A 115,343-nucleotide genomic window follows, 5' to 3' on the forward strand; every position below is an offset into this window, starting at 1 on the left:
AGGCCCTCGACGAGGTCGCCGCCCTCGCCGACCCCCTCCTGGAGCGGCCGCTGGCCGCACTCCTCGACGGCGACGCCGAGACCCTCACCCGCACCGACCACGCCCAGGTCGCCCTCTTCGCCACCGAGGTCGCCCTCGCCCGGCTCCTGGCATCCCAGGGCCTGACCCCCGACCTGCTGCTCGGGCACTCGGTGGGCGAGATATCCGCCGCCCACCTCGCCGGGGTGCTCTCGCTGCCCGACGCTGTCACCCTCGTGGCCGCCCGCGGCCGGCTGATGGCCGCCCTGCCGACCGGCGGGGCCATGGTCGCCCTCCGCGTCCCCGAACACGAGGTCACCCCCCACCTCACCGACCGGGTCGCGCTCGCCGCCGTCAACGGCCCCCGCTCCACCGTCCTGTCCGGCGAGGAGAGCGAGGTCCTCGCCCTCGCCGCCCGCCTCGGTGGCGGCAAACGCCTCACCGTCAGCCACGCCTTCCACTCCCCGCTGATGGACCCGATGCTCGCCGAGTACACCCGCGTCGCGGCCTCCCTCACCCACCACACCCCCCGCGTCCCCCTCGTCTCCACCCTCACCGGCGAGACCGTCGACGCCGAACACCCCCTCGACGCCGCCGGCTGGGCCCGGCACTGGGCCGAACACGTCCGCCGCCCGGTCCGCTTCGCCGACGCCGTCACCACCGCCCACACCGCCGGCGCCCGCGTCTTCCTCGAAGTCGGCCCCGACGCCGCCCTCACCGCCCTCGCCCACGACTGCCTGCCCGGCGCCGGAGACGAGGGCGACACCCTCCTCGTGCCCACCCTGCGCCGCGACGGCGACGAGGAACACGACCTGATCACCGCCCTCGGCCGGCTCGCCGCCGCCGGCCACGGCCCCGACTGGCCCGCCGTGCTGCCCGGCGCCCGCCGCACGGACCTGCCCACCTACGCCTTCGACCGCCGCCGGCTCTGGCTCGACGCCCCAGCCGACCCCGCCCGCGACGCCACCGGCCACGGCGCCGACGCCACCGGCCACCCCCTGCTCACCGCCGTCACCGACCTCCCCGAGACCGGGGGAGCGGTCCTCACCGGCCGGCTCTCGCGCGCCGCCCGACCCTGGCTCGCCGAACACGCCGTGCACGGCACCGTGCTGCTCCCCGGCACCGCCTTCGTCGACATGGCCCTGCGCGCCGCCGAACACACCGGCTGCGAGACCGTCGAGGAACTCACCCTGCACGCCCCGCTGCTCCTGCCCGAACAGGGCGCCACCACCGTGCAGGTCGCCGTCGGCGAGGAACGGGAGGGACGCCGCGAACTCACCGTCTGGTCCCGCCGCGCCGACACCCCCGACGCCCCCTGGACCCGACACGCCGCCGGCACCCTGCGCGCCGGCCCCGCCGAGGACACCGCCCCCGCCGACCTCACCGCCTGGCCCCCGCCCGGCGCCGAACCCGTGGAACTCGGCGCCGACGGCGACCCCTACCCGGCCCTCGCCCGCACCGGCTACGGCTACGGCGAGACCTTCCGGGGCCTGCGCGCCGTGTGGCGCCGGGGCGAGGAGCTGTACGCGGAGGCCACCCTGCCCGAGGAGGCCCGCGCCGACGCCGCCGCCCACGGCCTGCACCCCGCCCTCCTCGACGCCGTCCTCCACGTCAACCTCCTCGACCTCGACGAGGGCCGGGCCGTGCTGCCCTTCGCGTGGAGCGGGATCACCCTGCACGCCGCCGGCGCCCACACCCTGCGCCTGGCCCTCACCCCGACCGGCCCCGACACGGTCGCCCTCGCGCTCGCCGACGGGACCGGCGCCCCGGTCGCCACCGTCGCCGGGCTCGTGGCCCGCCCCGTCACCCCCGAACAGCTCGCCGACGACGCGGACGAACCCCTGCACCGCGTCGACCTCGTGCGACTGCCCACCCCCACCGGCGCCTCCGCGCCCGTGAGCCTTGTCCACGGCGAGAGCCCCGAGACCGAGACCGAGCCCGAACCGGGGGCCGAACACCCCGAAGCCCTCGTCTGGGCCGTCCCCACCGACCCCGGCGCCCCCGACCCCGACCGGCCCGACACCGAGCTGCCCGAGCGGACCCGGGACCGCGCCGCCGCCGTCCTCGACGCCCTGCGCACCCACCTCACCGAACCCCGCCACGCCGAGCGCCGCCTCGCCGTCCTACTGCGCGCCGACGACCTCACCCACGCCCCCCTGTACGGCATGGTGCGCGCCGCCCAGGCCGAACACCCCGGCCGGCTGCTCCTCGTGGACACCGACCACCACCCCCTGGACCCGGGCGCCCTCGCCGCCGCCCTCGCCACCGGCGAACCCGAGACCGCCCTGCGCGAGGGCCGGGTGCACGTCCCGCGCCTGGGCCGCGCCAAGCCCGGCGGCCCCGCCGCGTTCAGCCCCGAGGGCACGGTCCTGATCACCGGCGGCACCGGCGGCCTCGGCGCCCTCATCGCCCGCCGCCTGGTCACCGGGCACGGCGTCCGCCGACTGCTGCTCGCCGGCCGGCGCGGCCCCGACGCCCCCGGCGCCGCCGACCTGCGCGCCGAACTCGAAGCGCTCGGCGCCGAGGTCACCCTCGCCGCCTGCGACGCCGCCGACCGCACCGCCCTGACCACCCTGTTCGACGCGCACGAGATCCACGCCGTCGTGCACGCCGCCGGCATCGTCGACAACGGCCTGCTCACCGGCCTCGACCCGGCCCGCCTCGCCGCAGTCCTGCGCCCAAAGGTCGACGCCGCCTGGCACCTGCACGAACTCACCCGCGAGCGCGAACTCACCGCGTTCGTGCTGCTCTCCTCCAGCGCCGGCCTGCTCCTCGGCGCCGGCCAGGCCGCCTACGCCGCCGCCAACACCTTCCTCGACGGCCTGGCCGCCCACCGCCGCGCCCGCGGCCTGCCCGCCACCTCCCTGGCCTACGGCCTGTGGTCCGGGGCCGGCGGCATGGGCGCCGACATGGACGAGGCCGACCTCGACCGACTGCGCCGCCTCGGCCTGCCCCCGCTCACCCCCGAACAGGGCCTGCGCGCCTTCGAGGCCGCCCTCACCGCCGAGGACCCCGTCCTCGTGCCCGTCCGCCTCGACCCCGCCGCCATCGGCGCCCGCCCCGACGGGGTGCCCGCCCTGCTGCGCGCCCTGATCCGCCCCACCCGCCGGCGCGCCGCCGGCGACGGGGACCGGGCCGAGGCCCGCCGCGCCCGACTCGTCGCCCTGCCGCCCGCCGACCGCGACCGCGCCCTGCTGGACCTGGTCCGCACCCACGTCGCCGGCGTCCTCGGCCACCCCTCGCCGAACTCCGTGGCACCCGACCGGGCCTTCCAGGAACTCGGCTTCGACTCGCTGGCCGCCGTGGAACTGCGCAACCTGCTCGCGGACGCCACCGGCCTCGCCCTGCCCTCCACCCTCGTCTTCGACCAACCCTCGCCCGCCGCCCTCGCCGCCCACCTGGGCACGCAGCTCGTGCCCGCGCCGGCCGACCCCGTCCAGGGCGCCCTCGCCGACCTGGACCGCCTCCAGGGCCTCCTGGACGCCCTGCCCGCCGAGGACCCGGCGGCCCACCACCGCGTCACCGCCCGCCTCGAAGCGCTGCTGCGCGACTGGCGCGAGACCCGTGACACCCGCGACACGCACCCCGACGGCCCCGCGCCGGAGGACTTCGCCGAGGCCGGCGACGACGAAATCTTCGCCAGGATCGACAAGGAACTGGGAGCCCTGTGATGGAAGACTCGGCCACGGTCGACAAACTCCGCGACTACCTCAAGCGGGCCACGACCGAACTCGAACGGGGCCGCCGCCGCGTCCGCGAACTGGAGGACCGCGACCGCGAACCCATCGCCGTCATCGGCATGGGCTGCCGCTACCCCGGCGGGATCCGCACCCCCGAGGACCTGTGGCGGATCGTCTCCGAGGGCGTCGACGTGGTCACCGAGTTCCCCACCGACCGCGGCTGGGACACCGAGGGCCTCTACGACCCCGACCCCGGCACCCCCGGCAAGACCTACGTCCGCCACGGCGGCTTCCTCCACGACGCCGCCGAGAGCGACCCCGCCTTCTTCGGCATCAGCCCCAAGGACGCCCCCGGCACCGACCCCCAGCAGCGCCTGCTGCTGGAGGTGTCCTGGGAGGCGTTCGAACGCGCCGGGATCGACCCCACCGCCGTCAAGGGCACCCCCACCGGCGTCTACGTCGGCCTCATGCACCACGACTACGTCGGCGGCACCATCTCCGGCAGCATCGTCTCCGGCCGCATCGCCTACACCCTCGGCCTCGAAGGCCCCGCCGTCACCCTCGACACCGCCTGCTCGGCCTCCCTCGTCGCCCTGCACTCCGCCGTCCGCTCCCTGCGCGCCGGCGAATGCGGCCTCGCGCTGGCCGGCGGCGCCGCCGTCATGGCCAGCCCCGAGATGTTCGTCGAGTTCAGCGAACGCCGCGCCCTGTCCCCCGACGGCCGCTGCCACTCCTTCTCCGACGACGCGAGCGGCGCCGCCTGGTCCGAGGGCGCCGGCATGATCCTCCTCGAACGCCTCTCCGACGCCCGCCGCAACGGCCACGAGGTCCTCGCCGTGATCCGCGGCACCGCCGTCAACCAGGACGGCGCCTCCAACGGCCTGACCGCCCCCAGCGGCCCCGCCCAGGAACGCGTCATCCGCGCGGCGCTCGCCGACGCCCAACTCACCCCCCGCCACATCGACGCGGTCGAGGCTCACGGCACCGGCACCACGCTGGGCGACCCCATCGAGGCCCGCGCCCTGCTCGCCACCTACGGCCAGGACCGCCCCGAGGACGCGCCCCTGTGGCTCGGCTCCATCAAGTCCAACATGGGCCACCCGCAGGCCGCCGCCGGCGTCGCCGCCGTCATCAAGATGGTCATGGCCCTGCGCCACCGGACCCTGCCCCGCACCCTGCACGCCGAGAACCCCACCACCAAGGTCGACTGGACCGCCGGCAACGTCCGCCTCCTCACCGACTCCCGCCCCTGGGACACCGACGGCCGCCCGCGCCGCGCCGGGATCTCCGCCTTCGGCATCTCCGGCACCAACGCCCACACCATCCTCGAAGAGGCCCCCGCCCCGGCCCCCGCCGAGACCCCCGAGCCCGCCCCGGCCGGCGCGCTGCCCGTCGTGCCCTGGATCCTCTCCGGCAAGGGCGCCGACGCCGTCCGCCGGCAGGCCGAACGCCTCCTGGCCGTCGCCGCCGACCTCGACCCCCACGACACCGCCCACACCCTGGCCACCGCCCGCGCCCGGCTCACCCACCGCGCCGCCGTCACCGGCCGCGACCACGCCGAACTCCTCGCCGCCCTGCGCGCCCTGGCCGCCGGCGAACACGAGATCGTCGTCACCCCCGAACCCGGCCCCCTCGCCTTCCTCTTCTCCGGCCAGGGCTCCCAACGCCCCGGCATGGGCCGCACCCTGCACGCCGCGTTCCCCGTCTTCGCCGCCGCCCTCGACGAGATCACGGCCGCCTTCGACCCGCTGCTCGGCCGCTCCCTGCGCGAGCTGATGTTCGCCGAGGACGCGCCCGGGGCCGAACCCACCGCGTCCCCCCTGCACCGCACCGAGAACACCCAGGCCGCCCTCTTCGCCTTCGAAGTGGCCCTGTACCGGCTGTTGGAGCACTGGGGGGTACGGCCCGAGCTGCTGGCCGGGCACTCCATCGGCGAGATCGCCGCCGCGCACGTCGCCGGGGTGCTGGACCTGCCCGATGCCGTGACCCTGGTGGCCGCGCGGGGCCGGCTGATGCAGGCCCTGCCCGCCGGCGGCGCCATGATCTCCCTCCTCGCCACCGAGGAGGAGATCCGCCCGCTGCTCACCGAGGGCGTGGACATCGCCGCCGTCAACGGACCCCGCTCCGTGGTGGTCTCCGGCGACGAGGACGCCGCCCTCGCCGTCGCCGCGCACGCCGCCAAGTCCACCCGCCTGAAGGTCTCCCACGCCTTCCACTCGCACCGCATGGACCCCATGCTGGAGGAGTTCCGCGCGGTCCTGGACACCCTCACCCTGCGCGAACCGGCCCTGCCGATCGTCTCCACCCTCACCGGCGAACCCGCCGGCCCCGAGATCACCACCCCCGACTACTGGGTCCGGCACGCCCGCGAGGCCGTCCGCTTCCACCACGCGATCACCACCCTCACCGGCCGGGGCGCCGTCCGCTTCCTGGAGATCGGCCCCGACGCCGTCCTCACCACCATGGCCCAGGACGCCCCCGGCACCCTGATCGCCGGCCAGCGCCGCGACCGCCCCGAGGACACCGCCCTCGTCGAGGCCCTCGCCCGCCTCGCCCTCACCGGCGCCGGCCCCGACTGGGACGCCGTGCTGCCCGGCGCCCGCCGCGTGGACCTGCCCACCTACCCCTTCCGCCGCGACCGGCACTGGGAGGACGCCCCCATCCTCCAGGCCGAACGCGCCGCCGCCGGCCGCGCCGCCGCCGACGCCGCCGACCCCCTGTGGACCCTGGTCCACGACGGGGACGCCGCCGCCGTCGCCGCCACCCTCGGCGTCACCGACGAGGCCGCCGTCGCCGCCGTCGTCCCGGCCCTGGCCGCCTGGCAGGCCCGCCGCTCCGCCGACGCCGCCGCCGACGCCCTGCGCCACCGCGTCACCTGGGAACCCCTGGCCCCCGCCGACACCCCCACCGCCGCCCGCCGGCACCTCGCCGTGCTGCCCCCCGGCGCCGCCGAGGACCCGTGGACCAGCGTGATCCTCACCGCCCTCGCCGACCACGGCTCCGCCCCGACCACCCTCACCGTGCCCCCCGGCACCGACCGCGCCGCTCTCGCCGAGCTCCTCGCCCCGCACGCCGGCGCCGGCCACGACACCGTCCTCGACCTGCAACCGCCCGCCGGCGTCCCCGCCGCCACCGCCGTCCTCCTCCAGGCCCTCGGCGACGCCGGCCTCACCGCCCCGCTGTGGAGCCTCACCCGCGACGCCGTCGCCCACGGCCCCACCGCCGGCGTCACCGGCCACGCCCAAGCGGCCGTCTGGGGCCTGGGCCGGGTCGCCGCCCTCGAACACCCCGACCGCTGGGGCGGCCTGATCGACCTGCCCGCCGCCCCCGGCGCCCCCAGCCTGGCCCGCCTCGCCGGCCTGCTCACCGCCCCCGGCGACGAGGACCAGATCGTGGTCCGCGACTCCGGCGCCCACGCCCGCCGCCTCCAGCCCGCCCCCGCCGGCGCCGGCCCCGCCTGGCGGCCCACCGGCACCGTCCTGGTCACCGGCGCCACCGGAGCCGTCGGCCGCGCCGTCGCCCGCCGGCTCGCCGCCGACGGCGCCGCACACCTGCTGCTGCTCTCCCGACGCGGGGACCAGGCCCCCGGGGCCGCCGAACTCGTCGCCGAACTCACCGCGCACGGCGCCGATGTCACCCTCCTGGCCTGCGACGCCGCCGACCGCGACGCCCTGGCCCGAGCCCTCGACACGGTGCCCGCCGAGCACCCGCTGACCGCCGTCGTGCACCTCGCCGGGATCCTCGACGACGGGGTCCTGGACTCCCTCACCCCCGAACGCTTCGCCCGCGTCCTCACCCCCAAACTCACCGCCGCCCACCACCTGCACGAACTCACCGCCGACCGCGAGCTCACCGCCTTCGTGCTCTTCTCCTCCCTCACCGCCACCGTCGGCGGCGCCGGCCAGGCCAACTACGCCGCCGCCAACGCCGGCCTGGACGCCCTCGCCGAACACCGCCGCGCCCTCGGCCTGCCCGCCACTTCCGTGGCCTGGGGCCCCTGGGACGGCGAGGGGATGGCCGCCCACGGCCCCGTCCGCGCCGGACTGCGCGCCATGGGCCTGCGCCCCCTGGACCCCGAGACCGCCCTGACCGCGCTGGCCCGCGCCCTGGCCGGCGCCGACACCACCGTCACCGTCGCCGACGTGGACTGGACGACGTTCGCGTCCGCCTTCGCCGCCGGCCGCCCCGCCCCCCTGCTGTCCGCGCTCCCCGAGGTCCGCGCGGCAGCCGCCGGCGGGGCGAGCGCCGGGCCCGCCGCCGACGAGTTCGCCCGCACCCTCGCCGGGCTCACCGGCGGCGAACGCGACCGCGCCCTCCAGGACCTCGTGCGCGGCCAGGCCGCCACGGTCCTCGGCTACCCCGACGCCTCCGCCGTCGAACCCACCACCGCCTTCCGCGACCTCGGCTTCGACTCGCTGACCTCGGTGGACCTGCGCAACCGGATCAGCGCCGCCGCCGGCGTGCCGCTCCCGGCCACCCTCATCTTCGACTACGCCACCCCCGCCGCCCTCGCCAAACACCTGGGCACCGAACTCGGCGGCGCCGACACCTCCGTCGACACCATCACCGCCGAACTCGACCGCACCCTGGCCCGGCTGGCCGACCTCACCGCCGAGGACATCGAACAGGGCCGGATCACGGCCCGCCTCCAAAACGCCCTGACCGAGCTGACCCGGACCCTCACCGGCGCCGACGGCTCCGTCCTGGACCGCCTGGAGGACGCCGGCGCCGACGACGTGTTCGCCTTCATCGACAGCGAACTCGGCCAGGCGTAAGCCCGCAGCTCCACCGCGCTCCACCCCCAGCCCGTCCCAGCCCACCCCTTCGCACAGGAGCGGCCACCTCCGATGACCACCGACGACAAGCTCCTCTCCTACCTGAAGCGGGTCTCCGCCGACCTCCACCAGACCCGCCGGCGGCTCGGCGAGCTGGAGACCCAGGAGCGCGAACCGATCGCCATCGTGGGCATGGGCTGCCGCTTCCCCGGCGGCGCCGACACCCCGGAGAGGTTCTGGGAACTGATCCGCGACGGGGTCGACGCCGTCGGGGAGTTCCCCGAGGACCGGGGCTGGGACACCGAGGCCCTCTACGACCCCGACCCGGACGCCGAGGGCCGCACCTACAGCACCCGCGGCGGATTCCTCGACGACGCCGCCTCCTTCGACCCGGAGTTCTTCGGCATCAGCCCCCGCGAGGCCCTCGCCATGGACCCGCAACAACGGCTGCTGCTGGAGACCTCCTGGGAGGCCCTGGAACGGGCCCGGATCGCCCCCGACTCGGTGCACGGCGCCCGGGTCGGGGTGTTCGCCGGCACCAACGGGCAGGACTACCGCGACGTCCTCGCCCGGATGCCGCGCGACACCGAGGCGGCGCTCGGCACCGGCGTCCTCGCCGCCGTCATCTCCGGCCGGATCTCCTACAGCCTGGGCCTGGAGGGCCCCGCCGTCACCGTCGACACCGCCTGCTCCTCCGCCCTCGTCGCCGTGCACCTGGCCGTGCAGGCCCTGCGCGGCAAGGAGTGCTCCCTCGCCCTGGCCGGCGGCGCCACCGTCATGGCCACCCCCGGCAACTTCGTCGCCTTCAGCCGGCAGCGGGGCCTGGCCCCCGACGGCCGCTGCAAGCCCTTCGCGGACGCCGCCGACGGCACCGGCTGGGGCGAGGGCGCCGGGATGCTCGTCCTGGAACGCCTCTCCGACGCCCGCCGCAACGGGCACGAGGTCCTCGCCGTGATCCGCGGCTCCGCCGTCAACCAGGACGGCGCCTCCAACGGCCTGACCGCCCCCAACGGCCCCTCCCAGCAGCGGGTCATCCGCGCCGCCCTCACCGGCGCCGGCCTCACCGCCGCCGACGTGGACGTCGTCGAGGCCCACGGCACCGGCACCACGCTCGGCGACCCCATCGAGGCCCAGGCCCTGCTCGCCACCTACGGTCAGGACCGGCCCGAGGACGCGCCGCTGTGGCTGGGCTCCGTGAAGTCGAACATCGGGCACACGCAGGCCGCCGCCGGCGTCGCCGGGATCATCAAGATGGTCATGGCCCTGCGCCACGAGACCCTGCCCCGCACCCTGCACGTGGACGAACCCTCCACCAAGGTCGACTGGGACCGCGGCCGGGTCCGCCTGCTCACCGAGAACCGGCCCTGGACCGACCCCGGCCGGCCCCGCCGCGCCGCGATCTCCTCCTTCGGCGCCAGCGGCACCAACGCGCACACCATCCTCGAACAGGCCCCCGCCGCCGCCCCGGACGAGACCGGCGCCACCGAGGACGCCCCCGCCCCCCGCACCGCCCCGCCGCTGCTGCCCTGGGTGCTCTCCGGCCGCACCGAGGCCGCCGTCCGCGAGCAGGCCGCCCGCCTCCTCGCCGTCGCCGCCGACCTCGACCCCCTCGACACCGCCCACTCCCTGACCACCACCCGCACCACCCACCGGCACCGCGCCGTGGTCCTCGGCGCCGACCGCGCCGCCCTCACCGCCGGCCTCGCCCGCCTCGCCGACGGCGGCCCCGCCGCCGCCCTGGCCCGCGCCGAGAACGGCCCCACCGCCTTCCTCTTCACCGGCCAGGGCGCCCAACGCGCCGGCATGGGCCGCGAACTGCGCGCCGCCTTCCCCGTCTTCGCCGCCGCCTTCGACGAGATCACCGACCTGTTCGGGGCGGACCTGCGCGCCGTGGTCCTCGGCACCGACGAGGACGCCGTCCACCCCACCGCCCGCGCCCAGGCCGCCCTCTTCGCCTACGAGGTGGCCCTGTACCGGCTGTTGGAGCACTGGGGGGTGCGGCCCGAGCTGCTGGCCGGGCACTCCATCGGGGAGATCGCCGCCGCCCACGTCGCCGGGGTGCTGGACCTGCCCGACGCCGTGACCCTGGTGGCCGCGCGCGGCCGGCTGATGCAGGCCCTGCCCGCCGGCGGCGCCATGATCGCCCTGCGCGCGAGCGAGGACGAGGTCCGCCCGCTGCTCACCGACCGGCTCGGCATCGCCGCCGTCAACGGCCCCCGCTCCGTGGTGATATCCGGCGACGCCGAACAGGCCGAGGCCGTCGCCGCCCGCTTCGCCAAGACCCGCCGACTGACGGTCTCCCACGCCTTCCACTCCCCGCTCATGGACCCGATGCTCGCGGAGTTCCGCGCCGTCGTCGCCGGCCTCACCCTGCACCGCCCCACCCTGCCGATCGTCTCCACCCTCACCGGCGAACCCGCCGGCCCCGAGATCACCACCCCCGAGTACTGGGTGCGGCACGTCCGCGAGGCGGTCCGCTTCCACGACGCGCTCACCACCCTCACCGCCCAGGGCGCCGTCCGCTTCCTGGAGATCGGCCCCGACGCCGTCCTCACCGCCCTGGCCCGCGAGGCCCTCGCCCCCGCCGACGAGGACGGCGCCGACCGCCCGACCGGCCCCGCCCCCGTGCTGCTGGCCGCCGCCCGCCGTGACCGGCCCGAGGTCGAGACCCTGCTGACCGCCGTCGCCCGCCTGCACGCCGCCGGCGCCGACACCGACTGGCCCGCCCTGTTCACCGGCGCCCGCACCGTCGACCTGCCCACCACCGCCTTCCGTCACGAACGCTTCTGGCCCGAGACCACCGCCGGCGCCGGGGACATGGGCGCCGCCGGCCTCGACCCCGCCGACCACCCCCTGCTCGGCGCGGCCACCGTCCTCGCCGGCTCCGATGGGGCCGTCCTCACCGGCCGGCTCTCCCCCCGCACCCACCCCTGGCTCGCCGACCACGTGGTCGCCGGCGCCGTCGTCGTGCCCGGCACCGCCATGGTCGAACTCGCGATCCGCGCCGGCGACCAGGTCGGCTGCGGCCGGCTCGACGAGCTCACCCTCGAAACCCCGCTGGTCCTGCCCGACCGCGAACCCGTCCGCGTACAGGTCGCCGTCGGCGCCCCCGACCCCACCGGCGCCCGCACCCTGCACATCCACTCCCGCGCCGAACACCTGCCCGCCGACGAACCCTGGACCCTGCACGCCTCCGGCCTCCTCACCGCCGAGGACCCCGCCCCCGGCGCCCGCCTCGACACCTGGCCCCCCGAGGACGCCGAGGAACTCGACACCACCGGCCTCTACGAGCGGCACGCCGAGGCCGGCCTCGCCTACGGCCCCGCCTTCCGCGCCCTGACCCGCGCCTGGCGCCGGGGCGAGGAACTCTTCGCCGAGGTCCGCCTCGCCGACCGCGCCGCCGCCGACGCCCCCCGCTTCGGCCTGCACCCGGCCGCGTTCGACGCCGCCCTGCACGCCCTGGCCCTGCTCGGCGACGGCTCCGACGAGGACACCGCCCGCCTCCCCTTCAGCTTCGAAGGCGTCACCCTGCACGCCACCGGCGCCGGCGCGCTCCGCGCCCGCCTCACCCCCACCGCCGCCCCGCACACCTTCACCGTCGACCTCGCCGACGCCCACGGCGCCCCCGTCGCCGGGGTCACCGCCCTGGCCTCCCGGCCCCTGACCCGCCTCGCCGGGGCCCGCGACCCCCTCGCCGACGCCCTCCTCACCCTCGCCTGGCAGCCCCTGCCCGAGACCGCGCCGGACCTCGACGCCGCCCCCGAACACCGCGTGCTGGAGATCACCCCCAGCGCCGACCCCGAGGCCGTCCGCACCGCCCTGCGCACCGCGCTGGCCGCCCTCACCGACCCCGACCCGCGCCCCTGGGCCCTCGTCACCCGGGGCGCCGTCAGCGTCACCGGCGAGGACACCCCCGACCTCGCCGGCGCGGCCGTCTGGGGCCTGGTCCGCTCCGCCCAGTCCGAGAACCCCGACCGCGCCGTCCTCCTCGACCTCGACGCGCACACCACCCCCGCCCAGGCCCTGGCCCTCCTCCCCGCCGACGAGCCCCAACTCGCCGTGCGCGAAGGCCGCGCCCACGCCGCCCGCCTCGTGCGGGCCCCCGCCCCCACCGAGGACGCCGTAGGCCCGGCCCTCGACCCCGAGGGCACCGTCCTGATCACCGGCGCCACCGGCGGCCTCGCCCCCGTCCTCGCCCGCCGACTCGCCCAGAACCACGGCGCCCGCCACTTCGCCCTCCTCAGCCGGCGCGGCGGCGCCGAGGACCTCGTCGCCGAACTCGCCGCCCTCGGCGCGACGGCCACCGTCCACGCCTGCGACGTCGCCGACCGTACGGCCCTGGCCGCCGTGCTCGACGCGATCCCCACCGCCCACCCGCTGACCGCCGTCGTCCACGCCGCCGGCGTCCTCGACGACGCCACCCTCGCCTCCCTCACCCCCGAACGCCTCGACACCGTCCTGCGCCCCAAGGCCCTGGCCGCCCTGCACCTGCACGAGCTGACCGCCGGCGCCGACCTCGCGGCCTTCGTGCTGTTCTCCTCCGTCGCCGGCGTCATCGGCGCCCCCGGCCAGGGCAACTACGCCGCCGCCAACGCCGTCCTCGACGCCCTCGCCGCCCACCGCCGCGCCCACGGCGCCCCCGCCCACTCCCTGGCCTGGGGCCCCTGGGCCGCCGGCGCCGGCATGACCGGCACCCTCGACGACACCGACCGGGCCCGCATCACCCGCGGCGGCCTCGTCCCCCTCACCCCCGAGGACGGCGCCGCCCTCTTCGACCGCGCCCTGCGCACCGACATCCCCGCCCTGGCCCCCGCCCGCCTCGACGCGGCCGCGCTGCGCGCCCAGGGCGAACGCCTGGCCCCCGTGCTGCGGGCCCTGACCGGCCGCCCCGTGCGCCGCGCCGCCGGCGCCCCCGGCGCCGGCGCCGGCCGCCTCGACCACCTCGCCGGACTCGGCGAGAACGAACGCGCCGAAGCCCTCCTGGACCTCGTCCGCACCCACGTCGCCGCCGTCCTCGGGCACGCCGGCGCCCACGGGGTCGAGACCGACCGCGCCTTCAAGGACCTCGGCTTCGACTCCCTGGCCGCCATCGAACTGCGCAACGCCCTCTCCGAGGAGACCGGCCACCGCCTGCCCGCCACCCTCGTCTTCGACCACCCCTCGCCCGAGGCCCTCGCCGTCCACCTCGGCCGCCTCGTCGCCGACACCGCCCCCGCCGCCGCGCCCCGCCGCGCCGCCCGCACCGGGGTCGACGAACCCCTCGCCATCGTCGGCATGGCCTGCCGCTACCCCGGCGAGGTCCGCGACCCCGAGGACCTGTGGCGGATCGTCGCCGACGGCACCGACGCCATCAGCGCCTTCCCCACCGACCGGGGCTGGGACCTCGACCGGATCCTCGACCCCACCCGCACCCGCCCCGACACCTCCTACGTCGGCCGCGGCGGCTTCCTCCACGACGCGGGCGCCTTCGACCCCGGCTTCTTCGGCATCAGCCCCAAGGAGGCCCTCGTCATGGACCCCCAGCAGCGGCTGCTGCTGGAAACCTCCTGGCAGGCCCTCGAACACGCCGGCATCGACCCCACCACCCTCAAGGGCAGCCGCACCGGCGTCTTCGCCGGCGTCCAGTACCACGACTACGCGGGCAGCTTCGGCACCGGCAGCATCATCTCCGGCCGCGTCGCCTACACCCTCGGCCTCCAGGGCCCCTCCCTCTCCGTCGACACCGCCTGCTCCTCCTCCCTCGTCGCCCTGCACCTGGCCGGACAGTCCCTGCGCCGGGGCGAGTCCGAACTCGCCCTCGTCGGCGGCGTCGCCGTCATGGCCACCCCCGAGACCTTCGTCGAGTTCAGCCGGCAGGGCGCCCTCTCCCCGGAGGGCCGCACCCGCGCCTTCGCCGACGCCGCGAGCGGCACCGTCTGGGGCGAGGGCGTCGGCGTCCTCGTCGTCGAACGCCTCTCCGACGCCCGGCGCAACGGCCACGAGGTCCTCGCCGTGATCCGCGGCACCGCCGTCAACCAGGACGGCGCCTCCAACGGCCTGACCGCCCCCAGCGGCCCCGCCCAGGAACGCGTCATCGCCGAGGCCCTCGCCGACGCCCGCCTCACCACCGCCGACGTGGACGCCGTCGAGGCCCACGGCACCGGCACCACCCTCGGCGACCCCATCGAGGCCGGCGCCCTGCTCGCCACCTACGGCCGAGGCCGCCCCGAGGACGCGCCGCTGTGGCTCGGCTCGATCAAGTCCAACATCGGGCACACGCAGGCCGCCGCCGGCGTCGCCGGGATCATCAAGATGGTCATGGCCCTGCGCCACGAGACCCTGCCCCGCACCCTGCACGTGGACGAACCCTCCACCAAGGTCGACTGGGAGGCCGGACAGGTCCGCCTCCTCACCGAGGCCCGCCCCTGGCCCCGCGCCGACCGCCCCCGCCGCGCCGGCGTCTCCTCCTTCGGCATCTCCGGCACCAACGCCCACGTCATCCTCGAACAGGCCCCGGCCCCCGCGCCCGCCCCCGCGCCCGTCGAGACCCCCGACCCGGCCGTGCCCTGGACCCTCAGCGCCAAGACCCCCGCCGCCCTCGCCGGCCAGGCCGCCGCCCTCCTCGCCCACCTCGACACCCACCCCGAGCTCGCCCCCGACGACCTCGGCTGGTCCCTGGCCACCACCCGCGCCCGCTTCCCGCACCGCGCCGCCCTGACCGCCGCCGACCCGACCGAACTCCGCGAGGCCCTCACCGCCCTCGCCGAGGGCGCCGGCCACCGCGCCCTCGCCCAACACACCGCCGGCGGCCGGATCCGCCCCGTCCTCGTCTTCCCCGGCCAGGGCTCCCAGTGGTCCGGCATGGCCGCCGAACTCCTCGACACCTCACCCGTGTTCGCCGCCCGCATAACCGCCTGCGCCGAGGCCCTGCGTCCCCACATCGACTGGGACCCGGCCACCGAACTGCGCGGCGACCTCGACCGCGTGGACGTGGTCCAACCCCTGCTGTGGGCCGTCATGGTCTCCCTCGCCCACACCTGGACCGCCTACGGGATCACCCCCGCCGCCGTCATCGGCCACTCCCAGGGCGAGATCGCCGCCGCCTGCGCCATCGGCGCCCTCAGCCTGGAGGACGGCGCCCGCGTCGTCGCCCTGCGCTCGCGCGCCATCGCCGAGGAACTCTCCGGCACCGGCGGCATGATGTCCGTGGCCGAGGCCGCCGACACCGTCCGCGCCCGCCTCGACGCCTGGGCCGGCCGGCTCTCCGTCGCCGCCGTCAACGGCGCCGCCTCCACCGTCGTCGCCGGCGACCCCGACGCCCTCGACGAACTGCGCGCCGCCCTGCGCGCCGACAAGGTCCGCGCCAAACGCCTCCCCGTGGACTACGCCTCCCACAGCGCCCACGTCGAGCGCCTGCGCGAACGCCTCGCCCGCGACCTCGCCGGCCTGACCCCCCGCACCGCGGACGTGCCCTTCCTGTCCACCGTCACCGGCGGGGCCCTCGACACCGCCCGCCTCGACGCCGAGTACTGGCACACCAACCTGCGCTCCACCGTCCTGTTCGAACAGGTCGTGCGCGGCGCCGTCGACGCCGGCCACACCCTCTTCATCGAGTGCAGCCCCCACCCCGTGCTCACCCTCGGCATCCAGGAGACCGCCGAGACCGCCACCGCCCTGGGCACCCTGCGCCGCGACGAGGGCGACCGCGCCCGGCTCCTGACCGCCGTCGGCGAGGCCCACGCGGCCGGCGCCGCCCTCGACTGGACGGCCGTCGCCGAGGGCCGCGCCCCCCGCCGGGTCCCGCTGCCCGGCTACTCCTTCCAACGCGAGACCTACTGGCTCGACAGCACCACCGGCTCCGCCGACGTCACCGCCGCCGGCCTCGACCCCGCCGACCACCCCCTGCTCGGCGCCGCCGTGGTCCGCGCCGACGACGAGGGCGCCGTCCTCACCGGCCGGATCTCCGCCGCCGGCCAGCCCTGGACCGCCGACCACACGATCGCCGGCCGGCTCCTCTTCCCCGGCACCGGACACCTCGAACTCGCCCTGCGCGCCGGCGACCAACTCGGCTGCGGAGACCTCGCCGAACTCACCCTGCACGCCCCGCTGGTCCTGCCCGAGCAGGGCGCCGTCCGCCTCCAGGCCGTCGTCGGCGCCCCCGACGGCGACACCCGCCCCGTCACCCTGTGGTCCCGCCCCGACACCGACGAGGACGCCCCCTGGACCCGGCACGCCGACGGGCTCCTCGCCCCCACCGGCACCCTCGGCGCCGCCCCCGAACACCTCACCGCCTGGCCCCCGCCCGGCGCCGAACCCGTCCCCCTCGACGAGCACTACGGCGACCTCGCCGCCCTCGGACTCGACTACGGGCCCACCTTCCAGGGGCTGCGCGCCGCCTGGCGCACCCCCGAGGCCCTGTGGGCCGAGATCGTCCTGGACGCCGACCCCGACCGCTTCGGCCTGCACCCCGCCCTCGCCGACGCCGCCCTGCACACCATCGGCCTCACCGACGCCGCCGGCGACGGCACCCCGCTGCTGCCCTTCGTCTGGTCCGGGGTCCGCCTGCACGCCACCGGCGCCGCCGCCCTGCGGGTCCGCGTCACCCCCACCGGCCCCGGCACCGTCGCCCTGCTCCTGGCCGACCCCACCGGCGCCCCCGTCGCCACCGTCGACTCCCTCACCCTGCGCCCGCTGCGCGCCGAGACCCTCGCCGACGCGGCCGGCGCCGGCCGGGGCGGGCCCGCCGGCGCCCTGTACCGCGTCGAACACCGGCCCGTCCCCACCCCCGCCGTCCCCACCGGGCCCGCACCCGAGGGCGCGTTCGCGGTCCTGCGCGCCGGCTCCGGCCACGACGCGGCCGCGACCCGCGCCGCCGTGGACACCGCCCTGGACCGGCTGCGCACGGCCCTCGCCGAACCCGAGGCCGGCCCGCTGCTCGTGGTCACCGGCACCGACCCGGCGGGCGCGGCCGTCGGCGGCCTGGTCCGCACCGCCCAGAACGAGAACCCCGACCGCTTCGTCCTGCTCACCACTGACCTCGCCCCCGGAGCCGAACCCGACCCGGCCCGCCACGCCGAGGCCCTCGCGCTGGGCGAACCGCACCTGGTGCTCCGCGAGGACGCCTGGCACCTGCCGCGCCTGGTCCGCGCCGACACCCCCGCGCCCGAGACCACGTCCCAGACCGCGCCCGGCCTGCGGCTCGCCGACGGCACCGTGCTGCTGACCGGCGCCGGCGGCGCCCTCGGCGGGCTCGTCGCCCGCCGGCTCGTCACCGAACACGGGGTCCGCCGGCTGCTGTTGCTCGGTCGCGGCGGGGTCCGCCCCGAACTCCTCGCCGAGCTCACCGCCCTCGGCGCCGAGGTCACCGACGCCCGCTGCGACGTCGCCGACCGCACGGCCCTGGCCGCCGTCCTCGACGCGATCCCCGCCGACGCGCCGCTGACCGGCGTCGTGCACGCGGCCGGGGTCCTCGCCGACGGCACCCTGGCCTCCCTCACCCCCGAGCACCTCGACACCGTCTTCCGCCCCAAGATCGACGGGGCCTGGCACCTGCACGAACTCACCGCCGGTCACGAGCTCGCCGCGTTCGTGCTGTTCTCCTCCGCCGCCGCCACCCTCGGCTCGCCCGGCCAGGGCAACTACGCCGCCGCCAACGCCTACCTCGACGCCCTCGCCGCCCACCGCCACGCCCTCGGCCTGCCCGCCACCTCCCTGGGCTGGGGCCTGTGGGCCCAGGACGGCGGCATGACCGACACCCTCGACGCCGGCGACCGCGGCCGCATCGCCCGGGGCGGCGTCGCCCCCCTCGACACCGACGAGGGCCTGGCCCTGTTCGACGCGGCCCTGCGCTCCGACACCCCCGCCCTGGTCCCCGTGAAACTCGACCTCGCGGCCCTGCGCGCCCAGGGCGAGGAGCTCGCGCCGCTGCTGCGCGCCCTCGTCCCGATCCGCCGCACCGCCGCCGCCGGCCGCGCCGCCCAGGGCTCCGACGCCCTGCGCGAACGCCTCGCCGCCCTCACCGAGACCGAACGCGCCGGCCACCTCACCGACCTCGTGCGGGCCCGCGCCGCCGCCATCCTCGGCCACCGCTCCGGCGAGGACGTGGGCCGCACCACCGCCTTCAAGGAACTCGGCTTCGACTCCCTGGCCGCCGTCGACCTCCGCAACGCCCTCAACGCCGCCACCGGACTGCGCCTGCCCGCCACCCTCGTCTTCGACCACCCCACCCCCGAGGCCCTGGCCGCGCACCTGCTCGCCGCGCTCACCGACACCCTCGACGCGACCCCCGCCCGCCCCGCCGCCGGCCCGGCCCGACCCGCCGCCGACGAGCCGATCGCCATCGTCGGCATGGCCTGCCGCTTCCCCGGCGACATCGACTCGCCCGAACGCCTGTGGACCCTGCTCGCCGAAGGCCGCGACACCGTCGGCGAGTTCCCCACCGACCGCGGCTGGGACCTCGACACCCTCCACGACCCCACCCTCGACCGCCCCGGCACCACCTACACCCGCCACGGCTCCTTCCTCCACGACGCCGCCCACTTCGACCCCGCCTTCTTCGGCATGGACGAGGACGAGGCCCTGGTCACCGACCCGCAACAGCGGATCCTGCTGGAGACCTCCTGGGAGGCCCTGGAACGCGCCTCCATCGACCCGGCCACGCTGCGCGGCTCCGACACCGGAGTCTTCGCCGGCGTCATGTACCACGACTACTTCGGCTCCTTCGGCTCCGGCAGCGTGGTCTCCGGCCGCGTCGCCTACACCCTCGGCCTCGAAGGCCCCACCCTCTCCGTGGACACCGCCTGCTCCTCCTCCCTCGTGGCCCTGCACCTGGCCGCCCAGGCCCTGCGCCAGGGCGACTGCTCCCTCGCCCTGGCCGGCGGGGTCAGCGTGATGGCCACCCCCGGCACCTTCGTCGAGTTCAGCAAGCACCGCGGCCTGTCCCGCGACGGCCGGGTCCGCGCCTTCGCCGACGCCGCCGACGGCACCGGCTTCGGCGAGGGCGCCGGCGTGCTCCTCCTCGAACGCCTCTCCGACGCCCACCGCAACGGCCGCCGGATCCTCGGCGTGATCCGCGCCACCGCCGTCAACCAGGACGGCGCCTCCAACGGCCTCAGCGCCCCCAACGGCCCCGCCCAACAGCGCGTCATCCGCCGCGCCCTGAGCACCGCCGGCCTCACCGCCGCCGACGTGGACGCCGTCGAGGCCCACGGCACCGGCACCACGCTCGGCGACCCCATCGAGGCCCAGGCCCTCATCGCCACCTACGGCACCGGCCACACCGAGGAAGACCCGCTGTGGCTCGGCTCCGTCAAGTCCAACCTGGGCCACACCCAGGCGGCGGCGGGCGTCGCCGGCGTCATCAAGATGGTCCTCGCGATGCGGCACGCCACCCTGCCCGCCACCCTCGGCGTGGACCGGCCCTCCCGGCACGTCGACTGGGACGGCAGCAACGTGCGCCTGCTCACCGAGGCCCGCCCCTGGCCCGAACGGGACCGGCCGCGCCGCGCCGGCGTCTCCTCCTTCGGCATCTCCGGCACCAACGCCCACGTCATCGTCGAGGCCGCCCCCGCACCCGCCCCGGCCCCCGCCGAGGCGCTCGACACCCCGGCCGAAGGCCCCGTGCCCTGGCTGCTGTCCGCCCACACCCCGGCCGCCCTGCGCGCCCAGGCCCACCGGCTCCTCGACCACCTCGACGCCGCCCCCGACACCGACCCCCACCAGCTCGCCGGCGCCCTCGCCGGCGCCCGCACCGCCCTCGCCCACCGCGCCGCCGTCCTCGGCCACACCCGCGAGGAACTCCTCGCCGGCCTGACCGCCGTCGCCGCCGGCCGCACCCCCGCCCTCGGCGCGGTCGCCGCCGCCCGCGACTCCCGGCTCGCGTTCCTCTTCTCCGGCCAGGGCTCCCAACTCCCCGACATGGGCCGCCGCCTCGCCGAGACCCACCCCGTGTTCGCGGCCTCCCTCGCCGAGACCGCCGCGCACCTCGATCCCCACCTGCGGCTGCCGCTGGCCGAGGCGCTGGCCTCCGCCGAACTCCTGGACCGCACCGAGTTCACCCAACCCGCCCTGTTCGCCGTCGAGGTCGCCCTGTTCCGGCTCCTCGAACACCACGGGGTCCGACCCGACGTGCTCATCGGCCACTCCGTCGGCGAACTGGCCGCCGCGCACGTCGCCGGGGTCCTCGACCTGCCCGACGCCTGCGCCCTCGTCGCCGCGCGCGGCCGACTCCTCCAGGCCCTCCCGGCCGGCGGCACGATGATCGCGATCCACGCCGGCGAGGCCGAGGTCCGCGCCCTGCTCCCCGAGGACGGGGCCGTGGACGTGGCCGCCGTCAACGGCCCCGCCTCCGTGGTCGTCTCCGGCGACACCGAGGCCACCCGGGCGCTGGCAGCCCGCTTCCCCCGCACCCGGGAACTCGCCGTCAGCCACGCCTTCCACTCGGCCCGCGTCGAACCCGCCCTGGCCGCGTTCCGGGAACACGCCGAGGCCGTCACCCACCACCCCGCCCGCATCCCGATCCTCTCCACCCTCACCGGCGCCCCCACCACCCCCGAGCAGCTCGCCGACCCCGAGCACTGGGTGCGGCACGTCCGCGAGGCCGTCCGCTTCGCCGACGCCGTCACCGCCGCCCACGACGGCGGGGTCCGCCACTTCGTCGAGATCGGCCCCGGCACCGCCCTCACCACCGCCGCCCGCGGCTGCCTGCCCGAGGACACCGACACCCTCGTCCTGCCCGCGCTGCGCGCCGACCGGCCCGAGGACACCGCCCTGCTCACCGCGCTGGCCGCCCTCCACGCCCACGGCGCGCCCGTGGACTGGACCGCCCTGTTGCCCCACCGCGACGCCGCCGACCTGCCCACCTACGCCTTCCAGCGCACCGCCTACTGGATGCCCGCCGACACCGGCCCGGCCGGCGCCGGCGCCGGACACCCCCTGCTCGGCACCGCCGTCACCCTCGCCGACACCGACGCCACCCTGCACCTGGGCCGGCTCTCGCTCGCCGAACACCCCTGGATCGGCGACCACCGCGTCGGCGGCCTCCCGCTGCTGCCCGGCGCCGCCCTCGTCGAGATGGCCCACGCCGCCGGCGCCCCCCTGGGCACCCCCGTCGTCGACGAACTCACCCTCGTCGAACCCGTGGTCCTCCCCGAGACCGGCACCCTGCGCCTCCAGGCGTCCGTCGGCGCCCCCGACGCCCACGCCGGCCGCCCCTTCCGCGTGCACACCACCACCGGCGAGGGCGGGCCCTGGACTCTGCACGCCACCGGCACCCTGCGCGCCCCCGACCCCACCCCCCGCACCGGCCCCGACCTCACCACCTGGCCCCCGCCCGGCGCCGAACCCGTCGACCCCGAACGCCTCGCCGCCCACTACGGGAACCTCGCCGAGGCCGGCGCCGACTACGGCCCCCGCTTCCGCGGCCTGCGCGCCGCCTGGCACGACCCCGCCGCCGACACCGTCTGGGCCGAGATCGCCCTCCCCGCCCCCGGCGAGGGCCACACCCTGCACCCGGCCCGCCTCGACGCCGCCCTCCACGCCATCGGCCTGCGGCCCACCGCCGGAGACCGGCTCGCCCTGCCCTTCGCCTGGCACGGGGTCGAACTGCGCGCCGACGCCGGCCCCACCCTCCGGGTCCGCATCGCCCCCACCGGCCCGGGCGCCGTCTCCGTGGACCTCGCCGACGCGCAGGGCCGGTTCGTGGCCCGCGTCGACTCCCTCGCCCTGCGCGAGATCGACCCCGACCGGCTCGCGGCGGCCGCCGCCGGCGCCCACGACACCCTCTTCACCCCCCACTGGACCCCCCTCACCACCCCCGGCGACCCCACCCCCGCGCACTGGACCGTGCACCCGCCCGAGACCGACCCCGCCGACCCCGCCCACACCGACCCCGCCCACACCGACCGGGCCCACGCCCTCGCCGCCGCCTTGGCCGCCGCCGAGGACCCGCACGCCCCCGAGACCCTCGTGCTCCTCCACACCGGCCGGTCCGACCCGGCCGCCGCCCGCGCCGACCTCGGCCGACTCCTCACCCGCGTTCAAGACCACCTCACCGACCCCGAACACCCCGACCGCACCCTCGTCGTGGTCACCCGGGGCGCGGTCGGCGACGGCCCCGTCACCGACCCCACCGCGGCCGCCGCCTGGGGCCTGCTGCGCTCGGCCCAGAGCGAGCACCCCGACCGCGTGGTCCTCGTCGACCTCGACGACGACCCCGCCTCCCACCGGCTGTTGCCCGCCGCCCTCGCCACCGGCGAAGCCCAACTCCTGCTCCGCGAGGGGCGCCTGTACGCCGCCCGACTGCGCCGCGCCCCCCGCAACCCGGCCGCCGCGCCCACGCCCGTGGACTGGACCGGCGGGGTCCTGATCACCGGCGGCACCGGCGCCCTCGGCCGGCTGCTGGCCCGCCACCTGGTCACCGCGCACGGCGCCCGCCGCCTGGTCCTGCTGGGCCGCACCGGCCCCCAGGCCCCCGACGCGCCCGCCCTGCGCGCCGAACTCACCGCCCTGGGCGCCGAGGTCACCCTCGTGGCCTGCGACGCCGCCGACCGCGAGGCCCTCGCCCGGGTCCTGGCCGAACACCCCGTCTCGGCGATCGTGCACACCGCCGGCGTCCTGGACGACGGGGTCCTCACCGCCCTCACCCCGCACCGCCTGGACCAGGTCCTGCGGCCCAAACTCGACGCCGCCCACCACCTGCACGAACTCACCCGCGACCGCGAGAGCACCGCACTCGTGCTGTTCTCCTCGGCCGCCGGCCTCCTCGGCGCGCCCGGCCAGGCCGGCTACGCCGCCGGCAACACCTACCTCGACGCCCTCGCCGCCCACCGCCGCGACCTCGGCCTGCCCGCCGTGTCCCTGGCCTGGGGCGCGTGGGCCGGCAGCGGCGGCATGGCCGACCGGCTCGCCGACGCCGACACCCGCCGGCAGGCCGCCGGCGGCATCCGGCCCCTGGACGCCGACACCGCCCTCGCCCTCTTCGACGAGGCCGTCACCCGCCCCGAGCCCGTGCTCCTGCCGGCCCGCCTCGACCTGACCGGCCACGATCCGCACCGTCTCGCCCCGATCCTGCGCGACCTGGTCCGCGCCCCCCGCACCACCACCGGCGCCCCCGTCGCCTCGGCCGCCGCCGAGGCCCTGCGCGCCGCCCTCGCCCCCCTCACCCCCGCCGAACGCGCCGAACACCTCCTCGACCTCGTCGGCGAAGAGGTCCGCACCACCCTCGGCACCACCGAGTTCGACCCCGACGCCCCCTTCAAGGACCTCGGCGTCGACTCCCTGACCGCCGTCGAACTGCGCAACCGGCTCAACGAGGCCACCGGACTGCGCCTGACCGCCACCCTCGTCTTCGACCACCCCAGCCCCACCGCCCTCGCCGAACACCTCGCCGAGGAACTCGCCGACCCCGCCGAGACCCCCCAGGCGCCCCCGGCGGCCCCGGCCGCCCCCGAACCCGAGCACGGCGCCATCGACGCCATGGACGCCGAGAGCCTGATCGCCCTGGCCCTCGGCGCCGCCCCGGCCCCGGCCGACGAGACCCCGTGACGAGGAGGACGACCATGGACCGCACCCCGACCCCGAACCCCGACCCCCGCCTCGTCGAGGCCCTGCGCACCTCCCTCAAGGAGATCGACCGCCTCAAGGACCACAACCGGGCCCTGACCGCCGCCGCCCGCGAACCGATCGCCATCGTCGGCATGGCCTGCCGCTACCCCGGCGAGGTCCGCACCCCCGAGGACCTGTGGCGGCTGCTGTCCGAGGGCCGCGAAGGGCTCAGCGACTTCCCAAGCGACCGGGGCTGGGACCCCGACCTGCACGACCCCACCCCCGGCGCCCCCGGCAAGTCCGTCACCGGCCGGGGCGGGTTCCTGCACGACGCCGGTGCCTTCGACCCCGCGTTCTTCGGCATCGCCCCCCACGAGGCGCTCGTCACCGACCCCCAACAACGCCTGCTGCTCCAGGGCGCCTGGGAGGCCCTGGAGGACGCGGGCATCGACCCCACCGGCCTCAAGGGCAGCCGCACCGGCGTCTTCGCGGGCCTGATGTACCACGACTACTTCGGCAGCTTCGGCACCGGCAGCGTGGTCTCCGGCCGGGTCTCCTACACCCTCGGCCTCGAAGGCCCCGCCGTCACCGTCGACACCGCCTGCTCCTCCTCCCTCGTCGCCCTGCACCTGGCCGCCCAGTCCCTGCGCGCGGGGGAGTGCGCCCTCGCCCTGGCCGGCGGGGTCACCGTCATGGCCTCCCCGGGCACCTTCGTCGAGTTCAGCCGCCAAGGCGGCCTCTCCGCCGACGGCCGCTGCCGCTCCTTCGCCGACGAGGCCGACGGCACCGGCTTCGCCGAAGGAGTCGGCGTCCTCGTCCTGCAACGCCTCTCCGACGCGCTCCGCGAGGGCCGCCAGGTGCACGCCGTGATCCGCGGCAGCGCCCTCAACCAGGACGGCGCCAGCAACGGCCTCACCGCCCCCAACGGCCCCGCCCAACAACGCGTCATCCGCGCCGCATGGACCGCCGCCGGCCTCACCGGCGCCGACGTGGACCTGGTCGAGGCCCACGGCACCGGCACCACGCTGGGCGACCCCATCGAGGCCCAGGCCCTCCTCGCCACCTACGGCCGGGACCGGCCCGCCGGCGACCCCCTGTGGCTGGGCTCCGTGAAATCCAACATCGGCCACACCCAGGCGGCCGCCGGCGTCGCCGGCGTGATCAAGACCGTGCTGGCCCTGCGCCACGGCACCATCCCCCGCACCCTGCACGCCGACACCCCCTCCACCCGCGTGGACTGGAACGCCGGCGAGGTCCGCCTCGCCGCGCACGAGGTGCCCTGGCCCCGCACCCCCGACCGCCCCCGCCGCGCCGCCGTCTCCTCCTTCGGGATCTCCGGCACCAACGCCCACGTGATCCTCGAAGAGCCCCCGCTCGCCGACACCCCCGAACCCGCCCCCGAGAGCGCCGCCCCGGCCTGGCTGTGGCCCCTCTCGGCCCGCTCCGCCGCCGCCCTGCCCGCCCAGGCCGCCCGGCTGCGGGCCCACGCCCTCGCCCACCCCGACACCCACCCCGGCGCCCTCGCCCGCGCCCTGGGCACCGCCCGCGCCCCCTTCGAACACCGGGCCGCCGTCACCGGCGTCGACCGCGCCGCCCTCCTCGACGCCCTCGACGCCCTCGCCCACGGCGCCCCCTCCCCGGCCGTCGCCACCGGCCGGGCCCGGCCCCGCGCCCGCACCGCGTTCCTCTTCACCGGCCAGGGCGCCCAACGCCCCCGCATGGGCCTGGACCTGCGCGCCCACCACCCCGTGTTCGCCCGCGCCTTCGACGAGATCGACGCCCTCACCGGCCTCGACCTCGCCCACACCCTCGAACACGCCGACGCCGACACCCTGCGCGACACCCACCTCGCCCAGGTCGCCCTCTTCGCCCACGAAGTGGCCCTGTACCGACTGCTGGAACACCTCGGGATCCGCCCCGACGCCCTCGCCGGGCACTCCGTCGGCGAACTCGCCGCCGCGCACGTCGCCGGGGTCCTCGACCTGCCCGACGCCTGCGCCCTGGTCGCCGCCCGCGGCCGGCTCCTCCAGGCCCTCCCGGCCGGCGGGGCCATGGTCGCCGTGCGCGCCGCCGAGGCCGAGATGCTGCCGCTGCTCGACGAGCGGGTCGGCCTCGCCGCCGTCAACGGCCCCGACTCGGTGGTCCTGTCCGGGCAGGAGGACGCCGTGCTCGCCCTCGCCGCCCGCTTCGCCAAGAGCACCCGCCTGCCGGTCCGGCACGCCTTCCACTCCCCACTCACCGACGCCGTGCTCGACCCCTTCCGCGAGGTCGCCGAGGGCCTGACCTACCACGAACCGGAGATCACGCTGGTCTCCACCCGCACCGGCCGGCCCGCCGCCCCCGGCGAACTCACCGACCCCGAGCACTGGGTGCGGCACGTGCGCGAACCCGTCCGCTTCGCCGACGCCGTCACCGCCCTCGCCGCCGGCGGCGCGAGCCGCTTCGTGGAACTCGGCCCCGACGCCGTCCTCACGGGCCTCGCGCGCGCCGTCCTCACCGACCCCGACGCCCTGTGCGTCCCCCTCGGCCGGGCCCGGGGCGCCGAGACCACCACCCTGGTCGAGGGCCTGGCCCGGCTCCACGCCGACGGCGCCGGCCCCGCGTTCGAGGCCCTGCACCCCGGTACCGCCCGCGTCCCCGTCCCGCCCTACGCCTTCCGCGCCGACCGCTACTGGATCGACGCCGGCGCGAGCACGATCCCGCCCGAACTCACCGACCCCGCCCCGAGCGAACCCGCCCCGGCCGTGTCCCTGCTCGCCGCCCGCCTCGCCGGAGCCGACCGGCCCACCCGCGCGGCCCTGCTGACCGAGGCGATCCGCGCGCACACCGCCGCCCTCCTCGGCCACACCGACCCCGAGGCCGTCACCGCCGACTCCGTCTTCCTCGAAGTCGGCATGGACTCCGTCTCGGCCGCCGAACTGCGCACCACCCTGACCGGGGCGCTCGGCACCCCGCTGCCCGCCGGCGTCCTGTACGACCACCGCACCCCGGCCGAACTCGCCGCCCACCTCGCCGTCCACCGCCCCGCCGGCCCCGGGACGCCCGCCGAGCCCGCAGACTTGACCGACCCCGCCGACCCGGCGCCCGCCGAGGACCCGGAGTCGGTCACCGCCCTGGTGCGGCACGCGGCCCGCGCCGGCCGGATGGACCAGGCGATCACCCTGCTGCGGAACGTGGCCGAGATCCTGCCCGGATTCGACACCGCGACCGGGTTCGAGGCCCTGGCCGGTCCGTTGCCCGACCCGGTCCGCCTCGCGTCCGGCGACGCCCCCGTCCGCCTGGTCTGCCTGCCCTCGCCGATGGCCCTGGCCGGCGCCCACCAGTACGCCCGCTTCGCCCGCGCCTTCCGCGACCGGCGCGAGCTGCTGGTGCCGACCGTGCCGGGCTTCGCCCCCGGCGACCCCCTGCCCCGCACCGTCGCCGCGGCCGTCGAGGTGGTCCTGGAAGGGGTCCGGCGCACCGCCGTCGACCCCCGCCCCCCGGTCCTGGTCGGCTACTCCTCCGGCGGCCAACTCGCCCACGCCGTCGCCGAGGCCCTGACCCGCGAGGGCCGGCCGCCCGCCGGCCTCGTCCTCCTCGACACCTACCTCCCCACCCCGGACGACGCCGAGGAGGGCGGGGCTGACCAGAGCGAACTGTGGCGGGAGATGTTCGACGGGATGCTCGCCCGGGAATCCGCGTTCGGCGGATTCGGCGCGGCCCGACTCGCCGCGATGAGCCGCTACGCCGACCTCATCGCGGACCTGCGGCCCGGCCCGCTGAGCACACCCGTGCTCTTCGTGCGCCCCGAGTCCTCCTTCGCCGGGGAATCCGGCCCCGCCGACTGGCGCGCGCACTGGCCCGCGCCCCACGAACTCGCCGAAGTCCCGGGTACGCATTTCGCCATTCTCGAAGAATGCGCGGCCACCACGGCGGATTCCGTCGAGAAGTGGCTCGTCGGCCTCGACGGCACGGTCCCCGACGGAAACCGGCCGTAGTTCGACCGAAGAATATCGACCGGGGAATGCGGACGGGGTGTCGACGGCCGAAAGGCATCGACACCCCGAACGTGTCCGTACCGCCGGCTTCACCGGCCCAATTCGCGGAAATGCGCCATCCACGCGGTCAACTCGCACGACAGGTTGGCCGGATCGAGCCCCCACTGCCCGGCCAGGTCCAGCGTCGCGGCCTCCGCCTCCCAGGCGTTCTGGCTGAGCGCCAACCACATGCTCGTCCCGCGCGGCCCGCAGTGATGGGTCCGCCCGGTGGCCGGGGCGACGAGTTCCAGACGTCCGTCGGACAACACGCGGGCCCGCAGCCCGATTTCATCGTCCATCGGCCCGTAACCCCTCGTGCGCGGCCCTGAACCCGGTCTTCCCCGCGAGAAGACCACTTGTGTAGATCACGGGATTTCCCATCCCTCGAAGATTGTCTGACGCCCTGACGTTACCTGCCGTCCCCGGGCAATGGCACTGATGCTGCCGGCACTTGCTCGGGTGGTGCCAGATGTTCGGTCGGTCCGGATTTTCCACCCCCTTGACGGAGGCGAATGTGCGAGGATCGAACGCAGCTCCGCGCGGCGCCGGCAGGTTCATTCCCGAGGGGGGTGGAGGAAACTCCACCACCGATCCGCCAGGCAGTCCCAATGCGCCCTCCCGGCCCCGTTCACCATCATGGGATCACCGGCACACACCGAGCAGCCACACCACGCGTCTTCTCATCGGGGAGCCCCCAGTGCACACAACCGACGACCTCCGCAGCGAGGCGGTACGACTGGATGCGGTCGTGAAGTCCTACGGCCGCGGCGACGGGCAGGTCGTCGCCCTCGGCGGGCTCACGATGAGCTTCGCCACCGGCACCTTCACCGCCGTCATGGGCCCCTCGGGCTCCGGCAAGAGCACCTTCCTGCACTGCGCCGCCGGCCTGGTCCGCCCCACCTCCGGCCGCGTCACCGTCGGCGGCACCGACCTCGCCGGCATGGACGACGGAGCCCTGACCCGGCTGCGCCGCGACCGGATCGGCTTCATCTTCCAGTCCTTCAACCTGCTGCCCGCGCTGACCGTGATGCAGAACATCGTGCTCCCGCTGCAACTCGCCGGCCGCAAGCCCGACAAGGCCCTGGTGCGCACCGTGGTGCGCCGCGTCGGCCTCTCCGAACGCCTGGGCCACCTGCCCTTCCAGCTCTCCGGCGGCCAGCAGCAGCGCGTGGCCATCGCCCGCGCCCTGGTCACCAACCCGGCCGTGGTCTTCGCCGACGAACCCACCGGCGCCCTCGACACCCGCACCGCCGCCGCCGTCCTGGGGCTGCTGCGCGAATCCGTCGACAACGCCGGCCAGACCCTGATCATGGTCACCCACGACCCGGTCGCGGCCTCCTACGCCGACCGCGTGGTCTTCCTCGCCGACGGCGCGTACGCCGGCGAACTCCAGCGGCCCACCGCCGACGCCGTCGCCGCCCGCATGACCCGGCTGGGCGCCTGGGAGGACGAGGGCACGCAGCCCCAGGCCGCCCCCGTGAGCACCGGAGGCCGGTACTGATGTGGCGCCTGTCCCTGCGCACCCTGAAGTTCCGCAAGGCGAGCTTCGCCGCGACCTTCCTCGCCATGTTCCTCGGCGCCGCGATCGTGATCGGCTGCGGCGGCCTGATGGAGACCGGCGTCCGGATGGCCGCCGTCCCCCAGCGCTACCAGAACACCCCGGTCGTCGTCACCGGTGACCTCTCGCAGGACTCCACCGCCCTGACCGAACGCCGGCGGATCGACGCGGGCCTGACCCGCGAGATCGCCGCCGTCCCGGGCGTGCGCGAGGCCGTGCCCGACGTGTCCTTCCCGGCGACCCTGATCAAGGACGGCCGCCCGGTGACCGGCGGCGCCGACCCCACCGGCCACGGCTGGTCCGGCGCCCGCCTCACCCCCTATACCCTCGCCGCCGGCGGAACGTCCCCCGTGGCCGGCGGCGAGGTCGTCCTCGACAAGCGGATCGCCGAACCCGCCGGTGTCACCACCGGCGCGAGCGTCGAGCTCATGGTGCGCGGCACCCTCCAGCGCTACCGGGTCACCGGCATCGTCGAACAGAAGGGCGACGCCGACCCCCGGCCCGCCGTGTTCTTCAGCGACGAACGGGCCCGCGTCCTCGCCGGCTCCGCCGACCGCGTGGACTCCGTCGCCGTGCTGACCGCCCCCGGCACCGACCCGGCCGCCCTCGCCGCCACCCTGCGGGGCACCGTCGGCGACCGCGCCGAGGTCCTCACCGGGGACAGGGTCGGCCTGGCCGAACTGCCCGGCACCCTGGCCGCCCAGCGCACCATCGTCATCCTCGCCGCGATCTTCGGCTCCTCCGTGGTCCTCATCGTCATGTTCGGCGTGGCCTCCACCCTCGGGCTCTCCCTGCAACAGCGGGCCCGCGAGATGGCCCTGCTGCGGGCCGTCGGCTCCACCCCCGGCCAACTGCGCCGCATGATCCTGTGGGAGACGGCCGTGCTGTCCGTCTCCTCCGTCCTCCTCGCCCTGCTGCCCGGCTGGGGCCTGGGCCGGCTGCTGTTCGAGGTCCTCACCACCAGCGGGGTCATCGCCCCCGCCATCGACTACCGGGCCGGCTGGATGCCCATGGCGGTGGGCGCGCTGGTCACCGTGCTGGCCGCGGCCGGCGCCACCCGCTTCGCCGGCCGCCGCGCGGCCCGCACCGAACCGGTGGCCGCCGTCGCCGAATCCGCCGTCGGCGCCCGCTGGTTCACCGTGCCCCGGCTGCTGCTCGCCGTGTTCTTCCTCGTCAACGGCCTCGGCCTGGCGGTGGCCACCGCCACCGTCATGGAGGACGGCCCCACCCTCGCCTCCACCGCCGGCCCCGCCTCGGTGCTCTTCTGCATCGGCCTGGCCCTGCTGGCCCCCGGCATCACCAAGGTCATGACCGCCGTCATCGGCCTGCCGCTGCGCCTGCTCGCCGGGATCTCCGGCCGGCTCGCCCTGCGCAACGCCGCCACGGCGAGCGTCCGGATGGCCGGCGCGGTCGCCCCGATCGTCATGCTCATCGGCATCGCCACCGGCACCCTGTACATGCAGTCCACCGAGGACGCGGTCTCCAGCGCCTCCTACGAGCGAAACATCTCGGCCGATTACGTGCTCGACTCCACCACCGGCGGGTTCGCCCCCGGAGCCGTGGACCGGGCCCGCGCCGTGCCCGGGGTGGCCGCCGCCTCCGAGTTCGTCACCGCCCGCGGTTTCCTGACCGGCGCCGACGGCCTCACCGACACCGACCTGCGCGGGGTCTCCGCCGAGGGCGTCGCCGGGGTCCTCGCCCTGAGCCCCGTCGCCGGCTCCCTGGCCGACCTGCGCGGGGACACCGTCGCCCTGTCCGAGAAGACCGCCCGCGACCGGGGCCTGGGCCTGGGCGACAAGCTGCCCCTCAAGCTCGGCGACGGCGCCGACATCAGCCCCCGGATCGTCGCCCTCTACGCCGACGACCCCAAGCAGCGCTACGTCACCCTGCCCGCCGCCACCCTCGCCCCGCACACCGGCGACGGCCTGCCGCGCCAGATCCTGGTCCGCGCCGAGGCCGGCGCGAGCGGACTCCAGCAGCGCCTGGGCGCCCTGGCCGCGAGCGTCCCCGGCACCGAACTGGACGCGGCGAGCTCGCTCGCCGGCCGAAACAATCAGATCCAGCAGATCCTGGTGTCCGCGAACTATACGATCGTCGCCATGATCGTCGGGTACGCCGCCATCACCGTCGTCAACACCCTGGTCTCCGTCACCCGCAAGCGCGGGGCCGAGTTCGGACTGCAACGCCTCACCGGCGCCACCAAGGCCCAGATCATGCGCATGCTCGGCGTCGAGGGAACCCTCATCGCCGTCGTCGCCACCGTCCTGGGCACCCTGGCCGCCGCCACCACCATCGTCCCCTACAGCATGGTCAAGAACGGCACCTGGCTCCCCTCCGGATCCCCCGGCATCTACCTCGCCATCGTCGGCGGAGCCCTCCTGCTGATCTTCGGCGCGACCCTGCTGCCCTCCTGGCGCGGCATGCGCGAACCCGCCGTGGACACGGTGAAGGCCGCGTGACCCACACGCACCCCGCGCCCCCCGGGCCGCCCCCGTCCGCTCCCCAGCGGACCGGGGGCGGCCCGCCCGCGTCCGCCCCGCCGCCCCCCACCGACCCCGAGGCCGAGGCCGAACCGCGCCACCGGCCCGTGTGGAGCGTGCTGCGCCGCGCCCTGGACTCCACCGTCCTGGGCGCCGTCACCGCCACCGCCGCCATCGCCGGCGCCCTGCTCCTGGTCACCACCCTCTACTTCATCGTCCTGTGTGCCATCGGCATCGGCTTCGTCGTCCTGCCCTACGCCACCCGCGCCGTGCGCCGGCTGTGCGACCTCGGCCGCGCCGCCGCCGGCCGCGCCGGCGTCCCCGTCGAACGCCCCTACCGGCCCGAACCCGAGAGCATCGAGAAGGACATCGTCGGCTGGATGCGCCGCTGCAAGTGGATCCTCACCGACCCCGCCACCTGGCGCGACCTGCTGTGGCTGCTCCTCAACTCCGTCCTCGGCCTGCTCGGCTTCCTCCCCGCCGGGCTGCTCTACTACGCCGGCGAGGGCATCGCCCTGGCCGCCGGCCTGTGGCGCCCGCTGGCCGCCGACGGCCACGGCCGCTGGTACGCCTTCGTCACCGTCGACAGCGGCCCCACCGCCCTGGCCGCCGGCGCCCTGGCCGCCCTCTGCCTCACCTTCTGGCTGTTCGCCGGCCCCCTCGTCCCCTACGCCCAGGCCCACCTGGCCCGGCTGCTGCTCGGCCCCACCGCCGGCGCCCGCCTCGCCTCCCGCGTCGCCCACCTCGCCGAGACCCGCTCCGACGCCCTCGACGTGCAGGCCGCCGAACTGCGCCGCATCGAACGCGACCTGCACGACGGCGCCCAGGCCCTGCTCGTCGCCCTCGGCCTCAAACTCGGCGCCGCCGAACGCCAGCTCGACCGCGACACCGAACAGGCCCGCGTCCTGCTCCGCGAGGCCCGCGCCTCCTCCGTGCAGGCCCTGCGCGAACTGCGCGACCTGGTCCGCGGCATCCACCCCCCGGTCCTGGCCGAACGCGGTCTCGCCGACGCCCTGCGCGCCCTGGGTCTGGCCTCCCCGCTGCCCGTCACCGTCCACACCGAGCTGCCCGACAAACTCCCCGACCCGGTGGAATCGGCCCTCTACTTCACCGTCTCCGAACTCCTCGCCAACGTCCTCAAGCACGCCGACGCGAGCCGCGTCGAGGTCGACGCCCGGCACGCGGACGGCCGTCTGCGCACCCGGGTCACCGACGACGGACGGGGCGGCGCCGACACCGCCGCCGGCAGCGGCCTCGCCGGGATCCGCCGCCGACTGGCCGCGTTCGACGGGACCCTGCACATCGACAGCCCCCCCGGCGGCCCGACCGTCATGACCCTGGAGATACCGTGCGCGTCGTCCTCGCCGAAGACCTCTTCCTCCTGAGGCAGGGAATCACCCAACTCCTGGAGGCGTACGGCTGCACCGTCGTCGCCGCCGTCGACAACGGCACCGACCTCGCCGCCGCCCTCACCGAACACCGCCCCGACGTGGCCGTCGTCGACGTGCGCCTGCCCCCCACCTTCACCACCGAGGGCCTGCGCGCCGCCCTCCAGGCCCGCCGCGAACAACCCGGGCTGCCCATCCTCGTGCTCTCCCAGCACGTGGAACAGATGTACGCCCGCGAGCTGCTGGCCGACGGCACCGGCGGCATCGGTTACCTGCTCAAGGACAGCGTCCTGGACGACGGGCAGTTCATCGACGCCGTCACCCGCGTCGCCGCCGGCGGCACCGCCATGGACCCCGCCGTCGTCGCCCAGCTCATGGCCGGCCACTCCCGCGACGAACCCCTCACCGCCCTCACCGCCCGCGAACGCGAGGTCCTCGAACTCATGGCCGAGGGCTGCTCCAACGCGGCCATCGCCGAACGCCTCACCGTCACCGAGGGCGCCGCCGCCAAACACATCTCCAGCATCTTCACCAAACTCGACCTGCCCCCCTCCGGCGACAGCAACCGCCGCGTCCTCGCCGTCCTCGCCTACCTCAACGCCTGAGCCCACCCGGGCCCACACCGGGAGCGGGGGCGGGGGAGGGTGGGGCGGCTAGGGGTGTCACGGGGCCGGGCCCGCCGAGCACACTGCGAGGAATCCCACCCCGCCCGGAGAAAGGGCCCGCCATGACCACCCCCACCCCGGACGGCCTGTGGTTCCGCCGCTACCACCCCCGCCCCGACGCCGAGGCCCGCCTGATCTGCCTCCCGCACGCCGGCGGCTCCGCCACCGCCTACCACCGGCTCTCCGCCCTCCTCCCGGCCGGCGTCGAGGCCCTCAGCGTGCAGTACCCCGGCCGCCAGGACCGCCGCGCCGAACCCTGCGCCGCCACCGTCACCGAACTCGCCGACCGCCTCACCCCCCTGCTGCTGCCCCTCGCCGACCGCCCCCTGATCCTCTTCGGCCACAGCATGGGCGCCACCCTCGGGTACGAGATCGCCCGCCGCCTCGAACACGGGCACGGGATCCTCCCCCGCGCCCTGTACGTCTCGGCCCGCCGCTCGCCCACCAGCCCCCGCACCGAGACCGTCCACCTCCTCGACGACGACGGGGTCATCGCCGAGATGCGCGCCCTGTCCGGCACCGCCTCCGCCGTCCTGGACGACGAGGAACTGCTGCGCATGGCCCTGCCCGCCATCCGCGCCGACTACCGGGCCGCCGAGACCCACGAGCACACCCCCGGACCCCCCGTGAGCTGCCCCGTGCACGCCCTCACCGGCACCGAGGACCCCAAGGCCACCGTCGAGGAGGTCCGGGCCTGGTCCGAGCACACCACCGGACCCTTCACCCTCCACACCTTCCCCGGCGGCCACTTCTACCTCACCGACCACTGGCAGACCCTCGCCCACCTCCTCACCGCCCAGCCCGCCCCCACCGCCTGAAACGGAGCCCCCCCGTGGCCACCGTCCTCATCACCGGCTGCAGCACCGGCATCGGCCGCGAGAGCGCCCTCGCCTTCGCCCGACACGGCGACCGGGTCCACGCCACCATGCGCGACCTCGCCAAGGCCGAGGAGCTGCGCGCCCGCGCCGCCCGCGAGAACCTCCCCCTGCGCCTGCACGCCCTCGACGTCACCGACGAGGCCGCCGTCACCGCCGTCGTCCGCGCCGTCGAGGAGGAGCACGGCGGACTCGACGTCCTCGTCAACAACGCGGGCGTCGATCACACCGGCGCCGTCGAGACCACCCCCTGGACCACCGTCCACACCCTCTTCGACACCAACCTCTGGGGCCCCCTGCGCACCATCCGCGCCGCCCTCCCCGCCATGCGCGCCCGCCGCGCCGGCACCATCGTCAACATCTCCTCCCTCGCCGCCCACACCCACGCCATCCCGCACGGCGGCCTCTACGCCGCCAGCAAGGCCGCCCTCGGCGCCCTCAGCGAGGCCCTCGCCGCCGAGACCGCCCCCTACGGCATCCGCGTGCTCTGCCCCGCCCCCGGCAGCCACGCCTCCGCCATCCACGACCGGCCCGCCACCCCCGCCCCCGACGGCCCCTACACCGCCGACGAGGCATGGACCGCCCGCTTCCTCGCCCACGTGGCGAAGGGCGCCGCCGACCCCCGCGAGGCCGCCGAGGCCCTCGTCCGCGCCGTCCACGACCCGCGCGCCCCCCTGCACACCCCCATCGGCGCCGACGCCGAGGCCACCCTCGCCGGCCGCCCCTCCCACGAGGACTGGCTCCCGGTCTTCCTCACCCACGCCCAGGCCCTCACCGGCCCCCGCCCCACCCCCTGACCGGCCCGGCGTCACCTCCGCGCCCGCGCACCACCCACCCGCACGCACCCCCCGCACCGGCCGTCCCGCCCCCGCCGCACCCCCGTGAACAGGGCCTCGACCCCCCGACCGGCCCGACCGACCCCGGCTTGTGTCGGGAGTGTGCTGGCGCGAGGAGGGTGGTCGGTGCGAGAGTGGTGCCAGCCGCACAGGCCCCACCCCGTCCGCGGGGGCGGCCCTGTCGGCGTTTCCCTGCCGGGCCCCGATCGGGGCCGGGCGTGACTTTGAAGGACATCAGCATGGCCAGTGGCACCGTGAAGTGGTTCAACGCCGAAAAGGGCTTCGGTTTCATCGAGCAGGACGGCGGCGGCCCCGACGTCTTCGCCCACTACTCCAACATCTCCGGCGGCGGCTACCGCGAGCTCACCGAAGGCCAGAAGGTGACCTTCGACGTCACCCAGGGCCAGAAGGGCCCGCAGGCGGAGAACATCGTCCGCGCCTGACGCACCCCGTCAGCACCGACGCGGGGCCCGGCACGCAGCAGCGTGCCGGGCCCCGCGCTCGTTCTCTCCCCCGCCGGCGCCGCTGACACGACCGTCTCAGTGGATTGCCAGTGGCCTGACAGGCCCTCCTGACACCGTGGATCTTGTCACGGGCACGGGCCCGGGAGGACACGAGGAGAGGGAGCCGCTCCGGTGCCGAGCACGGATGAGAAGCCCTCGGTCCGACGCTGGGAACTGGTGCTGCCGCACCGGGAGAGGCTGCTCCGGCTGGCCCGGACCCGGCTGACCGGCCAACAGGACGTCGAGGACTGCGTGCAGGAGGCCCTGCTGCGCGCGGCGCTCCACCGGGGCCTGGACGAGGCACGCGTCGGAGCGTTCCTCACCGCCGTCACCCTGCGCCTGTGCGTGGACGTGCACCGCCGCCGGGAGCGGGCCGTGCGGTTCCTGCACCGGCACGCCCACACCGTCGAGACCACCGCGGCGGGGCCGGAGGAAGCGGCCTGCGCGGCGGCCGAGGGGGCCTGGATGCTCGCCCAGGTGCAGCGGCTCGACGGCCGGGAGCGCGAGGTCGTCCTGGCCCGCATCGAGGGCGCCGGCACCCGCGAGGCCGCGGGCCGACTGGGCATCTCCGTCAAGGCCGCCGAGGGCGCCTTCACCCGGGCCCGGGCCCGGCTGAACCGGTGGCACGGCGCCGGCCTCGCCGCCTGACCCCCCATCGGCCGGCCCCACCGCGAGGCGGGGCCGGCCGCACCCGCGCGTCAGGCCCGGGTGAGGGCGAGCACGGCGTTCTGACCGCCGAACCCGAAGGAGTTGCTGACGGCGACCTCCACGGCGGCCTCGCGGGCCGTCCCCGCGACGACGTCCAACTCCACGCGGGGGTCCTGGCGGGTCAGGTTGGCGGTGGGCGGGATGACGCCCCGGCTCAGGGTCAGCGCGGTGACGGCCGCCTCGATCGCCCCCGCCGCGCCCAGGGAGTGGCCCACCGTCCCCTTCACGGAGGTGACGGCGGGACGGTCCCCCAGGACCCGGCGGATCAACGATGCCTCGGCCACGTCGTTGAGGGGGGTGGACGTCCCGTGCGCGTTCACGTGGTCGACGGCGTCGGACGGGATCCCGGCGTCGTCGAGGGCCGCGCGCAGGGCGAGTTCGGCCCCCGCGCCCGTGGGGTCGGGGGCCGTGGCGTGGTGGGCGTCCGCGGAGGCCCCGTAGCCGCTGACGTGCGCGTACACGCGGGCCCCGCGGGCCTTGGCGTCCACGGCCCGTTCGAGGACCAGGATCGCGGCGCCCTCGGCGGGCACGAAGCCGTCGCGATCGACGTCGAAGGGACGCGAGGCCGCGAGCGGATCGTCCTGCCGGCCGCTGAGCGCCCCCATCTGACCGAAACCCGCGATGATCGAGGGAATCAGACATGCCTCGGTGCCCCCGGTGATCACCACGTCGCACACGCCCCGGCGCAGCAGGTCGCGCGCGGTGCCGATGGCGGTGGTCCCGGACGCGCAGGCGGTGGCGGTGACGAGGTTGGGCCCCCGGGCGCCGTGCTCCATCGCCACGTACCCGGCGGACATGTTGACGGCGAGCATCGGGATCAGCAGCGGCGACACCCGCTGCGGCCCCTCGTCGAGGAGGACGTGGTGCTGTCGCTCCCAACTGGCCGCGCCCCCGATGCCGCTGCCCAGCACCACGGCGACCCGGGTGCCGTCCCAGCCGGCGGGGTCGAGCCCGCTGTCGGCGACCGCCTCGGCGGCCGCGGTGACGGCGAACTGACTGCTGCGGTCCAGCCGCCACGCCTTGCGCCGCCCGATGGACCGGCCGGGGTCGTAGTCCGGTATCCAGCACCCGATGTGGGCGGGGGTGCCCGCCAGCGCGGGCACCCCCGAGGCCGCCGTGCCCTCGGCCGCGAGGAGCGCCGCCCAGGACTCCCGGGCGCCGATCCCCGCCGCGGTCACCATGCCGATGCCGGTGACCGCGGCGTCGAACGCGTCGACGGAACGAGGCATCAGGCCGTCACCAACTTGCTCTCGATGACCTTCGTGACCTGTTCGAGGGTGCTGTCCGCGTCGAATTCGTCGTCGGACAGCCCGATGCCGAACTCCTGCTGGACCGTCAGGGTCAGCTCGACCAGGGCCAGCGAGTCGAGTTCGAGGGTGCCGAAGGTGTCCGAGGGCGCGACCTCGTCGGTCTCGAAACCGAAGTTCGCGACCAGCAGCTGCACCAGGCGGGGGAAGGTGTCGCTCATGACGTGCTCCTTGAAGAGGAAGGGACGAGTGGGAAAGGGCGAGAGGTCACACCGGGGTCAGCTCGGGCCAGGTCAGCGTGGTCGCACCCCAGGTCAGACCACCCCCGAAGGCGGCGAGGGCGGTGCGCTGCCCGGCCCGCAGGGCGCCCCCGGCCACGGCGTCGGCCAGGGCCAGGGGGATGGAGGCGGCGGCGGTGTTGCCGACCCGGTCCAAATGCACCGGGAAGCGGGAGCGGGGCAGCCGCAGCCGATCGGCCACCGCGTTCACGATGCGGAGGTTGGCCTGGTGGGCCACGAAGACCTCGATGTCCTCGGGCCGCCACCCGGCGCGGGCGGCGGCCTCGTGCGCGGCCTCCGCCATCCGCTCCACGGCGTTGCGGAACACCTGTCGGCCCGCCATCCGGAAGTACGGATCGGCCCGCGCCAGGTTCCCGGCCCGGATCGGATCGCGGGAACCGCCCGAGGGCACCCGGATCAACCCGCCGCCCGCGCCGTCGCTGCCCAGGACCGGCGGCCCGAGCGCGCCGGGCTCCTCCGGCACCCCGGCCCGCAGCACCACCGCCCCCGCCCCGTCCCCGAAGATCGCCCGGGTCGAGCGGTCCTCGGGGTCGAGGATGCCCGAGTACGTCTCGGCCCCGATCACCAGCACACTGCGCGCCGTGCCGGCCGCGATCAGTCCGCCGCCCGCGGCCAGCCCGTACAGGAAACCCGTGCACACCGCCGCCACGTCGAAGGCCGGCACGTGCCCCAGGCCCAGGCGGGAGGCGACCGAGGGCGCCGTGGCCGGACAGGAGTGGTCCGGGGTGGTCGTGGCCACGATCACCGCGTCCACCGCCGCCGCCCCGGCGGACTCCAGCGCCCGCCGCCCCGCCTCGACGGCGAGGTCGGAGGTGGCGGTGCCCTCGTCGACCACGTGCCGCCGACCGATCCCGGTCCGGCTGCGGATCCACTCGTCGGAGGTGTCCAGCTCCCGCGCCAGATCCGCGTTGGTGACCACGCGAGGCGGCAGATGGGTCCCCAGACCGGACACCACCGCCACGGGTGCCGAGCTCATCGGACCACCCCGGCCGCGAGCGCGCCGCTCAGGTCCACGCCGCCTCCGCGAGCCCCATGTAGCCGAGCCGGGTGCGCTGCATCGTGTCCGCCCACTCCTTGCCCGTCGCCATCCGCTCCTCGGCCGTGGTGTCCGCCAGGCGCCGCCCCGGCCATGCCTCGTAGTCGCCCAACAGCGCGCCGTGCTCCTCGATGCCCCGCTGGAACAGCTGCTCCCGGTGCGCCAGTTGCGCCGAGGTGGGCAGCTTGTCCCACAGCGCGTAGCCCTCCGCCATCAGCTCCAGCAGCCGCGGCTTGTCCCCGGGGTGCGCGATCAGGTGCTCGCGCAGGATGTGGCTGCCGACAGTCAGGTGCCGGATCTCGTCGATGCCCGCGCCCCGCTCGATGTCGGCGGCGGCCGGGTCGAAGACCCGCCACTTGCGTTCGCTCAGCTCGGCGGCGGGCGCCAGGACGCCCTCGACCAGCACGGTCAGCACCAGGACGCCCCCGATGAAGTCCCGCTCGTCGCGCAGCACCCGCAGACCGAACTCCTCCAGCGGGACCAGGATGGCGTCCCGGTCCGCCGCGGCGAGCCGGTCCACCTCGGCCTCCAGCCGGTCCTCGTCGACGCCCAGGTCGAGCAGGTGCCGCCGGAACACCATCGCGTGCCGGGCCTCGTCCATCAACTGGGTGGAGTAGAACTCCATCGTGGCGTTGTCCGGGGCCAGGGACACCAGGTGCCCGATGGCCCGCGTGGCCTTCTCCTCGGCGAGGGAACGGAAGGCGAGCTCCCGCGAGAGCGCCTCGTTGAGCGGCCCCCGCCGCCGCACGACGTCCAGGGGCGCCACGTCCTCGGCGTGCCCCAGCACCCGGCCGCGCAGGGTGCCCTGCGGAACGGCCCCGAACCAGTACCGCAGATCGCAGGTCGCGGCCGAGAGCTCCAGGTGCAACGCCCCGTCCATGAGCGAGGGGGCCCGCTCCCAGTCGGCCTCGGAGGGGATGTTCGCGGGGGTCATCACTGTGTCCTTTCGGGAACGCCGGGGAGCCGGCCCCACGTGCTCGCGCCGGCGGTGAGTTCGCCGAGGAGAGCGCGGTACGCCGGATGGGTCTCGGGCTCGAAACGCAACCCGAAGGGCTTGAGGTAGTTGCCGAACAGCGCCCGGTCGCCGAAGAGGTGGATGGGCAGCGCGAGCAGCGCCCACTCGGCGCCGAACGCCCAGATCCAGCCCAGCGCCACGAGCCCCTGGGTCACCAGGCTGTGCATCGCGTTGTACGCGAGGTAGTACCCCGTGTGGATCCTGCCGTCCCGCGCGCGCCGGAAGGCGACGGCGCCGGGCAGGTAGCCGAGGAGGTCGATGTAGAGGAACAGGCCGACCGCCGGCCACCAGCGGACCTCGTCCAGGTGCGTGAGGAAGAGGACCACGCACACCACGAGCCCCAGACCGTACTCCGCGCGCACGAGCCGGGCCGTGGTGGGCGTCATGAACAGGTTCTTGGCGTCCACGCCTCACCCCGCCGGGGTGCCGGCGAGCGGGATCTCGGCCGCCGGCAGGGCCACCGCCCGCGCCAGCGCCTCGTCCCCGACGACCGTGCCCTCGCCGCCGAACAGGCCGAGGACCACCCGGGCGATGGTCTCCTTGATCACCCGCTCGGCGACGGGGTCGAGGATGCCGGCGAGGCTCGGGATGCCGAAGTCGAACTCGGCGCCGAAGTCCACCAGGCACCCGCTCCCGGCGGCCTCGACCCGCCAGACCCCGGCGAAGGAGTCGAAGTCCCCGTCGAGCTGGGCGAAGGTGATCGACAGCCGGTCCGGATCGAAGCGGTCGGACTCGGTCCAGCGCAGGATCCCGTTGCGGAAGTACACCTCCCAGTCGCTGACCTCCCCGCCGGCACCGCCCTCACGGACGATCACGGAACGCACCACCGGGGCGAGTTCGGGATACCGGGCGAACCGCCTGACCTGCTCGTATCCCGCCTCGGGCGAGACCTGGGGCAGCGCGACGGCCACGTGAACACTACGCATGGGCGGAGCCACCTTCGAAAGTCGGTACGTAACGGGCCGCCTGCGCTCGGCAGGCGCGGTCGAATGCCTCGTACAGGAAGGCCGTGTCCGAGGCGTCGAGGACGGCGGGCGGCGTGAGCCGCAGCACCAGGTGCGAATTGAGCGAGTGGTTGGCCACCACCCCGTGCGAGATCAGCTCGATGAGCAGATCGCCCGCAGGCCCCGGGATCGCGAACTCGATCCCGATCAGCAGACCCCGCCCGCGCACCTCGCGCACCACCGGCCCGAAGTGCCGCACGGCGATCTCCCGGACGGTGGCCAGGATCTCCGCCCCGAGGTCCCGGGCCCGGTCCACCAGGCCGTCCTCCTCGATCGCGGCGAGCGCGCCGCGCACGGCCGCCATCGCGAGCGGCGAGCCGGAGAACGTCGACGTGTGCAGGTAGGGGTCCTTGTCGAAGGCCGTGAACGCCTCCGGGGTGGCCAGCACGGCCGAGACCGGCAGCACGCCCCCGCCCAGGGCCTTGCCCGCGAGCAGCACGTCGGGGGTCACCGATTCCGCGTCCGCGCCCCACCAGGTCCCCAGCCGGCCCAGGCCCGTCTGGATCTCGTCGACCACGAGGAGCGCGTCGTGGACCCGGCACAGCTCCCGCACCGCACGCAGGTACCCGGGGGGCGGCAGGACCACACCGGCCTCGCCCTGGACGGGCTCCACCACGAAGCAGGCCCGCCCCGGCATCGTCGCCAACAACTCGTCCAGGGCCCGCACGTCACCGAAGGGCACGTGGTGCACCCCCGGCAACAGCGGCCGGAAGGGGTCCTGGAAGACCTCCTTGCCGGTCAGGCTCAGGGCGCCCATCGTCTTGCCGTGGTACCCGCCCCACGTGGCGACCAGCCGGTCCTTGCCCCGGGTACGGGCGATCTTGATGGCCGTCTCCACGGCCTCCGCGCCCGAGCAGGCGAAGTGGACCCGTTCGAGTCCGGCCGGCGCCTTGGCCACCAGGGCCTCGGCCGCCAGGGCCGCCTGCGGCTCCAGGAAGACCCGGCTCGCCACGGGGTGCCGGCCCAGTTGCTCGGTGACGTGCCGCACCACCGTGGGGTGCCGGGCGCCCGTGATCAGCACCCCGTAACCGCCGCAGTTCAGGAACCGGCCGCCGCCGTCGGTCGTGATCCACGCCCCCTCGGAGCCGGTCTCGACGTGACCGCCGAACATCTCGCCCAGGGTGGCGCGCCCCTTGCTGAGGTTGGCCCGGTACAGCCGCCCGATGTGCTCGCGGTCGTGGACGCGCGCGTCCGTGGTCGTGCTCGTGCTCATGGCAGGCTCCTCAGGACAGCAGCAGCGGTCGACCCGCGACGTGCTCGACGAAGGGTTCGGCGAAGGCGGAACGCGACGGCGGGTGGAAGGAGACGCCGTGGGAGGCGGCCGCCAGGTAGCCGATGTCGCCGCCGCCGATGAACGCCATGCCGCCGAGCAGCTCCACGGCCGTGCGGACGGTGTCGCCGATCGCGTCCTGCGCCCCGTACCGCGCCACCAGGGCGGCGGCGAGCGCGGCGTTGTCCCTCTCCCCGTCCTGGATGCTCCGGGCGATCCCCTCCAACAGCAGGGTCGCGGTCTCCAAGCGGGTGAGCAGCCGGGCCCGGTCGGCGACGGAGCCGCGTCCGGCGCTCGTGACCCGTTCGGCGAGAGCGCTGGCGATCCCCAGGTACGAGGCGGTGATCAACATCTCGAACCAGATGAGACCGACGGTCTGCAACTCGTCCGACTCGCCCTCGTCGCCCGCGGTCGTGCGCATCAACTGCTGTTCGTCCACGAGCACGTCGGTGAGGCGGACCTCGTCGCTCTCGGCGCCGGCCAGGGCCCAGCCGGACCAGAAGGGACGCACGCTCAGGCCCTCGGCCTCGCGCGGCACGAGCAGCACGGCCGTGTCCCCCGTGCCGGGGCCGTCGGGGCCGGGCAGGACCACGCTCGCGGTGAGCAGGTCCATGGAGGCGGAGAGGCTGCACGGCTTCTTGGCGCCGTTGACGCGGTAGCCCTTCCCACCCTCGTCCGGACGGGCCTCCATGGTGGGCGAGAGGATGCCGCGGCCCGGCCTGCCCTCGGCGAAACCGGAGGCGACCAGCAGGTTGCGCTCCACGATCCCCTCCAGGAGGGCCCATTCGACGCCCCCGGACCGCAGGCTGTCGGCGAGGGAGAAGAGCGTGGCGACGGAGAAGTGGTGCATGGTGGTGGCCACGGCCAGGGAGGGCGACACGGCGCCGAGCGCCCGGGTCACCCGCACCGCCTCCAGCGGGCTCGCGCCGATGCCGGAGTAGGTGGTGGGGATGACGAGGGCGGGGCCGCCGTGGGAGCGGAACAGCTCGATGGCGGGGCTGCCGGGGCGCTCCAGCTCTTCGAGGGGGAACGCGCCCAGGGCGTCGAGCAGGCCGGGCAGTCGGCGTTCACAGGTCTGGCGGGCGGCATCCAGGGCGCGCACGGGAACTCCTTCGCGAAGGGGCGGGGACGGCGGGGTCAGGGGGTCTTCTTGTCGCGCAGGGTCCGCCAGGCCCCGAACACCGCCTCGCTCGGGCGGGACCCCGTCGAGATGCTCACGCCCTGGAGGTGGGTGGTGCGCAGGATCGGGTAGTTGGCCTCGCCGAACACGCCGCCGGTCAGTCCGGTGCCGCCGTGGGTGGGCAGGCAGGGCAGGAAACCGATGTGCGAGTCGTTGACCTTGAGGAGTCCGCCGTTGCGCACGCGGGCCAGGAACCGGTCCACGACGGCGCCGTCCTTGGCCCACAGCGAGTTGCGCAGGCCGTAGGCGTTGGAGTTGACGAAGTCGACGAACCGTTCCAGGAGTTCCCCGTCGGGCGCGGGTTCGGCGACGACCAGGGGCAGCAGGGGGAAGAAGGTCTCGTGGGCGACGGCCTGGATCTCGCGGGCGTCGTCGAGGCCGCGGACGACGATGACGGTGGGCTCCAGGAAGATCCCGTTGGGGTCGCGGCTCTCGTCCAGTTGCATCGCGTGTCCGCCGCAGGCCAGCTCGGCGCCCTTGGCCAGGGCGTCCTCCAGGTAGGCGAAGAACTTCTCGTTGCGCAGCACCGGGGTGAGCAGGACGTCGGGTTCGCTCGGGTATCCGGGGCGGATGTGGCCGATCTTGCGCACGAGGGCGTCGAGGAGGGCGTCGGCGACCTCGGGGTGCACGAGGACCTGGTTGGGGATCATGCACAGCTGTCCGGAGCCGTAGAAGCTCTCGGTGAGGGCCTCGGCGGCGAGTTCGACGTCGGCGTCCTTCCAGACGGTCACCACGTCGTTGCCGGCCAGTTCGAGCACGGGTTTCTTGCCCTCGGCCACGCAGCGGGCCTCGAACCGGGTGCCGTTCTCGCTGGAGCCGAAGTAGATGATGTCGTCGACGGCGGGGCTCGCGAGCCAGGCCGACAGCACGGGGCCGGGGTCCCCGCAGACCACGTTGAGGGTGCCGGGCGGGGCGCCCACCTCGTCGAGGGCGGGGGCGACGATCTCCTGCATCACGTACATCACGCCGAGCGGGCCGCTGCGCGGGGCGCGGACCACCAGGGCGTTGCCGCCCATCACGGCGGTGACGCCGAGGAGCGCGCTGGACAGCGGGGCGTTCTGGGGCGGGTTGAGGCAGACCACCCCGTCCGGCTGCCGGCGCACCTGGAGCCGGCGTTCGCCGCGGTGGAACTCCTGGAGCATCTGGGAGCGGTAGAAGGCGTTGGAGTCGGGGCTGAAGCACTCCAGCATCCCCGAGACCTGCCATTGGGCGAGCATCAGCGGATGCCCCTCCTGGACGAGGATCTCGGCGAGTTCGTCGGCCCGCGCGGCGAGCTTCTCGTACAGCAGTGAACCCAGGCGCTCGATGCGGGTGTCGAGGGGGAAGGCGCCCCACACGGGCGCGGCCTCGGCGGCGGCGTCGACGGCCGCGAGGACGGTGGCCCGGTCGGCCTTGGCGACCCGTCCGACGACCACGTCGAGGGGGTGGTCGCCGGTGTCCTGCCCCTGCTCCAGCCTCCGTTTGAGGGTCAGGGCGGTGAACACGTCGTCGAGGAGGGCGGCGGAGTCGAGCACGTACACCCACTCCGTGCCCTCGACCACGCGTCCCCCGATGTAGGAGTGATACGTGCGGGCGGTCGCCCTCTGCGGTTTCGGGATAGACAGTTGTGTACTGCCCACGAACACTCCTCGGGATTCGAAAGACCTGGAGGGCGCGTGCCCCGCCGAGGATGTTTCCAGGGGGCCCTGACAGGTCGCTTAGATCTCGCTGAAACGCGGGTTTCAGCACTTCTCCGGGAATTTCTGTTACGTTCCCGCACACCCTTGATCGCCGGGACGATGGAGTGCGTTGATGAGTCAGTCGGTGGAGTCGATTCTCGAACCCGTCCGCAAGTACGGCGACAATCCCAGTGCATTCCTCGTCCTGAACGAGCGGAACGAGCACTTCGCGGGGAGCGGCGGGGGACTCGTGGCCTTTCGGCGGGAGGGGGGTCACCTGATCCAGTTCGGCGGCGTGTTCGCCCCCGAGGAGCGGCGGCGGACGCTGCTCGCGGAATTCAGGGAACACGCGCGGGAAAGGCGGTGCAGGATCACGGGGATCCAACTCCAGCGGGAGGACGCCGAACTGTACGCGGCGGAGGGGTTCACCGTGAATCAGGTGGGTTCCTCGTATTCCGTGCACCTGCCGGAGTTCACGTTGCGGGGTTCGAGGTTCGTGAAGCTGCGCAACAAGGTGTCCAGGGCCCGGCGCAGCGGTGTGGAGGTGCGCGAGCTGCCGTACGACGAGGCGGTCGCGCGGCGGATCGAGGACATCGACCGGGTCTGGCTGCGGGCCAAGGGCCGGCACGTCAAGGAGATCGAGTTCCTGGTGGGGCAGGTGGGGGGTCCGGCCCAGCGGTACCGCAGGCTGTTCGCGGGGCTGATCGAGGGCAGGCCGGTCGCCTACATCTCGTACTCCCCGGCCTACGGGGCGCGTCCCGGTTGGCTCCACGACCTCAGCCGCCGGCTTCCCGACGCGCCGCCCGGGGTGATGGAGGCCGTCAACGCCGCCGCGCTGGAGCGGTTCGCGGGGGAGGGGGCGGGGTGGCTGCACTTCGGCTTCACGCCGTTCACCGGCCTGGACCCGGCGTGCGAGCTGCCCGGTCACAGCGGGTTGACCGGGAGGTTCATGAGGTTGCTCGCGGAGCGGGGCGGGGCGGTCTATCCGGCCGCGACCCAACTGGCCTACAAGGAGAAGTGGGGGCCGCACGTGGTGTCGCCGGAGTACCTGGCGTTCGACGGGAGGGCGAACCTGGGGGCGATCTGGCGGATCCTGCGGGTGACCCGGTCCGTCTGAGGGGCGTGCCGCGGCAGTGCGGTGCCGCGGCGGCCGCGCCGGCTCAGCAGACCTTGTGGCGCAGGCTCTCCTCCTGGCGCAGGATCTCGGCCAGGGTGTCGCGCAGGGCGGGTCCCGGTTCGAGACCGAGTTCGGCGGAGAGCCGGTGCCGGACCCGGTGGAAGGTGCTGATGGCGTCGGCCTGGCGGCCGGAGCGGTACAGGGCGATCATCAACTGCTCGCACAGGCGCTCCCGCAGCGGGTGGCGGGCGAGCAGGTGCTCCAGTTCGGAGACCGTCTCGGCGTGCCGGCCGAGGGCGAGTCGGGCGTCGACGGCGAGTTCCCGGGCCAGCAGCCGGGTCTCCTCCAGCCGGGCGGCGGCGGTCCGACAGATCATGCCGTGGCCGGTGTCGAGCAGCGCGGGCCCGCGCCAGGCGGCCAGGGCCCGGGTGAGGTGGGTCAGGGCCGCGGCGGGCTCGCGCGGTCCCTCGCGGCGCGCGCGTTCGACGGCGGTGCCGAACCGCGAGGCGTCGACGTTCTCCGGCGGGAGGGTCAGGACGTACCCGGATCCCGTCGTGCGGATGACGTCGCGCGTTTCCTCCTTTCCGCTCTGCCGGACCAACACCCGGCGCAGTCGGGCGATGTGCCCCTGGAGCGAGTTCATGGCACTGCGGGGCGGTTGTTCCCCCCACAGCTCGTCCAGGAGGTCGAAGGACGAGACGGTGATTCCGGGCGAGAGGGCGAGCGTCGCGACGATGGCTCTGAGTTTTTCTCCGGGTATCTCGATCTCGATGTGTTGGTCGAACACCTGTAACGGCCCCAGGATGCCGATTTCCATGTCTACCCCCGAGAGATGCGAATGCTGTGTCGCGGTGCGCGGGCCGTCGCGTGCGAGGGAGTCGGCGACCGGATTCCGAAGGGCTCCCGCTCCCCCTGCGGAATTTTCGACCTCGGTCTCGGAATTGTGCGACAGGTAAAGACGGTACCAAGGGGGAGATTTCACTAACAACCCCTCTTGATCGAATTGGCCTGATTCCGGATTCGCGCGGAGCTCGCGGCCGGCCTGAAACCACCGGTGGGGGCACGCCTGTTGGCCGGCATGGACATGCTCATCGAAACGCTGACGAATGGGATGCCGGAGATGTTCCGAATCTTGGTGTTCACGAGATTTCTCCACCCTGTTTTCCGTCGGGGGGCGAGAAACCGTGGGTTGTTACCGGCCGGTTTTTCGTCCATTACCGGCCGGCGCGCCGGTCCCGGTCGCGGCCGGCGTGGCCGGATCTCGCGCCGCGAGCGCTTTCCTCGGGTCGGGTGCCCGCCCCCATTGCTGATGCGTACTCCTGGTAGGTAATCTTGGTGGGGCCGCTCCCTCCTCACGGCATTCCGAACCGGCGACACCTCGGGGGAAAGGGCCGCAGGGAGGAGCACGACCGTGACCCGACAGGCAGGGGCGAGCAGGGCCGGCCGCCGCACACAGCAGGAGCGTTCGTCCGCGACCACCGGTCAACTCCTCGGCACGGCGCGGAAGCTGTTCGCCCAAGAGGGCTACGCCGGTACCTCGCTCGACGCCGTCTGTGACGCCGCCGGCCTCACCAAGGGCGCGTTCTACCACCACTTCAAGAACAAGCAGCAGCTCTTCCGCGCGGTGTACGAACGCGAGCAGCAGGACCTCTCCGACGTCATCGCGCAGACCTACTCGCAGTACGACGACCCCTGGGAAGCGCTGTTCCAGGGGATGCGGCAGTTCCTGGTGGGCTCCATGGAGCCGAGCACCCAGCGCATCACCCTCATCGACGCCCCGGGCGCCCTGGGCTGGGAGGCGATGCGGGAGATCCGGGCCGACTGCCGCCGCATGATGCTCTACGGAATGTCCCGGGCGCTGGGCAAGGGCCGCTTCCCGCGACACGAGGTCGACTCCCTCACCTCGATGGTCTACGGGGCCCAGTGCGAGGCCGCGATGGCGATGGCGCACGCGGAGGATCCCGAGGTCCTCCTCCAGGCGACCCTGAGCCAGTTCCGCGGGTTGTTCGAGGCCCTCGTCCGCACCGCTCCCGCCGCGAACGACCGGTAGTGACGAGGGCCGCTCGATCGGAGGACCCCATGTCGGGCACGTCGCAGTCCGTCCTCGTCGCCGGGGCCCGGACACCCGTCACCGGCCGGGGCACGGGCCCGCTGTCCGCGGTCGACGCGGGCGCGGTCGCGATCAGGGCCGCGCTGGACCGCGCCGGCATCGCCGGACACGACGTGGGGCACGTGGTCGTGGGCGGCGACCCGGCGTCGGACCCCGGGCCGCGCGCCGCCCGGGAGGCCGCGCTCAAGGCGGGGGTGCGGCCGTCGGCGCTCCCCCTCGCCGCCGGGACCGGCGCCGCCGCGCGGGGTCTGTCCGTTCTTGCCCGCGCGGACGCCCTAGTCCGCTCGGGCGCGCACGAGATCGTGATCGCGGCCGGACTGGAGGCGCTGCGGGCCCCGCTCGCCCGGGAACCGGAGCTCGCCGAGGCCCTTCTCGGCCGCTTCGTCTGCGAGGCCGCCGCGCGCGCGGCCTCCACCGTGCCGGAGAAGGACGGGGCCCGGCACTGGGCCGAGCGGGCGGTCGCCCGCGCGCCCGCCTCGGTCCCCGCCGTACGGATCTGCGTCCCCGAGGCCGGTGCGCGGGGCGTGCGCGAGGCGGCCCCGGTGCCCGGCGGCGCGGCGGCCGTGGTCGTGGACAGGGCGCTGGCCGACTCCTTGGGGCTCGGCCGGTTGGCCCTGATCTCCGCGTACGCCGCGGTGACGGGGTCGGCCGGATCCCCGGCGGCGCTCGCCGCACGGGCCCTGGAGGAGGCGCTGGAGCGGGCCGGGCTGACCGCGGCCGGACTCGATCACGTGGAGGTGGACCGGGCCCTGCCGGCCGGGTCCGCGCTGCTGTCGCGCCGCCTCCCGGCCCCGGCCCGTGACCCGGCCGCGCAGGGCGCGGACCTTCCCGACCTGCCCCTGGGCGCCTCGGGACCGCGGATCGCGCTGCACCTGGCGCAGGTGCTCCACCGGGGCGGCGGCACCTTCGGCGCGGCCGTCCGCGCGGACGCCGGCCGGGGCGAGGCCCTGATCATCCGCGGCGGGCCCTGATCCGGCCCGGCACCCGGCTCACCGGACGGACGAGCCGCCGTTCACCCCGAGGTGGACGCCCAGCCGACGGATCACCGCCGCGCCCGCGACGGCGTGGCCCCGGGGCGTGACCTCCCGGTCGGCCCGGTCGCGGATGTCGGCGTCGGAGTTGGCGGGGTGGACGCTCAGGTCCACGTGGACCGCGCCCGTGCGCAGCGCCAGCCCCCGGACGCGTTCGGCCAGCAACCGCAGCCGCCCCTGCCGGAGGTCCGCCGGGGCGGGCTGCCCGGCAGGGGCGCGGTGCGCGGCGAACGGGGACAGCAGGGCCACCTCGACCCCCGCGTCCCGCAACGGCCCGACGATCCGGGCCAGTTCGGCCTCCGTCACGTCGGCGTCGAAGGAGTCCCGCAGCACGTCGCTGCCGCCGGCCGCCACGGCGGCCAGGTCCGCCCGGAAGGCCAGGGCCCGGCCCAGTTGCCCCGCGCGCACGTGCGCGGCGACCGCGTCCCGCCGGGCCAGGTTGACGTACGCCAGGTCGGGACGGGTCGCCCGCAGGGCGGTGGCCACCCGGTCCGCCCACGGGCCCCCGGCGCGGCCTCGCGCGGTGTCCGCTCCCCGTGCGAAGCCGTCGCCGAGCACGACGAACCGCCCCCACGGGGCCGGCGCCAACAGCTCGGCGGCCGCCTCCGGGTCGATGCGGTAGGGGTCCTCCCCGTCGGCGGCGGAGACGGTGTTCACGGTGTCCTCCTGAGATCGGATGGTCCCGCGGCCGCACCGGGACGCGACGCGACGGGGCGTGGTGCGGGGGTGGGATGGGGATGCGGACGGGGACGCCGAAACCCGGGCCCCTCTGACGAGGAGCCCGGGGGTCCCGACGGCGCGGGCGTCACGGGGGACGGACACGCCCGTGCCGGCCGGAACCGTCCTGTGTTCTCGGTGGATCAGTGGTGGATCAGTGCTGGATCAGCGGAGTCCGGCGGCGAGCCGGTCGCCGAGGACGCGGACGATCTCCGTCGCGACGACGGCCTGCCCGCGCGCGTTGAGGTGCAGACCGTCCGAGGAGAAGATCGGCTCCTTGCCGGCGGGGTGGGCGGGCAGGTCGACGTGGAGGCCGCCCAGCCGCTCCGAGACGCCCCGGGTGAGCTCGGAGAACCGCTGGATCCGCTCCCGCATCACCGCCTTGTACTTCTCGGCGACGTACGGGGTCCAGGTGTTGTCGAACAGGCCCATGGTCACCACGGTGCACCCGGTCTCGCGCAGCGCCGAGACGATCCGGACCTGCTCGCGCTCCACGGCGTCCGCGTCGAAGTGCTTGCCCAGCATGTCGTTCCCGCCCGCCACCACGACGGCGAGGTCGGGGGCGAAGGCGAGCGCGGCGTCGAGCTGGGTCTCCCGGACCCGGGCCGCCGTCAGGTCGCGGACGCCGAGGTTGCGGTACTCCAGCCCCGGGTTGATCCCGCGCAGCCCGACCGCGAGACGGTCGGCCCAGCTGTGGTTCCCGTAGCCCTCGACGGGCTCGCGGGTGCCCTCCACGATGCTGTCGCCGACGGCCGCGTACCGGAGCCAGGGGGCTCCCCGCAGCCGGCCGGCGATCTCCTCTGCCGTCAGGAGGTGGGGGTCGCGCAGTTCCCGCGAGAGGTCGGGCGCGAGCTCGGGGACCGTCATGGTGACTGCTCCTTGGGGTGAGGGGTCGCTCGGCTTCAGTTGGCGGCGTCGACGGCCGCGGGCTGCTGCGTTCCGGCGGTCGGCGGCGCGGGGGCGGCCGGGGCCTGCGGCGGCCGGGTGCTGAGCCCGAGGCCGAGCAGGGCCACCACGACGGAGGAGCACGCGGCGATCAGGTAGATGTCCTCGAAGTCGGCGACGTCCGAGAGGGTGCCGGAGACCACGGTCGCCAGCACCGCGATGCCCAGGGCCCCGCCGATCTGACGCGCGGTCTGGTTCAGGCCGGTGGCGCCGGCGAACCGCAGCGGGGACACCGAGAGCGCGGCGGCCGTGGAGGTGCCGGTGGTGATGGCGCCCATGCCGATGCCCGCCAGGATGCCCAGCGGCAGCCAGTAGGCGAGGAACATCGAGTGGTCCGGGAGGGTGAAGGCGAGCAGGAAGCCGGTGCCGGCCAGGATGACCGCGCCGCCGGTGGTGGCGAGCCGGGGGCCGAAGGAGGGCGGGAGCTTGCCCACCTGCATGGCCACGATCGTCGCGGCGAACGCGCCCGGGGTCATGGCGAGGCCGGCCTCCAACTCGGAGTAGCCCCACACCTGGGTGACGTACAGGACGCCGACCAGGAGCCACGCGAACAGCGCGATGCCGTAGAAGAACGCCGCCGCGTTGGCCAGGGCGAAGGTGCGGCTGCGCCACAGGGAGATCTCCAGGGCGGGCGCCGGGTGCTTGGCGGACCGCAGCAGGCACAGTGCGATCAGGACCGGGCCGGCGATGAGGGCGACCAGGCTCTTGGGGTCGGACCAGCCCCAGTCGCCGACCTTGCTGACGCCCAGGCAGAGCACGCCGACGCCGGCGCCGAGCAGGACGGTGCCGAGGGCGTCGGGCAGTTTGCGTTCGGTGCCCGCGCCCGCGGTCCGGGGGATGCCGCTCGCCCCGTACAGGAAGAACAGGCCGAACGGGATGTTGATCAGGAAGAGGGAGCGCCAGCCGAAGACGTCCACCAGGACGCCGCCGACCGTCGGGCCGACCGCCGCCGCCAGCGCCGCCGCCGCGCTCCACTGCCCGATGGCCGCGCGACGGCGCTCGGGCGGGGAGTCCATGAGGACGATGGCGAGGGAGGCGGGGATCATGGCCGCCGCGCCCAGGCCCTGGACCGCGCGGGCCCCGAGCAGGGTCGCGAGGTTGGGGGAGAGGGCGCACAGCAGCGAGCCCACGGTGAAGACGCCCACACCGACGAGGAACAGCTTGCGCCGCCCCAGGGTGTCCGCGAGCCGCCCGGCGGGGGCCAGGAGGGCGGCGAACACGACCGCGTAGATGGTGATGACCCAGGACAGGTCCTTGAACGCGGACTGCGCGAAGTCCTTGTGCAGATCGGGAACGGCGAGGTTCACGACGGTGACGTCGAGCACGGCCAGGAACGACGCCCCCGACGCCAGCAGGAGCAGCGAGGGTAAGCGTCGCTGTGGAACGTCGACACCAGTGGTAGCCACGGGACTGACCTTTCTTAGATACCGTTGGTAGGAATGTATTTACCTCCGGGAGTGAGTGTCAACGGACTCTCCGCGACGTGACCCAGGTCACTCGCGACCGATCGGCGCGAGCACCGGCAACACGCCCGGAAGCACCTCGACGCTGTAGCGCGCGAGGCCCTCGGCCCCCAACTCGCCGTCGTGTTCGAAGGACAACGGCCGCCCGTCGAGCCGCTCGACCACGATCCGCGAGCCCCGCTCGTACACCACCCCGGGCCGCCCCACGTGGCTCCCGTCGCGGGTCAGACCGGCCAGTTCCCGGACGTCCGTTTGCCCGCCCACCACGCACACGTCGAGGAGGCCGTCGTCGACGACCGAGTGCGGCAGCAGTTCGAACCGGCCCGCGCGATGCCGCCCGCCCCCGATGTTCACGAAGGTCACCGGCCCCTCGTGGACCACCGCGCCGTCCACGCTCACCCGCCCCTCGTACGGCACGTACGTGCGCATCGTCCGTTCGACGGCGAGCCGGTAGCGGTCCCTGCCCTGCACGTCGAGCAGGTCCCGCGCGGCCACCAGCACCTCGGCCACCAGCCCCGCGCCCGCGCCGAGCAGGGCCCAGGCCCCGGTCTCCCGGACGTGGGCCATGTCCACCCGCCGCAGCCGCGGGCGACCACCCGTCAGGGCCCGCTCCAGCACCTCGGACCAGGGGGCGTCGGCCCAGATCTCCCGGAAGAAGGAATTCCCGGTGCCGAAGGGCAGGTTCAGCATCGCCGGCGCCCGGCCGGCCGGACGCGCCGGGTTCGGCCGGGCCAGCCCCGAGGCCACCTCCCCGGCCGTGCCGTCACCCCCGAGCACCACCACCGCGTCGACGTCCGCGGTGGACGCGCCCGCCGCGCACTCCTGCGCGTGCCCCCGCCGCGTGGTCCGCACGACGTCCACCCGCGGCACCAGCCGCTCGCACCGCGCGATGACCTCGTCGACACGGCTCCGGTCCCCGGCGCCGGCCCGGGGATTGGCGATCAGCAGCACCCGCCGCGCCCAGGTCGGTTCAGCCGGCACGGTGACCCTCCTCCCGGGGCAGGCGCCGGGCCGCGACCAGGCCCATGAAGTCGTCGTCACGGCAGTACGGGTCTGCCCCGCCGTAGCGCCGCACCAGATCGGGCACGCGCAACAGTTCCACCGGCTCGAAGCCCGCCGCCCGCGCCGCCTCGGCGGCGGTCCGCGGGGTCAGGCCGTTGACGTACGGCTCACCCTGCTCGGCCACCTGACGCGCCATCGAGAGGGCCCCCTCGTGGGCGCTGGTGCCGTCCACGACGGCCCGGTCCATGTAGTCGAAGACCAGCAGGCTGCCGGGGGCGACGAAGGCCCCCAGCTCGATCAGGGTCGCCCGGGCGGCCTCGGACGGGAGGAAGAACGTCACCCCGAGCCACCCCACGACGCACGGCGTCGAGGGGTCGAAGCCGTGCGCGGCGAGCGCCTCGCCCAAGGGCTCACCCGTCGTGAAGTCCAGCGGCACCGAGGTCACCGACGGGGCCCGGACCCCCGCCGAACCGAGCGCCTCCAGCTTCGCGGCCTGGGTGGCGGGGTGGTCCACCTCGAAGAACCGCACCCCCTCCGGGCCGTCGTGACGCAGCGCCGTCGTGTCGAATCCGGCGCCGAGCAGCACCACCTGACGCACCCCGCTCGCGACGGCGCCCGCGACCCGCTCCTCGAAGTACCGCTGGCGCAGCAGGATCTCGGCGATGAACCCGCCGTGGGCCCGGTCCAGCCGCCCGAGCCGGTCGAGCGCCTCCTCGGAGGTGACCGGCGGGGGCACCGTGACGAACAGGTGCGCGTAGGTGTCGCCGAGCAACCGTCGCTCCGGCACGACGACGGCGTCGGCGGCGCGGGCCCGGGCGGTGAGGTGCGCGGTCTCGCTGGAGTGCCCCGACCGCAGTCGGGTGGGCGGAAGTGCGGCGGTCATGACGGTGCCTCTCGCTCGGGAGGTTCGGGGACTGAACGCGAACACCTCCTGTTACGCGACAGGCCCGCGAGCCCCTCAAAACGAGTCCGCGCCACGACGCGCGCCCCCGTGTCGAGGGCTCCGGCCGGTTCGCGCGTAAGACACGCGTGGACATCGCGACGCGACGGCGACAACGCCCGCGCGTGCCCGACGGAACCGAGGGAGAACCCGTGACGACGCTCGCGGAAGAACTGGCGCGATGGGCGAGTGCCCTGCGCCTGGACGACGTGCCCGACGATGTGGTCACCACCGCCAAACACCAGATCCTGTCCCAGTCGGCCGCCGTGCGCGCCGGTCTCGACCACCCCCTGGGGCGCCGGTTCGTCCGGGCCTTCGGCGCGCCCCTCCAAGAGGACCCGGCCCGCTCCGCGTACGTCCTGGCGAGCCTCGGCTCCTGGCTGCACTTCGACGACACGGCCTACGCCGGACACCTGTCCAACTCGACCGTGACCGTTCCCCTCGCCTACGCCCGTCGACAAGGGCTCACGGGGGAGCGGCTGCTCACCTCGATCATCGTCGCCAACGAGACGGCGGCCCGGATCACCGCGGCCACCACGCTCGGCCCCTTCCGCGGCCAGAGCGCCGCGTTCACCCACGTCACCGGCGCGATAGCGGGCCGGCTGCGCGGCGAGGACGCGCCCGCGCGGCGCTGGGTGGACACCCTCGGCCTCGGCTTCGGACTCCCCCCGCGCACCGTGCCGGTGGGCTTCCTCGACGGAGACGCCAAGCTCTTCGGGGCGGCGACCCCGGTCCGGGTGGGGCTCGACGCGTGCGAGGCGTCGGCGGCGGGACTCGCCGGCAGCCCGGTGATCTTCGAGCACCCGGAGGGCTTCCTCTCCCGCTTCGCCACGGTGCCGCTGCCCGAGGCCATCGTCGCCGGACTCGGCACGCGCTGGCACACCCGGACGACCTCCTTCAAGGTGCACCCCGGCGGCCCGGGCATGGACGCCGCCATCGACGTGGGCCTGGAGCTGCACCGCGAACTGTCGACCCCGGACCGGCCGCTGCGCGCCGAGGACATCGCCGAGGTCACCGTGGACACCTCCCTCTACACGGCGGCGGTGGAACGCCGGGCCGCCGAGTACCTGCGCGGAGAGGTCTCCCCGGTCAGCGCGCTGGTCTTCTCGCTGCGCTACACCCTGGCCACCGCCCTGCTCACCGGGCGGCTCAGCACCGAGGACTTCACGGAGCGGGCGCTCGCCGACACCGAACGCTGGGCGCTCGCCGACCGCGTCGAGGTGCGCCTGGACCGGGAGATGACCCGGGAGCTGTTCCACGGCGAGGTGCCCTTCGGGGAGGCCCTGCGGCAGGCCGGGGAACGCGGGACGCCGTGGCTGCGCCAGTTCGGCGCGGCCTGGGAGGGGGACGGGAACTGGCTCGTCGACCTCGTGGGCGAGCTGCCCCCGTCGAACCCGGACTTCTCGGGCGCCCGCAAGGTGACGGGCGCGCGGGTGCTGGTGCGCCTGCGGGACGGCCGCGAGTTCCGACGCGAGCTGCACGTGCCGCGGGGAGCCGTCGGCGGCGGCGCGGACCGCCCGCCGATCGCGGAGGTGGTGCGCGAGAAGTGGCTGGGCACGGGGGGCGGCGAGGAGTTCGCCGACGGCGTCGACCGGCTGGAGAAGGCGTCCGCCGAGGAGGTGGCCGAGCTGATCCCGCTGATCCTCGACGGCCACCCGGCGAACCCGGCCCGCTGACGCCGAGGGGCCGGTGGTGTCCCCCCGAGGAGGGGACACCACCGGCCCCGTACCGGCACCGGCTCGGCGCGGCGGCCTCAGCCGAGGGTGCCCTCGGCGATGGCCACGTGCACCTCGTCGCGCCGCGCCTCCATCTCGCGCCGCTCCGCGTCCAGGGCCTCCGCCCGCAGCTCGTCGGACTCCATGAGCTTGACCAGGTCGGCGCCCCCGAGGTGCAGCACCCCCATGTCGTCGTATGCCTGCTGGATCCTGGGGCTCCACAGGCCGATGTCCTTGACGCACGGAACGATCCGGGTGAAGAGCAACGAACGGAAGGCCCTCATCCGGGGCCCGTTGTTCATGTACTCCATGCACTCCTTCATGTCGAAGCCGAGGTTCTCCCAGACCTCCTGCATCCGCAGCCGGTCCCGCATCAGGTGGCAGCCCTCGATGATGAACTCCTCGCGCTCCGCCAGCTCCCGACTGCTCAGGTTCTTGTAGTAGTCCCGCAGGGCCAACCGCCCGAAGGCCACGTGCCGGGCCTCGTCCTGCATGATGTAGGACAGGATCTGCTTGGGCAGCGGCTTGGTGGTCTTGTCCCGGAGGATGCCGAACGCGGCCAGCGCCAACCCCTCGATGAGCACCTGCATGCCGAGGTAGGGCATGTCCCACCGGGAATCGTCGAGGGCGTCGCCGAGCAGCGCCTTCAGGTGGGGGCTGATCGGATAGCTCATCTCGATCTTCTCCTTCACGAACCGGGAGAAGAGCTCCATGTGCCGGGCCTCGTCCATCACCTGGGTGGAGGCGTAGAACTTCGCGTCGATGTCGGGCACGGACTCCACGATGCGCGCCGAGCAGATCATCGCGCCCTGCTCGCCGTGCAGGAACTGGCTGAACTCCCAGGCGGCCATGTGCTGCCGCAGTTCCTGCTTCTCCCGCGTGTTGAGCTTGCCGTACTGCCGCGACCCGTACAGGCCGAGGGTGTGCTCGGGGGTTCCGAGGACGTCGAAGGGATCGACCTCCAGGGACCAGTCGATCCGTTTCGCGCTGTCCCACTGCTTGTCCTTGCCCTTTTGATAGAGCTTCAGCAGCGTCTCGCGCTCGGAGTCGTACTCCCACGTGAAGTGGTTCCTCCCCCGCATGGGGAAGTTCCAGGCGAGTTCGGTGTCGTCGTCGGTACGGGCACTCGGGCCGGACATAGGGCACATCTCCTGAGGTCTGCGAAGAGCGCTGCACGGCGACGTGTCCGGCGACGTCTTCTCGTCGTCGGACACGTCGCCGTCCTCGTCTTGCACACGCGGCGGAGAGGGCAGGATTCGAACCTGCGGGGGGCCTGAACCCCGGCCGGGACACGTCCCGGCCCCGTTGGGCCACTACGGGAACCTCTCCCTGCGTCCACCGGCCTCACCCGGTGACGTCCCCACAGTGCCAAAGCCCCCTGAGACCCCGCTGAAACCCCGATCTCAGACGAGGTGCTCGAAGCTGCCCCAGCCCTGGCCGATGACGGTGCCGGGGTTCAGGCCGTTGCCCTTGCCGGTGTAGAGGTACAGGTCACCGGTGGTCCGGTGGGTGGCGACCACGTCGGCGCGGCCGTCGTCGTTGACGTCGGTCAGGGTCAGCTGCGCCATCCCGCCGAAGCCGGTGCCGATCTCCACCGCGCCGCCGACCCCGCCCGAGGCGTTGCCCGGGTACAGGTACAGGGCGCCGGTGTCCTCGCGCATCGCGACCACGTCGGCGCGCTTGTCGCCGTTGAAGTCCCCGGCGACGAGATGGGTCATCTTGTCCCAGCCGCTTCCGATCCGCTTGGTGAAGGCGACGCCGGAGCCGTTGCCGGTGTAGAGGTTCAAGCCGGCGTCGGTCTTGTCGACGGCGACGATGTCGGCCTTGCCGTCGCCGGTGAAGTCGCCGGCGGCGAGTTGTTCGACGCCGGTCCAGCCGTGCCCGATCTCGCTGGTGGCCTTGAACCCGCCCTTGCCGTTGCCGACGTACAGGAACAGATCACCGGTGGTCTTGTTGGTGGCCACCAGGTCGCCGTCCCCGTCGCCGTTGAAGTCGGCTGCGGCCACCTTGTCCATCGCGCCCCAGCCGGACCCGACCTCCCCGGCGAAGGCGACGCCCGAGCCGTTGCCGGCGTACAGGCGCAGGGTGCCGCCCGCGTCCACGCCCAGCAGGTCGTCCTTGAGGTCGCCGGTGAAGTCGTGGTCCCGGTGCACCTCGGGCGCCGGGTACGGGTCGGCGTGGTCCCCGGCGAGTCCGGCCACGGCGCCGCAGTGCGGCCAGGCGCCGGCGCCCTGCCCGGCGAGGACCTTCTCGGCGATGAGGATCTGCTGCTTTTTCGTGGCCTGGTGCGCGTTGGGGGCGTAGTCGCGGCCCCCGTAGGCGGCCCAGGTGGAGGCGGAGAACTGCAGGCCCCCGTAGTAGCCGTTGCCGGTGTTGATGGCCCAGTTCCCCCCGGACTCGCACTGGGCGACCTTGTCCCAGGTGGAGACGGAGGCGGCGGACGCGCCGTGCGCGAGCAGCAGCGGGGCGGCGAGGGCGGTGACGAGGAGCGGGGCGAGGGCGCGGCGGCGGAAGGGGGCGTGCGGAGCGCGGGACATGACGGGGCTCGTTTCGTTCGGGCGGGGCGGGGCGGGGTGGGGCGGCGGGGGCGGGCGGCGCCGGCGGTCGCGGCGCCGCCCGCGGGGGAGCGGCGGTGTTGCCCGGGGGCTCAGACGAGGTGCTTGAAGGTGCCCCAGCCCTGGCCGATGACGGTGCCGGGGTTCAGGCCGTTGCTCTTGCTGGTGTAGAGGTACAGGTCGCCCGTCGACTTGTTCGTGGCGACGACGTCGGCGCGGCCGTCGTTGTCGATGTCGGTCAGGGTCAGCTGCGCCATTCCGCCGAAGCCGGTGCCGATCTGGATCGCCGATCCGACGCCGCCGCCGGAGGAGTTGCCGGGGTAGAGGTAGAGGGTGCCGGTGTCCTCGCGCATGGCCACGATGTCGGCGCGGTTGTCGCCGTTGAAGTCGCCCGCGACCAGGTGGGTCATGCCGGCCCAGCCCTGTCCGATCTGCTTGGTGAAGGCGACGCCGGAGCCGTTGCCGGTGTAGAGGTTCAAGGTGGCGTCGGTCTTGTTGACGGCGACGATGTCGGCCTTGCCGTCGCCGGTGAAGTCGCCGGCGGCGAGTTGTTCGACGCCGGTCCAGCCGTGCCCGATCTCGTTGGTGGCCTTGAACCCGCCGTCGCCGTTGCCGGTGTAGAGGAAGAGCTCGCCGGTGGTCTTGTTGGTGGCCACCAGGTCGCCGTCCCCGTCGCCGTTGAAGTCGGCGGCGGCCACCTTGTCCATCGCGCCCCAGCCCTTGCCGACCTCGTTGGAGAAGGCCACGCCGGAGCCGTTGCCGGCGTACAGGCGCAGGGCCCCGCCCGCGTCCACGCCCAGCAGGTCGTCCTTGAGGTCTCCGGTGTAGTCGTGGTCGCGGGTGGCCACCACGTCCTCGACGATGTTGTCGTACCGGTAGGGGATGTAGGAGCTCGCGTTGTTGAAGTACGCGTAGGGGATCTCGCGGCGCACGGTGTGCGGGGGCGTCTGTTCGATGCCGATGTAGGAGGTCTTCGAGGAGTCCGTCCAGCGCTCGAAGAGGACCACGTGCGAGCCGCTCGTCGGGTTGGCGGCGTTGTGGAAGAGCAGCGCGTCGCCCTTGCGGAGCTCGTTCTTGGTGATCCGGGTGGCGTAGTCGTCGAGGTTCCCGGTCCACGCGTTGGTGCCGAGGTTCCAGGCCATCGAGACCATGCCGGAGCAGTCCGTGCGGTAGCCGTCGCGGTAGTCGCTCTGGCTGTACGGGACCTTCGCGTCCACCCAGGTCTTGGCCCGGGCTATGACGGCGCTGCGGGTGATCGGCGCCGCCGCGGCCAGGGCGAAGGCGCCCGGGCCCTTGTACGCCGTCGCGCCCTGGAGCGGGCCGGGGGTTCCCTGGGGGTGCGGGATCTCCGCGCCGGGCGTGGCGGTCGCGGTCGCGGCGGCCCGGGGGGCGTTCGGGGCGGCGTGGGCGACGGTGGCGCCGAGAGCGCCGACGACGGTGGTCGAGGCGAGGACGGCGGCGAGCAGGACGGAACGCGAGGTGGTGGTCATGGGCATGGCAAGTCTCAACTCCTGGGAACCCGTTGCCGGGAGGAACGACGAGGAAAGGTGACGAAGAACGTGACGAAGAAGAGGGCGGGGCGCGGATCAGCGCACGGGGCGGCGCGCCCCGCCGGCGGGGGGCCCGACGCGCGGGGTCACTGCCACCCGAGGTCCCGCGTGGAACCCGCCGGGATCGACTGCCACCCGAGGTCCAGCGGCGCGACACCGGTCGCCGCCGCGGCCCGGACCGTCACGGTCTCCTGCGCCCCGGCACCGACACCGGCGACACCGGCGACACCGAGCGAGACGGCGGAGAGGGACAGGGTGAGGACCGCGGCGGCCTTGGCGAGACGAACGGAGAACATCCGGGTGCCCTTTCGGGGAGGTGGCCACAAGGGGCCACACCTGCTGACGGGTGGTGTGACGCGGACGCCTCCGGCCCCGTCTTCCGCGGTGAGGCGGGGCCCGTGTGCGTCCCCCGGTCGGTGTCTCCCTCCCGGTGACCACTACTTTCGTCGGCGTTCGGGCCCGGCGGAAGGAGATCCCCCTGGCCCCAAGAGGCCCTGGCCCATTGGGGCCAGCAACGGCGCCTCGGCCCGTACGAGCGTCCACCCGCGCAGCCCCGCGTGCTCGCCCAGCAGCCGTCCGCAGACCCTCGCCACCCGCTCCTCGGCCTGCGCGAGGGAGTCGGCCAACACGAAGAACCCGAGCACCGGATCGGGCACCGCCCGCGGGTGCGCGCTCACGTGCTCCACGGCCTCCTCGGCGCGCGCGGTGTCCAGGGCCCGCGCGGCCGCGTCCACCGGCAGCACGGACCCGGTGGTGTCCGAGGGCGCCCGCAACCGGGCGTGAATGAGGTACATGTGCCAGAGGCTGTCAATCTCCGACACTCCCGGCCAGAGCACCCCGCCGGCCCCTTTGGTCCACGGCCCAAAGGGGCCCGAGTCCCAGGGAATACCGGCCGGCCCGCATGGCCGGAACCGTGCGATGATCACCCCCATCGCACCGGTCGAGGGGGGAACCTTGCCATGTTGACGTCGTTGGGCCTCGCTCCACACACCGAGGCCGTCTACCGGGCCCTGCTCGTGCACCCGGACCACGGGGTGGCCGCCCTGGCCGCCCGCCTCGACCTCTCCGAGGCCGAGGTCCGGTCCGCGCTCGACGACCTCAGCGAACTGGCCCTCGTGCGCCCGGCGCACGGCGCCCCCGGGCGGCTGCACGCCATCAGCCCCGACGTCGGCATGGAGATCCTGCTCGCCCGGCAGCAGGCCGACCTCCTCGCCCAACAGCAGCGCGTGGCCGCCTCCCAGGCCGCCGCCGCCCAACTCATCTCCGAGTTCGCCGATCTGCGGCCCGCCGTCGGCCAACCCGGGGTCGAACAGCTCATCGGTCTCGACGCCATCCGCGACCGCATCGCCGTCCTCCAGCGCGACATGCGCGAAGAGGTCATGATCCTCGCCCCCGACGGCGAACAGACCAAGGAGAACCTGGAGGCGGCCCGACCCCTGGACCAGGCCCTCCTCGCACGCGGGGTCCGCATGCGCACCGTCTACCTCGACAGCGTCCGCAACAGCCCCCACACCCTGGCCTACGCCCAGTGGCTCTCCGAACTCGGCCGCGAGGCCCGCACCGCCCCCACCCTCCCCCTGCGCATGATCATCGCCGACCGGTCCACCGCGATCATCCCCGTCAACAGTGACGACTCGGCCGCCGGCGCCGTCGTGCTGACCGGTCACGGCACCCTCACCGCCCTGTGCGCCCTCTTCGAATCGATCTGGGCCGGCGCCAAACCCTTCGGCGAGGCGCCCACCCGCACCACCGAGGGCCTCACCGACACCGAACTCACCACCCTGCGCCTGCTCGCCGAGGGCCACACCGACGAGGCCATCGCCAAACGCCTCGGCGTCTCCCACCGCACCGCCCGCCGCGTCGCCACCACCCTCATGGAACGCCTCGACGCCCGCAGCCGCTTCCAGGCCGGCGTCAAGGCCGCCCACCACGGCTGGCTCTGACCGCTTCCGGCCGGCGCGGGCGGTCAGCCCTGGGCGCGGTGCGCGCCGGGGGTGTGCCCGAAGACGCCCCGAAAGGCATCGATGAACGCGCCGGTCGTGGCCCAGCCGCACGCGTGGGCCACGGCGGTGACCGTCCGGCCCTCGGCGAGCAGGATCAGGGCCCGGTGCAGGCGCAGTTGGGTGCGCCAGCGGGTGAAGGTCATGCCCGTGTCGGCGGTGAACAGCCGGGTCAGGGTCCGCGCGCTCGCGCCCACCTCCCGGCCCAGCGCGTCGAGGGTGCGCGGATCGGCGGGATCGGCGATCAGGATCTCGCAGAGCCGCCGCAGCCGGGGCTCGGTCGGCGACGCCAGGTGCAGGGGCTGCTCCGGGGAGAGCGTCAGGCGGTCGAGGAGCACCTCGAACAGCCGCCGCCGTTCGGGCCCCGCGGTCGCGGGCTCCCGGGTGTACGTCAGGATCAACTCCCGCAGCAGCCCGTCCACGGTGACGACGACCGGTCGCCCCGGGTCCAAGGCCCGACGCGAGGCCGGCACTCCCACCAGGTGCAGGTCGATGGGGCCGTGCGCGCGGTGGGCGTGCACCGTCCCGGCCGGCACCCACACGGCCCGGTTCGCCGGCGCCACCCAGGTGCCGATCCCGGTGGTCACGGTGAGCACGCCCCGGGCCGCGTACACGAGTTGGTGGTCGTCGTGCCGGTGCGGCTCGATGTCGGCCCCGGCGGCCATCCACTGCACGCGGGTCGGGGCGATCGACTCATGGCGGATTGCACGCATGGATTGGCAGTTTATCGGAAGTGCGACACGGGGCGGGGGGACCACGATGGCGAGGTGCCCACGAACACGCCCGAAATCCCATCTCCCCCCGCCCGTCGCCGTCCGGACCGCACGATCACCCTCCTCGCCGTCGGACACGCCTGCGTCGACGTCTACCAGGGCGCCGTCGCCGCCCTCGTCCCCTTCTTCGTCGCCGAACGCGCCTACACCTACGCCGCCGCCTCCGGCATCGTGCTCGCCGCCTCTCTCCTGTCCTCCGTGGCCCAACCCCTGTTCGGCGCCCTCACCGACCGCAGGGCCATGCCCTGGCTGCTGCCCGCCGGCACCGTGGTCGGCGGCCTCGGCGTCGCCCTCGCCGGACTCGGCGACTCCTACGCCCTGACCCTGTTCTTCGTGGCGATGTCCGGCATCGGCGTGGCCGCCTACCACCCGGAGTCGGCCCGTGTCGCCCGGGTGGCCTCGGGGGGCGGCCACACCGGCATGAGCTGGTTCTCCCTCGGCGGCAACCTCGGGTTCGCGACCTCGCCCGCCCTGGTCGCCCTCGTCGTCGGATTCGGCGGCCTGACCCTGTCCCCCCTGCTCCTGCTGCCGGCCCTCGCCGGCAGCGTGCTGTGCCTGCCGGCCCTGCGCGTGGTCCGGCGGCGACAGGACGCCCGGGCCGAGGCCGCGCGGGCCGCCCGGACCCCCGTCCCCGTCGCCGTCGACGACCACCGCTCCTTCCTGCGCCTGACCCTCGGGGTGATCTGCCGCTCCGTGGTCTTCATCGGCCTGAGCACCTTCATCGCCCTGCACATGGCGCGCGGCACCGGTTGGGGACCGGCCGCCGGCACCGCCGCCCTCGTCGTCCTCTACCTCGGCGGCGCCGTCGGAACCGTGCTCGGCGGCCGGCTCGCCGAACGGTGGGACCGCGTCACCGTGGTCCGCCGCTCCTACCTCCTGACCGTCCCGGCCGTCGCCGGCGTCGTGTTCGTGCCCGGACCGCTCGGCTACCTCTTCGTGGCCCTCGCCTCCGCCGGCCTCTACGTGCCCTTCTCGCTCCAGGTCACCCTCGCCCAGGACTACCTGCCCCACCGCGTCGGCACCGCCGCCGGCATCACCCTCGGCCTGACCGTGAGCGTGGGCGGCATCGCGGCCCCCGCCATCGGCCTGCTCGCCGACGCCACCGACCTGCGCACCGCCCTCGTCCCCCTGATCGCGATGCCCGCCCTGAGCTGGCTGGCCTTCCGGGGCCTGCCCGAACCGGCCGCGACCCTCGTCGCACCGCCCGCGGACAGGACGGGGAGGCCCGCCCCGTGACCGTGCCCCCCGCGTGCGCCGGACTCGGGCGCCCGGCACACGCGGGGGTGGGGTCAGCAGGCGGTCCGGGGCGGGTACGCGGTGGGGGTGGCCGCGGCGGGGGGCAGGACGGAGACGGCGTAGGCGGCGGAGGCCAGGGTCATGTGACGGTGCCAACCGCGGAAGGTCCGTCCCTCGTAGTCCCGCAGCCCGGTGTCCGGGTCCGGGTCGGCGAGGTCCCGTTCGACCGCGGTCGCGAGTTCGGTCAGCCCCAGCAACTCGCCCGCCGAGGCATCGGACATGGTGGTGACCCACAGCGACTCGGGGCGGTGCCGGGGGCGTCGCCACACGCCCAGCAGGGTGAGCGGCCCGGCGGCCCGGTCCCGGCCGACGCCGGCGACCCGGACGGCCACCGCCGAGGTGTCCCCGCCGTCACCCGCCGGGCCCGGACCCGTCGGGTCGGTGGGGCGGCGTCGGCCCCGCGCGGCGGTCAGGATCTGTTGGGCCGACAGGGTCCGCCGGCCGTGCCGGTTGCCGCCCGCGGCCGTCTCGAACGGCGAGTCGCTCCGCACGCGCGCCAGCACCGGTAATCCGGCGGCGGCGAATCGGGCGATGCCCGCGCCGGTGTCCTCGATGTCCATGTTCACGACGAGGGGACGGGCCGGGGATCCCCAGCCGGCGAACTCCAGGAAACCGCTGTCCGGGGACGAGTCCCGCGGCGCGGTGTCGCTCTCGGCCTCGGGGAGGAAGAGCCGCCAGTGGACCGGCGCCCGCAGGGCCGGGGAGGCGTGCCACAGGCCGAAGGCGAGTTGGCCGTGGAAGCGCCCGGCGTTCGGGTCCAGCGCCTCGTGGACCCCCACCGAGTGCTCGCCGGCCTTGGGGATCGCCATGGGCTGGACCACCCACGCCCTGGGGGTTTCCAGCCAACCGAGGTAGGAGGACAGGGCCCGGCGCACCGGCATCCAGTCCCACGTGGAGTTGGAGATGAAGTGGTGGAGCCGTTGTTCGGTCGTTCCGTCGCCGAGGTGGGCGGCGATGGCGCGGACGGACTTCCGTCCGGGCGAGCCGAGCAGGCCGCACAGGTACTGCTCGCCCTTGAGACGGTGGTCTCGTCTGGCGAGAGACTCGAAGAGGGTGCCGACCAGATCGGCCGGCAGGGCGGCGGCCGGTTCGCGCGGGCCGGCCGGCCGGAGGTTCGTGCCCCTGTCGGACAGGGCTGTTTCACGCCAAGATCTCGCCGTGGAGAGTGCGGTGATCTCGGGTCCCCCGTAGGTGTCGCGCATGCCACGTTCCTTTCGCTGGCTCTCGACCCGGCCTCCTCCCGCGTCCCGCGCCACGGTGGTGGCGAGGGCGGGGAGGGGGTCGGGCGGTGGCCTCGGACGCGTCGGGCTTTCGCGCGAGCAGGGGGGAGTCCGGGCGACCGGGTTCGATGGAAAGCGCGTGGACCGTGTTCCCGGTGCTGGGCCGCCGGCCGGATTCCGCCGTCGGTGACCCGCCAAGAACCCTAGTTGATGGTCAAGACGGCCTCAAGTCGCCCTGGACGGTGGGTCGATGAGAATTCGGCCGGAATTGATCGCTCATTCGACGGGAACCGCCGGCATCGGTTGACCTTGTCCGAGGTCCCGACATAGCGTCGTTTTGGATTTTGGATTCCACATGATGGAAAGCGCGTGGGATGGTGGGTGGCCGTCCAGGGGGGACGACCACCCACGGACCGGGACCTCCGCAGCGAAACGGGACGACACGAGGAGTGGCCGATGACCGGAGCGGGACGTTCGACGGAATCCGAGAGAGCCCGGGACGAGTGGCCCGTTTCCGTCGGTACCGGGGAAGCCGAGGTCTTCGAGGACGATCCCCGGGTCAATCCCCTGATCCGCAGGATGGCCGACCGCCGGGGAGTGGACCTCGCCCGCGTGCGCGGCAGCGGCGTCGGCGGACGGGTCCGCAGGACGGACCTGCCCGGCGGGGGCGCCGGCCGGGCGGCGTGCTCGCGGCCCTGACGCCCGGGACCGGATCCCGCCCGCCACGAGTCCCGACCGGCGCCCCCCGGAGGGCTCAGGCGGCGGTGTAGCCGCCGTCGATCGGGTGGAACCCGCCGTGCAGGAAGGACGCGCGCTCCGACAGCAGGAAGGCCGTGAGCTCCGCGACCTCCTCGGGGGTCCCGAACCGGCCCGCCGGGTGCAGCCCCCGGAAGTACTCCTTGGCCTCCGCGTCGAAGTCGACGAGGAACGGGGTGTCCACGAACCCGGGGCCGATCGCGTTGACCCGGACGCCCAGCGGCGCGTACTCCAGGGCCGCCGTCTTGGTCAACCCGATCAGGCCGTGCTTGGCCGAGGTGTAGGCGGGGGAGCCGGGCAGCGGCTTCACACTGAGGATGGAGCCGACGTTCACCACGGCGCCGCCGCCCGAGGCGACGATGGCCGGCAACTCGTGGTGCAGGCAGGTGAAGACACCGGTCAGATTGGTGGCGATCACACGGGCGAACTCCTCCGGGGGAAACTCCCCGGTGATGCCCTTGGGGCCGGGGATCGCCGCGTTGTTGACCGCCAGGTGCAGGCCGCCGAAGGTCTCCACGGCGGCCCGCACCGAGGCGGCGACCTCCTCGGAGGAACGGACGTCGGCCGCGAAGGGCAGCGCCCGGCCGCCCGCGGCGGTGATCTCCCGCGCGACCAGGCGCGGCTTCTCCGCGTCCCGGCCGGTGATGACGACGGCGGCGCCCCGCCGGGCCAGTTCGAGGGAGATCGCCCGGCCGATGCCGGAGCCTCCCCCGGTGACCAGGGCGGTGCGACCGGCGAACTCGGGGGCGTGCGGGGTGGTCGTGGACACGTGAGGGTCCCTTCCGTGACGGATCGGATGAAGGCGGAGCGGCCCGGAACGGGCCGGCGCCGGGTCAGGTGCGCGGAACGCCGGCGGCGAGTGCCGGGGAACGGCGCGCGGCGGCCAGCGCGCGCAGGGCCGTGCCCGGCCGCAGCACCGCGCCGGGCGGGGCCAGCAGTTGTTGGACGTCCATGAGCGTGCGGTTGACCGGCTCCGAGACGTGGCTGGCGAGCACCACCCGCTCGGTGTACCAGGTCAACAGGGCGGTGCCCCGGGGCCGCGGGCCGACGGTCTCGGGATGCGTGAAGTCCTGTCCCGTGGCCATGCGCCAGGGCCCGTCCACGATCCGCGCGGTGGCCCGGTACTGCGCGCGGACCATCGCGGGCCCGGTGTGACCCGCCCGGTCCAGGCTCCGGCCCAGGGCCGCCGCCTGGAGCGCGGCCATCGTCATGCCCTGCCCGTACAGCGGGTTGAGGCTGCACGAGGCGTCGCCCAGGACCACGTAGCCGCCGGGCACCTCGCCCATCCGCTCGAACCGGCGCCGCCGGGCGGCCGGGAACGTGAACTTGCGGATCGGGGCGGACGCCACCGGCTCGGCCGTCGCCACCAGCTCCGCAACGGTCGGACCGGGCAGCCGCGCGGCGAAGTCCTCGAAACCCGCCGGGTCGGTGGGCGCGTGGGCGCGGTGCCAGCCACCGAGGGTGACCATCCACCGGTCCCCCTCCACGGCGAACACGGCCGCCGCCCGCTTGTCCCCCCGGGCCCCGGCCATCAGGTGCAGCAGCGCGTCACCGGCGAGCCGCTCCCCGGGACGCCGGTGGTAGAGCCGCGTCGTGTACCCGACGTCCACCTTCACGACGTCCATGGCGGGCACCGGGGCGCCCAGGCGCCGCAGCAGGGCGTCGGGCTCGGAGCCGCCGCGCCCGGAGGCGTTGACCACCACGTCGGCCCGGAGCGTCTCGCCCGTGTCCAGCTCCACACCGGTGACCCGCCGGGGGCCGCCGGTGAGCGCCACGACCGAGGACCGGTCCCGGATCGTCACGCCGGCCAGGGCCGTGACCCGACGCCTGACGCCGGCCTCCAGGGCCGCCCGGGTGAGGCTGATGCCCCGGTCGGTGCCGCGGAACCGGCGGCGGGTCGAGCCCATCTGGTGCATCACCAGGTCGTGACCGGGGTCGAAGGAGACGGCGCCGGCGGCGAGCAGTTCACCGCCGAGGCCGGGGAAGAACTCCTCCAACTGCCGTCGGCCGCGCAGCAACAGGGCGTGCCCGTGGTCCCCGTGGGGCACCCCGCGCCGCGACCCCGGCTCCCGCGGCAGCGCGTCCCGGTCCAGGACCGTCACCCGCGCGAAGCGGTCGGCCAGCACCCGGGCCGCCGCGAGTCCCGCGATCGAGCCCCCGATCACGAGGGCGTGGCCCTCACCGCCGCGCACGCGCGCACCCCCGTCCCGCCGGCCCGTGTCCGTGCCCGCGCCGCCGCCCGTCGTCATGTCCTCGTCCTCGCCCCTGGTGTCGTTGTCGGTCCGGCGCGGCCGGCCCCCGTGCCCGCCCGGTCACAGCCGGACGAGGGTCTTGCCGACGTTGTCGCCCCGGAAGAGGCCGAGGAACGCCCCGACACCGTTCTCGATGCCGTCGACGAAGGTCTCCCGGTGCCGCAGCGCGCCGGAGCCGACCCAGCCGCCGACCTCCTCGACGAACCTCGGCAGCACGTCCTCGTGATCGGTCACGATCATGCCGCGCAGGGTCAGCCGCTTCCCGATCGCCTGGGCCAGACCGCTCGGGCCCGGCGCGTCCTCCACGTCGTTGTACTGGGAGATCGCCCCGCACAGGGCGATCCGGCCGTGTTCGTTCATCACCCGGATCGCGGCCTCCAGGTGCGCACCGCCCACGGTGTCCACGCACACGTCGACGCCCTTGGGCGCGGCCTGCGCGAGCTGGTCGAGCACGGGACCCCGGCGGTGGTTGAAGGCGGCGTCGAAGCCGTCCTCCAGCAGGAGCCGCACCTTCTCGTCGGTGCCCGCCGAGCCGATGACCCGCGCCGCGCCCGCCAGCCGCGCCATCCGGCCGACCTGCCCGCCGACCGCGCCGGCGGCCCCGGAGACGAAGACGGTGTCGCCGGGACGGAACGACGCGATGTCGAACAGGGCCACGTACGCGGAGAGCCCGGTCATGCCGAGCACGCCCAGGTGCGCGGTGAGCGGGACCGGCCCGGGCTCGATCCGGGTCACGGTGTCGGCCGGCACCACCGCGTGCTCCCGCCAGCCCGCGAAGTGCACCACGTGCTCGCCGACGGCGACGTCCGGGCTCCGGGAGACGAGCACCTCCCCCAGGGCGTGCCCCACCAGCGGCTCGTCCAGCGGGTAGGGCGGGAAGTAGGCGTGCCCGGGGGTGGTCCCCATCCGGCCGCGCATGTACGGGTCCACCGAGAAGTGGGTGTTGCGCACCAGGAGTTCCCCGGGGCCGACGGGCGGCAGGTCGAGGGGGCGCAGGGCGAAGTCGGCGGGCGTCGGCTCGCCGACCGGGCGGGCCACGAGGTGCCAGGCCCGGGTCCGGGTGGGCGGCGTGGACGGTACGGACGGGGTGGGCACGAGGGAGTCCTCCAACGGGGTGTGCGGGACGCGGTGGTCAGGTCGGGGCGACCGGCGGATCACGGCAGGTCGAGGGGGTCGATGGCGTGCGGGCGGTTCAACAAGCGGTCGAAGACCCGGTACTTGACCGGGGACAGCGCGTTCAACGCGCGCATCCGGGCGCGCCGCAACAGGACCTCGCCGGTGCCCCGAGCGGCGAGCGAGCTCTCCTGACGCCGCTGGAAACCGGTGACGAACTCCTTGTGCCGGCGGCGTTCCTCCACGAACGCCTCGAAGGTCCGGGCCCGGACGACCCCGTCACGGTCCCCGGAACGCAGCGCGCCGGCGATCAGCGGGGTGAGGCCCACCACGTCCTGCACGGCCAGGTTGACCCCCTGGCCGAGGGTCGGGGTCGCGGTGTGGGAGGCGTCCCCGATCAGCACGAGCCCGTCCCGGGTCCACTGGGGGACGGAGGCGTTGAACACCTCCAGGAAGCCGGTGTCGTCCCAGGAACGCAGGTGTTCGCGGATCAACGGGGCGATCCGGGGGTCGATGGCGGCCACCCGGTCCCGAAAGGCGTCCAGGCCCTCCTTGCGCAGCGCGCCCAGTCCCCGCTTGGGCAGGTTGTGGCTGACCCGCAGGGCGTCGGGATGGGTCGGCAGGATGGCCAGGTGGCGGTCCCGGTCCACCACGAGTTCGGAGCGCAGCGCCCAGCCCTCGGGTCGGGGCAGCCGGAAGGACAGCAGGTCGCGTTCGGCCTGGAGCACCGAGGGGTCCAGCCCGGCCGCCTTGCGGACCCGGGAGAACCGGCCGTCGGCCCCCACGACCAGTCGCGCCCGGACGGTGACGGAGCCCCCGTCCGGGCCCCGGAGCACGGCCCCGCGCACCGCCCCGTCCCGCTCCACCAGGGACGTGAAGCGGACCCCGGAGGCGAAGTGGTGGGAGGCCAGGCCCTCGGAGGCCGCGTGGAAGGCGCGGATCAACGGGGGCTGCGGGAACTCGATCGGCAGGGTGTCGCCGGCGAAGCGCCGGTAGTCCACGTGGAAGACCTCGCGCCCCTCCAACCACATCGCGACCCCGGTGCTCTCCAGGTAGCCGTGGGCGTCGAGGGCGGGACCGAAGCCGAGGGCCCGCAGCGCCAGGACGGACGGGGAGGCCAGGCTCTCGCCCCGGAAGTCGCGTTCGAAGTCGGTCTGCTTCTCGACCACCAGGACGTCGACGCCGCGGCGCGCGAGCATGGTGCCGAGCAGCGCGCCGGCGGGGCCGCTGCCCACGACCAGCACCTCGGTCTCGTCGGGGAGTCCCATCTCAGCGGTCCGCCTTTCGCCGTCGTCGTCTTCGATCGGGGAACCCGGCCCCGTGGCCGAGCCGGACCAACCCGAGCAGGGCCCCCAGGGTCCGGGGGGAGGTCCGGAACGACTGCGGGGTCACGGGGGGCCGCAGCCACTGCCGGGCGGTCGCGCGGGTGTGGGTGAACTCGCGCAGCCCCTCGGGACCGTGCACCCGCCCGAACCCCGACGCGCCGGTCCCGCCGAACGGCAGGCCGGGAACCCCGGCGAACCCGAGGACCGAGTTCACGGAGACCATGCCGACCCGCAGCCCCGCCGCGAGGGCCGGGCCCCGGGACCGGGAGAAGACGGCCGCGCCCAGCCCGTACGGGCCGGAGTTGGCCCGCTCGACGGCCTCGGCCGCGGTCGCGACCCGGTTGACGACCAGGACCGGGCCGAAGGTCTCCCGGGTCATCACGAGCGCGTCCTCGGGCACGTCGGTGAGCACGATCGGGGCGACCAGGGAGCTGTCCACGGCCTCGGGCCCCCCGAGCAGGGCCCGCCCGCCCCGCCGGAGCGCGTCACGGACGTGCTCCAGCACCACCTCGGGCTGGGCGGACGTGGCCATCGGGCCGAGGTGCGCGTCCGGGCCCGTGCCGACGCGCAGGCCGGCCGCGTGCGCGACGACCTCGGCGAGGAACCGGTCCGCGACCGCCTCGTGGACGTAGACCCGTTCGACGCCCACGCAGGTCTGGCCGGCGTTGGCGAGGCCGCCCCAGACCACGGCCTCCGCGACGGCCGCCGGATCGACGTCCCGGTCCACGATCACCGCGTCCTTCCCGCCGCATTCGAGGACCACGGGGGTGAGGGTCTCGGCGCAGGCGGCCATCACGCGCCGGCCGGTCTCCGTGGACCCGGTGAACGCGATCTTGTCCACGCCGGAGCGGCACAACGCCGCGCCGGTGTCCCCGTCCCCGTGGACGATCCGCAGCGCGTCCCGCGCCCCGGTGGCCTCCGCGAAGGCGTCGACCAGCCAGGAGCCGACGGCCGGAGCGTGCTCGCTGGGCTTGAGGACCACGGTGTTGCCGGCGGCGAGGGCCGCGGCCACGGGCCCGATCGGGATGAACGCGGGATGGTTCCAGGGGCCGATCACCCCGACCACGCCCAGCGGGAGGTGCTCGACGGCGGCCGTGTGGTGGAACATCAGGGGGCCGGGCGCCACCGGGCGGCGCCGGAGCACGCGCCCGGCGTTGCGGGCCGCCCACCGCAGGTGGGTGGCGACGAGCAGCACCTCCAGGCGGGCGTCGGAGGTGGTCTTCCCGGTCTCGGCGGAGATCAGCTCCACCAGTTCGCGGGACCGGCGCAGGATCAGCCGGCGCCAGGCGTCCAGGCGCGCGGCCCGGCCCCGGTGCCCGAGGGCGACCCAGGCCGGGGCCGCGGCGCGCGCGGCGGCCACCCGCGCCGCCACCTCCTCGGCCCGGTGCAGCGGGTAGCTCCCGAGCACCCGGCCGTCGCGGGGGGCGGTGGAGACGAACGTGGCCGGGGAACCCGCGCTCACACCGTCACCGCCGCGTCGGGCTCCGTGCGCGGACGGGTGCCCGGCCGCTCCCGGGGGTGCAGGGTGACCAGGACGCGGTTCATCGGCCGCAGCGAGATCGCCGTGTCCCCGTAGCGGAGGAAGTCGCCCGGGACCAGGCTCAGCCGGAACCGCTGGGTGATCATCGCCATGGCGATCCGCAGCTCCAACAGGGCCATGAAGTTCCCGATGCACATGCGGGCGCCCGCGCCGAAGGGGAAGTAGGTCATGCGGGGCCGCTCCCGCACCCGCTCGGGGTCGAAGCGGTGCGGGTCGAATGCCTCGGGGTTGTCCCAGTAGCGGGGGTTGCGGTGCGAGACCAGCGGGGAGAGCAGGACGGAGGACCCGCCGGGTATGTGGTGCCCGGCCAACTCGTCGTCCCCGACCGCGTCGCGCGGGTAGATCCAGATCGGCGGGTACAGGCGCAGGCTCTCGTCGATCACCTGCCGGGTGTAGGGCAGCGCCTCCAGGTCCTCCGGGTCCGGTTCGCGGCCGCTCAGGACACGGGTCAGCTCGTCGTCCATCTCCTCCTGGACGGAAGGGTTGTTGGCCACCGACAGCAGGCTCCACAACAGGCCCACCGCGGTGGTCTCGTGGCCGGCCAGGTAGATGGTGAGGACCTCGTCCCGGACCTCCCGGTCCGTCCAGCGCTCCCCGGTGACGGGGTCGGTGGCGGCCTCGATCAGCTCCATCAGCCGGCCCTCGCCGGTCTCCGCGTGGTGCCCGCGGATGTCCTCGACCAGGCGGCCGAAGATCCGGCGGTCCCGGGCGATGCCCCGATTGCGCCGGGTCGGCACCCAGGACGGCAACATCTCGGAGACCGTCCCGTGCTTGAACATCACCTCCACCACGTTGTCCACCACGTCCTTCAGGACGGGGGTGGACGGGCGGATGTCGTAGCCGAACAGGGAACGGCTCAGGGTCACCAGGGTCAGCCGGAGCGTCTCGGCGACCAGGTCCACGGGCTCGCCCCGCCGGGCCTTGCCCTCCCACTCGTCGAGCATCTCGCGGGTGGCCTCCACCACGTAGGGGGCGACCGCGTTCACGGCCTTGCGGAGGAACACAGGCTGGACGGCCCGCCGGTGGGACTTCCAGAAGTCGCCGTCCGTGGTGAGCAACCCGTCACCCATGACGATCTTGAACTGGTCGTACAGGACCCCGCGGACGTAGTTCCCGCTGTTCTCCTTCAGGACGCGGCCCACGGCGTCGGGGGCCGAGACCAGGTAGACGGACTGCGGGCCGAGCGTGATCCGGCTGATCTCGCCGTGGTCGCGCTGGGTGCGCAACAGGAACTCGGCGGTGGACTTCTTCCACTGCGGCAGGCTTCCCAACAGGGGCAGCCCGCGGGGGCCCGGTACGGTCCGGGACGCGGGGCGGGACGGGCTCGTGATCATGGGGAGGGTCACCTCGGGGTGGACGGGATTCGGGGTCGGCGGCGCCGGACGGCCGGCGGGCCCGGTCACGGCACCGGGAACTGCCGGCGGACGAAGGCGTGGTCGAAGACGGAGTCCGGGACCAGCCGGCGCAGCGTCACGGTGGAGGCGGCCAGGACCCCGACGGGATACCTGGCCCGGGGCCGCCGGGCCAGGGCCGCCCGCGCGATGGTCTGCGCCACCCGCTCCGGGGTGAGGGCGAACCGGGCCGCGAGGGTGCGCGCGGTGCCCTCGTACAGCGCCCCGTAGTAGGCGGCCGTGCGCTCGTGGAAGCGGTGGTAGGGAGAGGTGGGGTCGCCGGTGGGGAGGTGATCGAGGAAGGTCCGGCCCCACGGGGTGTGCACGGGCCCCGGTTCGACGACGGCCACCCGGACGCCGAAACCGGCGGTCTCCAGGCGCAGCGCGTCGCTCAGCGCCTCCAGGGCGTGCTTGGTGGCGGCGTAGTACCCGCCGCCCGGCGCCACGTACCGCCCGAAGATGGACGACACGTTGACGACCGTGCCCCGCCCGCGCGCCCGCATCCCGGGAAGCACGAGCCGGGTGAGCCGCACCACCCCGAAGACGTTCGTCTCGAACTGGTCGCGAACCCGCTCCAGCGAGGTCTCCTCGAAGGTCCCCGAGAGCCCGTACCCGGCGTTGTTGACGAGCACGTCGACACCGCCGTGGCGCGCGTTCGCGGCCGCGACGGCCGCCTCGGCCGAGGCGGCCTCGGTGACGTCCAGGGCCAGCGTGGTCATGCCGAGCGCGGCCAGGTCCGCGAGGGTCCGCGGGTCCCGGGCCGTGGCCACGACCCGCGCCCCCTCCTGGTGCAACCGGAGCGCGGTCGCCCGGCCGATGCCGGAGGAGCACCCCGTGATCAGGCAGACGGGCCCGGTGCTCACCCGAACACCCCGAGCTGCCGGGCGAGGTCCATGCCGTCCATGGAGAACCAGCTCTCCACGATCTTGCCGTCCACGAAGTGGTCGATGACGATGCCCCAGATCTCGAAGGGGCGGCCGGACGCCGGGATGCCGTGGTAGTCCGCGCCGGTGTGGCTGCCCCGGGCGGTGAACCGCTGCACGACGCGATCGCCGTCCTCGATCCACTCGTCGACGGTGACGTGCAGGTCGGGGAAGGAGTCGCGCTGGATCCGGACCCACTCCCGCAGGTGCTCGACGCCCTCGAAGCCCTCGGCGACGGTGCCGTGGCTGATGTGTTCGGGGATGGCCTTGGCGTACACGGCGTCCAGGTCGCCCTTGTTCAGGCACTCCTCGTAGTAGTGCTCCAGCAGCCGACGGTGGGCGCTGATCGCGGCCCGGTTCGCGGACGTGTCCGGGGTCGCGGCCGGGGTCGTGGTCGGGTTCGTGCTCTCGGTCATGATCGCCTCCTGGCGGTGTCGGACGGGGTGCGGACGGATCGGTCACCGGAATCGGCGCCGTCGCGGGGGAGAGGGGGATGGGTGGGGGAGAGGGCGAGGGGATGGGCGTCGCGATGGACCACCGCCACCGGCGCGCCGTCGGCGGCGTCCGTGATCCGCCACACGCCCAGTGCGGTGTCCCCGGTGACGCGGGTGCGCCGGGGTGCGCCGCCGTACAGCTCGACGCGGTGCAGGATCAGCGGGTCGGGAGTGGCGGCGATCCCCGGCAGCCGGGAGGTGACCGCGCGCACCACGTTCTCGATCTCCGCCACGGGCACGGCGCACGCAGGCGGGGCGGGCACCGCCCACAGGTCGGCGGGCCGGCAGCGGGTCACCTCGGCGGCCATCCGCCCCCCGGACTCCACCCGCCAGGGGGCCTGGGGGACGGCCAACCCGCGCCAGGCGAGCAGCGGGACCCCGGTGAGCAGGACCCCCTCCCGCGCCGGACCCGGAGCCCCCGGCGGCGGGGCGGGCGGCCCGTCCGGTTCCGGACGCCGGCCGTAGCGCAGCCGCATCCGGGCCCGGACCGGCTCGCCCGCCGGACCCGCCGCGGGCCCGTCGACCGGTTCGAAGGCGACCAGCACCGTCCACCGGTCCCCGTCCTCCTCGAACCGCACGTCCCGGCGCAGCCGCACCGATCCCCCGGGGCCCGCGGCCAACAAGGACCACGGCACGGACAACCCCTCGATCGCGAGCAGCGACCGGGGCACCGCGTCCGTCGTCGGCAACACCCACTCGGCCCCCCGCACGGCGCTCTCCAGCAGCACGCCGACCGGGACGGCCGGCGCGCCGCCGACCGTGAAGTCCCCGACCGCCGGGCTGGTCCCCGGGTCGAACGAGATCCGGGACACCAGGCGCCGCTGGGGCCGGTACCGCTCGGGGACCCCGAGGTGGAAGATCTTGGGGAGCACCGAGGCGTGGCCCGGCAGCGCCTCGGTCAGCGGATGCCCGACCGCCTGGGAAGGACTCAGGGCCGGCCCGAGCGGCCCCACGAACGAGACCTCCCCGGACGTGCCCGCCCCCAACTCGGCCATCCAGTGGTCGAGGCCCTCGGCCACGTCCATCGCGGCCATGTACCGCAGGCTCGCCTCGAAGTTCGCGATCAGCCCCAGCCGCGCCCAGGTGGGCCAGGCCAAGGTCATCACCGGGAACCGGGCCCGCCGCCGGGCCCAGCAACCCAGCCGCGCCAGGCACTCGTTGGCCGCCGCGTAGTCGAACTGCCCGACCATCCCGCCCAACCTGCCGGTCAGCGAGCCGACCGTGCAGAACACCTTCAGGTCCAGGTCCCGGACCGCGCGGAACAGGTGCCCGAACGCGTCGACCTTCGTGGCCACCACGGCGAGGACGTCGGCGTCGGACTTCCCCGGCAGCCGGGTCGGCCGGTCCAGGCCCGCGTTGTGGACGACGCCCGTCAGCCCGGGCAGATCGGCGACCAGCCGGCCGACCTGCTCCGGATCGGTGACGTCGCAACGCCGGTACTCCACCCGGGCGCCCGAGGCCGCGGCCTCCCGCAGCGCCCCGACCGTCTCCCAGGTCTGTTCGGCGCGGGCGATGTCCGCCCGGATCGCCGCCACCGACCGGCCCGGCCCCCGTCCGCCCCACAGGGCGGCGGTCCGGGCCGCCAGCGCGCGCGGGGTGTGGGCCGCCCACTCCTCCTCGGGGGGCAGCTCCGCGCGGCCGGTCACGATGACACGGGCCCCCGAGACGGCCGCCAACCGACGGGCCAGGGCCATGCCGATGCCGCGCCCCCCACCACTGATCAGCACCGTGTCCGAGGCGTCCCAACGGATCTCGGCCGGGCCGGGCGCGACCGCCTCAGGCCGCAGGGTCCAGCGCCCGTCGTCCCGGTGCCCGATCTCGATGAGCCCCGACGTGGCCAGTTCCCGCGCCACGATCTCGGGCAGCTCGTCGAGCCCACCGAGCGGGACGTCGACCACCCGCGCCTCGCACGCGGGCAGTTCCCGGTGGAGGGTCTTGGCGAGCCCGGCCCACAGCCCGCCCAGGGGCTGCGCCACGTCGTCCTCGGGATGCCGGCCCATGCCGCCCCCGAGGTAGGTCACCGCCAGGTACCGCAGCCGCCCGGCCCGCTCCTCCTCGCTCCACGCGCCGTGGCAGCGCCGCAGCACCTCGAAGGTCCGCAGCAGCGGCTCCCGCCACGCCCCCGGGGTCTCCGGATCGTAGGGTTCGGCCATCGTCAGGTCCACGATGGTGTCGGGGACCTCCGCCCCCGGTTCGTCCTCGACCCGCGCGCCCAGCTCCCGCAGCCGGTCCCGGACCCGCCGCGCGAGCCCGGGGGCGCCGCCGAGGACCACGGCCCTCCGGCCGTCCAGACGCCCCGGCCCGGAGGCCGGCGCGGCCGGCGAGAGCCGCCAGAGCACCCGGCGCACCGGAGCGGCGCCGGACTCCGGGGCCGCCGTGTCCGGCGACTTCCGGCGCGGCGACGGCGGTGCCTCCACGCTCACCGGACCTCCCCGGCGCCGCTCGTGGCCGCGGCCTCCAGCACGACCCCGCGGTCCGGATCGAGCCATCCGATCACCACCGCGTCCACCCCCTTCATCTGGGCGACGACCCGGCCGTTCCCGGTCACGGCCACGAACCGGTTCTCCTGCGTGTCGGCCTCCGCGCCCGCCGCGTCCGGCGCGGGCCGGAACCCGGGACGGGCCACGTGCAGGTCCAGGACGCCGTGGGCCCGGGTCAGATCGAGGTCGTTGCCCGTCTCGTACAGGTCGATCCGGCGGATCGACAGCGGGGCGGCGATCGGCACGAGACCGTCGACGGGCGCGAGCACCCCCGTCCGCGCCATCGCGTCGAGCAGCAGGGTGGGCATCAGGAACTCCCTCCAGGGGCCTTCGGACAGGGGACCTGCCCGGAACACCGAGCGGGCCCCGTCGGGGTGGTGGGCGGTGTCACCGGTGACCCGGAACGGGCCGGACAGCACCACCGGCGCGGTCGGGACGTGGTACGGGTCGGGCACGGGCACCTCGCCCTCCCGGTCCCGGGCCGGCCAGCTCGGCGCCGTCGGGTACCCCTCGCCGACCAGGACGCGGGCCGTGAAGTGGGCCCGGTCCGAGACGAGGGTGACCCCGCCCGGGGACACCACGTCGTGGGTGATCTCCACCGCCACCGTCGTGAGCCCGTCCACCCGACGCTCCACCCGGGCGGTCACGCGCTTCGGGGAGGGCGGGGCGCCCTCCCGGACCTGGAGGAAGCGCAGGAACCGGAGGTCCTCGAAGGCCACCACCGTGCCACCGGGCACGAGGGCGAGCGCGGCCTCCGCCGCCATCTCGGTCACGAAGGTGCCTGGCAGGGTCGGCACCCCGCGCACCAGGTGGTGGCGCAGGTAGCCGTCGGTGTCCAGGTCCATGACGCACTCGAAACGGACGGCCCGGCCGACGGCGGGGTCCGCCCCGCCGGGGCCCGGCTCCGGGGCGGGCAGTTCCCGACGGAGGTAGAACCGTCCCCGGTCCGCGCCGAGGAAGCCCGGGTGGAACCGTCCGACGGTGGACCGTTCGGCGTCCCCCATGTGCACGGACAGCGGCGCCCGCGCGGCGGCGTCCAACTCCGCCTCGAAGTGCCGGATGCCCTCCGCGACCGACATGTGGCTGTAGGAACCGGCCCGCTTGAAGTACTCCCGGGTCAGCTCGTTCGCCCCCATCCCGACCTCGTCCCACAGGGTCCAGCCGATGACGAACTCGTCGGTGCCCGTCGTGGCCGCCGCGTAGGCCGCGGCCGTGGACAGGTAGTCGTTGCCGGAGGCGTAGTCGGCCTCGCCCCGCTGCCCGAAATAGCCGAGCAGGGAACCGAAGTCGCACCACAGCCGGGGCGGACGCCCCGCGAAGGCCCGGTGCAGATTCCGGTGCGCGTCCACCTTGAGGTCACGGATCCGCCGGAACTCCGCCAGGTCCTTGTCGCGGATCAGCGCCGACCGGTTCAGTCCGGGCGCGTTGACGAGCAGATCGACGTGTCCCCGCAGGGCCAGCACCTCGTCCACCACCGCCCGCACCGAGGCTTCGTCGCGGGCGTCGCAGGTGTGGTAGGTGACGCTCTCCACCGCGCCCGCCGCCCGCATGCGGTCCAGATTGCGGCGCGCGGCCCGGGCGTCGACCATCCGGTCGAACCGCCGGCTGATCTCCGCGACGCTGCCGTCACCCGCCCGCAGCCGCTCCGAGATGAACGCCGGTCTGCGGGCGGCGAACTCCTCGTCGGTGCCGGTGAACACCTCCGCCGGGTACGAGTCGATCGGGTTGCTGCCCAGGACGTGCAGCCGGCCGCCCCGCCGGGCGGCGAGGGAGACCAACAGCTCCGCCGTGATGCCCCGGGCCCCGCCCAGGGCCACGACCACGGGATTGGGGCCGAGGGCCCCGGGCCCGCCCGGAGACTCGGCGCCCGAGCCGTCCGGGGCCGGACGTTCGGCCAGCGCGGGCACCAGCCGGCGGGTCCCGTCGTGGTGGACCACGGGGAACGTCCGCCGGGCGCCGCGCTCCGCGGCGACGAGCCGGGCCGCCTCGTCGGCGTCGGCGGTGGCCGCGACCAGCGCGAGGCACCGGGCGTCGGCCAACTCCAGGGCCACGCACTTGGCGAGCCCCGTGAACAGGCCCGCCAAGGGGTGGACCACACCCCCGGGCTCGGCCCCGAGCAGGGCGAAGACCACCGAGCCCCCCGGCACGTCCAACTCCTCGAAGCACTCCTGCAGGACCAGGAACGCCACGTCGTGCAGGGTGGTGACCGGCCCGACGCCGGCGGTCAACGCGGTCGCGGCCGGGGTGGTCGCGGAGAGGTCGGTGACGATCACCAGGTCCCGGACCGGCCCGGACCGGGACGCCAGCGCGGCGCGCACGGACTCCGCGTCGGCCGCCACGGCCCGGACACCGGCCGGCGGGACGCCGTCGGTCCGCGTGCTCAGGACGGTCGTCCCCGAGGCGTCCCGGCACCAGCGCAGGGCCGTCTCCGGGGAGTCCGTGAGGACCAGGGCCCCGTCCGGGACGGCCGCGCGACCCGGCGGCGCCGGCTCGATCGGCTCCGGACGCAGCACCGGCACGTACCGGCGGACCAGGTCCGCGGCGCCCTCCGGGACCTCGGCACGCTCCGGGACCTCGGCGCGCTCCCGGGAGAGGGTGACGACCAGACCGGTCGAGCCGCCGCCCGTCTCCGCGCACCGCAGCTCGGTCGGTCCGGTGCCCAACCGGAGGGCTCGGAGCACCTCGGCCCCGCCGGCCGCCCCCAGGTACCGGCCGAAGGCCCCGCCGGGCCCGCAGTCCACGACCTCGGCGCCGGGCGTCGGCCCGCCGTCCACGGGCAGCTCGTCGATCCAGCCCAACACCTCCAGACCGGCCTCACGGGCCTTCGTCTCGGTGGTCAGGGCGAACAGGAACGCGCCCTCGGCCGGTTCGGGCCGGTCGGCCCCGAAGACCTCCGACAGCAACGGCCCGTACTCGGGCAGGCTGTTGCCGTTGATCCCACCCGCCAGGACCAGGTCGAGTTCGCCGGCGCGCAGGTAGCGGGCCGCGGTCGTCAGCGCCGACAGCGCCGAGGCCAGGCCGACGTCCACCGTGATGTTGGGCCCGCGCAGGTCGAAGTAGTTGGCCACCCGGGCCGAGATGACGTTGGGCATCATGCCCGGGAAGGAGTCCTCGGTGGACGGCGGGACGAGGGAGCGGACCCGGGAGCGCAGGGCCGCCAGGACCGGGTCGAGCCCCGGGTGCGCGGCGGCCTCGGGATCGGCCCGCAGGGCCCGCTCCATGTCGTCCAGGTAGCAACGCGCCGCGTACAGCATCGCGGAGCGGGTCGGGCCCATGTGGCCGACGACCACCCCGGTGCGGGTGGCGTGCTCCTGCCAGAACTCGGGCAGCCGGTCGCGCAGGGCGTGCGCGCACTGGAGGATCATCAACTGGCAGCGGTCGATGGTCCGTACGGTCGCGGGAGGCATCCGGACCTGGTGGAACGGCGGCGCCGGGTAGGTGTCGCCGAAGCCGGCGGGCACCTCACGGTCGCCGGACAGCCAGGAGTCCACGTCCGCGTCTTCGTCGACGGCCGGCAGCTTGGCGGACCAGCCCACCACCGCCACGCGCTCGCCCGCGGCCCGCGGGGCACTCGCGCCCGCCGCCCCCGTCTCGACCTTCGTCTCGGCCTGCGCCTTCTCCTTCTCCTTCTTCGTCTCCACCTCGGCCTCGGCCTCCGCCTCGGTCAGGATCAGGTGGGCGTTGGTCCCGCCGAACCCGAACCCGGAGATCGCCGCCGTCCGCCGGGTCCCGGGGGCCGGCGTCCACGGCCGCGGGGACCCGGAGATCTCCAGCCCCGTCGACTCCATGTCGAAGGCGTCGGGCGCCCGGGTGAACCGGTACTGGCCCGGGATCACCTCGTGCCGCAACGCGAGCACCGACTCGATCAGCGACACCACACCCGCCGCCCAACCGGTGTGCCCGATCAGCGACTTGTTGGAGGTGACGGGCGCGGCCCGGTCCACGCCGTAGTACCGGCGCAGCGTGGTGAACTCCGCCAGATCGCCCGCCGGGGTACCCGTCGCGTGCGCGTTGACCCAGTCCACATCACCCCCGGAGAGGCCCCCGGCCGCCAGCGCGCGTTCCACGGCCAGGCTCTGACCGGCGGAGCTGGGAGCGTAGATCGCCTTGCCCTTGCCGTCGGAGGAGGAACCGAAGGCGCGCAGGACCCCCAGGACCCGGTCGCCGTCGGCCCGCGCCCGGCTCAGCCGCTTGAGCACCACGACCCCCGCCCCGTCGGCGAAGATCACACCGTCGGCCTCCGCGTCCAGGGAGTGCACCCGGCCCCGCCGGGAGAGCCCCTTCAACTTGGAGAACAGCACGGTCCCGCGCGGCGCCAGGGCGAAGGCCCCGCCGCAGACGGCGATGTCCTGCCGGCCCGAGAGCAGCCCCTTGACGCCGATGTCGATGGCGTACAGGGAGGAGGAGCAGGCGGTGTCCACCATCTGCACCTCGGTGCCACCGGGCAGCACCCCGGCCATGGCCTCGTGGCCGACCTGGTGCGGGAGGAAACGCGGCGCCGCGCCGGCGCCCCGCCGGTAGCGGCCCGACAGCACCCGGTCCATGGTCCCCAGCAGCCGCCCGGGATCGGTGATGCCCAGGTCCTCGGCGGCCCGCGCGGCGAGGTGCCGGGAGGCGGCCAGGACGCCGGCCTCCTCCAGGTGCTGGCTGCCGTCCGCGGTGTAGCCGACGTGGAAGGAGTAACGGTCCCGGGGACGCCGGCGCACCCCGTCCATGGCCTGCACCAGCGAGTGGCGCAACCACAGGGTGGTCAGCTCGGTGTCGTCGGGATGCGCGGAGAGCCCCTCCAGGGCCCCCGGCTCCGGGACGAAATCGGTGATGAACACGCAGGAGTCCTGATAGGACTTGTCCTCGGCGGACGCATCGGGGGAGGAGAACCCGGAGCGCTCCCAACGGTCCTCCGGCACCTCCCGGAACAGCTCCCGGCCCTCGGTCCGCAGCCGCCAGTACTCCTCCGGGCCGTTCGCCCCACTGACGGCCAGCCCCATGCCGACGATCGCGATCTCGTCCCCGTCGTACTCGTCCCCGACCGGCTCCACGTCCGCGACCACCGGCTCCGGCTCCGGCTCCGCGTCCGCGACCACGGGCTCCGCGTCCGCGACCACGGGCTCCGCGTCCGTGTCGACCGCCGTGCGCGCCGGGGCCAGAAGGGTGGCGCCCAGACTCAGCCCGCCGTCCGCCAGCAGGGTCTGACCGGTCATCCACGAGGAGCGCTCGCACGCGAGGAAGGCCACCACCTCGGCGAACTCCTCCGCGGTGCCCAACCGGCCGAGCGGGGTGGCCCCCACGATGGCCTCCCGCATCGCCGGGGCCTCGGGAAACGCGTCGGCGACCGGACTGACGAGCATGGCGGCCGAGGCCGTGTTCACCCGGATCCCCAACGGCGCGAACTCGACGGCCAGGTGCCGGGTCACGGCCTCCACCGCCGCCTTCGCCGGCGCGCACGCCAAGTAGTTCGCCATCACGAGGTGCGCGCTGCCCAGCGCCGACAGGTTGACGATGGACCCGCCGCCGGAGCGCGCCATCAGCCGGGCCGCCGCCCGGGAACAGCGCAGCGTCCCCTTCAGGTTGGTGTTCAGCGCCCGGTCCACGTGCTCGTCGGTGAGCTCCGCCCAGGGGACCAGCGCCCCGTCGGCGGCGTTGTTGACGAGGACGTCGAGCCGCCCGAAGCGCTCCTCGATCTCGGCGAACATCCGCTCGACCTGTTCGGGACGGGCCACCGAGGCCCGCAACAGATCGGCCCGCGCGCCCCGCTCCCGCAACTCCTCGACGGTGCGCTTGGCCTCCTCGTGGGAGTGGAAGTAGTTGACGAGCACGTGCGCGCCCCTGTCCGCGAGGGCCAGTGAGATCGCCTTGCCGACGTTCTTCGCCCCGCCCGTCACCAGCGCCGTGCGGCCCTCCAGGTCCCGCCGGCCGCTCACGCGGCGACCCGGTCGAGGCCGGTGCGCGCCAGCTCGGAGTCCAGCAGGTCCACGATCCGGTCGAGGGTGTCGTACTCGGCGAGCTTGAACTCGGTGGGAGCCGGCAGACCGAACCGCCGCGAGGCCCGCGTCAGCAACTCGACCTGCTTGACGGAGTCCACGCCCAGCTCCGCCTCCAGCAGCGCCTCCGGGGTGAACACGTCCTCCGGGTACTCCAGGGCACTGGCGTAGAGCGTCCGGACCTCGGCCAGCAGCTCCTCCCGGTCCCACCGGGAGGCCGGCTCGACCGCCCCGCCCGAGGGCGCGTCGGCCGCCGGCCCGGTCGCCGTCGCAGTGTCGGCCCCGGCCGGGGAGCCGATCGCGCGGAACTCCCCCGCCAACCCGCTCACCAGCGCCAGCACCTCGCCGCCCCGGGCCGACCAGAACTCCTCGAACTCCGCGTCCGTCAGGGTTGGCGCGAGGACACCCCGCAGCGAGGGAGCCGCGAGCCCCTCGGCGGCGCCGAGCTCGCGCAGCCGCTCCAGGGAGCCGTCCAGGGCGAGGGCGCCGTCCTTGGCGGTCAGCAGCGTCGCCAGGGTCAGCAGCCCGTCCGCCTCCCCGACCGCCTTGCGCACCGAGCCGATCAGCGTGCCCCGCCCACCGCACTCGACGAACAGGCGCTCACCGCCGGCGTGCAGCTCCCGCACCGCGCCGGCGAAGTCCACCGGCCGCGTGAAGTGCGCGGCCAACAGCTCGGCGAGGTCGTCCTCCGGGCGGTACCGGCGCCCGAGGATCGGCGAGTACACCGGGACGGCGGGCGCGGAGACCGGCAGCCCCCGCACGAATTCCGCGAACTCCTCCGCGCACCCGGCCAGCGCCGGGTGGTGGAAGGCGAACGGCGCGTCGAGGTCGATCACGCCGATGCCCAGCCCGGCCCCGACCGCCCGGACCTCGATCATCGCGGACCGCGGACCGCTCAGCACGGTCTGCGCCTCGTGGTTGACGGCGGCCACCACGAGCCGGGGATCGTCCAGCAGCCCGATCAGGTGGGCGCAACGCCCGGCCGACGCGGTGACGGCCACCATCGCCCCGTCGCGGATCCCGGCGCCGGCGACGGCCTCGGTCCGACGGAGCACGATCCGCGCCCCGTCCTCGACGCCGAAGGACCCGGCCGCGACCAGCGCGGTGATCTCACCGAGGCTGTGCCCGACGAGGACGGAAGGGGTCACACCGGCCTCCCGCAGCACCCGGTGCGCGGCCAGCCCGGAGGCGTAGACGGCGAGTTGGGAGACCCACGGCGCCTCCCGCAGGAGGGCGGCCGAGTCCAGGGGACCGGAGCCGAAGAGGACGTCGGTCAGCTTGTGGTCGAACGCGTCGACGGCGACGGCGTCGACCGCGTCGAGGATCCCGGCGACCTCCGCGTACCGGGTGCGGGCCGCGTGCAGCGCGGGGCCGTCGTAGCCGCCTTGGCCCGGGAAGAGCAGCACGGGGCGGGTGGTGGTCTCCGTCGTGTTCATCGGTGCTCCTTGTGCGTACGGGATGGGCGTGTCCGGTCGGTCCGGCCCGGTACGGGGCTGCTCAGCAACAGGCGCCCCATGGGCCCCAGTCGCGCGGCCACCGCACGGTCCACGAGGGCCCCGGGGGCCCCGGGTGCGGCGTCCAGCAGCAGGCGCAGGGCCCGGATGGACAGCGGCAGGCGCCGGTCGTCGTTCAGGTAGTCGAAGAGGTCGCGGAAGGAGGCGCGGGTGTAGAACTCGGCGGGCGGCACCGCCGTGGAGAAGACGCCGACCATGCCCCGCGCGTGGCGTTGGCTGCGGGCCATGGCCTCGATGAGGGCCCGCTCCTCCGGCGAATGGGGGGCGATGCGGGCGTAGTCCCGCGTGTAGTCGTGGTGATCGGACAGCAGGGCGTCCCGGCGGATCCCGTAGGCGGCCAGGGCCCGGGCCTGCGGCACCCGACCGGCGAGGGCGGAGTCGACCTGTTCGGCGAGGAGTTCCGCCGACCGCAGGGCGAAGGTGATGCCCGAGGCGGTGATGGGATCCCGGGTCGCCCCGGCGTCGCCGACCAGCGCCCAGCCGGGACCGTGCGAGGTCCGGAGGAAATTGGGGACCGCCCCGGTGAGCCAACGGCCCGCCCGGCGGGTGTCGCGCAGTCGGGCCGACAGGTCCGGATCGACCGTGGCGAAGGCGTCCACGACCAGGCGGTCGATCTCCTCGTCGGCCGCGCCCGAGGGGAAGCCGGCGGTCGGCCGGGCCACCCCGACGATGGACAGACCGTCGTGGGTGGGCCAGGTGAAGGGATGCACCCCGGACCCTCGATAGGTACGGACCAGGGAATCCTGCGGCAACCCCTCCCAATAAGTCCAGTGGCTTTTTCCGAGCACCGGATGATCCCGATATGAGACCGCCCCGACGAGGGCGGCGACACGGGAATTCTTCCCGTCGGCACCGATGACCAGGCTCGCCTTTTCGGTGAAAGTCCGCCCACCCTTCAGCGAACCCGCGACGCCGACGACCCGACCGTCATCGTCACGGAGAAGTTCTTGTACGTTCGTTCCCTCACGCAACTCCGCGCCCGCCTCGACGGCGGTCAGCACCATCGCGTGGTCGAGCTCCGCCCGCGGGGGCGAGAGTGCGTACCCGACCCCGTCCACCTCGGGGAGCTCGGCTTCCAGGGAAACCGGGCCGCTCCGGAGCCCGTATCGGGTGATCCGGGGGACGTTCATGCCGGCGAGCCGGTCGAGCACCCCCAGGCGGCGCAATGCCGCGACGCCCGCCGGGTGGATCAGATTCGTCTCGGAAGCCGTTGCGCTGGGGAATCGAGCCCGGTCCACCAGCAGTACCCGATATCCCGCGCGGGCCAACAGACAGGCGACCCCGGACCCGGAAATGCGGGCCCCCACGACTATCACGTCGTACATATCAATCCCCTCTCGATGAGGACTCGAGGAGATTAGGCACGGGATCGAACGGCCGACAATTGGTTTCCTGGACTATGTCATTTGACCGGAGAAAGTGACGAAGTCGCGGAGCGGCGTGACGAAGTTTCCGGGCGTCCTTGTCCGACGCCCGAACAACCCGCAGGGTGTTGCCATGACTGAGCACTACGACGTCGTCGTCCTCGGCGCCGGCCCCGGCGGCTACACCGCCGCGGTCCGTTCCGCGCAACTCGGGTTCTCGACCGCGGTCATCGAGGAGAAGTACTGGGGCGGGGTGTGCCTCAACGTGGGCTGCATCCCCTCCAAGGCGCTGCTGCGCAACGCGGAACTGGCGCACATCATCACCGAGCAGGCCGAGACCTACGGGATCCGATCGGACTCCCCCGTCTCCCTGGACTTCGGCGCCGCCTTCAAGCGCAGCCGCAAGGTGGCCGACGGCCGGGTCGCCGGCGTCCACTACCTCATGCGCAAGAACAAGATCACCGAGATCGACGGCCGGGGCACCTTCACCGACGCCCACACCCTCCGGGTGTCCACCCCCGACGGCCCCGACCGCACGATCACCTTCGGACACTGCGTCATCGCCGCGGGCGCCACCACCAAGCTGCTGCCCGGCACGAGCCTCAGCGACCGGGTCGTCACCTACGAGGAGCAGATCCTCACCGAGGACCTCCCCGGGAGCATCGTCATCGCCGGCGCCGGCGCCATCGGCGTCGAGTTCGCCTACGTCCTGCACAACTACGGGGTCAAGGTGACCATCGTCGAGTTCGCGGACCGGGTGGTGCCCGCCGAGGACGCCGACGTCTCGAAGGAACTCGCCAAGCGCTACCGCAAGCTCGGCATCGAGATCCTCACCTCCACCCGGGTCGATTCGATCGACGACTCCGACCCGTCCCGACCCGTGCGCGTCACCGTCGAGCGCGGCGGCGAGCGCACGGTGCTGGAGACGGACAAGGTCCTCCAGGCCGTCGGCTTCGCCCCCCGGACCACCGGATACGGCCTGGACACGACCGGTGTCCGTCTCACCGACCGGGGCGCCGTGGAGGTCGACGGCCGGGGGCGTACCTCCGTGCCGCACATCTTCGCGATCGGCGACGTCACCGGCCTGCTGATGCTCGCGCACGCGGCCGAGACGATGGCCATCGTGGCGCTGGAGACCATCGCCGAGGTGGAGACGATGGAGATCGACTTCCGCATGATCCCCCGCGCCACCTACTGTCAGCCGCAGATCGCGAGCTTCGGCCACACGGAGGCCCAGGCCCGCGAGGCCGGCTTCGACGTGCGCGTGGCGACCTTCCCGTTCACCGCCAACGGCAAGGCCCACGGCCTGGGCGAGCCCGGCGGATTCGTGAAGGTGATCAGCGACGCCCGCCACGGGGAACTGCTCGGGGCCCACATGATCGGCCCGGAAGTGACCGAACTCCTCCCCGAGTTGACCCTGGCCCAGCAGTGGGACCTCACCGTGCACGAGGTCGCCCGCAACGTGCACGCCCACCCGACCCTGGGCGAGGCGGTCAAGGAAGCGGTGCACGGACTCGCCGGCCACATGATCAACATGTAGGGAAGGGGCCCGACGTGAGCACGGACAGCAGAACGCGAGAGCATCCACCCGCCCCGGCCCCCGACCCACACCCGTGGCTGACCCCCGTCCTGCCCTTCCTCGGCGTCTGGACCGGAACGGGCGAGGGCCACTACCCCACCCTGGACGAGGGCTTCGCCTTCGAACAGGAGATGACCTTCGAGCACGACGGCCGCCCGTTCCTCCACTACGAGGCCCGGGCCTGGCTCGTCGACCCCGACGGCGGCCGACGCCCCTCCGGACGCGAGAACGGTTGGATCCGGGTCGGACCCGACGGCTACACGGAAGCCCTGATCGGCCAGCCCACCGGCATCGCCGAGATCCACACCGGCCGCGTCGCCGGCGGCGTCCTGCGCCTCACCAGCACCCAGGTCATGGGCACCCCCCTGGCCAAGGAGGTGACCGAGGCCCGGCGCGAGTACGCCATCGACCCCGACGGCCGACTCCGCCACACCACGGACCTGGCAGCCGTGGGCCACCCCCTCACCCGCCACCTCACCACCACCCTGCACCACCCCCAAACCCCCCCACCCTGACCCACCCACCGCCGAGGACCGACACGCGCGAGCACCCGCAACCGTTCTCGCGCTCAGCCCACAGGCACCGGCACAGCAGCCCGGTGAGCACCCGATGTGTCGTGCTGTGCAGTCAAGTCGGCGGACAGGGTGGCCCCGGTCGGCCGTGATACGCGATGACTCGGAGCCCGACCGAGGGCCCCCGGTGGGCCTGGGCGGAGTGCGCCGTTCCCGTGTCCCGCTCCGATTCGCCCGTGCATCATGAACACCTCGGATACCGGCAGCGGCGGGGTAAGGGGCATGGCAGACGACATGACATCGAGTTCGGACGGTACGGGGCGCACACCCCCACCCCCACCGCCGCCGCCGCACGCCCCGCCGGCGGGGCCCACGGGCCCGGCCGCGGGACCCGGGCGCCGACTGGGTGAGGTGGCCGCACTGGTCTCGGCCCTGGCCGCCGTTCTGGGCGTGGTGCTCGGATTCTTCGGCCTGCCGGCGGTGTTCAACTCCCCGACAGCCAGGACAGGGGCTCCGGTGGTGGTCCCGACGGTCACCGTCACGGTCACCGCGCCGGCGCCCGGTCCTCCGATCGGCTCGGGCGCCCCGTCCGATTCCCCAAAGCCCCCCGCTCCCAGTGCTCCGGTCTTCACACCGCCGGCCGGGCCCACGGTTTCCTTGGTGGGGCTGGCTCCGATCGAGACGAGTTTCGACTCCTTCTCGACCGGACCGAAGAAGGTGAACCTGGAGGAGTATCCGACCACCCTCAGCTCCTTGTGCGCCGAGAGCACATGGCAGCTGGACCGCAAGTACGAGTCCTTCGTCGCGCGCATCGGGGCGACGGACGACGCTGGCTCCCGCATGAACTTCACCTTCGAGGTCGCGGTGGACGGCAAATCCGTCGAGGTGGGCAAGAAGCGCGCCGGGGAGACGGTGACGCCGGTGACCGTGGATGTCCGCGGAGCCTACCGGCTGACGCTGAAGGCCGGAGACTGCTACGCCAGTACGTCCTCCGGCGCCGGAGTCTGGATCGACCCGGTCCTGACACCGAAGGCGTAGCCCCCTGCGGACACCCCTCCGATCCCCGGGAGGACGCCCACGCGGCACGGATGCTTCCGCCGGATGGGGGCGGAAGCCGCGTGGGCATCCGTCGGCATCCCCGACGACCGACCGGCCCTGGCGCTCGGGCGGGCGGTTGCCCAAGGTGAAGCGGAAAGTGGGCCGAGGCGAGGCCCGTGGCGGGTCGGACGATCCAGGGGGAGGAGATCGGGGTATCGACCCCCGAGGAGCAGGCGCAGGCACCGGGACAGGCGTTCGAGGAGGCGGCCAAGGAGGCCGCCGAGGCGGCGAAGGCGGCCGTGAAGGCGTTCAGGCTGTGTATGGCCATGGCCGACACGACGCACCGCAAGGCCGTCGAGGAAAGGGAACGGGCTGGCGCGGAAGAGCCCGACGGCGATGGGCCGGACGACGAGGCGGATCGGGCGGCAGTGCGGAGGAAGGTCCGCGAGGTGCTGCCGGAGGGCCTGACGGACGCGTTGCTCTCGGACGCGGATTGGCCGACGACGGCCGGGCAACTCGTCGAGCTCGGGCGGTCTGGTGTGGACGTGGACGCGCTGCTGCCGAGGCTCGGCGACATCGCCGTGAGCGTCCGCACCCAGGTCCCCGACCACCTCCGCGAGGAAGCTGACGGCCGGGGCGCGGCGGCGGGGGAGTGGTGGACGAGCACGGTCCGGGAGGCGATGCCGGCCGGCCCGGTGCGCGAGGCGATCCTGTCCTCGCCGCAGTGGCCGGACATCACGGCGGCCATGTCCCGGCTCCGGGAGCAGGGTGCCGACGTCAAGCAGGTCCTGGCCGCCGCCTACGAGGAGGCCGCCGGCGTCGCCCGCGCGTCGTCCTCGGGCGAGATCGTGTCGCCGAGCGAGGACGCCCGCCGCGCCTGGGGACCCCTCACGCAGGGCCTCGACGTCCCCAAGGGGACCTCGACCTCGGCGACCGTGCCCGCGCCCTGCGGCAACTCGCGATAGGCCCGGCGGAGAACAGCCGGTTCGAGGAGATGGCCCGCCGGGCCCTGCCGGGGGCGGAGGGGCACGCGGATACGTTGGTGAACTCCCGGTACTGGCCGCGCGGATGGCCCGGGTCGAGGACAGGGGACAACCGCTCGCCGCGCACCTGGAGCACCTGCCGAAGGACTCCACCTGGCAGCACGACCGGGGGAGGACCGAGCAGCGCCTCGTGCGGGCGGCGGTCGGGGCGTTGACCACGCCTGCCGGGGCACGGCCGGCCGCGACGCCGAGGGTGAGCGGGGACGCGGCCAGGTCGATCTCCTCGGGCCCTGCCAGAGCCCGCCGTAAGCGCGCGGGCACCACACCCCGGACCGAGGCGGCCGCGCCGGCACACCGTCAGACCGAAGCGCCGAAGAGGCCGGGGCGCACCCGCTGACCACCACCTCCGGCGAACGTCCGGCCGGTGACCGGGGGGTGTGCCGCGAACCGACGATCGGTCCGCGACACACCCCTCTCTTCTCGGGGCCGGCGCGCCGCGTCGCCGGTGTCAGAGACCCACGTGGTAGATGTCGCCGGACCCGCCACGCGCCCAGAACAGCAGGTCGCCGACCTCGTAGTTGTTCTTCGACACGGGATGGTCCGAGGTGGTGCGGTACTGCTCACCGGCCGTGCGGGGGAGTTTGACGGTCGGGTGGAAGGCATAGCCGGTCAGGCCCGAGCAGTCGAAGCCCACGGTCGTGGCCGCCACGCACACCCCGTTCAGATAGCCGGACCCCCCGTCGCAGAAGCCCCGGGAGGGCCCGTTGGGACCCCCACCACCCCACGAGTACGGGGTGCCCAGCACGCCCATGGCCTTGCGCACGGCCTCGGCCCGACTGCCCCGCCCACCCACGCCGGCGGCGGCGTCCTCGAACATCGTGATGTTGGCGCGGATCTCCTTGACGTAGCCGTACGTCTCGCCGCCCGCGAAACTCTCCGGCGGCACGCCCCGGTAGCGGCGGACGGCGTCCCACCCAGCGTTAACTGACTGGCCGGCAGGGCCGGCGACATCTCGGGATGCTGCGGGCAGGACGCGGACGATTTCAGAAGCCATGGCCGAATTTCGTCGGGCACCCTTTCAGCCCGCCATCCCCGGCCCTGCCGAATCCGAACGCGTTGTTGCTGATCCCGATCACGACGATTCCCAGCACGACCAAGGGCGCCAAGAGTGTGAGGCAGAGCGCCCTGAAAATCACCTTCATGAAGAATCCCCCCGCGACAACTCTTTTTCCTGCACTGTCCGTTCTGCGCGTTCCGAGCTGTCTGGTCACGAACCGTTGATCACGGTTGGATTCCTTCCTTAAGGGGTGCTCGCGTTTGTGGATCACGCCCGCGTAAGCTCTGGATCAGGGTCCGTGCCGGGCGTCCTTCGCTCGGCAAACGCTGCGCTGTGCGTCCGGGGGGGGGATGCGGTCTGCGGGCGGGGACTCGTGCGAGACTTACAGGGTGGGGGCGATGATCGTGAAGGGTACAGCCGTCGCCGGCAGGCCAATCCAGCGATATCCATTCGGACTCTGTCCGAAAATCACCCACGCTTCCCGAGGGAATGCCGGCATTCTCGTCCGGTTGTAGAGGGGCACCCTGACCTCGGGGTCGACCCGCACGAAAACCCCACCCAGCTTTGTCGGGGCATCGGGTTACTCTCGCCGTCGCGAACCGCCGCGACGGTTCGAATCCACGGAACGGGGGGAGTTTCGTCATGCCCACACGCCTGTTGACGTCGGCGTCGAATGTCGGCAAGAAGCTTGAGCAACGCGAAATCGCGTTGATTCCCCTGAACGGACACGGCATTGCAGTGGCGACCGTGAAGGCGATGATCAGCGTGGGCGAGGACGCCCCACCGGTCCGGGTCCTGGCCGCCGACGAACCCGTCCCCGACGGCGCCGTCCCCGTCCTGATCACCGACACCACCGTCTACGGCATGACCCGCGTCGCCGAGACCCTCCTGGAGTGGAAGGCCCCCGCGCCCCCCTGGCTCGTCCTGGTCGCCGACGCCCCCACCCGCCCCGCCCAGCACGCCCGCTACCTGATCCGCGCCCTGGCAGAACGCCTGATCGGCGTCGCGAAGGTGCCCTACCTCCCCGTCCTGCGCGTGGTCCGGAGCCCGCGAGAGGCCCTGGAGTACAAGGACGTCCAGCGCGCCGCCGAGAACCTGCGCCGCGAACTCCTCGAAAGGAAGAACCGACCGATGGCCCTGGAACGCCTGGCCGTGCCCGCCCAGCTCCTCGCGGACTCCGTCCTCGCGAAGAAGGAGGGCGACCTGATTCCCCCGGCGAGCCCGACGAAGATCCCGGAGATGGAGAGCGTCGTCAAGAACATCTTCGGGTGGGGGCTGTGGCTGCTGGTCCTGGCCGGTGCCGGTGGCGTCGCCTTCGGCGTCTACAAGCCGGCCGTGTCCGACAAGTCCCGCGGCGGCGGCGGTTCGGAGCCCTTCAAGTGGATGGGCGGTGGACTCTTCGCGATCCTGATCTCCAGCCCCCTGATCGCCATCCTCAACGCCGTGGCGAGCTGACGACATGGCGAACAAAAGGGGGGCGAAAGGCTCGAAAACCTTGTGGGCAGCGGGCGCCGCGGTCGTGACGGTTCTCGTGCTCACGGCCTACTCGATCACCAGTGGCGACGACGACAACGAACGGACCCCGCCGTCCGCCGCGACCCCCGGGGTGACGGCGCCCACCCCGCCGGCCTCGCCGGCGCCTTCCTACTCCCGACCCCGCGAGTGGACCGAACCGCAGCGGTGGACCGCGCTGCCGCCGGGATCCCGCACCGACGACCACAAGAACCCGGTGGGCTTCCCCAGGACCACCGAGGGCGCCGTGGCGTCGATGCTGCCGCCCAACTCCAGCCGCATCGAGGGAACACGATCGGCGCGGGTCGAGCAGCGCGAGCACTTCGAGTCCTATATGGAGAAGGCGTACCGGACTCCGGAGAACCTGCGGAAGACCGAGGAACAGGCCGCGGCGCTCGACAGGGACCTGGCCAAGGAGATGGGTGTGGCCCAAGGATCCCCGCTGCCGCCGGGAGCCTACGTCCATGCGACCGTCGTCGGCTACAAGATCATCAAGCAGTCGGACACCGAGGTCAGCGCGTGGTTGTTGTCGCGGGTCGTGCAGAAGAACGGCGAGTTGGAGCAGGAGGTCGCGTCCTACCGGCTCACCATCTCGGGCGCGCGGTGGGAGTCGGACGACTGGAAGATCGGCCTGATGACAACCGCCGAAGCCACCCAGGCCGTCGAAGGACGAGCCGAACCGCCGATCGTGGCCGTGGGGGACAAAGCATTCAACGACGGTGGATGGACCGCGATCCGGAGCGCATCGTGAAACGCCGCTTCGTGGCCGTCCTGCTGGTGTTGGCAGCGCTGTTCGGGATCTCGGTGGCCACACCGCCGCCCGCGCGGGCGGCGGACGGCATCTTCGGCAACATCGTCGAGAGGACGTGCAAGGTCGGCTCGGTGATGAACTGGGCGACGCTGAGCTTGTTCAGCGGCGGGTTTCCAAGGTCAGGATGGTTTTGGCGATCTTGGTCATGGCAGTGGGGCGGCAGCGTGCTTTGCCGAGGATCCGCCAGGTCTTGATGCCGGCGATGCTTCTCTCGACTGGTCATCGCAGCCTGGAGTGGGCCCCGGTTGACGGACTTCTGTTTGAGGGAGAGTTCCTTGCGGGGGCGGCGTTTGTGGGGGACGGCGACGATATCGCCGGCGCCTTGTTAGGCGCGGTCGGCCATGACCGGGATGCCGAGTCGGACGCAGGTGGTGATGACGCGGTACCGCCGGGCGGACGTCAGGTCGTGGGTCCGGCCGGGCAGGGAGGGGGAGATCCAGAGCAGTCGCCCGTCGGGACCGGAGACCACCTGTAGGTCACTCCGTGCCGCTGGTGCTTGCCGGAGTAGTCGGCCCGTCCGTCACCGGTCCGGGCGCATTCGACGGAGGGTCCCATCGAGCAGTACATGTCGGGCGGAGGCCGGTGGCAGGGCAGCGGTCAGCCCCGGAGCACGGCGGGAGAGGTGGCCGATGACCGTGTGGACGTAGGCGTGGGCGGTGGCCGAGCTGATGCCGAACGCGGCCGCGATCTGCCGCAGCATCTCGTTTTCCGCAGGTACGTCAGTGCGACGATCGCGTGCTGGGACGGAGGAAGCTTGCAGCGACGGTCACCCTCGCGGGCGACGATGAGCATGGTCACCCACTCGACCAGGGCGTGAGGCAGGTCGAGCACGGCACGATACGCAAGCCACGAGGCCCCCGGGTTGCAGAGCAGCGGACGTCAGACATCCCGCTCGACAACCCGAGGGCCTCACTCGTTGCGTCAGATCGCGGCGTCACCCGACCAGAGACCACTCTGAACAAGCTCACGGTACCCACCAACCCAACCCCCGCGCCCAGACACGTGGTCCACGCGGTATGCCGCCTCGCCCTCGCCGCCTCCGAGCGCCGCACCCGGATTCTCGACCGTGCGGGGCACAAGTCGATCGCTCGTCGGCTGCGACCGCGAGATCCTCCCCGACCGGCACAGCGCCGTTGACGTCCCGCGAGGGGAGGGGACTTCACACACGCCGCGGCCCCGGGCCCGGAGCCGTCTCCGGCCCGGGCCGACGCAGGTGGGGGCGGCTGCTCGGACACGGCGTGTTTCCCGGCCCCGGGCGGCTTTGCCGGTGGGCCCTTGGACTCACTCCGGGCTGCGGCTGTTCCCGCCCGGATCCCGGATCCCGGACTCGGCGCTGCGGTGTGCGAGAGCGAGGCCCGTGCGGATCCGGGTACAGGGCGCGGATCAGGGACTCGGGGGCGATCCTCCCGCCGTAGGCGTCCGCTCCCTGTGCGGGCCGTCCACCCGTAGTCCGTCATGGTGCCGTCGTACAGCAGAGTGAAGCCCTGTACCCGCGCCCACTGCTCGAAGGTGTCGCGCGGAAAGGCGCTCTCGCGGTGGACGAGGGGCGCGAACTCGGCCGGCGTGAGGCGCAGGCCGCAGGGCCCGGCCCAACTCGGTCCCGTCGCCCTGCCAGGCGCGCAGCAGCGTGAGCGCGGTGCCCTTGCCGGCGCCGGGCGGGCCGGCGGTCAGCAGCACCGCGCCCCCCGCGGGGCAGGCCTGCGCAGGCGGCCTTCGTCTCCTCCGGGATGCCCTGGTGCATTCGCATCCGGCCCGCCGACCACGCGCCGCCGGCGGTGCGCAGCCCACGAGTGTCGACGGGGCCCATCGCAAGGTCACCGGCGGCGAAGCGATCCTGTAGATGCCCGGTACCTCTCGTCCAGCACCTCCACGTTCCCTCCCCCCTTTTCCGCGGTCGGACAGGTCAGTTCGGGCCACGGCGGCGCATGACCTCCTGGTAGTCCTCCTCGGTGAGCTGATCGTTCAGTACGGCCGATGCCAGCACGTCGAGGGTGTCGTCCCGGTGGACGGGGAGGGTGTGCAGGGGTCGTGCACGGGTTACTCCATCGGCCAGGACGCCACCGTGGCGAGCATCTCCTCGCGGTCGGTCTCTCCGGAGGCGTAGGCGGCCAGGTGGGCAATCAGGGACGGCACGGAAAGGGTTCCTCTCCATTGGCGGGGCGGGTCGGTCGGGCGCGGGAACGATCAGGGCCGAAGGAAAGCCCCGGCCACGAGCCGATCGAGGGCGATACGGAGAACCGGCACGTGCTCGCCCGTCACCCGGTACGCGACGACCCGCTGCGAACCGGGGCTGTCGGGGTCGTGCACCCGCGCGACGGGAGCCGGCGTGCCCCTGGCCACCGGACCTCGGGCCCGCCCCGGGTGACCGCGCGCGAGCGGACGACGGCACGTCCGCACAGGTCACCGCCGAAGAGCCCGCGCAGGTCGACGGCGGCACCGCGCCCCTCGCCGTCCACGAGCACGCCGCCACCCGGTGCGGCGTCCGTCACGAGGACGCGGACCGCGCACCCCCTGGCGGCCGCCCCGACGATGACGTGTATGGTCTCTTTCCCTCGAACCGGCCGCTCGTAGGAGAACGCGCGTGTGCCCTCCCCACGACCCTCAGTCTGTCGCACGCGGGCCCGGCACGGGGCGCCCCTTTCCGGTCGCGCTGACCTTCGGCGTGCGGCGTTCCTCGGACCCGCTCCCTGAGTCCCCCTGGGCGACGCACTCGCCGTCACGGTCGAGGCGAAGGCCGCAGCAGCCCCGTGTCGGTGCCCAGCGTGTGTCCCCCAACGGCGCCGGAACCCGCGGGGGCGGCCCGCCGATACGAACACCTCGACAGCCCGCCCGTACCCAGGCCGACCACAGGCGGACGGAGGCGCAGGACGTCGAGGCCCGGCGCGGCGGAGCAGCGTCCGCGGGTGCCGGTCATCGTCGTCCGGCCTGTGATGAAGGGAGGGCCGCCCGATGAGAGGGAGGGCCGCCCGATGAGGCCGACACACTTCGGCCAACACCGACTCGGCCGAAACGGCCTCTCCCGGCGAATACGGATCGCCCATACAGTGCGTTTCGCTGACCATTCGATCCGGGCCGCTCCTCCGGGGCGGCCCAAAACGCTGCCACAGGGGTGACGATGTCGAGACTCCGTAAGATCCTCGCCGTGCTCGCGATCGGCGGGTTCTTCACGTTCGGACTGGCCGGAACGAGCTACGCCGGCGACGGCTGCCACCAGGACGGAGACCCGGACTGGGCCTACTGCCAACCTGCCTGAGGCTGTCGCGCCCCAAGACGCTCGGCGGCCCGTGCCCCGACGCCGGCGGCCACCTGCCCCGAGCCGATGACCGCCCTGCGCCCGCCCGCCCACCCGCCCGGCCCCCGAACCCGATCACGGGCCGCCGTTCCACCCTGACCCCGCGCTCCTTTGGCACCGAGCCCACGGCGCCACCACCGTATGAGGCATGCCGGCCACCCGGTCCTCGACACGGCGACGCCGACCGTGCCGCAGGCCCCGGCCGAGGAACTGCGTGCGGGCCCGTCGGTCCGGTCGCGGGCCGAGGTCCACGGCCCGGCTCGTGGTCGGCCCGGACGTGAACACGGCGTTCGCGGCCACCGCGAACGCCGTGCCCATCTGCCGGACGGTGTCCGGCACGGGAAGGTGTTTTCGCGGGGGTGCTCAGTGGCCGGTGAGATCCGCCAAGGCCCGTGCGACGCGGCGCACCCCTCGTCCGATGGCGGTCGGTGTCACGGCCCCGTAGCCGAGGACCAGGCCCCGGGGGGCACGCCCCGGCCCATCGCCGCGGCGGCGAGGTCGATCTCGCGGACCTCCGACGCGGGGAGGGTGATCGTGAGGTGCAGTCCCGCAGCCGCCCCGTGCACCACGGCCTTCGGCAGGTGAGCGGCCAGGGCGGCGACGGTGGCGTCCCGTCGGCTCCTGTGCCGGCGCCCGGTCGACCGCTGGTGCCGTTCGAGGTTACCGCTCTCGATGAGTCGGGCGAGGACGAGTTGGGGCAGGGTCGCGTTGCCGAGGTCCGCGAATCGCTTTCCCTCGATCACCGCCTCGTGGTGCCGTGGCGTCGGCAGGACCCAACCGATCCGCAGGGCCGGTGCGAGCACCTTGGAGACACCACCCAGGTGGCACACGCGCTCCGGGTCCTGGCCGCGGAGGGCGGGAACGGGCGGCCGGTCGTAGCGGTGCTCGGCGTCGTGGTCGTCCTCCAGCACGAGCCCGCCTTCGCGCGCCCAGGCCGGCAGGGCACGACGACGTTCCCCTGCCATGACGGCGCCGGTCGGGAAGTGGTGGGCGGGGGTGACGCTGACGGCGCCCGCGCCACTCGCCCTCAGCGCGCTTACGTCCGGCCCGTCCGCGCGGATGGGGGCGGGCGGGGTGGCGAGACCGGCGTGGCGCAGGTGCTGTCGCAGGCTGAGGGAGCCGGGGTACTCGACGGCGACCGCGTCGACGCCGTCGACGCGCAGCACCGGCGCGAGCAGTCCCAGGGCCTGGGCGACCCCGGAGACGATCACGACGGCCTCCGGATCGGCGTGGACGCCTCGGGTACGGGCAAGCCGGGCGGCGATGACACGCCGGAGGCCCGGGACGCCCCGCTGGTCGCCGTAGGCGAGGGCGATGGCGGGCAGCTCGGCGAGGACCTCCCGTTCACGCCGGAGCCAGGCCGCACGGGGGAAGGCGCCGAGGTCGGGTACACCGCGGGTGAGATCCACGTGGTCGTGGTGGGAGGAGCGAGCGGTGCGCAGACGCAGACGGTCGAACACCTCGGGCCCGGGGCTCGACACGAAGGGGTCCAGGCCCGCGCCTTCGCCCGCGCCGCCGCTTCCTGGATCCCGACCGCGAAGGCGCCCCACCACCCCGTCCGCGTACCCGCTCGCGGTCCGCTCGGCCCGCCCGCCGTCCCTCGCCCGGCCCGCGTCGACACCCCGGGACCCGGCGGTCGGGGGCTCGGGCAGCGGAGGTGCGACGACGGTGGTGCCCCGCCGCCGGCCGCCCTCGACCCGACCGTCCTCGGCCGGCCGCCGGTACGCCTCCGTCACCACGCCCCGCGACACCCTCAACTCGGCGGCCGGCACGCGGGTCGGCGGCAGCACCGCGCCCACCGACAACCGGCCGTCGGCCAGGGCCTCGCGCAGACGGGCGGTCAGCCGGTCCGCCTTGCCACCGACGGGCGCCGCGCCGATGTCGAGCTGGAGGAAGTCCGAACCCGCGGAGGGCGACGGGGAACCGATCGGAAGAAGGGACACGCCGAGCATGCTGCCGACACCGTCGGCCCCGGTCACATCCAGGCCGGCCGAGCGCCCAGGGCCACGAAGCACGCCGCGAACGTCGCCCGCAGCCGGGTCACGACCCCGCGCCGATCGATGACACGGTGGCGCACGGCGGCGGCGCACAGTCCGTACGCGGCGAAGACCACGAACGTCACCCCGGTGAAGATGGCGCCGAGCACCAACATCCGGCGTACCGGGTCGGAGGCCCCGGCGGGCAGGAACGGGAGGAAGAACGCGACGAGGAACAGGGTGAGTTTGGGGTCCGACAGGTTCCGTGACGGCCATGCCGACGGTGCGCAGGGCCCAGCGGGGAGCCGCCCCGGCCGCGGGAGTCAAGGCGCCCCGGTCACGGACCATGCCCCAGGCCGGATACAGCAGGTAGGCGACGCCCAGGTACTTGAGGACCTCGAAGGCACTGACGCTCGCGTGCGGCAGCCCGGCGAGACCGGCCACGGAGACAGCGAGGTGCGGAAGAGTCCCGAGGGCGCATCCGAACGTTGCCACGAGGCTCGCCCGGCGCCCACCGGAGAGGGCGGCGGCGAGCTTGAAGACCACGCCGGTTCCCGGCGTGACGGCCATGACCAGGCGGGTGACGAGACAGGCGGTGCTCAAGGGTCCCCCGGGGAAGCCGGGCGAAAGGACGAGGTCACACACCGGCACGGGGCGGCCCCGGCCCGGTGCCCGACACCCACCACCCTCCGACCTCTTCGGCCCGAGGGACAGGCCCAAATCACTCCCGGTCCACAGATCCAAACGGCCTGCCCCGCCCATGGCGACCACCACGTGCCGAAGGCCCCGGACATCCCCAACTCGCGCCATCGTGGTCGTGAGCCCCTGAGCCCCACCTCACCGCGCCAAGACCGCCGACGCGTCGACTACGAGGTTGACGCGACGTGCGCTCGTGCTTCGCTCGCACCCGACCCGGTCCCGCCGCACTCGACTCCACCGGCCGGCGAGTGCGGGCACGTGGAGGTCAGTGGGTCGGCAGGGGCGCCCAGTGGGGGATGGGCCACACCACGGCCACGGCCCGGCCGATGACCTTGTCCACGGGGACGAACCCGTGGGTGGCGTCATTCACGTGGTAGCGGGAGTCGCGTGAGTTCTGGCGGTGGTCGCCCATCACCCAGATCTTTCCCGCGGGGACGGTCACCGGCGCGAAGGGGGCGTCGTCACAAGGAGAGCTGCCGGGAAAGAGGTACGGCTCGTCGAGTGCCCTGCCGTTGACGACGACCGGCCCGCCCGCCGCGCAGGAGACCGTGTCCCCGGCGATGGCGATCGTCCGTTTGATCAGGTCCTTCTCGCCGGCCGAGGGGAGCAGACCGATCGGGGCGAGGGCCTTGTGGACGAGGTCCGGTTGCGGGGCGGGTTCCGCCGCCAACCAGTTCAACGGGTCGTGGAAGACCACGACCTCGCCACGCTCGGGCTGCGACCCGAACCACGGCGTCAGCTTGTCGACGACCACCCGGTCACCGACCCGCAGTGTGTCCCACATCGAGTTCGACGGGATCACGAAGACCTGCAGGAGAAAGGACTTGACCAGCACCGAGATCGCCAGGGCGACGCCGATCACGACCAACGACTCCTGCCACAGGGGCCGTCGCCTGCGCCTGCCGTGTCCGCCTCCGGACCCCTTGCGCGTGCGGGCTCGCCGACCCATGGCCACACTCACACCTCCGCTCCACCGACCCCAACGAGCAAGAATCATCACAAATCATCCCTAAGCTCCTTCTAAGGGCGGGTCGATGTGGCTCGGCGCCCGCGCGGCCCGAGACGACGATCCCCCGGCGGGCCGCGCGGTGCCCCGTGGGCTGTGGCCGATGGCCGCCGCAAGACGGGCGCGCGTCGGAGGGGGCCGAAATGGGGATGGGCAAGCAGGACAGAGCGTCATAAACTCAACCGATATGCACCACTTTGCCGATCCGGGCCACACACCTTCGGTCGATGCACCACACCACATTCCCGCCACTCAGCCCGAACACCCAAGCCCTCAGGCAACCGTGGACGCGGGTGGACCCGTGGCCGACGCCGGTGTGGCGGCGGTCGTCGCGACGCACACCGCCCGATCCATCTCGCGCCGGCGGAAGCCGACCCGGGACGGACAGGGCCCCGACAGCCCCTGGCGTCTCCCTGTCCGTCGCGTGGTGGCCTGGTCCTACCTGGCGGGTCTGGCCCTGCTCCTCGCCGTCGCGGCGGCACACAAGGCCGCCGCCCTCTGACCTGACCCGTTCACACCCCCACCGAACGGGCCCCGGACCCGTTGGGCGGGGGTCACGGGGTCCCGTTGCTCGAACCCGAGCCGGCAGCCCGCCACCGGAAGCCAACCCGGGGCCCAGGACGTGCCCCGGGGGAGCCGCCCCGGACACAACTCGTCGTCCCAGGGCACACCGACCCGGTCCACGCCGCCTTGACACCCCTTGCCCCGGCCCTCGTGCGGGTCGGCCGACCGGCCCCGGACGAGGACCTCCTCAACGCCCCTGGCCACCCCCGCGAACTCAGCCCCGGCGGCCCGCCCGCCCGTCCCGGCGTCCCCGCCCGTCCCGGCGTCTCCGCCTGCCCCGGTGGCCCTGCCCGTCTCGGCGTCCCCGCCCGTTCCGCGGGCCCCGCCCGTTCCGGTGGCTCCGCCAGTGCCGGTGGCCCTGCCCGTCCCGGCGGCTCCGCCCGCCCGGACGGCCCTGGCGGTTTCCTCCCCCGCACCCCCTTTCCTCTTGCCGCCCCGTGCCCACATGTCCCGCCCGTGGCCGGGCCCGCCCGACTGTCCCGCGCCTCCCGACGTCGTCGCCGGGCCGCCGCTGGTGTCTCGTGCCGGGGTCGTGGTCGCGGGCACCGCCCGTGCGCGGCGGCAGGGCCGGGTCGGTACGCGCGCGGGCCACGGCCCGGACCCGGGTCCGCGAGAGCGCGCGCCGGCCGCGGCCGGGCCGTCGGCGAACGCCCGAGCCTCGGGCCCCGCCGGCAACGGCCACGCCCCGCTCACGCCCGGCAGCCCCGGAGAACAGGTCCTGCGTCTGCTGGACCCCACCGGCACCCACGCCCCGTTCACCATCGACCCCGTCACACCCTTTCCGGCTCGCCCGCGGCTGGGGCCGCTGAGGCCGGCCGTCAGCGGCGGGTCTCGATCCGCAGGCCGCCCGTGGTCACCCGGCGCATGTGGTCGCTCGCGAGCAGGTCGTGTGGCTGACCGAGCTCGATCGCGCTCGCCGTGTCCAGACGGGCCAGCTGGGCGGTTGTGCACTCGACCTCCAGGGCGCCCAGGTTCTCCTCGAGCTGGGCCGGGGTGCGTGCCCCGATCAGCGTGGTTGCCACGCCCGGATTGCGCAGGGTCCACGCCAGCGCGACCTGGGCCGGGGTGCGACCCAGGTCGGCGGCGACCTCCCGGACGACCCCGGCCACGGCCAGGTTGCGTTCGGTGAGCGCGCCCAGGGCGAGGTTGTGGCCCCTGCGGGTACCGTCACCGTCACCGGCGACGATGCTCGGTTCGGCCGCGTCGTCCCGGCCGTACTTGCCGCTGAGTATCCCGCCGCCCAGGGGTGAGTAAGGGACCACGCCCAGGCCCAGTTCGCGGGCCATCGGGATCAGGTCGCGTTCCGCGGTGCGTTCGATCAGGCTGTACTCGAGCTGCAGCGCGACCAGTGGCGACCAGCCGCGCAGATCGGCGATCGCCCGCATCCGGGACACCTGCCAGGCGGGTGTGTTGGAGATCGCCACGTACAGCACCTTGCCCTGCCGGACCAGGTCGTCCAGGCCGCGCAGGACCTCCTCCACCGGCGTGCGGAAGTCCCAGACGTGCAGGTACAGCAGGTCGATGTAGTCGGTGCCCAGCCGCCGCAGGCTTCCCTCCACCGAGCCGAACAGCGCCTTGCGGTGACCGCCCCCGGAGTTGGGGTCACCGGGGCGGCGAAGCGTGGAGTACTTGGTGGCCAGCACCAGGCTTTCGCGCGTCGCACGGGCGAACTCGCCCAGCAGACGCTCGGAGCTGCCGTCGGTGTAAGTGTCGGCGGTGTCGAGGAAGTTGCCGCCGAGCCCGACATAGTGATCGAACAACTTGCGGGCCTCGGCCCGCTCGGCACCCCAGCCCCACTCGGTGCCGAAGGTCGCCGTGCCCAGGGCCAGCGGTGAGACCCGCAGCCCTGAGTGGCCCATCAGCCGGTAGGTGTCGAGGGTCAGTGCCATCAGGTCCTCCTGCGCTCGTGGTGCGTTGCCGAGACCGAGTCTGTGGCGGTGGCGGCCCAGGGGTAAGGGACGAGGATTCCTGGGAAGACCGGTCCCACCCCGGTGGTTGGACCGGTCATGACGACCCCGACCATGGACACCGCCCAAGAGCTGGCTGCCTTCCTGCGGAGCAAACGCGAGGGCCTCGACCCCGACCGGCTGGGCCTGCCGTCGCATCGGCGGCCCCGACGAACGCCGGGACTGCGCCGGGAGGAGGTCGCCGAACTGGCAGGGGTCAGCACCGACTACGTGGTCCGGCTGGAGCAGGGCCGCGGCCTGCGGCCTTCGGCAGAGGTGCTGACGGCGCTGGCCCGCGCCCTGCGCCTGAACCCGAGCGAACGCGACTACCTGTTCGATCTGGCCGGACGCCGCCGCCCCGACACCACCGGCGCCCCGACGGCCGGTGCGGAGCCGTCGCTGGCCCGCCTGGTCGGTGACCTCTCGCCACTGCCCGCCATGCTGCTGGACCACCGCTACGACATCCTCGCCTGGAACCCCGAAATGGCCCGGCTGCTCCCGGGCTTCGAGACCACGCCGCCATCACGACGCAACGCGATGCGGCTGTGCCTGCTGCACCCGGCGATGCGCGAGTTCTACGCCGACCGGGAGCAGGCGCTGCGGGACGGAATCGCCCACCTCCGCACGGCATGGGCCGCACACCCGGATGACCGGGAACTGTCCGCCCTCATAACCGAGTTCGTCACGCAGGACGAGGACTTCGCCCGCTTGTGGTCGGAGCGGGAGGTCAGCGTCAACGGACGCGGCCGGAAGGTGCTGCGGCATCCGGTCGCCGGTGCGATCACCGTCGAATTCGAGGTCCTGCTGCCGCTCCAGGACCCGGAACTGCGCCTGCTCGTCTACCGCGCCGCGGACGAGGAGAGCCGCGCGTCCCTGGAACGACTGTGCACGACCGACACGCCCGGGCACACGGGCTGAGCCGCCCGACAGCCCAGGCGCCCGCCGGACCACCACATCCGAAGACACCCACCCTGCTCCGCGCGCCGCCGATGGCAGGTACGCGCCGCACCATGCCTCACCCACATCGAAATCGCAGCTCCCACCCCCCCGGTTGACCGCCTGCACTCACCTCACAGCTCCGCCGACTCGCAAGCCGTCCGCCCCGCACCACCCAAGCCCGGTGGGCGCCGTTGCACCCCCCGGTTCGTGGCGGGATCGTGCACCGGGCTGTTTTCTAGCCTGGTGGGATGACGAGAACACCTCCCAGCGAAGCTGATCGGAAGCTCATCGAGGCCTGCCGTGCGCAGGGGTTCCAATTGAAGGCATCTCGCCTGGCCTTGTGGCGGAAGTACGGATTGATCCCGGAGCCCGAGACCCGTTATCTCGGTGGTCGGGGCGGGTCGCGCAGGGTGTACCCGCCGGGGACGGAGTTGCAGGTTGTGTGTTTGGCCGCTTGCGACACCGGCCGGCCGGGCATGGCCCCATTGAACCTTCTCCTCGTGGCCTTCTTCGCCGAGATGCCGTTGCCGTTCCTCCCGGCGTTCCAGCTGAAGGTGGCGCTGGCACAGGCGTACTTCGAGTCGCGAGCCGATCGGCAGGAGAGGGAGCAGAAAGCGTTCGACGCCGTCCCGCCCGAGTCGCGGGAAGGGCTCGAGGCGGACTTCAACTGGGCCCAGGTTCAGGCGGCGCTGGAGATCCGGAGGGATCCGGCGCACGTGCGGCAGATGCGGGCGAATCTGAGACGGCTCCCCGAGTTGGCTCAGGCGACGCGGCAGGAGCTCGACAACCGTGTCGACGGCGTGCTCACGACCTTGAATCGGGCCTGCCTGCCCGAATGGGACGCGGCCGCCATGGCGGATCTCAAGGCCGCCATGGGCTTCGACGGTCCACCCGCCCGCTCGCGTGCCGCATGGATGCACGCGGCGCTCTGTCGCTCCGAGCAGCTCGCCGTACCGCGGGAGACGGACGGCCAAGAGCGCTTCGACGGCCTCATGGCGCTGGAGACCTCCGAACTCCTGCACTTCCGCGAGCTCGTGCTCGAGAACATCGCGGCGATGCAGGCCGTCGCTTCGGAGGGCAGCTTGAGGAAATGCGAAATCCGCTCTCTGCGGGACGCGGTCACAGCCGGGCAGATGCTGGTGGAGTGGAACAGCGTCCGGCAGGTGGTCGAGCCGGGATCCCGCCCGGCACAACTGACACGGGACGCCTTGTACGACCTCTGGTCCATCTGCTCGCACGTGGGGGGAGGAGGCGAAGGCCGCGAGGCTTTCACCGCTCGCACGGGGAGGGCCGGGCGCCAGGCTTCAGCGCCCCGGCCACCCGCGAAAAACCTTTAACCCCTTTGTGTCCATGGGAAGACAGATCGGTGGACTCGGCTCCTCTGCTGGCTCGGTACCATGGTCAAATAGGGGTCACGCGTGTCTGACGGACTGCCCATGCGGAGAGATTGCCGGGTGCGTACTGCGAGTACTCGGCTAGTTGATGGGTGGCAGTCCCAGTACGTTCTCACCAAGAGACCGCTCGACAAGCCTGGTTCAAGGGGAGCAGCAGCATGGGACACCCGCACGACGCGCAGTACGCCGACGACCCCCAGATCACGCGAGCGCGGATCGCGGAACTGGCCGATGTCACGCGGCCGACCGTGACCGGCTGGGAGAAGCGGTACGCGGACTTCCCCTCGCCTCGGAAGGCGGGCGGGGCGGCGTACTTCCTCCAGTCCGGCATCCTGGACTGGCTCGACGGCCGCTCCGTCCCGCTCCACCTGAGGCGCCCGGATGAGGACGAGGAGGCAACGTACGGTCGGAGGGCCCGGGGGCTCCTTGCCCGCGGGGTGGCCGCCGGTGGCCTGACCGCGCTCGCCGGCGTCCCGGCCGCCTCCTCCGGTACCGCCGTACCTCCCGACGCCCGAGAACCGTCCGACGGCCGCGAGTCCCACGACCAGTCGGCGCCGCCGTCGGCAGAGGGCAGGAACCAGCAGCTGGTGGGCGAACTCATGGCCCTGGCCGATGAGGTCCGCGGTCCGGGATCGATGGTGAACTTCCTGCAGTTGCTGCTGGCCCTGCACTTCCTGCGCACCGTGTCCCCCGACCGGTGGAACTCGCTCCGCTCCAAGGCCGCGGAGGCCGAGGCCGGCGGGGGAACCGCCGGTCAGGTGCTGGAGTACATCGGCCGCGAGGTGGACGCCGAAGTCCGGCGCCTTGGGATGCTCCCCCACTTCACGGAGGCGCTGGCCGACCTCGTGCCCCGAAATGCGGGGGTCCTCGTCGCGGTCGTGGTTCGCGTGGGCAAGCTCGACGGCGACGCCTTCCAGCTGTTCATCGAGGCGTACGAGAGCCACGGACGTCTGCGCAGCCGTGAGTTCTTCACGCCGAAAGGGGTGGTGCGGCTGATGGCGGCGCTGGCCGCCGACTCCTTCGAGGGTGTCCCCAGGAGCGCCTACGACCCGTACGTACGCGGGGGGGAGTGCCTCGTGGCAGCGCTCGAGTTCCTGGAGGATTCCCGGCACCGAGCCCGCTCCGGCCGTGAGCTCCCCGGCCGTGGTCCCCTTGGCCGCGATCCCCTGCCGGTTGCCGGGCGGACGCAGGTTCCCGACGCGGGGCGTCTCGCGAGCCTCAACCTCGCCCTGCACGGGGTACAGGCCGGAGTGCGTCTGGACGCCAGGCCACCGTGGGCCGCCGCCGGCCCCGACACCCACCGCTTCGACCTGGTCCTGACCAACCCCCCGTTCAACATGAAGGACTCCGCAGGTCAGGCAGTGCGTAGGGGAACGTGGGCCTACGGCCCGCCCCCGCTCGACAACGACAACTTCGCATACGTCCAGCACGTGCTCGCCTCCCTCAAGGAGGGCGGGCGGGCCGTGGTGGTGATGCCGTCCAAGGCAGGCAACTCGTTCAACCCCGCCGAGACCGCGATCCGCAAGGAGATGCTGGCGGACGGGGTCGTGGAATGCGTCATCGGGATGCCCGCCGGGCTCTTCAGCGGAACGGCCGTCCCCGTGTCCCTGTGGCTGCTGCGCCACCCGGGCACCCCGTGCGATCACGTCCTCTTCCTGGACGCACGCCACCTCGGCACGAGGAACAGGAGGAAGGGAGCCCGAACCGTCCTGCACAAGGACGAGGTCCTGGCCCTCGTCGCGGCATACCAGGCGGGTAGGAACGGGATCGAGCCGACGACGGGCGTACCGAGCGCACGGGTGGAGCGCCAGACGCTGATCGAAGGCCCCTGCTCGCTCAGCCCCGTCGACCACGTTCGCCCGACACCGACACCGACACCGACACCGACCCGCCCCGACCCCCGATACTCAGCCGACGAAACGGCCTGGGCACCGACCTGGGCCGAAGTGGCGCGTCTGACACAGCGGACCGCCGCCGCGGACGAGCGCGCGGACGCGGCACGCAGAGCGATCGCACAGAGCCGGGAAGGGATGACGGGCGGGACGCCCGAGGGGTGGCGTACGGCGAGTCTCGACGAGCTGTGCGAGATCAAGGCCGGCCCCTCCTTCTCGGTGCTGGGCACCGCGCACCGCGGTCCGACCGGGACCGTTCCGGTGGTGTTCTCCCGGCACTTCCGGGCAGGACGCATCACCGACACGCAGGACGAGCGCGTCTCCGCCGAGCTGGCCCGCCGACTCGGGCACTTCGCACTGGAGGCCGGGGACATCCTGTGCGTACGCGCCGGCAAGCCCGGCCCGCCGGCGATCGTACGGCCCGATCAGGCCGGCTGGCTGCCGAGCGCGAACCTGACCCGTCTGCGGGTGCGCGAGGACGCCGACGTGGACCCCGACTACCTGCTCGCCTGGCTCAGCCGTCCGGAGGTGCTCGGCTGGGTCGAGGACCGGGCGGCCGCCACCGCGGCCTCGTCCATCAGCACGGCGACACTCGGCCGGCTGCAGGTACGCCTGCCCGCGCCGGCCCAGCAGCGGCGCATTGCCGATGTGCTGGCGCACCTGCAGGAGCAGGTCCTGGCCCACGAAGAACTGGCGGCGGCCCTCACCCGGGCCCGCTGCGCCCTGGGCGAGAAGTTGATGAGCCCGCCCCCGATGCCGCCGAGCTGACCCTCACCTGCCTGGTACCTGCTGTCCCGACCTTCGCCCGCCGAACTCCAAGAACAGGAAGATCACAGTGTCCGCCTCCGAAGAGCCCCTCCCCGCGTCTACGACCGCCGACGTCCACGCTGCGTGTGCACGGTCCGTCGGCGCGTACCGCTTCACGATCATGATCTTGTCCTCGACGGTCATTGCCATGGCCGCCGGCCTTTTGGAAAGCCTGGCGGGCGCCGGCCTCCCGGCGGCAGTGCGCTCCGGTGGCACCACCTTCGTGACGGTGGTCGGCCTGTGCTTCACCGCGGTGACCGTCCTGCGGGAGCTCCGGAAGCGGCTCTAGCTGTGAACACGCTCTGGGCAGCCACGCAGCCAATGACCCCAGGTGCGAGCTGTTCGCCCCACACCCGATAGGACCGCTGTGCCGTACTCATCGGCAGTGCCGAAGAACCACTGAAGCCGCCATAAAATGCAAGGTCATTGAGCCTGCCCCCCCCCGCGCACGTGGGGATGGTCCCCGCCTTGTTCACAGCAAGGGCCACGGCCGGCCCCACACCCTGCTTCCGGCGCCAGGCCAGGATACGCCGCCCGCCGCCGACAACCGCCGGTTGTCGGCGACGGGTGGTTGTCGGCGACGGGCGGTGCGCGTTCGGCGACATCCGCGCGGTCGGGCTTCAGGCCCCTCCGGGCCCCAACACGAGCCGGCCGTCGGGGGCCCGGTAGGGAGTGCGGTTTTGCGCTGGTTCCATCCGGCCCCCGGCCCTCATTGGCTCACTTCCTCAGGGGCCGCGGCTGCCCCTTCCCGAAGCCAACCCCTCAGCATGTTGAGAGATTGACTCGTTCGGGCACACCGTGATGATCCGATCGCACTAAGCTATGCCTGTGGTGGTTGGTGAAGACGCTCAGGCAAAGGGCTTCTCGGGGGCTCGAAGAGCCAAGCAGTGGCTTGAGGGCACGATGCGTATTTTCGGTGCCTACGCGAACACGGACTCGGAGTCCTGCGGCCGTCGGCTGACCCTCGCCTGGCCGCACGGAGGCCGGACCTTCTCCTTCGATCTGGGCGGTGCCATGCGCGGCGACCCCTACCAGAACGACATGTTCTGCGCAGAGGTCAAGAACTACGCGCAACCCAGCGATCAGGGAACGCAGTTCGACGAGTTCCTTGCCAAATGCTACGTGGCCGCCCAAGCCCAGCACCATCTCAGCGACCACTTCATGTGGATCACCTGGGCACCGTTCCGGGTGAACTCCTGGTCCACTCTCAACTCGCCCGGCCAGGTGGAGACCGCAATCCTTCAACACAGCAGTCGCGTTTTCGGCACCAGCGACCCCGAAGAAGCACGAAAACTCCTCGACAGCGAACTCGCCCAGTCGGTCGCCGCACGCCTGTGGCTGATCGTCCTCTCGGACAAGCAGGAAACTCTCCTGCCACTCAAGGACTGGGCAGCCATCGTCGCCGCCGAACTCACCCGCAGAGAGGGCTCGTGGTGAACCTCGTCGAACAGTCGATCTCCCAGGCCATGGACGAGCCTGACGACCGAATGATGTTCACCCGGATCAAGGACATCGTCGCCCGACACCTGCGCCGCATGGACCCCGCCGCCACCGTCACCAAGACCGAGTTCTTCAACCACACCCACGTCCCCGACATGGTCCTGGAATGGCCCGGCAAACCCCGCACACCCCGCCGGTTCATCTACCTGCGCACCACATCGGACCAGCGTGAACTCGAGGACGACCTGCAGCGCCTTCCCCGTGCGGACCGGCCGGTGCTTCTCGCGCTCGGTCAACTGTCCTCCACACGGCGACAAGGAGACCTCCCCCCGCCATCCGGCGACAGCACCTCGCTCCTTCTCGACGCTTCCGCGCTCGGCACACTCCAGCCGGCCGACGCCTCTCCCGGGATTCCCCAGCTGGTGTCCCGTTCCGTCCTCGAAGGCGGCCGCGGCACCCTCGACAGACCGGCGACCGAGGAATTCCTGAACACAGTCGTCCAAGGGGCGGAAGCCGCCCGCGCGGGAGAACACGTTCCCACCCGCGACGCCGTCGACGCCCTCACCGCGCGGATGACCACCGACGTCGCCGACCGGATGTCAGCCTTCCTCGCCGCGCTCTGGCAGGGCGGCGGATACACACTCGCCACCTTCCCCGCACCTCAGCGAGGCGTCGGCCATCTCGACGAGACAGCCCTGATGTACCTGCTGGAATCCGAGGACATCACCGATACCGCATTCTGGAACCGGGTCGTCCGCATGATCAGCCTCCCCACCTTGCTGCGCACCCCGGCTGCAGGTACCGGAAATCTCCAGTACCTCATGCATGAGGCGATCCGGCTCTGGACCAGCCGCGTCTGCATGATCGTGCCCGGTATGGCAGACGCGGACATCAGCCCGTGGCGCTGGACAGTGAAGGCCGGCCGGCTGATCCTGCAGACCCCACGCTTCCACGTGCTGGTCGCCCAGTCCCAGCGCGAGCTCCCGTCCGCCCAAGAACACGACTTGCCCCGCCTCGACGAAGTGAGGAACAGGGCCGACCGCTTCGGCATCCCGTTGACATCCCTGCGCATGGTCGTGACGGACCGCCACGTCGGATACGGCGGCCCCGGCGACGACATCTCCCACGACACCCGACTCGACGGCATCAGCGACGCGCTGGGACAGGCCGAGGGAGTCATCGAAGCCGAAGCCCGCATTTCCTCCGGCGAGACCCTCCAATGCATGTTCGCCACCGGGATCGCCAGCGCCCGCGGCGCACGCGCCCAGGTACCGCTGGACGCCCTCCTCGGTACAACGACGCGGCTGCTCTCCGACCTCTCAAGCGACGAAGCCGAGAAGATCACCCAGCTTCTCGGTACCCAAGGCCCACCCCCCGACCAACCATGGAGTCAGCCCAGCTTCGACGACGTATAGAGCCTCAGTGTGAGTTTGGGTTGGATCGAGCCCGATCCTTGAACCAGACCCCTCTCGGCGCACCCGGCCCGGTCCCGAACGCCGGCACACGACGCCCAGTCAGGTACGGGTACGCCGGAAAGGGATCACCGGGGCCGGGGCCACCTCGCCCCCGCAGACAGGGTGACGGACGGCACACCAGACCCCGGCCAGGCGGGCCGCTCCAGTCCCTCCGAGACATGACGGGGCCCAACAGGCCACAAGAGCGGTCACCAAACCGACAACCCACGGCTGCCCCCGCCCCGGCGGCCGCGGCCTGGATGGCCCAAAGCATGCCGCGTTCGGCGAACGCGGCGAGCTTCACGGCGTCAAGCCGGTCGCATCGGCCTTTCCAGAGCCATGACCCACACCCCGCCCCAGACCTCCGTCCCGTCGAGCATCACCCCCACCGCCTTGCGCTACGGCAGCCGGCCGGTCCACGCGAGGTAGGCATCCAACACGGCCAGACCCCGCTCAAACGCCCCCGCCCGGGGCGCCCCCGCGGCTTCGCCACGACCTCGACGGGCGCCTCCTCGGGCACGACACCAAGCCCACGAGCCGCGCCCGCTGCCCCTCTACCAGCCGCGGCCAGACCTCCGCCTGCCGTTGCCGGGCCAGTCACGCGCCGACGATGAGCCCGTTCACCGCCACCCGGGCCACAACGTTCACGGGCCGTCCTCGTCCTGCACGAGGAGCGCCAGAGCGACGAGATGGCGCTGCCAGTCCGGGTTCCACGAGAGGTTCCAGCCCGGATCGATCGCCACTAAAGGCGGCCACGACCTCGGGCCGCCAGGCAGCGATGTGGGGAACCCGTTGTGGGAGGGCCCGGTTGCGGCCCAGGATGAGAGACATGGCCCACGGCCACCGCCCGCCCAGACCACTGCCTGCTATGTCCGCTTCTCTGATCTTTGCTCAAAACAGCGCTCAGCGCGAGTAAAACCGCAGGTAGGTTGCTCTGTTCCCCGCGCACGCGGGGATGCCCCCAGGATCAGGTCCCCCGTGGACACCCACTTCGACTGTTCCCCGCGCATGCGGGGATGCCCCCAGCTTGTACGGCTCCCCGGGGTCGCCCATCTTCTGCTCCCCGCGCGCGCACCGCCAACGCCCCTCCGCGATGCCCGGCGGCACCGCCGGCGCCCGCATCCGGCGCGGGGCCCGGGACGCACCGTGCCCTCGACAACCGGCGGTTGTCGAGGGCAAGGGTGTGGGTGGCCGTGAAGATTTCGCGACGGAAGTCAAGGGTGCCCGGACCCCAGCACGAGCTCGCTGTCTGTGCCTGTGTCGATCCGGGCGGCAGGTTCTTGGAGGAGTTTGTCGTCCCGTCGTCCGGTGTGTTCGGTGGCGGTCCGGACCGGGCTGGCGGTGGGTTCCGGTACCATCACGTCGCCCCGTAGGGGCCCGGTCCGGTAGGGCGGAGCAAGGTCGGGGGCGTGGCGTCGGGTGTCGGCGTTCGCGGCCTCGGCCGCGTACCCGACCGCCACCGCGTCCGTGGCTGGTTCGTACACCGCCACCTCCCCGGCCTCGACCAGGAGCGCGTCGATGCGCTGCCATTTCTCCCACCGCACCCGCGTGATCAACGCCTCCCGCTCCCGCACCCGACCCCCCCGCCCCGGTGCCGGGCGGGCCGCCAACGCCGCCTCCCCCGCTTCCACCGACCGCTCCACCACCCGCGCCCGGTCGAGCCCGGCCGCCGCGACGGTGACCCCGTGCGCGATCCGCGCGGTCAGTTCCCACACGTCCGCCGGCCTCACTGCCCACCCTCCTCACAGGGGTTCGACGGCCCGTTCGGCGGCCGGTCCGGTGGTCTCGGTGGGCGCGTGTCGGGCGTGGTCGGGCCTGTGGGGCCGGCCCGGGGTGGCTGTGCGCGCCGTGGCCCGGCTCGGTCTTGGCCGTCCCCGCGTCACGAGCGGGCCTTTCGGCTCGGACCGTTGGGTCTGCGGGGTTTTGTTCTCGGGTGTGGGGGAGTTCAGGGCGCCGCGCCCCTCCTCGGTGAACAGGTGGCCCCCGCCGCCGCCCCGGCCTCGAGCGCCGACACCAGCTCGCCGACCTCCTCCGCCTCGACGCCGGCGTCGGCCAGGAGTACGTGCAGGCGCCGCCGCGCTACGGCCCCGGCCTCCGAGTGTTCGTACGTCCGCCGGCTCATCACCACCCCCGAGCCCGTTGTCCTCGCCCCCGCTCACCGCACACCCGCCCCGGCCCCGGCGGTCTCGGCGAGTTCGGCTGCCCAGGGCAGGCCCCGCTCGGCGAGTGCGGCCAGTTGCTCGACTCCGAACTTCTCTCGCCGGCTTTTCAAGTTCACGGCCCACACCCCGACCCGAGCCTCCGTCCCGTCCGGCAGCACCTCGACGGCCTTGCGCTGTGCAACTCCCCGGTGCGCGCGAGGTGGGCGTCGAGGGCGGCCAAGCCCCGCTCGAACGCCCCCGCCCGAGGCGCCCGCCGCGGCTCCGCCGCCACCTCGGCCGCCGGCGCCTCGGGGACGACGCCGAGCCGGACCAACTGCTCGCGCTGCCCCTCCACCAGCCGCGCCCAGACCCCCACCTGGCGTTGCCGGGCCGGCCACGCTCCGACGTCCAGGCCACTGACGGTGACGCCAGGGGCGACGTCCACGGGCCTCTCCTCGTTCGCCGACGAGGAGCGCCAGGGCCGCGCAGTGGCGTTGCCACTCCGGGTTCCACTCCGGGTTCCAGGCCGGGTCGATCGCCGTCAGGGCGGCCACGACCTCGGGCCGGCGGGCGGCGATCTCGGGCCGGCGGTGGTTGGAGATCCACTGTCCGAGCGGCTTCTCGACGACCACCGCGTCCCTCGGCACGCACAGCGTCCCGTGCTCGACGAAGTACAGGCGCGCCGCGTCCAGGTGCTCGTCGATGTCCGCCTGGGCCCGGTCCCGGTCGATCCCGCGCTCCTCCAACTTCGCCGCACGATCCCCCCGCATCCGCCCGGCCGCGAACGCCGTTCGCTGCACTGTGACGAGTTCACCGACGGCGTCATCGTGGAGAGCTGGTTCTCCATGGACTCCTTCGAGCTCGCCAAACAGCTCGGCGCGTCCGGCTGAGCCCAGGCCCGACGGCCGGCCCCGGCGGCGGCAGCGGACGGAGCGGTGGGCAGGCCGAGCAACGCTCCCCGGCCCGCCCACCGCGTCCCGGGTTCAGCGCCGCGCGCAGTG

Annotated in this window: 81 protein-coding genes, 1 tRNA gene and 3 pseudogenes (2 of these 85 cut by a window edge); 35 read left to right on the forward strand and 50 right to left on the reverse strand. The window is 74.1% G+C overall.

Annotated features, from left to right (window positions below):
- The 4 genes from ACN20G_RS36355 to ACN20G_RS36370 form a co-directional block, all read left to right on the forward strand.
- A protein-coding gene (locus ACN20G_RS36355) for an SDR family NAD(P)-dependent oxidoreductase (protein WP_424217641.1) crosses the window boundary here: on the forward strand, positions 1–3,689 show its 3' portion. It extends 1,765 nt beyond the left edge of the window; the window shows 3,689 of its 5,454 coding nt (coding positions 1,766–5,454); the start codon falls outside the window, past its left edge; its stop codon occupies positions 3,687–3,689.
- On the forward strand, positions 3,689–8,473 hold the full coding sequence (locus ACN20G_RS36360; RefSeq protein ID WP_424217642.1) for a type I polyketide synthase: 4,785 nt from the start codon (positions 3,689–3,691) through the stop codon (positions 8,471–8,473). The genes ACN20G_RS36355 and ACN20G_RS36360 overlap by 1 nt, the downstream gene beginning before the upstream one ends.
- Positions 8,474–8,575: 102 nt before the next feature.
- On the forward strand, positions 8,576–23,995 hold the full coding sequence (locus ACN20G_RS36365) for an SDR family NAD(P)-dependent oxidoreductase (protein WP_424217716.1): 15,420 nt from the start codon (positions 8,576–8,578) through the stop codon (positions 23,993–23,995).
- Positions 23,992–27,972: a type I polyketide synthase gene (locus tag ACN20G_RS36370; protein ID WP_424217643.1), complete on the forward strand. Its 3,981-nt coding sequence runs from the start codon at positions 23,992–23,994 to the stop codon at positions 27,970–27,972. The genes ACN20G_RS36365 and ACN20G_RS36370 overlap by 4 nt, the downstream gene beginning before the upstream one ends.
- An 89-nt stretch (positions 27,973–28,061) precedes the next feature.
- On the opposite strand, the gene ACN20G_RS36375 is transcribed toward ACN20G_RS36370, so the two are convergent.
- Entirely contained in the window at positions 28,062–28,310 is a 249-nt protein-coding gene (locus tag ACN20G_RS36375) for a hypothetical protein (RefSeq protein ID WP_424217644.1), read from the reverse strand.
- 398 nt (positions 28,311–28,708) lie between these two features.
- Here ACN20G_RS36375 and ACN20G_RS36380 point away from each other — a divergent pair, with 398 nt between their 5' ends.
- The 8 genes from ACN20G_RS36380 to ACN20G_RS36415 all read left to right on the forward strand — a co-directional run bounded on the left by ACN20G_RS36380 (position 28,709) and on the right by ACN20G_RS36415 (position 36,964).
- Positions 28,709–29,512: an ABC transporter ATP-binding protein gene (locus ACN20G_RS36380; protein WP_424217645.1), complete on the forward strand. Its 804-nt coding sequence runs from the start codon at positions 28,709–28,711 to the stop codon at positions 29,510–29,512.
- Complete coding sequence (locus ACN20G_RS36385; RefSeq protein WP_424217646.1) at positions 29,512–32,028, forward strand: FtsX-like permease family protein; 2,517 nt, start codon at positions 29,512–29,514, stop codon at positions 32,026–32,028. Before ACN20G_RS36380 ends, ACN20G_RS36385 begins: the two co-directional genes overlap by 1 nt.
- Before the next feature lie 128 nt (positions 32,029–32,156).
- Positions 32,157–33,434, forward strand: coding sequence for a sensor domain-containing protein (locus ACN20G_RS36390; RefSeq protein WP_424217717.1), 1,278 nt, complete (start codon positions 32,157–32,159; stop codon positions 33,432–33,434).
- Positions 33,398–34,042, forward strand: coding sequence for a response regulator (locus tag ACN20G_RS36395; RefSeq protein ID WP_424217647.1), 645 nt, complete (start codon positions 33,398–33,400; stop codon positions 34,040–34,042). Before ACN20G_RS36390 ends, ACN20G_RS36395 begins: the two co-directional genes overlap by 37 nt.
- 122 nt (positions 34,043–34,164) lie before the next feature.
- Positions 34,165–34,920: a thioesterase II family protein gene (locus ACN20G_RS36400; RefSeq protein ID WP_424217648.1), complete on the forward strand. Its 756-nt coding sequence runs from the start codon at positions 34,165–34,167 to the stop codon at positions 34,918–34,920.
- Between the two features lie 14 nt (positions 34,921–34,934).
- A complete protein-coding gene (locus ACN20G_RS36405; protein WP_424217649.1) occupies positions 34,935–35,774 on the forward strand; it encodes an SDR family oxidoreductase in 840 nt (279 codons plus the stop codon).
- Between the two features lie 278 nt (positions 35,775–36,052).
- The gene (locus ACN20G_RS36410; RefSeq protein ID WP_424217650.1) at positions 36,053–36,256 is read left to right on the forward strand and encodes a cold-shock protein; all 204 of its coding nucleotides are present in this window, start codon (positions 36,053–36,055) and stop codon (positions 36,254–36,256) included.
- Between the two features lie 192 nt (positions 36,257–36,448).
- Positions 36,449–36,964, forward strand: coding sequence for an RNA polymerase sigma factor (locus ACN20G_RS36415; protein ID WP_424217651.1), 516 nt, complete (start codon positions 36,449–36,451; stop codon positions 36,962–36,964).
- A 50-nt stretch (positions 36,965–37,014) separates the two neighbouring features.
- Here ACN20G_RS36415 and ACN20G_RS36420 read toward each other — a convergent pair whose 3' ends face one another.
- Genes ACN20G_RS36420 through ACN20G_RS36460 form a run of 9 tightly spaced genes read right to left on the reverse strand, consistent with a single transcriptional unit; the run spans position 37,015 to position 45,616 of the window.
- Complete coding sequence (locus tag ACN20G_RS36420; protein WP_424217652.1) at positions 37,015–38,253, reverse strand: beta-ketoacyl-[acyl-carrier-protein] synthase family protein; 1,239 nt, start codon at positions 38,251–38,253, stop codon at positions 37,015–37,017.
- Positions 38,253–38,492, reverse strand: a complete 240-nt coding sequence (locus ACN20G_RS36425; protein ID WP_424217653.1) for an acyl carrier protein — start codon at positions 38,490–38,492, stop codon at positions 38,253–38,255. Before ACN20G_RS36425 ends, ACN20G_RS36420 begins: the two co-directional genes overlap by 1 nt.
- A 46-nt stretch (positions 38,493–38,538) precedes the next feature.
- Complete coding sequence (locus ACN20G_RS36430; protein ID WP_424217654.1) at positions 38,539–39,546, reverse strand: beta-ketoacyl-ACP synthase III; 1,008 nt, start codon at positions 39,544–39,546, stop codon at positions 38,539–38,541.
- Positions 39,547–39,574: 28 nt separating this feature from the next.
- Complete coding sequence (locus ACN20G_RS36435; protein WP_424217655.1) at positions 39,575–40,540, reverse strand: VlmB-like protein; 966 nt, start codon at positions 40,538–40,540, stop codon at positions 39,575–39,577.
- Positions 40,540–41,028 carry a hypothetical protein gene (locus tag ACN20G_RS36440; protein ID WP_424217656.1) on the reverse strand — a complete coding sequence of 163 codons (489 nt, stop codon included), beginning with the start codon at positions 41,026–41,028 and terminating at the stop codon, positions 40,540–40,542. Before ACN20G_RS36440 ends, ACN20G_RS36435 begins: the two co-directional genes overlap by 1 nt.
- A gap of 3 nt (positions 41,029–41,031) precedes the next feature.
- Entirely contained in the window at positions 41,032–41,547 is a 516-nt protein-coding gene (locus ACN20G_RS36445; protein WP_424217657.1) for a type II toxin-antitoxin system RatA family toxin, read from the reverse strand.
- A complete protein-coding gene (locus tag ACN20G_RS36450) occupies positions 41,540–42,838 on the reverse strand; it encodes an aspartate aminotransferase family protein (protein ID WP_424217658.1) in 1,299 nt (432 codons plus the stop codon). The genes ACN20G_RS36445 and ACN20G_RS36450 overlap by 8 nt, the downstream gene beginning before the upstream one ends.
- Positions 42,839–42,848: 10 nt before the next feature.
- Positions 42,849–43,997, reverse strand: coding sequence for an acyl-CoA dehydrogenase (locus tag ACN20G_RS36455; protein WP_424217659.1), 1,149 nt, complete (start codon positions 43,995–43,997; stop codon positions 42,849–42,851).
- 35 nt (positions 43,998–44,032) lie between these two features.
- Positions 44,033–45,616, reverse strand: a complete 1,584-nt coding sequence (locus tag ACN20G_RS36460) for an aldehyde dehydrogenase family protein (protein WP_424217660.1) — start codon at positions 45,614–45,616, stop codon at positions 44,033–44,035.
- 250 nt (positions 45,617–45,866) lie between these two features.
- Here ACN20G_RS36460 and ACN20G_RS36465 point away from each other — a divergent pair, with 250 nt between their 5' ends.
- Positions 45,867–46,850: a bifunctional lysylphosphatidylglycerol flippase/synthetase MprF gene (locus tag ACN20G_RS36465; protein WP_424217661.1), complete on the forward strand. Its 984-nt coding sequence runs from the start codon at positions 45,867–45,869 to the stop codon at positions 46,848–46,850.
- A 43-nt stretch (positions 46,851–46,893) separates the two neighbouring features.
- On the opposite strand, the gene ACN20G_RS36470 is transcribed toward ACN20G_RS36465, so the two are convergent.
- Positions 46,894–47,667, reverse strand: a complete 774-nt coding sequence (locus ACN20G_RS36470) for an AfsR/SARP family transcriptional regulator (protein WP_424217662.1) — start codon at positions 47,665–47,667, stop codon at positions 46,894–46,896.
- 594 nt (positions 47,668–48,261) lie between these two features.
- On the opposite strand from ACN20G_RS36470, the gene ACN20G_RS36475 reads away from it, so the two are divergent.
- Together ACN20G_RS36475 and ACN20G_RS36480 are read left to right on the forward strand one after the other, a co-directional pair.
- Entirely contained in the window at positions 48,262–48,900 is a 639-nt protein-coding gene (locus ACN20G_RS36475) for a TetR/AcrR family transcriptional regulator (RefSeq protein WP_424217663.1), read from the forward strand.
- Between the two features lie 29 nt (positions 48,901–48,929).
- Positions 48,930–49,931, forward strand: coding sequence for a hypothetical protein (locus ACN20G_RS36480; protein ID WP_424217664.1), 1,002 nt, complete (start codon positions 48,930–48,932; stop codon positions 49,929–49,931).
- An 18-nt stretch (positions 49,932–49,949) separates the two neighbouring features.
- On the opposite strand, the gene ACN20G_RS36485 is transcribed toward ACN20G_RS36480, so the two are convergent.
- From ACN20G_RS36485 to ACN20G_RS36505, 5 genes are all read right to left on the reverse strand, one after another.
- Positions 49,950–50,648, reverse strand: coding sequence for a GDSL-type esterase/lipase family protein (locus ACN20G_RS36485; RefSeq protein ID WP_424217665.1), 699 nt, complete (start codon positions 50,646–50,648; stop codon positions 49,950–49,952).
- A gap of 225 nt (positions 50,649–50,873) precedes the next feature.
- Positions 50,874–51,575: an SGNH/GDSL hydrolase family protein gene (locus tag ACN20G_RS36490; protein WP_424217666.1), complete on the reverse strand. Its 702-nt coding sequence runs from the start codon at positions 51,573–51,575 to the stop codon at positions 50,874–50,876.
- A gap of 35 nt (positions 51,576–51,610) precedes the next feature.
- On the reverse strand, positions 51,611–53,059 hold the full coding sequence (locus tag ACN20G_RS36495) for a DHA2 family efflux MFS transporter permease subunit (RefSeq protein ID WP_424217667.1): 1,449 nt from the start codon (positions 53,057–53,059) through the stop codon (positions 51,611–51,613).
- 87 nt (positions 53,060–53,146) lie between these two features.
- Complete coding sequence (locus ACN20G_RS36500) at positions 53,147–54,097, reverse strand: diacylglycerol/lipid kinase family protein (protein WP_424217668.1); 951 nt, start codon at positions 54,095–54,097, stop codon at positions 53,147–53,149.
- A complete protein-coding gene (locus tag ACN20G_RS36505) occupies positions 54,087–55,001 on the reverse strand; it encodes a class I SAM-dependent methyltransferase (protein ID WP_424217669.1) in 915 nt (304 codons plus the stop codon). The genes ACN20G_RS36500 and ACN20G_RS36505 overlap by 11 nt, the downstream gene beginning before the upstream one ends.
- Positions 55,002–55,210: 209 nt before the next feature.
- Between ACN20G_RS36505 and ACN20G_RS36510 the strand changes: the two genes are divergently transcribed.
- Positions 55,211–56,734: an MmgE/PrpD family protein gene (locus tag ACN20G_RS36510; RefSeq protein WP_424217670.1), complete on the forward strand. Its 1,524-nt coding sequence runs from the start codon at positions 55,211–55,213 to the stop codon at positions 56,732–56,734.
- A 77-nt stretch (positions 56,735–56,811) separates the two neighbouring features.
- Here the strand turns inward: ACN20G_RS36510 and ACN20G_RS36515 are convergent, their stop codons facing one another.
- The 6 genes from ACN20G_RS36515 to ACN20G_RS36540 all read right to left on the reverse strand — a co-directional run bounded on the left by ACN20G_RS36515 (position 56,812) and on the right by ACN20G_RS36540 (position 61,672).
- Entirely contained in the window at positions 56,812–57,912 is a 1,101-nt protein-coding gene (locus ACN20G_RS36515; RefSeq protein ID WP_424217671.1) for a ferritin-like domain-containing protein, read from the reverse strand.
- Positions 57,913–58,014: 102 nt separating this feature from the next.
- Positions 58,015–58,102 (reverse strand) — tRNA-OTHER (locus tag ACN20G_RS36520).
- Between the two features lie 74 nt (positions 58,103–58,176).
- Positions 58,177–59,310, reverse strand: a complete 1,134-nt coding sequence (locus ACN20G_RS36525) for a transglycosylase family protein (protein ID WP_424217672.1) — start codon at positions 59,308–59,310, stop codon at positions 58,177–58,179.
- A gap of 110 nt (positions 59,311–59,420) precedes the next feature.
- On the reverse strand, positions 59,421–60,824 hold the full coding sequence (locus tag ACN20G_RS36530; protein WP_424217673.1) for an FG-GAP repeat domain-containing protein: 1,404 nt from the start codon (positions 60,822–60,824) through the stop codon (positions 59,421–59,423).
- 140 nt (positions 60,825–60,964) lie between these two features.
- The gene (locus ACN20G_RS36535; protein ID WP_424217674.1) at positions 60,965–61,174 is read right to left on the reverse strand and encodes a hypothetical protein; all 210 of its coding nucleotides are present in this window, start codon (positions 61,172–61,174) and stop codon (positions 60,965–60,967) included.
- Between the two features lie 141 nt (positions 61,175–61,315).
- Entirely contained in the window at positions 61,316–61,672 is a 357-nt protein-coding gene (locus ACN20G_RS36540) for a hypothetical protein (protein ID WP_424217675.1), read from the reverse strand.
- 165 nt (positions 61,673–61,837) lie between these two features.
- Between ACN20G_RS36540 and ACN20G_RS36545 the strand changes: the two genes are divergently transcribed.
- Entirely contained in the window at positions 61,838–62,821 is a 984-nt protein-coding gene (locus ACN20G_RS36545) for a LuxR C-terminal-related transcriptional regulator (protein WP_424217676.1), read from the forward strand.
- Positions 62,822–62,844: 23 nt separating this feature from the next.
- Here the strand turns inward: ACN20G_RS36545 and ACN20G_RS36550 are convergent, their stop codons facing one another.
- Positions 62,845–63,591, reverse strand: coding sequence for an AraC family transcriptional regulator (locus ACN20G_RS36550; protein WP_424217677.1), 747 nt, complete (start codon positions 63,589–63,591; stop codon positions 62,845–62,847).
- 54 nt (positions 63,592–63,645) lie between these two features.
- On the opposite strand from ACN20G_RS36550, the gene ACN20G_RS36555 reads away from it, so the two are divergent.
- A complete protein-coding gene (locus ACN20G_RS36555) occupies positions 63,646–64,887 on the forward strand; it encodes an MFS transporter (RefSeq protein ID WP_424217678.1) in 1,242 nt (413 codons plus the stop codon).
- Positions 64,888–64,940: 53 nt separating this feature from the next.
- Here ACN20G_RS36555 and ACN20G_RS36560 read toward each other — a convergent pair whose 3' ends face one another.
- Positions 64,941–66,149 (reverse strand): IS701 family transposase, encoded by a 1,209-nt coding sequence (locus ACN20G_RS36560; RefSeq protein ID WP_424217679.1) that lies wholly within the window; start codon positions 66,147–66,149, stop codon positions 64,941–64,943.
- Positions 66,150–66,623: 474 nt separating this feature from the next.
- Here ACN20G_RS36560 and ACN20G_RS36565 point away from each other — a divergent pair, with 474 nt between their 5' ends.
- Entirely contained in the window at positions 66,624–66,866 is a 243-nt protein-coding gene (locus tag ACN20G_RS36565) for an E3 binding domain-containing protein (RefSeq protein WP_424217680.1), read from the forward strand.
- Positions 66,867–66,921: 55 nt separating this feature from the next.
- Here the strand turns inward: ACN20G_RS36565 and ACN20G_RS36570 are convergent, their stop codons facing one another.
- From ACN20G_RS36570 to ACN20G_RS36625, 12 genes are all read right to left on the reverse strand, one after another.
- Positions 66,922–67,692: an SDR family NAD(P)-dependent oxidoreductase gene (locus ACN20G_RS36570; RefSeq protein ID WP_424217681.1), complete on the reverse strand. Its 771-nt coding sequence runs from the start codon at positions 67,690–67,692 to the stop codon at positions 66,922–66,924.
- A 64-nt stretch (positions 67,693–67,756) separates the two neighbouring features.
- A complete protein-coding gene (locus ACN20G_RS36575; RefSeq protein WP_424217682.1) occupies positions 67,757–69,172 on the reverse strand; it encodes an NAD(P)/FAD-dependent oxidoreductase in 1,416 nt (471 codons plus the stop codon).
- A gap of 63 nt (positions 69,173–69,235) precedes the next feature.
- Positions 69,236–70,270, reverse strand: coding sequence for an NADP-dependent oxidoreductase (locus ACN20G_RS36580; RefSeq protein WP_424217683.1), 1,035 nt, complete (start codon positions 70,268–70,270; stop codon positions 69,236–69,238).
- Positions 70,271–70,329: 59 nt separating this feature from the next.
- Complete coding sequence (locus ACN20G_RS36585) at positions 70,330–71,556, reverse strand: FAD-dependent monooxygenase (protein ID WP_424217684.1); 1,227 nt, start codon at positions 71,554–71,556, stop codon at positions 70,330–70,332.
- 1 nt (position 71,557) lies between these two features.
- Positions 71,558–73,075 (reverse strand): aldehyde dehydrogenase family protein, encoded by a 1,518-nt coding sequence (locus ACN20G_RS36590; protein WP_424217685.1) that lies wholly within the window; start codon positions 73,073–73,075, stop codon positions 71,558–71,560.
- Positions 73,072–74,487 carry a cytochrome P450 gene (locus ACN20G_RS36595; RefSeq protein WP_424217686.1) on the reverse strand — a complete coding sequence of 472 codons (1,416 nt, stop codon included), beginning with the start codon at positions 74,485–74,487 and terminating at the stop codon, positions 73,072–73,074. Before ACN20G_RS36595 ends, ACN20G_RS36590 begins: the two co-directional genes overlap by 4 nt.
- Before the next feature lie 65 nt (positions 74,488–74,552).
- A complete protein-coding gene (locus tag ACN20G_RS36600; RefSeq protein WP_424217687.1) occupies positions 74,553–75,407 on the reverse strand; it encodes an SDR family NAD(P)-dependent oxidoreductase in 855 nt (284 codons plus the stop codon).
- Positions 75,404–75,883, reverse strand: a complete 480-nt coding sequence (locus tag ACN20G_RS36605) for an ester cyclase (protein WP_424217688.1) — start codon at positions 75,881–75,883, stop codon at positions 75,404–75,406. The genes ACN20G_RS36600 and ACN20G_RS36605 overlap by 4 nt, the downstream gene beginning before the upstream one ends.
- Positions 75,880–78,384 carry a KR domain-containing protein gene (locus ACN20G_RS36610; protein ID WP_424217689.1) on the reverse strand — a complete coding sequence of 835 codons (2,505 nt, stop codon included), beginning with the start codon at positions 78,382–78,384 and terminating at the stop codon, positions 75,880–75,882. Before ACN20G_RS36610 ends, ACN20G_RS36605 begins: the two co-directional genes overlap by 4 nt.
- On the reverse strand, positions 78,381–84,362 hold the full coding sequence (locus ACN20G_RS36615) for an SDR family oxidoreductase (protein ID WP_424217690.1): 5,982 nt from the start codon (positions 84,360–84,362) through the stop codon (positions 78,381–78,383). Before ACN20G_RS36615 ends, ACN20G_RS36610 begins: the two co-directional genes overlap by 4 nt.
- On the reverse strand, positions 84,359–85,858 hold the full coding sequence (locus tag ACN20G_RS36620) for an acyltransferase domain-containing protein (protein WP_424217691.1): 1,500 nt from the start codon (positions 85,856–85,858) through the stop codon (positions 84,359–84,361). The genes ACN20G_RS36615 and ACN20G_RS36620 overlap by 4 nt, the downstream gene beginning before the upstream one ends.
- Entirely contained in the window at positions 85,855–87,261 is a 1,407-nt protein-coding gene (locus ACN20G_RS36625) for an FAD-dependent monooxygenase (protein WP_424217692.1), read from the reverse strand. The genes ACN20G_RS36620 and ACN20G_RS36625 overlap by 4 nt, the downstream gene beginning before the upstream one ends.
- A gap of 172 nt (positions 87,262–87,433) precedes the next feature.
- Between ACN20G_RS36625 and lpdA the strand changes: the two genes are divergently transcribed.
- The 4 genes from lpdA (at position 87,434) to ACN20G_RS36645 (ending at position 91,394) form a co-directional block, all read left to right on the forward strand.
- Positions 87,434–88,840, forward strand: a complete 1,407-nt coding sequence (gene lpdA, locus ACN20G_RS36630; RefSeq protein WP_424217693.1) for a dihydrolipoyl dehydrogenase — start codon at positions 87,434–87,436, stop codon at positions 88,838–88,840.
- Between the two features lie 14 nt (positions 88,841–88,854).
- Positions 88,855–89,394 carry an FABP family protein gene (locus ACN20G_RS36635; protein WP_424217694.1) on the forward strand — a complete coding sequence of 180 codons (540 nt, stop codon included), beginning with the start codon at positions 88,855–88,857 and terminating at the stop codon, positions 89,392–89,394.
- A 408-nt stretch (positions 89,395–89,802) separates the two neighbouring features.
- Positions 89,803–90,429: an NPCBM/NEW2 domain-containing protein gene (locus ACN20G_RS36640; protein WP_424217695.1), complete on the forward strand. Its 627-nt coding sequence runs from the start codon at positions 89,803–89,805 to the stop codon at positions 90,427–90,429.
- Positions 90,430–90,605: 176 nt separating this feature from the next.
- Positions 90,606–91,394, forward strand: a complete 789-nt coding sequence (locus ACN20G_RS36645) for a hypothetical protein (RefSeq protein ID WP_424217696.1) — start codon at positions 90,606–90,608, stop codon at positions 91,392–91,394.
- A 526-nt stretch (positions 91,395–91,920) separates the two neighbouring features.
- Here the strand turns inward: ACN20G_RS36645 and ACN20G_RS36650 are convergent.
- Both ACN20G_RS36650 and ACN20G_RS36655 read right to left on the reverse strand, forming a co-directional pair.
- Positions 91,921–92,466 (reverse strand): C40 family peptidase, encoded by a 546-nt coding sequence (locus ACN20G_RS36650; RefSeq protein ID WP_424217697.1) that lies wholly within the window; start codon positions 92,464–92,466, stop codon positions 91,921–91,923.
- Positions 92,456–92,683, reverse strand: a complete 228-nt coding sequence (locus tag ACN20G_RS36655; RefSeq protein ID WP_424217698.1) for a hypothetical protein — start codon at positions 92,681–92,683, stop codon at positions 92,456–92,458. The genes ACN20G_RS36650 and ACN20G_RS36655 overlap by 11 nt, the downstream gene beginning before the upstream one ends.
- Before the next feature lie 524 nt (positions 92,684–93,207).
- On the opposite strand from ACN20G_RS36655, the gene ACN20G_RS36660 reads away from it, so the two are divergent.
- From ACN20G_RS36660 to ACN20G_RS36670, 3 genes are all read left to right on the forward strand, one after another.
- The gene (locus ACN20G_RS36660) at positions 93,208–93,924 is read left to right on the forward strand and encodes a hypothetical protein (RefSeq protein WP_424217699.1); all 717 of its coding nucleotides are present in this window, start codon (positions 93,208–93,210) and stop codon (positions 93,922–93,924) included.
- A 64-nt stretch (positions 93,925–93,988) separates the two neighbouring features.
- Positions 93,989–94,732, forward strand: coding sequence for a hypothetical protein (locus ACN20G_RS36665; RefSeq protein ID WP_424217700.1), 744 nt, complete (start codon positions 93,989–93,991; stop codon positions 94,730–94,732).
- Positions 94,705–94,986 carry a hypothetical protein gene (locus ACN20G_RS36670; RefSeq protein ID WP_424217719.1) on the forward strand — a complete coding sequence of 94 codons (282 nt, stop codon included), beginning with the start codon at positions 94,705–94,707 and terminating at the stop codon, positions 94,984–94,986. Before ACN20G_RS36665 ends, ACN20G_RS36670 begins: the two co-directional genes overlap by 28 nt.
- Here ACN20G_RS36670 and ACN20G_RS36675 read toward each other — a convergent pair.
- Positions 94,892–95,584: pseudogene (locus ACN20G_RS36675) on the reverse strand (transposase family protein). The gene ACN20G_RS36670 and the pseudogene ACN20G_RS36675 sit on opposite strands and share 95 nt — an antisense overlap.
- Before the next feature lie 2,323 nt (positions 95,585–97,907).
- Between ACN20G_RS36675 and ACN20G_RS36680 the strand changes: the two are divergent.
- The gene (locus ACN20G_RS36680; RefSeq protein WP_424217701.1) at positions 97,908–98,045 is read left to right on the forward strand and encodes a hypothetical protein; all 138 of its coding nucleotides are present in this window, start codon (positions 97,908–97,910) and stop codon (positions 98,043–98,045) included.
- Between the two features lie 470 nt (positions 98,046–98,515).
- On the opposite strand, the gene ACN20G_RS36685 is transcribed toward ACN20G_RS36680, so the two are convergent.
- The 4 genes and pseudogenes from ACN20G_RS36685 to lepB all read right to left on the reverse strand — a co-directional run bounded on the left by ACN20G_RS36685 (position 98,516) and on the right by lepB (position 101,708).
- Entirely contained in the window at positions 98,516–100,027 is a 1,512-nt protein-coding gene (locus ACN20G_RS36685) for a PLP-dependent aminotransferase family protein (protein ID WP_424217718.1), read from the reverse strand.
- 32 nt (positions 100,028–100,059) lie between these two features.
- Entirely contained in the window at positions 100,060–100,236 is a 177-nt protein-coding gene (locus ACN20G_RS36690) for a hypothetical protein (protein WP_424217720.1), read from the reverse strand.
- A gap of 214 nt (positions 100,237–100,450) precedes the next feature.
- Positions 100,451–100,870, reverse strand: a pseudogene (locus ACN20G_RS36695) (LysE family transporter); the annotation flags it as partial.
- Positions 100,871–101,024: 154 nt separating this feature from the next.
- Positions 101,025–101,708, reverse strand: a complete 684-nt coding sequence (lepB, locus tag ACN20G_RS36700) for a signal peptidase I (protein WP_424217702.1) — start codon at positions 101,706–101,708, stop codon at positions 101,025–101,027.
- Between the two features lie 358 nt (positions 101,709–102,066).
- On the opposite strand from lepB, the gene ACN20G_RS36705 reads away from it, so the two are divergent.
- Positions 102,067–102,267: a hypothetical protein gene (locus ACN20G_RS36705; RefSeq protein ID WP_424217703.1), complete on the forward strand. Its 201-nt coding sequence runs from the start codon at positions 102,067–102,069 to the stop codon at positions 102,265–102,267.
- A gap of 880 nt (positions 102,268–103,147) precedes the next feature.
- Here ACN20G_RS36705 and ACN20G_RS36710 read toward each other — a convergent pair.
- Entirely contained in the window at positions 103,148–104,218 is a 1,071-nt protein-coding gene (locus ACN20G_RS36710) for an aldo/keto reductase (RefSeq protein ID WP_424217704.1), read from the reverse strand.
- A 117-nt stretch (positions 104,219–104,335) separates the two neighbouring features.
- On the opposite strand from ACN20G_RS36710, the gene ACN20G_RS36715 reads away from it, so the two are divergent.
- The 6 genes from ACN20G_RS36715 to ACN20G_RS36740 all read left to right on the forward strand — a co-directional run bounded on the left by ACN20G_RS36715 (position 104,336) and on the right by ACN20G_RS36740 (position 112,162).
- A complete protein-coding gene (locus tag ACN20G_RS36715; protein ID WP_424217705.1) occupies positions 104,336–105,193 on the forward strand; it encodes a helix-turn-helix domain-containing protein in 858 nt (285 codons plus the stop codon).
- A 521-nt stretch (positions 105,194–105,714) separates the two neighbouring features.
- Entirely contained in the window at positions 105,715–106,551 is an 837-nt protein-coding gene (locus ACN20G_RS36720; RefSeq protein WP_424217706.1) for a hypothetical protein, read from the forward strand.
- Between the two features lie 215 nt (positions 106,552–106,766).
- Positions 106,767–109,268, forward strand: coding sequence for an N-6 DNA methylase (locus tag ACN20G_RS36725; protein WP_424217707.1), 2,502 nt, complete (start codon positions 106,767–106,769; stop codon positions 109,266–109,268).
- A gap of 67 nt (positions 109,269–109,335) precedes the next feature.
- On the forward strand, positions 109,336–109,596 hold the full coding sequence (locus tag ACN20G_RS36730) for a hypothetical protein (protein ID WP_424217708.1): 261 nt from the start codon (positions 109,336–109,338) through the stop codon (positions 109,594–109,596).
- A 539-nt stretch (positions 109,597–110,135) separates the two neighbouring features.
- A complete protein-coding gene (locus ACN20G_RS36735; RefSeq protein WP_424217709.1) occupies positions 110,136–110,744 on the forward strand; it encodes a hypothetical protein in 609 nt (202 codons plus the stop codon).
- A complete protein-coding gene (locus ACN20G_RS36740; protein ID WP_424217710.1) occupies positions 110,741–112,162 on the forward strand; it encodes a hypothetical protein in 1,422 nt (473 codons plus the stop codon). The genes ACN20G_RS36735 and ACN20G_RS36740 overlap by 4 nt, the downstream gene beginning before the upstream one ends.
- Before the next feature lie 1,253 nt (positions 112,163–113,415).
- Here ACN20G_RS36740 and ACN20G_RS36745 read toward each other — a convergent pair.
- The 5 genes and pseudogenes from ACN20G_RS36745 to ACN20G_RS36765 form a co-directional block, all read right to left on the reverse strand.
- Positions 113,416–113,931 carry a hypothetical protein gene (locus tag ACN20G_RS36745; RefSeq protein ID WP_424217711.1) on the reverse strand — a complete coding sequence of 172 codons (516 nt, stop codon included), beginning with the start codon at positions 113,929–113,931 and terminating at the stop codon, positions 113,416–113,418.
- A 215-nt stretch (positions 113,932–114,146) separates the two neighbouring features.
- On the reverse strand, positions 114,147–114,323 hold the full coding sequence (locus tag ACN20G_RS36750; RefSeq protein ID WP_424210597.1) for a hypothetical protein: 177 nt from the start codon (positions 114,321–114,323) through the stop codon (positions 114,147–114,149).
- A 33-nt stretch (positions 114,324–114,356) separates the two neighbouring features.
- Positions 114,357–114,479 carry a hypothetical protein gene (locus ACN20G_RS36755; RefSeq protein ID WP_424215693.1) on the reverse strand — a complete coding sequence of 41 codons (123 nt, stop codon included), beginning with the start codon at positions 114,477–114,479 and terminating at the stop codon, positions 114,357–114,359.
- Positions 114,476–114,787, reverse strand: a complete 312-nt coding sequence (locus ACN20G_RS36760; RefSeq protein ID WP_424215692.1) for a hypothetical protein — start codon at positions 114,785–114,787, stop codon at positions 114,476–114,478. Before ACN20G_RS36760 ends, ACN20G_RS36755 begins: the two co-directional genes overlap by 4 nt.
- A gap of 145 nt (positions 114,788–114,932) precedes the next feature.
- A pseudogene (locus ACN20G_RS36765) lies at positions 114,933–114,989 on the reverse strand (hypothetical protein); the annotation flags it as partial.
- A 12-nt stretch (positions 114,990–115,001) separates the two neighbouring features.
- On the opposite strand from ACN20G_RS36765, the gene ACN20G_RS36770 reads away from it, so the two are divergent.
- Positions 115,002–115,232: a hypothetical protein gene (locus ACN20G_RS36770; RefSeq protein ID WP_424210596.1), complete on the forward strand. Its 231-nt coding sequence runs from the start codon at positions 115,002–115,004 to the stop codon at positions 115,230–115,232.
- 93 nt (positions 115,233–115,325) lie between these two features.
- On the opposite strand, the gene ACN20G_RS36775 is transcribed toward ACN20G_RS36770, so the two are convergent.
- A protein-coding gene (locus tag ACN20G_RS36775; protein ID WP_424210595.1) for a nuclear transport factor 2 family protein crosses the window boundary here: on the reverse strand, positions 115,326–115,343 show its 3' end. Its footprint extends 468 nt past the window's final position; 18 of the gene's 486 nt are visible here — the last part of the coding sequence; its start codon lies off the right edge, out of view — the gene reads right to left on this strand; it ends in the stop codon at positions 115,326–115,328.

This window comes from Streptomyces dryopteridis, assembly GCF_049606955.1.
Taxonomy (GTDB): Bacteria; Actinomycetota; Actinomycetes; order Streptomycetales; family Streptomycetaceae; genus Streptomyces.

Bases quoted from the DNA above. Each gene is read 5' to 3' on its own strand.
- ACN20G_RS36595 (WP_424217686.1), bottom strand. From the start codon at position 74,487: ATGATCACGAGCCCGTCCCGCCCCGCGTCCCGGACCGTACCGGGCCCC.
- ACN20G_RS36625 (WP_424217692.1), bottom strand. From the start codon at position 87,261: ATGTACGACGTGATAGTCGTGGGGGCCCGCATTTCCGGGTCCGGGGTC.
- ACN20G_RS36525 (WP_424217672.1), bottom strand. From the start codon at position 59,310: ATGTCCCGCGCTCCGCACGCCCCCTTCCGCCGCCGCGCCCTCGCCCCG.
- ACN20G_RS36420 (WP_424217652.1), bottom strand. From the start codon at position 38,253: ATGCCTCGTTCCGTCGACGCGTTCGACGCCGCGGTCACCGGCATCGGC.
- ACN20G_RS36605 (WP_424217688.1), bottom strand. From the start codon at position 75,883: ATGACCGAGAGCACGAACCCGACCACGACCCCGGCCGCGACCCCGGAC.
- ACN20G_RS36480 (WP_424217664.1), top strand. From the start codon at position 48,930: ATGTCGGGCACGTCGCAGTCCGTCCTCGTCGCCGGGGCCCGGACACCC.
- ACN20G_RS36490 (WP_424217666.1), bottom strand. From the start codon at position 51,575: ATGACGGTCCCCGAGCTCGCGCCCGACCTCTCGCGGGAACTGCGCGAC.
- ACN20G_RS36450 (WP_424217658.1), bottom strand. From the start codon at position 42,838: ATGAGCACGAGCACGACCACGGACGCGCGCGTCCACGACCGCGAGCAC.
- lepB (WP_424217702.1), bottom strand. From the start codon at position 101,708: ATGGGTCGGCGAGCCCGCACGCGCAAGGGGTCCGGAGGCGGACACGGC.
- ACN20G_RS36530 (WP_424217673.1), bottom strand. From the start codon at position 60,824: ATGCCCATGACCACCACCTCGCGTTCCGTCCTGCTCGCCGCCGTCCTC.
- ACN20G_RS36535 (WP_424217674.1), bottom strand. From the start codon at position 61,174: ATGTTCTCCGTTCGTCTCGCCAAGGCCGCCGCGGTCCTCACCCTGTCC.
- ACN20G_RS36445 (WP_424217657.1), bottom strand. From the start codon at position 41,547: ATGCGTAGTGTTCACGTGGCCGTCGCGCTGCCCCAGGTCTCGCCCGAG.
- ACN20G_RS36560 (WP_424217679.1), bottom strand. From the start codon at position 66,149: ATGCGCGACACCTACGGGGGACCCGAGATCACCGCACTCTCCACGGCG.
- ACN20G_RS36550 (WP_424217677.1), bottom strand. From the start codon at position 63,591: ATGCGTGCAATCCGCCATGAGTCGATCGCCCCGACCCGCGTGCAGTGG.
- ACN20G_RS36690 (WP_424217720.1), bottom strand. From the start codon at position 100,236: ATGTTGGTGCTCGGCGCCATCTTCACCGGGGTGACGTTCGTGGTCTTC.
- ACN20G_RS36400 (WP_424217648.1), top strand. From the start codon at position 34,165: ATGACCACCCCCACCCCGGACGGCCTGTGGTTCCGCCGCTACCACCCC.
- ACN20G_RS36715 (WP_424217705.1), top strand. From the start codon at position 104,336: ATGACGACCCCGACCATGGACACCGCCCAAGAGCTGGCTGCCTTCCTG.
- ACN20G_RS36620 (WP_424217691.1), bottom strand. From the start codon at position 85,858: ATGAACACGACGGAGACCACCACCCGCCCCGTGCTGCTCTTCCCGGGC.
- ACN20G_RS36650 (WP_424217697.1), bottom strand. From the start codon at position 92,466: ATGGCTTCTGAAATCGTCCGCGTCCTGCCCGCAGCATCCCGAGATGTC.
- ACN20G_RS36470 (WP_424217662.1), bottom strand. From the start codon at position 47,667: ATGGAAATCGGCATCCTGGGGCCGTTACAGGTGTTCGACCAACACATC.
- ACN20G_RS36725 (WP_424217707.1), top strand. From the start codon at position 106,767: ATGGGACACCCGCACGACGCGCAGTACGCCGACGACCCCCAGATCACG.
- ACN20G_RS36540 (WP_424217675.1), bottom strand. From the start codon at position 61,672: ATGTACCTCATTCACGCCCGGTTGCGGGCGCCCTCGGACACCACCGGG.
- ACN20G_RS36680 (WP_424217701.1), top strand. From the start codon at position 97,908: ATGTCGAGACTCCGTAAGATCCTCGCCGTGCTCGCGATCGGCGGGTTC.
- ACN20G_RS36575 (WP_424217682.1), bottom strand. From the start codon at position 69,172: ATGACGACGGGCGGCGGCGCGGGCACGGACACGGGCCGGCGGGACGGG.
- ACN20G_RS36430 (WP_424217654.1), bottom strand. From the start codon at position 39,546: ATGAGCTCGGCACCCGTGGCGGTGGTGTCCGGTCTGGGGACCCATCTG.
- ACN20G_RS36515 (WP_424217671.1), bottom strand. From the start codon at position 57,912: ATGTCCGGCCCGAGTGCCCGTACCGACGACGACACCGAACTCGCCTGG.
- ACN20G_RS36375 (WP_424217644.1), bottom strand. From the start codon at position 28,310: ATGGACGATGAAATCGGGCTGCGGGCCCGCGTGTTGTCCGACGGACGT.
- ACN20G_RS36465 (WP_424217661.1), top strand. From the start codon at position 45,867: ATGAGTCAGTCGGTGGAGTCGATTCTCGAACCCGTCCGCAAGTACGGC.
- ACN20G_RS36435 (WP_424217655.1), bottom strand. From the start codon at position 40,540: ATGACCCCCGCGAACATCCCCTCCGAGGCCGACTGGGAGCGGGCCCCC.
- ACN20G_RS36670 (WP_424217719.1), top strand. From the start codon at position 94,705: ATGGACCGCGATCCGGAGCGCATCGTGAAACGCCGCTTCGTGGCCGTC.
- ACN20G_RS36385 (WP_424217646.1), top strand. From the start codon at position 29,512: ATGTGGCGCCTGTCCCTGCGCACCCTGAAGTTCCGCAAGGCGAGCTTC.
- ACN20G_RS36750 (WP_424210597.1), bottom strand. From the start codon at position 114,323: ATGAGCCGGCGGACGTACGAACACTCGGAGGCCGGGGCCGTAGCGCGG.
- ACN20G_RS36710 (WP_424217704.1), bottom strand. From the start codon at position 104,218: ATGGCACTGACCCTCGACACCTACCGGCTGATGGGCCACTCAGGGCTG.
- ACN20G_RS36360 (WP_424217642.1), top strand. From the start codon at position 3,689: ATGGAAGACTCGGCCACGGTCGACAAACTCCGCGACTACCTCAAGCGG.
- ACN20G_RS36545 (WP_424217676.1), top strand. From the start codon at position 61,838: ATGTTGACGTCGTTGGGCCTCGCTCCACACACCGAGGCCGTCTACCGG.
- ACN20G_RS36505 (WP_424217669.1), bottom strand. From the start codon at position 55,001: ATGACCGCCGCACTTCCGCCCACCCGACTGCGGTCGGGGCACTCCAGC.
- ACN20G_RS36425 (WP_424217653.1), bottom strand. From the start codon at position 38,492: ATGAGCGACACCTTCCCCCGCCTGGTGCAGCTGCTGGTCGCGAACTTC.
- lpdA (WP_424217693.1), top strand. From the start codon at position 87,434: ATGACTGAGCACTACGACGTCGTCGTCCTCGGCGCCGGCCCCGGCGGC.
- ACN20G_RS36565 (WP_424217680.1), top strand. From the start codon at position 66,624: ATGACCGGAGCGGGACGTTCGACGGAATCCGAGAGAGCCCGGGACGAG.
- ACN20G_RS36410 (WP_424217650.1), top strand. From the start codon at position 36,053: ATGGCCAGTGGCACCGTGAAGTGGTTCAACGCCGAAAAGGGCTTCGGT.
- ACN20G_RS36585 (WP_424217684.1), bottom strand. From the start codon at position 71,556: ATGGGACTCCCCGACGAGACCGAGGTGCTGGTCGTGGGCAGCGGCCCC.